Annotated in this window: 103 protein-coding genes, 1 tRNA gene and 2 pseudogenes (1 of these 106 only partly in view); 53 read left to right on the forward strand and 53 right to left on the reverse strand. The window is 66.3% G+C overall.

The features are described 5' to 3' along the window. Positions 1 to 34 precede the first annotated feature (34 nt). The 5 genes and pseudogenes from QYL93_RS31990 to QYL93_RS31995 all read right to left on the reverse strand — a co-directional run. Complete coding sequence (locus tag QYL93_RS31990; RefSeq protein ID WP_370877013.1) at positions 35 to 307, reverse strand: polymorphic toxin type 37 domain-containing protein; 273 nt, start codon at positions 305 to 307, stop codon at positions 35 to 37. A 114-nt stretch (positions 308 to 421) separates the two neighbouring features. After that, a complete protein-coding gene (locus tag QYL93_RS19925) occupies positions 422 to 739 on the reverse strand; it encodes an RHS repeat-associated core domain-containing protein (RefSeq protein ID WP_305745278.1) in 318 nt (105 codons plus the stop codon). A 76-nt stretch (positions 740 to 815) separates the two neighbouring features. Beyond that, entirely contained in the window at positions 816 to 1340 is a 525-nt protein-coding gene (locus QYL93_RS19930; protein ID WP_305745279.1) for a hypothetical protein, read from the reverse strand. Further along, complete coding sequence (locus QYL93_RS19935) at positions 1318 to 4995, reverse strand: RHS repeat-associated core domain-containing protein (RefSeq protein ID WP_305745280.1); 3678 nt, start codon at positions 4993 to 4995, stop codon at positions 1318 to 1320. The genes QYL93_RS19930 and QYL93_RS19935 overlap by 23 nt, the downstream gene beginning before the upstream one ends. Before the next feature lie 15 nt (positions 4996 to 5010). Next, positions 5011 to 5838: pseudogene (locus QYL93_RS31995) on the reverse strand (DUF6531 domain-containing protein); the annotation flags it as partial. Between the two features lie 294 nt (positions 5839 to 6132). On the opposite strand from QYL93_RS31995, the gene QYL93_RS19940 reads away from it, so the two are divergent. Further along, positions 6133 to 6564: a hypothetical protein gene (locus tag QYL93_RS19940; RefSeq protein WP_305745281.1), complete on the forward strand. Its 432-nt coding sequence runs from the start codon at positions 6133 to 6135 to the stop codon at positions 6562 to 6564. Here the strand turns inward: QYL93_RS19940 and QYL93_RS19945 are convergent. Next, on the reverse strand, positions 6533 to 6889 hold the full coding sequence (locus QYL93_RS19945; RefSeq protein WP_305745282.1) for a hypothetical protein: 357 nt from the start codon (positions 6887 to 6889) through the stop codon (positions 6533 to 6535). The genes QYL93_RS19940 and QYL93_RS19945 overlap by 32 nt on opposite strands. A gap of 250 nt (positions 6890 to 7139) precedes the next feature. After that, positions 7140 to 7337 (reverse strand): annotated as a pseudogene (locus QYL93_RS19950) (AAA family ATPase); the annotation flags it as partial. Between the two features lie 252 nt (positions 7338 to 7589). On the opposite strand from QYL93_RS19950, the gene QYL93_RS19955 reads away from it, so the two are divergent. From QYL93_RS19955 to QYL93_RS19980, 6 genes are all read left to right on the forward strand, one after another. Continuing rightward, a complete protein-coding gene (locus tag QYL93_RS19955) occupies positions 7590 to 8621 on the forward strand; it encodes a glycosyltransferase family 2 protein (RefSeq protein ID WP_370877014.1) in 1032 nt (343 codons plus the stop codon). Then, positions 8611 to 9348, forward strand: a complete 738-nt coding sequence (locus tag QYL93_RS19960) for a bifunctional 2-polyprenyl-6-hydroxyphenol methylase/3-demethylubiquinol 3-O-methyltransferase UbiG (protein ID WP_305745283.1) — start codon at positions 8611 to 8613, stop codon at positions 9346 to 9348. Before QYL93_RS19955 ends, QYL93_RS19960 begins: the two co-directional genes overlap by 11 nt. Further along, positions 9345 to 9722: a GtrA family protein gene (locus QYL93_RS19965; RefSeq protein WP_305745284.1), complete on the forward strand. Its 378-nt coding sequence runs from the start codon at positions 9345 to 9347 to the stop codon at positions 9720 to 9722. Before QYL93_RS19960 ends, QYL93_RS19965 begins: the two co-directional genes overlap by 4 nt. 38 nt (positions 9723 to 9760) lie before the next feature. After that, a complete protein-coding gene (locus QYL93_RS19970) occupies positions 9761 to 11632 on the forward strand; it encodes a glycosyltransferase family 39 protein (RefSeq protein ID WP_305745285.1) in 1872 nt (623 codons plus the stop codon). Positions 11633 to 11640: 8 nt separating this feature from the next. Continuing rightward, positions 11641 to 13515: a glycosyltransferase family 39 protein gene (locus tag QYL93_RS19975; protein WP_305745286.1), complete on the forward strand. Its 1875-nt coding sequence runs from the start codon at positions 11641 to 11643 to the stop codon at positions 13513 to 13515. Between the two features lie 196 nt (positions 13516 to 13711). Then, positions 13712 to 14311 carry a hypothetical protein gene (locus tag QYL93_RS19980; RefSeq protein WP_305745287.1) on the forward strand — a complete coding sequence of 200 codons (600 nt, stop codon included), beginning with the start codon at positions 13712 to 13714 and terminating at the stop codon, positions 14309 to 14311. 70 nt (positions 14312 to 14381) lie between these two features. Here the strand turns inward: QYL93_RS19980 and QYL93_RS19985 are convergent, their stop codons facing one another. Continuing rightward, positions 14382 to 17021 carry a DUF1631 family protein gene (locus QYL93_RS19985; protein WP_305745288.1) on the reverse strand — a complete coding sequence of 880 codons (2640 nt, stop codon included), beginning with the start codon at positions 17019 to 17021 and terminating at the stop codon, positions 14382 to 14384. A gap of 1041 nt (positions 17022 to 18062) precedes the next feature. Here QYL93_RS19985 and QYL93_RS19990 point away from each other — a divergent pair. Beyond that, positions 18063 to 19892 (forward strand): hypothetical protein, encoded by a 1830-nt coding sequence (locus tag QYL93_RS19990; RefSeq protein WP_305745289.1) that lies wholly within the window; start codon positions 18063 to 18065, stop codon positions 19890 to 19892. Between the two features lie 41 nt (positions 19893 to 19933). Here the strand turns inward: QYL93_RS19990 and ettA are convergent, their stop codons facing one another. Next, positions 19934 to 21595: an energy-dependent translational throttle protein EttA gene (gene ettA, locus QYL93_RS19995; protein WP_057203301.1), complete on the reverse strand. Its 1662-nt coding sequence runs from the start codon at positions 21593 to 21595 to the stop codon at positions 19934 to 19936. 253 nt (positions 21596 to 21848) lie between these two features. Here ettA and QYL93_RS20000 point away from each other — a divergent pair, with 253 nt between their 5' ends. The 4 genes from QYL93_RS20000 (at position 21849) to QYL93_RS20015 (ending at position 25072) form a co-directional block, all read left to right on the forward strand. Then, positions 21849 to 23708, forward strand: coding sequence for a DEAD/DEAH box helicase (locus QYL93_RS20000; RefSeq protein ID WP_305745290.1), 1860 nt, complete (start codon positions 21849 to 21851; stop codon positions 23706 to 23708). Between the two features lie 112 nt (positions 23709 to 23820). Then, the gene (locus QYL93_RS20005) at positions 23821 to 24372 is read left to right on the forward strand and encodes a nucleoside-diphosphate sugar epimerase (RefSeq protein ID WP_370877009.1); all 552 of its coding nucleotides are present in this window, start codon (positions 23821 to 23823) and stop codon (positions 24370 to 24372) included. A gap of 68 nt (positions 24373 to 24440) precedes the next feature. Then, positions 24441 to 24674: an antitoxin gene (locus QYL93_RS20010; RefSeq protein ID WP_305745292.1), complete on the forward strand. Its 234-nt coding sequence runs from the start codon at positions 24441 to 24443 to the stop codon at positions 24672 to 24674. Beyond that, a complete protein-coding gene (locus tag QYL93_RS20015) occupies positions 24671 to 25072 on the forward strand; it encodes a type II toxin-antitoxin system VapC family toxin (RefSeq protein WP_305745293.1) in 402 nt (133 codons plus the stop codon). The genes QYL93_RS20010 and QYL93_RS20015 overlap by 4 nt, the downstream gene beginning before the upstream one ends. A gap of 38 nt (positions 25073 to 25110) precedes the next feature. Here QYL93_RS20015 and QYL93_RS20020 read toward each other — a convergent pair whose 3' ends face one another. The 3 genes from QYL93_RS20020 to QYL93_RS20030 all read right to left on the reverse strand — a co-directional run bounded on the left by QYL93_RS20020 (position 25111) and on the right by QYL93_RS20030 (position 26125). After that, positions 25111 to 25524 carry a hypothetical protein gene (locus QYL93_RS20020; protein WP_305745294.1) on the reverse strand — a complete coding sequence of 138 codons (414 nt, stop codon included), beginning with the start codon at positions 25522 to 25524 and terminating at the stop codon, positions 25111 to 25113. Between the two features lie 51 nt (positions 25525 to 25575). Further along, the gene (locus QYL93_RS20025; RefSeq protein ID WP_305745295.1) at positions 25576 to 25818 is read right to left on the reverse strand and encodes a hypothetical protein; all 243 of its coding nucleotides are present in this window, start codon (positions 25816 to 25818) and stop codon (positions 25576 to 25578) included. 88 nt (positions 25819 to 25906) lie between these two features. After that, positions 25907 to 26125 (reverse strand): hypothetical protein, encoded by a 219-nt coding sequence (locus QYL93_RS20030; protein WP_057203306.1) that lies wholly within the window; start codon positions 26123 to 26125, stop codon positions 25907 to 25909. Between the two features lie 554 nt (positions 26126 to 26679). Here QYL93_RS20030 and QYL93_RS20035 point away from each other — a divergent pair. The 4 genes from QYL93_RS20035 (at position 26680) to QYL93_RS20050 (ending at position 30108) form a co-directional block, all read left to right on the forward strand. Further along, positions 26680 to 27072, forward strand: a complete 393-nt coding sequence (locus tag QYL93_RS20035; protein ID WP_305745296.1) for a hypothetical protein — start codon at positions 26680 to 26682, stop codon at positions 27070 to 27072. Between the two features lie 59 nt (positions 27073 to 27131). Further along, entirely contained in the window at positions 27132 to 27449 is a 318-nt protein-coding gene (locus QYL93_RS20040) for a hypothetical protein (protein WP_057203308.1), read from the forward strand. A 397-nt stretch (positions 27450 to 27846) separates the two neighbouring features. Next, a complete protein-coding gene (locus tag QYL93_RS20045) occupies positions 27847 to 29349 on the forward strand; it encodes a DUF2142 domain-containing protein (protein WP_305745297.1) in 1503 nt (500 codons plus the stop codon). A 117-nt stretch (positions 29350 to 29466) separates the two neighbouring features. Further along, positions 29467 to 30108, forward strand: a complete 642-nt coding sequence (locus tag QYL93_RS20050; protein ID WP_305745298.1) for a BON domain-containing protein — start codon at positions 29467 to 29469, stop codon at positions 30106 to 30108. Here QYL93_RS20050 and QYL93_RS32000 read toward each other — a convergent pair. The 3 genes from QYL93_RS32000 to QYL93_RS20060 all read right to left on the reverse strand — a co-directional run bounded on the left by QYL93_RS32000 (position 30098) and on the right by QYL93_RS20060 (position 31728). Then, positions 30098 to 30235 carry a hypothetical protein gene (locus QYL93_RS32000; RefSeq protein WP_370877010.1) on the reverse strand — a complete coding sequence of 46 codons (138 nt, stop codon included), beginning with the start codon at positions 30233 to 30235 and terminating at the stop codon, positions 30098 to 30100. The genes QYL93_RS20050 and QYL93_RS32000 overlap by 11 nt on opposite strands. 33 nt (positions 30236 to 30268) lie before the next feature. Then, on the reverse strand, positions 30269 to 30838 hold the full coding sequence (locus tag QYL93_RS20055) for a Crp/Fnr family transcriptional regulator (RefSeq protein WP_370877011.1): 570 nt from the start codon (positions 30836 to 30838) through the stop codon (positions 30269 to 30271). Between the two features lie 155 nt (positions 30839 to 30993). Beyond that, positions 30994 to 31728 (reverse strand): Crp/Fnr family transcriptional regulator, encoded by a 735-nt coding sequence (locus QYL93_RS20060; RefSeq protein ID WP_305745299.1) that lies wholly within the window; start codon positions 31726 to 31728, stop codon positions 30994 to 30996. A gap of 354 nt (positions 31729 to 32082) precedes the next feature. Here QYL93_RS20060 and QYL93_RS20065 point away from each other — a divergent pair, with 354 nt between their 5' ends. The 4 genes from QYL93_RS20065 to QYL93_RS20080 all read left to right on the forward strand — a co-directional run bounded on the left by QYL93_RS20065 (position 32083) and on the right by QYL93_RS20080 (position 35588). Then, positions 32083 to 32481, forward strand: coding sequence for a hypothetical protein (locus QYL93_RS20065; protein WP_305745300.1), 399 nt, complete (start codon positions 32083 to 32085; stop codon positions 32479 to 32481). After that, on the forward strand, positions 32478 to 33965 hold the full coding sequence (locus tag QYL93_RS20070; protein ID WP_305745301.1) for an ATPase domain-containing protein: 1488 nt from the start codon (positions 32478 to 32480) through the stop codon (positions 33963 to 33965). Before QYL93_RS20065 ends, QYL93_RS20070 begins: the two co-directional genes overlap by 4 nt. Next, positions 33965 to 34789, forward strand: coding sequence for a GGDEF domain-containing protein (locus QYL93_RS20075; RefSeq protein WP_305745302.1), 825 nt, complete (start codon positions 33965 to 33967; stop codon positions 34787 to 34789). Before QYL93_RS20070 ends, QYL93_RS20075 begins: the two co-directional genes overlap by 1 nt. 145 nt (positions 34790 to 34934) lie before the next feature. Continuing rightward, complete coding sequence (locus QYL93_RS20080; RefSeq protein ID WP_305745303.1) at positions 34935 to 35588, forward strand: BON domain-containing protein; 654 nt, start codon at positions 34935 to 34937, stop codon at positions 35586 to 35588. A gap of 110 nt (positions 35589 to 35698) precedes the next feature. Here QYL93_RS20080 and QYL93_RS20085 read toward each other — a convergent pair whose 3' ends face one another. Next, positions 35699 to 36499 (reverse strand): DUF1269 domain-containing protein, encoded by an 801-nt coding sequence (locus QYL93_RS20085; protein ID WP_305745304.1) that lies wholly within the window; start codon positions 36497 to 36499, stop codon positions 35699 to 35701. A gap of 57 nt (positions 36500 to 36556) precedes the next feature. After that, positions 36557 to 37243, reverse strand: coding sequence for a PRC-barrel domain-containing protein (locus tag QYL93_RS20090; RefSeq protein ID WP_305745305.1), 687 nt, complete (start codon positions 37241 to 37243; stop codon positions 36557 to 36559). A 212-nt stretch (positions 37244 to 37455) separates the two neighbouring features. Between QYL93_RS20090 and QYL93_RS20095 the strand changes: the two genes are divergently transcribed. The 5 genes from QYL93_RS20095 (at position 37456) to QYL93_RS20115 (ending at position 41202) form a co-directional block, all read left to right on the forward strand. Then, positions 37456 to 38106, forward strand: a complete 651-nt coding sequence (locus QYL93_RS20095) for a BON domain-containing protein (RefSeq protein WP_305745306.1) — start codon at positions 37456 to 37458, stop codon at positions 38104 to 38106. Between the two features lie 115 nt (positions 38107 to 38221). After that, positions 38222 to 39346 (forward strand): HAMP domain-containing sensor histidine kinase, encoded by a 1125-nt coding sequence (locus tag QYL93_RS20100; protein WP_305745307.1) that lies wholly within the window; start codon positions 38222 to 38224, stop codon positions 39344 to 39346. Between the two features lie 126 nt (positions 39347 to 39472). After that, a complete protein-coding gene (locus tag QYL93_RS20105; protein ID WP_305745308.1) occupies positions 39473 to 39880 on the forward strand; it encodes a TraR/DksA family transcriptional regulator in 408 nt (135 codons plus the stop codon). Between the two features lie 28 nt (positions 39881 to 39908). Beyond that, positions 39909 to 40838, forward strand: coding sequence for a J domain-containing protein (locus tag QYL93_RS20110; protein WP_305745309.1), 930 nt, complete (start codon positions 39909 to 39911; stop codon positions 40836 to 40838). After that, a complete protein-coding gene (locus QYL93_RS20115; protein WP_305745310.1) occupies positions 40819 to 41202 on the forward strand; it encodes a chaperone modulator CbpM in 384 nt (127 codons plus the stop codon). Before QYL93_RS20110 ends, QYL93_RS20115 begins: the two co-directional genes overlap by 20 nt. 15 nt (positions 41203 to 41217) lie before the next feature. On the opposite strand, the gene QYL93_RS20120 is transcribed toward QYL93_RS20115, so the two are convergent. Genes QYL93_RS20120 through QYL93_RS20130 form a run of 3 tightly spaced genes read right to left on the reverse strand, consistent with a single transcriptional unit; the run spans position 41218 to position 46588 of the window. After that, positions 41218 to 42759: a DASS family sodium-coupled anion symporter gene (locus QYL93_RS20120; RefSeq protein WP_305745311.1), complete on the reverse strand. Its 1542-nt coding sequence runs from the start codon at positions 42757 to 42759 to the stop codon at positions 41218 to 41220. Further along, the gene (locus QYL93_RS20125) at positions 42756 to 45545 is read right to left on the reverse strand and encodes a cation-translocating P-type ATPase (protein WP_305745312.1); all 2790 of its coding nucleotides are present in this window, start codon (positions 45543 to 45545) and stop codon (positions 42756 to 42758) included. The genes QYL93_RS20120 and QYL93_RS20125 overlap by 4 nt, the downstream gene beginning before the upstream one ends. Before the next feature lie 5 nt (positions 45546 to 45550). Continuing rightward, entirely contained in the window at positions 45551 to 46588 is a 1038-nt protein-coding gene (locus QYL93_RS20130) for a zinc-dependent alcohol dehydrogenase family protein (protein ID WP_305745313.1), read from the reverse strand. A gap of 240 nt (positions 46589 to 46828) precedes the next feature. Here QYL93_RS20130 and QYL93_RS20135 point away from each other — a divergent pair, with 240 nt between their 5' ends. The 10 genes from QYL93_RS20135 to QYL93_RS20180 all read left to right on the forward strand — a co-directional run bounded on the left by QYL93_RS20135 (position 46829) and on the right by QYL93_RS20180 (position 54701). Beyond that, entirely contained in the window at positions 46829 to 47887 is a 1059-nt protein-coding gene (locus QYL93_RS20135) for an endonuclease/exonuclease/phosphatase family protein (RefSeq protein ID WP_305745314.1), read from the forward strand. A gap of 99 nt (positions 47888 to 47986) precedes the next feature. Next, a complete protein-coding gene (locus tag QYL93_RS20140) occupies positions 47987 to 48529 on the forward strand; it encodes a DUF4124 domain-containing protein (protein WP_305745315.1) in 543 nt (180 codons plus the stop codon). Between the two features lie 142 nt (positions 48530 to 48671). Continuing rightward, the gene (locus QYL93_RS20145; protein ID WP_305745316.1) at positions 48672 to 50552 is read left to right on the forward strand and encodes a M14 family metallocarboxypeptidase; all 1881 of its coding nucleotides are present in this window, start codon (positions 48672 to 48674) and stop codon (positions 50550 to 50552) included. A gap of 7 nt (positions 50553 to 50559) precedes the next feature. Continuing rightward, positions 50560 to 50835: a hypothetical protein gene (locus QYL93_RS20150; protein WP_305745317.1), complete on the forward strand. Its 276-nt coding sequence runs from the start codon at positions 50560 to 50562 to the stop codon at positions 50833 to 50835. A 112-nt stretch (positions 50836 to 50947) separates the two neighbouring features. Further along, on the forward strand, positions 50948 to 51493 hold the full coding sequence (locus QYL93_RS20155; protein ID WP_305745318.1) for an energy transducer TonB: 546 nt from the start codon (positions 50948 to 50950) through the stop codon (positions 51491 to 51493). A gap of 99 nt (positions 51494 to 51592) precedes the next feature. Further along, positions 51593 to 52009, forward strand: coding sequence for a GFA family protein (locus tag QYL93_RS20160; protein WP_305745319.1), 417 nt, complete (start codon positions 51593 to 51595; stop codon positions 52007 to 52009). 32 nt (positions 52010 to 52041) lie between these two features. Further along, positions 52042 to 52524, forward strand: a complete 483-nt coding sequence (locus tag QYL93_RS20165) for a GNAT family N-acetyltransferase (protein WP_305745320.1) — start codon at positions 52042 to 52044, stop codon at positions 52522 to 52524. A gap of 226 nt (positions 52525 to 52750) precedes the next feature. After that, positions 52751 to 53125 carry a hypothetical protein gene (locus QYL93_RS20170; RefSeq protein ID WP_305745321.1) on the forward strand — a complete coding sequence of 125 codons (375 nt, stop codon included), beginning with the start codon at positions 52751 to 52753 and terminating at the stop codon, positions 53123 to 53125. A gap of 81 nt (positions 53126 to 53206) precedes the next feature. Further along, positions 53207 to 53851 carry a CPBP family intramembrane glutamic endopeptidase gene (locus QYL93_RS20175; RefSeq protein ID WP_305745322.1) on the forward strand — a complete coding sequence of 215 codons (645 nt, stop codon included), beginning with the start codon at positions 53207 to 53209 and terminating at the stop codon, positions 53849 to 53851. A 130-nt stretch (positions 53852 to 53981) separates the two neighbouring features. After that, positions 53982 to 54701 (forward strand): glutathione binding-like protein, encoded by a 720-nt coding sequence (locus QYL93_RS20180; RefSeq protein WP_305745323.1) that lies wholly within the window; start codon positions 53982 to 53984, stop codon positions 54699 to 54701. A 72-nt stretch (positions 54702 to 54773) separates the two neighbouring features. On the opposite strand, the gene QYL93_RS20185 is transcribed toward QYL93_RS20180, so the two are convergent. Continuing rightward, entirely contained in the window at positions 54774 to 56126 is a 1353-nt protein-coding gene (locus tag QYL93_RS20185) for an MBL fold metallo-hydrolase RNA specificity domain-containing protein (protein ID WP_305745324.1), read from the reverse strand. A 209-nt stretch (positions 56127 to 56335) separates the two neighbouring features. Between QYL93_RS20185 and QYL93_RS20190 the strand changes: the two genes are divergently transcribed. Next, positions 56336 to 56539: a DUF2892 domain-containing protein gene (locus QYL93_RS20190; protein ID WP_305745325.1), complete on the forward strand. Its 204-nt coding sequence runs from the start codon at positions 56336 to 56338 to the stop codon at positions 56537 to 56539. A gap of 217 nt (positions 56540 to 56756) precedes the next feature. After that, the gene (locus QYL93_RS20195) at positions 56757 to 57362 is read left to right on the forward strand and encodes a hypothetical protein (protein ID WP_305745326.1); all 606 of its coding nucleotides are present in this window, start codon (positions 56757 to 56759) and stop codon (positions 57360 to 57362) included. 303 nt (positions 57363 to 57665) lie between these two features. On the opposite strand, the gene QYL93_RS20200 is transcribed toward QYL93_RS20195, so the two are convergent. Beyond that, positions 57666 to 58553: a LysR family transcriptional regulator gene (locus tag QYL93_RS20200; protein WP_305745327.1), complete on the reverse strand. Its 888-nt coding sequence runs from the start codon at positions 58551 to 58553 to the stop codon at positions 57666 to 57668. Between the two features lie 115 nt (positions 58554 to 58668). Between QYL93_RS20200 and QYL93_RS20205 the strand changes: the two genes are divergently transcribed. Next, positions 58669 to 58992, forward strand: coding sequence for an antibiotic biosynthesis monooxygenase (locus QYL93_RS20205; protein ID WP_305745328.1), 324 nt, complete (start codon positions 58669 to 58671; stop codon positions 58990 to 58992). A 339-nt stretch (positions 58993 to 59331) separates the two neighbouring features. Here the strand turns inward: QYL93_RS20205 and QYL93_RS20210 are convergent, their stop codons facing one another. The 4 genes from QYL93_RS20210 to QYL93_RS20225 form a co-directional block, all read right to left on the reverse strand. Beyond that, complete coding sequence (locus QYL93_RS20210; RefSeq protein ID WP_305745329.1) at positions 59332 to 60555, reverse strand: efflux RND transporter periplasmic adaptor subunit; 1224 nt, start codon at positions 60553 to 60555, stop codon at positions 59332 to 59334. Positions 60556 to 60560: 5 nt separating this feature from the next. Beyond that, positions 60561 to 62933 carry an ABC transporter permease gene (locus tag QYL93_RS20215; protein WP_305745330.1) on the reverse strand — a complete coding sequence of 791 codons (2373 nt, stop codon included), beginning with the start codon at positions 62931 to 62933 and terminating at the stop codon, positions 60561 to 60563. Beyond that, complete coding sequence (locus tag QYL93_RS20220) at positions 62930 to 63682, reverse strand: ABC transporter ATP-binding protein (RefSeq protein WP_305745331.1); 753 nt, start codon at positions 63680 to 63682, stop codon at positions 62930 to 62932. The genes QYL93_RS20215 and QYL93_RS20220 overlap by 4 nt, the downstream gene beginning before the upstream one ends. A 71-nt stretch (positions 63683 to 63753) precedes the next feature. After that, complete coding sequence (locus QYL93_RS20225; protein WP_305745332.1) at positions 63754 to 65025, reverse strand: DUF4010 domain-containing protein; 1272 nt, start codon at positions 65023 to 65025, stop codon at positions 63754 to 63756. A gap of 270 nt (positions 65026 to 65295) precedes the next feature. Here QYL93_RS20225 and QYL93_RS20230 point away from each other — a divergent pair, with 270 nt between their 5' ends. Both QYL93_RS20230 and QYL93_RS20235 read left to right on the forward strand, forming a co-directional pair. Continuing rightward, entirely contained in the window at positions 65296 to 65733 is a 438-nt protein-coding gene (locus tag QYL93_RS20230; RefSeq protein ID WP_305745333.1) for a universal stress protein, read from the forward strand. Between the two features lie 111 nt (positions 65734 to 65844). Beyond that, positions 65845 to 66279: a phasin family protein gene (locus tag QYL93_RS20235; protein WP_305745334.1), complete on the forward strand. Its 435-nt coding sequence runs from the start codon at positions 65845 to 65847 to the stop codon at positions 66277 to 66279. Positions 66280 to 66379: 100 nt separating this feature from the next. On the opposite strand, the gene QYL93_RS20240 is transcribed toward QYL93_RS20235, so the two are convergent. Beyond that, positions 66380 to 70495, reverse strand: coding sequence for an S-layer family protein (locus QYL93_RS20240; RefSeq protein ID WP_305745335.1), 4116 nt, complete (start codon positions 70493 to 70495; stop codon positions 66380 to 66382). Positions 70496 to 70721: 226 nt separating this feature from the next. Here QYL93_RS20240 and QYL93_RS20245 point away from each other — a divergent pair, with 226 nt between their 5' ends. Then, a complete protein-coding gene (locus QYL93_RS20245; protein ID WP_305745336.1) occupies positions 70722 to 71270 on the forward strand; it encodes a dihydrofolate reductase family protein in 549 nt (182 codons plus the stop codon). Positions 71271 to 71419: 149 nt separating this feature from the next. Here the strand turns inward: QYL93_RS20245 and QYL93_RS20250 are convergent, their stop codons facing one another. From QYL93_RS20250 to QYL93_RS20265, 4 genes are all read right to left on the reverse strand, one after another. Next, the gene (locus QYL93_RS20250) at positions 71420 to 71566 is read right to left on the reverse strand and encodes a hypothetical protein (protein WP_305745337.1); all 147 of its coding nucleotides are present in this window, start codon (positions 71564 to 71566) and stop codon (positions 71420 to 71422) included. 85 nt (positions 71567 to 71651) lie between these two features. Beyond that, the gene (locus QYL93_RS20255) at positions 71652 to 76121 is read right to left on the reverse strand and encodes a fibronectin type III domain-containing protein (protein ID WP_305745338.1); all 4470 of its coding nucleotides are present in this window, start codon (positions 76119 to 76121) and stop codon (positions 71652 to 71654) included. Positions 76122 to 76330: 209 nt separating this feature from the next. After that, positions 76331 to 78184 carry an ATP-binding protein gene (locus tag QYL93_RS20260; protein ID WP_305745339.1) on the reverse strand — a complete coding sequence of 618 codons (1854 nt, stop codon included), beginning with the start codon at positions 78182 to 78184 and terminating at the stop codon, positions 76331 to 76333. A gap of 110 nt (positions 78185 to 78294) precedes the next feature. Then, a complete protein-coding gene (locus QYL93_RS20265; protein WP_305745340.1) occupies positions 78295 to 78987 on the reverse strand; it encodes a response regulator transcription factor in 693 nt (230 codons plus the stop codon). Between the two features lie 252 nt (positions 78988 to 79239). Here QYL93_RS20265 and QYL93_RS20270 point away from each other — a divergent pair, with 252 nt between their 5' ends. The 10 genes from QYL93_RS20270 (at position 79240) to QYL93_RS20315 (ending at position 89531) form a co-directional block, all read left to right on the forward strand. Then, positions 79240 to 80655 carry a leucine-rich repeat domain-containing protein gene (locus QYL93_RS20270; RefSeq protein ID WP_305745341.1) on the forward strand — a complete coding sequence of 472 codons (1416 nt, stop codon included), beginning with the start codon at positions 79240 to 79242 and terminating at the stop codon, positions 80653 to 80655. Between the two features lie 37 nt (positions 80656 to 80692). Beyond that, positions 80693 to 82081 carry a hypothetical protein gene (locus QYL93_RS20275; RefSeq protein WP_305745342.1) on the forward strand — a complete coding sequence of 463 codons (1389 nt, stop codon included), beginning with the start codon at positions 80693 to 80695 and terminating at the stop codon, positions 82079 to 82081. A 120-nt stretch (positions 82082 to 82201) separates the two neighbouring features. Then, positions 82202 to 83200, forward strand: a complete 999-nt coding sequence (locus QYL93_RS20280; RefSeq protein ID WP_305745343.1) for an MFS transporter — start codon at positions 82202 to 82204, stop codon at positions 83198 to 83200. 304 nt (positions 83201 to 83504) lie between these two features. Continuing rightward, positions 83505 to 83723, forward strand: coding sequence for a hypothetical protein (locus QYL93_RS20285; protein ID WP_305745344.1), 219 nt, complete (start codon positions 83505 to 83507; stop codon positions 83721 to 83723). Positions 83724 to 83996: 273 nt separating this feature from the next. Next, the gene (locus QYL93_RS20290) at positions 83997 to 84899 is read left to right on the forward strand and encodes a glutamate ABC transporter substrate-binding protein (protein ID WP_305745345.1); all 903 of its coding nucleotides are present in this window, start codon (positions 83997 to 83999) and stop codon (positions 84897 to 84899) included. A 3-nt stretch (positions 84900 to 84902) separates the two neighbouring features. Continuing rightward, positions 84903 to 85565 (forward strand): amino acid ABC transporter permease, encoded by a 663-nt coding sequence (locus tag QYL93_RS20295; protein ID WP_305745346.1) that lies wholly within the window; start codon positions 84903 to 84905, stop codon positions 85563 to 85565. Next, positions 85562 to 86362 carry an amino acid ABC transporter permease gene (locus QYL93_RS20300; RefSeq protein ID WP_305745347.1) on the forward strand — a complete coding sequence of 267 codons (801 nt, stop codon included), beginning with the start codon at positions 85562 to 85564 and terminating at the stop codon, positions 86360 to 86362. The genes QYL93_RS20295 and QYL93_RS20300 overlap by 4 nt, the downstream gene beginning before the upstream one ends. Before the next feature lie 343 nt (positions 86363 to 86705). Next, complete coding sequence (locus QYL93_RS20305; RefSeq protein ID WP_305745348.1) at positions 86706 to 87074, forward strand: hypothetical protein; 369 nt, start codon at positions 86706 to 86708, stop codon at positions 87072 to 87074. A gap of 155 nt (positions 87075 to 87229) precedes the next feature. After that, complete coding sequence (locus QYL93_RS20310; protein WP_370877015.1) at positions 87230 to 88945, forward strand: RCC1 domain-containing protein; 1716 nt, start codon at positions 87230 to 87232, stop codon at positions 88943 to 88945. A 115-nt stretch (positions 88946 to 89060) separates the two neighbouring features. Then, positions 89061 to 89531: a GNAT family N-acetyltransferase gene (locus tag QYL93_RS20315; protein ID WP_305745350.1), complete on the forward strand. Its 471-nt coding sequence runs from the start codon at positions 89061 to 89063 to the stop codon at positions 89529 to 89531. 231 nt (positions 89532 to 89762) lie between these two features. On the opposite strand, the gene QYL93_RS20320 is transcribed toward QYL93_RS20315, so the two are convergent. From QYL93_RS20320 to ybaL, 4 genes are all read right to left on the reverse strand, one after another. Then, on the reverse strand, positions 89763 to 90299 hold the full coding sequence (locus tag QYL93_RS20320; RefSeq protein ID WP_305745351.1) for a GNAT family N-acetyltransferase: 537 nt from the start codon (positions 90297 to 90299) through the stop codon (positions 89763 to 89765). 870 nt (positions 90300 to 91169) lie between these two features. Then, on the reverse strand, positions 91170 to 92345 hold the full coding sequence (locus tag QYL93_RS20325; RefSeq protein ID WP_305745352.1) for an ankyrin repeat domain-containing protein: 1176 nt from the start codon (positions 92343 to 92345) through the stop codon (positions 91170 to 91172). A 247-nt stretch (positions 92346 to 92592) separates the two neighbouring features. Next, complete coding sequence (locus QYL93_RS20330; RefSeq protein ID WP_305745353.1) at positions 92593 to 94278, reverse strand: hypothetical protein; 1686 nt, start codon at positions 94276 to 94278, stop codon at positions 92593 to 92595. 305 nt (positions 94279 to 94583) lie between these two features. Continuing rightward, positions 94584 to 96323: a YbaL family putative K(+) efflux transporter gene (gene ybaL, locus QYL93_RS20335; protein ID WP_305745354.1), complete on the reverse strand. Its 1740-nt coding sequence runs from the start codon at positions 96321 to 96323 to the stop codon at positions 94584 to 94586. Between the two features lie 156 nt (positions 96324 to 96479). On the opposite strand from ybaL, the gene QYL93_RS20340 reads away from it, so the two are divergent. Next, a complete protein-coding gene (locus QYL93_RS20340; RefSeq protein ID WP_305745355.1) occupies positions 96480 to 97061 on the forward strand; it encodes a hypothetical protein in 582 nt (193 codons plus the stop codon). Positions 97062 to 97206: 145 nt separating this feature from the next. Here the strand turns inward: QYL93_RS20340 and QYL93_RS32005 are convergent, their stop codons facing one another. Continuing rightward, on the reverse strand, positions 97207 to 97446 hold the full coding sequence (locus tag QYL93_RS32005; protein ID WP_370877012.1) for a zinc ribbon domain-containing protein: 240 nt from the start codon (positions 97444 to 97446) through the stop codon (positions 97207 to 97209). Between the two features lie 134 nt (positions 97447 to 97580). Here QYL93_RS32005 and QYL93_RS20345 point away from each other — a divergent pair. After that, positions 97581 to 97657, forward strand: a tRNA-Arg gene (locus QYL93_RS20345). A 40-nt stretch (positions 97658 to 97697) separates the two neighbouring features. Here the strand turns inward: QYL93_RS20345 and QYL93_RS20350 are convergent. From QYL93_RS20350 to QYL93_RS20430, 17 genes are all read right to left on the reverse strand, one after another. Further along, positions 97698 to 98465, reverse strand: coding sequence for a 4'-phosphopantetheinyl transferase superfamily protein (locus tag QYL93_RS20350; protein WP_305745356.1), 768 nt, complete (start codon positions 98463 to 98465; stop codon positions 97698 to 97700). Further along, complete coding sequence (locus QYL93_RS20355) at positions 98465 to 98905, reverse strand: excinuclease ATPase subunit (protein WP_305745357.1); 441 nt, start codon at positions 98903 to 98905, stop codon at positions 98465 to 98467. Before QYL93_RS20355 ends, QYL93_RS20350 begins: the two co-directional genes overlap by 1 nt. Positions 98906 to 98988: 83 nt before the next feature. After that, on the reverse strand, positions 98989 to 99432 hold the full coding sequence (locus QYL93_RS20360) for an excinuclease ATPase subunit (protein ID WP_305745358.1): 444 nt from the start codon (positions 99430 to 99432) through the stop codon (positions 98989 to 98991). Positions 99433 to 99436: 4 nt separating this feature from the next. Continuing rightward, entirely contained in the window at positions 99437 to 99865 is a 429-nt protein-coding gene (locus QYL93_RS20365; protein WP_305745359.1) for an excinuclease ATPase subunit, read from the reverse strand. A gap of 86 nt (positions 99866 to 99951) precedes the next feature. After that, a complete protein-coding gene (locus tag QYL93_RS20370; RefSeq protein WP_305745360.1) occupies positions 99952 to 100374 on the reverse strand; it encodes a hypothetical protein in 423 nt (140 codons plus the stop codon). 3 nt (positions 100375 to 100377) lie between these two features. Beyond that, positions 100378 to 101631 carry a beta-ketoacyl-ACP synthase gene (locus QYL93_RS20375; protein ID WP_305745361.1) on the reverse strand — a complete coding sequence of 418 codons (1254 nt, stop codon included), beginning with the start codon at positions 101629 to 101631 and terminating at the stop codon, positions 100378 to 100380. Beyond that, entirely contained in the window at positions 101628 to 102401 is a 774-nt protein-coding gene (locus QYL93_RS20380) for a 3-ketoacyl-ACP reductase FabG2 (RefSeq protein ID WP_305745362.1), read from the reverse strand. Before QYL93_RS20380 ends, QYL93_RS20375 begins: the two co-directional genes overlap by 4 nt. Positions 102402 to 102470: 69 nt before the next feature. Next, a complete protein-coding gene (locus tag QYL93_RS20385) occupies positions 102471 to 102941 on the reverse strand; it encodes a hypothetical protein (protein WP_305745363.1) in 471 nt (156 codons plus the stop codon). 17 nt (positions 102942 to 102958) lie between these two features. After that, positions 102959 to 104158 (reverse strand): beta-ketoacyl-ACP synthase, encoded by a 1200-nt coding sequence (locus tag QYL93_RS20390; protein WP_305745364.1) that lies wholly within the window; start codon positions 104156 to 104158, stop codon positions 102959 to 102961. Continuing rightward, entirely contained in the window at positions 104155 to 104712 is a 558-nt protein-coding gene (locus tag QYL93_RS20395; RefSeq protein WP_305745365.1) for a DUF3261 domain-containing protein, read from the reverse strand. Before QYL93_RS20395 ends, QYL93_RS20390 begins: the two co-directional genes overlap by 4 nt. Positions 104713 to 104735: 23 nt before the next feature. Beyond that, entirely contained in the window at positions 104736 to 106013 is a 1278-nt protein-coding gene (locus QYL93_RS20400; RefSeq protein WP_305745366.1) for an NAD(P)/FAD-dependent oxidoreductase, read from the reverse strand. Continuing rightward, complete coding sequence (locus QYL93_RS20405) at positions 106013 to 108364, reverse strand: MMPL family transporter (protein WP_305745367.1); 2352 nt, start codon at positions 108362 to 108364, stop codon at positions 106013 to 106015. The genes QYL93_RS20400 and QYL93_RS20405 overlap by 1 nt, the downstream gene beginning before the upstream one ends. Next, entirely contained in the window at positions 108361 to 108996 is a 636-nt protein-coding gene (locus QYL93_RS20410) for an outer membrane lipoprotein carrier protein LolA (protein ID WP_305745368.1), read from the reverse strand. Before QYL93_RS20410 ends, QYL93_RS20405 begins: the two co-directional genes overlap by 4 nt. Then, the gene (locus tag QYL93_RS20415) at positions 108993 to 109433 is read right to left on the reverse strand and encodes a thioesterase family protein (RefSeq protein WP_305745369.1); all 441 of its coding nucleotides are present in this window, start codon (positions 109431 to 109433) and stop codon (positions 108993 to 108995) included. The genes QYL93_RS20410 and QYL93_RS20415 overlap by 4 nt, the downstream gene beginning before the upstream one ends. 45 nt (positions 109434 to 109478) lie before the next feature. After that, the gene (locus tag QYL93_RS20420) at positions 109479 to 110462 is read right to left on the reverse strand and encodes an acyltransferase (RefSeq protein WP_305745370.1); all 984 of its coding nucleotides are present in this window, start codon (positions 110460 to 110462) and stop codon (positions 109479 to 109481) included. Next, complete coding sequence (locus QYL93_RS20425; protein ID WP_305745371.1) at positions 110459 to 111235, reverse strand: glycosyltransferase family 2 protein; 777 nt, start codon at positions 111233 to 111235, stop codon at positions 110459 to 110461. The genes QYL93_RS20420 and QYL93_RS20425 overlap by 4 nt, the downstream gene beginning before the upstream one ends. Then, positions 111232 to 112506 carry the 3' portion of an AMP-binding protein gene (locus QYL93_RS20430; protein WP_305745372.1) on the reverse strand. The gene runs 438 nt beyond the window's last position, so 1275 of the gene's 1713 nt are visible here — the last part of the coding sequence; its start codon lies off the right edge, out of view — the gene reads right to left on this strand; the stop codon is at positions 111232 to 111234. Before QYL93_RS20430 ends, QYL93_RS20425 begins: the two co-directional genes overlap by 4 nt.

The following is a 112506-nucleotide window of genomic DNA, read 5'->3' on the forward strand; positions in this document are numbered from 1 at the left end:
TAAACTAAGGTTTTGGCGTGGTATCTTGAGGTATTCAGGCAAAATTGGCCTCACATTCCGATAACCACCTCGGTGACTGAACGTCCCAATGTGGGCCTCCATGAGCGTTCCCACCTTGACCAGTGGTGCACCAGACGTCGCCATTGCTATCCTGCCATCCCCACCCCGATCCACCTTTGCCAGGATTTGAATTCCTAACCCACTTTTCACCGCCTTTGGGAACTTTAAACCCATTCGCCTCACCTGATTTCCCCGGAGCTTTTGGTCCATCCGGGTCATGCGCATTGTTCGGCGGCTTGATAAACATCGGGCCTGTAATATTCCATCCAATCCAATCCCCAAGAGCGGCTGCTCCAGCTACCGTTAGATCCGCCCCAGTAACAACAACTGGCACAAAGGGAATCAAAAAACCCAGCTTTCCTTAGGGGTCAATCCCATTGAGCGGATTGCGGTTCACATACCCAAGCCGATTGAACCCACCCTCCAACCCAATCGGATACGCTTGCGTATACCGCCCCTGCTCCGCACTGTAGCTGTGGAAGTAGTTGTAGTGCAGGTTGCTCTCTTTGTCGTAGTACTGCTCCGGACATCGTAGGTTGAACGTCACCTCGGGAATCGTAGTAGCGCCCGTGGTGGGGTTGGTGGTTTCGTTGGTGAAGCGCTTCGATCCCAGGGTGGGCTGTTCGTCGCCAAAGGCGCTGTAGGTCCACTGCCAGACCATCTGTTCGTCTGGGGGCAAAAGGCAAGACCTGACCCCTCCATCCCTTCTGCATCCATGCGCGCACGCAGGATTGAGCAGATTACGAATCCTTGACCTATATAGGCTGCCTTATACATTGACTCAATGAAAACTGGGGCTTGAAATCTTCATAAATGTAAAACGGCGCTCGCACTGAAACAGACCCAGGAGATATTCCTGAACAAACATAAATTTCATCCCCCTCTTCACCCACAAAGACGATCCCTGTTTGGACAACAATTTCATCGTCCTCGTAGACTACTCGTTCTATTTCTCGCACCGTAAATTCTGAAAAAATATTGCAAGCCCCAGCAGGGCTACCCTTACCCTCGGTGATTTTTGCTGAAACATTTAGGCTACCGACCTCATCCCAGCCCACCACAACAGTGCAAGCCGAGGAAAACTCAAGAGCCATACCATTATCGAATACGAATATCAACTGCCAAGCACACTGCAGGGTATGACCTTCTGGCAACCAATAGAATAATAATTTTACACCTCTCTTCAGATGACTCCACAAATCACTTACCGGGCTCTCCAGCTGAAATTTATACACCTTTTTTCCTGCCAAATTCATCTCAGGGGTAATGTAGGGTTTCATGGGGTTTATTTCCATTTGCTGGTATATCAATACTCTGACCACCACCGCTATTGCTGGGTCGCCCGAAAATTCCATTCTCTCCCACCAAACTTCCGGGTGGGGCTTTATCTCCAGGCCGCCAGGGACGAGTCCCTCCAGTCACTACATCCAAATCATCAAGAAAGTTTCCGTTTCCCCCAAGATCCGGTCGAAGAGGTCCACTGGTGTGTTTTCCACCACCTCGATTAGGTCCTGCCCGAGGATCACCCTGGTCTCCAACCAGATCATTTGGCAAAGGAGGTACAGACCCACCTCCGCCCTCACTAAGCATCCAATTCCAGCCCTTTTTGGCAACGTCTACGCATTGCCGCGCCATCTCCTCGCAAGCTGCCTTATTACCCGCACAGTAAATAAATGGTATGAATACCCAGGTCAGCGGGTGACTAAGAGCATTAAGACCCTTGGGGTCCGCATAAACAAGGGAATTTCCATTCACATACCCAAACCGATTGAACCCACCATCCAGCCCAATCGGATCGGCCTGCGTATACCGCCCTCGCTCCGCGCTGTAGCTCCTGAAGTAGTTGTAGTGCAGGTTGCTTTCTTTGTCGTAGTACTGCCCCGGGTAGCGCAGGTTGAAGGTGACCTCGGGGATGGGGGTGCTGCCCGTGGTGGGGCTGGTGGTTTCGTTGGTGAAGCGCTTGGAGCCCAGGGTGGGCTGCTCGTCGCCGAAGGCGCTGTAGGCCCATTGCCAGGCCACCTGGCCGTCGGGCTGTGTCAACTTGCGCGGGGTGTTCAGGTGGTCGCTGTGCACGGCGTATGCCACGCCGTTGACGATGGCGGCAATGGGCAAGGGGCCGTTGGCCGTGGGCAGGTAGATGTACTGGGTGGTGCCGGTGCTGTTGCTGCCGCCCATGCCGTATTCGCCCAGCAGGGTGCCGTCCTGGCCGTAGACATAAGCGAAGCCGAGCTTTTGCGCGTCGCTGCTGCCGGGGCTCCACAGGCGGGTGAAGAATTCGTAGGCGGTCTGGATCAGGCCTTTGTCTTGTTCCTTCTCCGCTTGCTCCTGGTCTTCGGGGTCGGCCAGCACGTTGTTGAGATTCTTGCCGCTGGTGGTTCCACCTGATCCGCTACCGCTGGCGAACAGCGGTTCGGTTTTGAACACGCGCTGGCCCAGGGCGTTGTGGGCGTACTGGGTGCTGGGGGCGTCCACGCCCGTGCCGGTGGTGACTTTTTCCAGGCGTTCCTGGCTGTCGTACTGGTAGGTGCGCAGGCCGTCGCTGAGCAGGTCACCGGCGGCGTTGTACTGGTAGGTGACGCTGGTGTTGGCGGTGCTGGCACCCGTTTGCGTCTGGCTGAAGCCGGTCTGGCGGTTGGCGGTGAGGGTGTAGGTGCGGTTGGTGGTGGTGCCTGCGCGCTGTTGGCTGCTGGTGGTGCGGTTGCCGTTGGCGTCGTAGGCGTAGGTGACGGTGTTGGCGGGGGTGCCGCTGGCGACTGTCTTGGTGAAGCCGGTGATGCGGCCTGCACGGTTGTAGGTCACCGTCCAGGTGGCGGGGGCCTGGGTGACCGTGCTGGCTTGCGCGTCGGTGCTGGCCGGCTGCATCAGGCTCTGGGTGAGGCTGGTGATGCGGCCTGCGGCGTCGTAGATGTAGCTGCTGAACTCGGTGGCGGTCAGTTGGCCTGCGGTGTTGTAGCTGCGGGTGGCATAGATGGGTGCCGAGGCGCCTGGCAGGTTCCATCTCCAGTCGGTGGGCTGGCCCAGGGGGCTCCAGGTGATGCCGCTGACGATGGGCTGGCCGGCCCAGGTCAGGCCGGTGAGCTGGCCCGTGGCGTCGTACACGTTCTGCAGGGTCTGGCCGCCGGGGTAAGTGGTCGAACTCAGCAGGCCCGTGGTGGGGTGGTGGCTGTAGGCCAGGGTGCGGGTGTCGTTGTTGATGAGCTTCTGGGTCTGACTCACCACCCGGCCGTGCACATCGCGCTGGTAGGTGGTCAGGCCGCTGGCGTCCTCGATCTCGCTGAGGTAGCCCTTGGCTGTAGGGGTGAGGTCGTAGCGAAGGGTGGTGGTGCCACCGGTGTGCACGATGGCCGTGGGGCGGCCCAGCAGGTCGCGGGTGATGGTGGTGGCCTGGCCCAGGGCGTTGGTGATGCTGCTGGGCAGGCCCAGGGCGTCGTACTGGGCGGTTTCGCTGCCGCTGTCGGGGCTGGTTTCTGTCTTTGCATTACCGAGCGCATCGCGGGTGTAGGCCGTGGTGACGCTCTTGGGGTCGGTGACGCTGGTGACGCCGTCCAGGGCGTTGTAGGTCAGGCTGGCCGTGGCGTTCTCGGCGTTGGTGAGGGTTTTGACGCGGCGCAGGGGGTCCAGGCCTTGGCTGGTGGTCTGGCTCAGGCCGTTGGTGGCGCTCACGGCGTCGCCGTTGGCGTCGTAGCCGTAGCTGGTGCTCTGGCCACCCACGCTAGTGCTGGCTACGCGGTTCAGGCTGTTGATGCTGCGGGCCAACTGCCAGGCCACCTGGTTCTGGCTGTTGCGCACTTCTTCGCTGGTGCGGTTGCCCATGTTGTCGAGCACGTAGGTGCCCGTGTTGCCACGGTTGTCACTCCAACCCGTGAGGCGCTGGGCCGCATCGTAGGTGTAGGTGAGGGCATGGCCGTGCGGCAGCGTGGCGGTTAGCACTTGGCCGCTGGGGCGGTAGGTCAGCGTGGTGACTCGCCCGCCCCGGTTGCTGGTGAGCATGCGGCCACGGGCGTCGTAGGTGTAGCTGGTCAACAGCCCGTTGGGCGCGGTGTGGCTGAGCACGCGGCCTGCACCGTCGTGGGTGTAGCTGTCTACGTGGCCCAGGGCATTGGTGCTCTGGGTGAGGTTGCCCAGCGTGTCGTAGGTGTAGCTGGTCACGGCACCGTTCGGAGCCGTTTCCGTCGCGACCAGGCCGGCGGCGTTGTAGGTCCAGGCAGTGGTGCGGGCTGTACCACCCGATGCTGTATCGGTGATGGTCTGGGTGAGTGGGTTGCCCAGGCTGTCGTAGGTGTAGCTCGTCACCCGCCCAGGTTCGGTGATGGTCACCGGCAGGCGCCACTGGGCGTGCCAGGTGGTGCTGGTGGTGCGGGATTCGGGTTGGCCGACTGCCTGCGTTGTGCTCAGAGGCAGGCGGCGGGTGGTGTCCCAGGTGTAGTTGGTGGAGAAACCTCGGAAGTCTTTTTCTGAGTCGATCAGGCCCAGCGGTGTCTGTGTTCTGGCGGTCGCATCTCCAGGCACGTCAGCGTCGGGTTTGCTGGAGCTGGTGACCGCTGCCTGGTTTTGGTTGATGCTGTAGTAATAGCTGCGCGCGGTCCCCAATGGGTCTGTCACGGTGGTGGCAACGCCGTACCGCCACCCGAAACTCACCTGGTAACGACTTACCCCGCCTGCACGAACAGTTTCCACAGGCTGGCCTTGCGCGTCATAGGTGTAGGTCGCGAGGCGAATGCCGTTTTCATCGACGATGCCCGTCAGCGCTTGCGGAAAAGCCGTGTTCTCGTAGACGTACGATTTGGACGAGCCGTCCGCATACCGCACGGTGACCAAGCGCTGTGTAGTGTCGTATTCGTAGGTTGCTTGAACCTGGGTTCCCGCCTTCACACCAGACAAACGGCCAGCGACGTCGTACAGCAATTGCAGGCTTCGGCCAAAGTGGTTGGTCACCTTGTCAAGACGGCCTTGCGTGTCATAAACGTATTGGTACACCCACCCATTGCGCTGGGAATGGCTCAGCAATTTTCCGCTTGTATCGAATTGACGAAGACTGTTGTCTGTGCTGGAGGTGTGCAACCAGCCTTGAGAATTTTTCACCAGCGCATCTGCACTGTCATTGGGTTGCCAAGCGGTGCCGTCCTGACTGAAGAGCAGCCTGCCTCCGTCACTCAGCGTGATGATCACAAGAGCAGCCCCTCCGCCCGTTGCGGCCCTATGGCTCAAGGCGTCTGAAAAACTTCGCGCCCATCCTCCACCCAGGTTACCCGGGCCTGCTGCGCGCCTGCTCAAGTAGTTGCGCCCAAACTCCAAGGAGTGCGGCTGCAGATCCACATAATCAATTTCATTCTGGTATTTTTGCGCAGAAGCGAGAAGAATTGGATTGCGCGTACTTTGCCCCCCCTGCCAAGGCGAGGGACCACCGAAAGAGGCCGCCGTGCACGACGGGGGCTTCGTGGGTGGCAAAGGCATGCAAGAATTACCAACCTCTGAATATCCGTAATTGCACGTACATTCTCCTGCTACGTCACTCGCATGGCTATTCTCAGGACATGGCTCAATGCGTTTCCAAAGAGAAAAATCCTGCCGACCCCAATCCTCCCCGTCTTTCATTCGCGTAACGGAACAGCCGGTCGCCTCACCCAACCAATAGATCACATACGGACTATTTTTGACAATTTGCCATTCAGGAGCCGGCCAATCCTCCTGACGTTTAGAAGTCCCCACATCACAAGCCTCTACAGGATCATAAAACCATGTAGGACCGCTGTACGTAGTGGGGAAAATAGTAGGCATATACTGCTTTTTCTTTGCAGTTATAGCCGCGTAGCCCGTTGCCGGAAGCAATGAAAAGCCCAACAGAAAAACAAATGCAAGGACCGAATAAAAAACGGTCAAAATTCGAAAGCCATTTTTCAGCACCACTTCTCCCTCTCATATTTATCGCCGAAATCATATCCAACAACCTCATGAGTGGTTGACACAGCAAGCGCAGGCCTTCTTGATTTTTGTAACGAAAGGCATCCGAGCTGCTCCAATCTCTAGGAAATGACTCCTCTACACCTCGTTATAAGCGGAGTAGATCCAGCGGTGCAAAATAGCAGCACTTCTGCCCATACATCCTATGGAACGCAGGCGCAGGAGTATCTGGACCAGAACGCGGGCCAGGCAGAGCGTGCGGCCTTGGTCTATGACGGTTTCATCACCCTTCCATCGGGCCGCACGGATGCCTTGATCGTGCTGGTGCGCTCGTTCGCACGGCCGCCCACCACGCTCACCATGGCGGTGCCCTACCGCAACGCGCAATCGCCCAGTGGCTTTGCCGTGCACCGGCCCAAGTTCTTGGGGTGGCAGGGGCCGGGCACGGCCGACTACCAGCTGCTGGGCGATGCGATCTTCGGGGGGTCGAATCGCACGAGGCGGCGGCGCCGGTATGGGCGCAGCACAACGATGATTCGATCTGAGGCGGCACGGTGCCGCGCGTTGGACGCTACACCCGGTGGGGCGGGTGCCGTTGGATGATGAAGCCCCGCGCCTGCGCAGGCCTAGTGAGTTCGGTCCACTGCAGGGGGCCATGGGCGGGGTCCTGGCGCAGCCCCGCGAACTTGACCCGGTTGCGAGCAAAGGTGGAGTACGACCACCACAGCACCGAGTCGCGCGAGAAGAATGCCATGCGCATCGATTCGCGGTTGCCGTGGGCGAGGCGGGTGCGCAGCAGGCCGCGGGTCACCGTGCGCCAGAGCACGCGCGGAAAGACAATGCCGCGCCCATAGTTGAGCCACACGATGTGCGTGGCGCGCGCCCACAGAACCTCGCGCACGGCGGTAGAGGGCCTGTTAACACTCATTTCGGGGATCGCGTTGCCCGGCGTGGGGGCTGGATGCTAGGCGCCCGTGCGCAGCAAGGTGTGCACCTTGCAAGCGCGGGTAACGCCGCAGACGGCCCCCAGGCTGGGTAACCCGAAGGGAAGGCCCTTGCCGGTGCGCCACTCGTCGTTGCGCTCCTTGCGTGTGCACATGCACACGCGGCGTCCCGCGCCTAGACCGGCGCGCCGGCAAGGGCCTTCGCGACCCCGAAATTAGTGTGAACAGGCCCTGGTTGCCGTCGGCCACCCAGCACTCGCCCGCAGTCGCGCTGCGCACGCGGGCCTCGAACTGCTCGTGCGGCACAGCCGCCCACCCGGGCCCCCAGTGCAAAGCATCGAGTTCGATGTGCGGACAACCGCAGGCCTGCGCCAGTGCGGCGGCAAAAGTGGACTTGCCGGCACCGCTGGTGCCGACGACTATGTAGCGCATGCAGGCCACATAGGGGCAGTGCATTCACGCAGGGGCATTCCTCTATTCTCCCGGGGTTGAAATGGTCTGAGCGCGCCGGCAGCGCTCAGTGGGGCGCCCCGGCGTGTGCTCCGGGGCACACGCCGGGGCCGATGGTGGGCTGTGAATGGGGTGCATGCAAGCGGCCATGTAGTATCTTCGATGCCCAGCGCATGTGCGCAGCCCAGCGGCCAACCACCACACAGTCCATTGAACGAAACCGCACCCATCTCTCTGCCAGCCACCAGCCACCGCAACGGACATGGCAGCAGCGCGCCCGCCCTGCTCTCGGTGGTCTGCCCCATGTTCAACGAAGAGGCCACGCTGGATCTCTTTTTTGCGCAGTTGCTGCCGGTGCTGGTGCAGACCGGGCTGGCCTTCGAGATCGTCTGCGTGAACGATGGCAGCCGCGATGGCACGCTGGCGCGGCTGCAGGCGCTGGGCGCCACGGTGCCGGGCCTGCGGGTCATCGACCTGTCGCGCAATTTCGGCAAGGAGGCGGCGCTGACCTGCGGCATCGACCATGCGCTGGGTGCGGCGGTGGTGCCGATCGATGCGGACCTGCAGGACCCGCCCGAACTCATTCTGGAGATGGTGCGGCTGTGGCAGCAGGGTTTTGACGTGGTGCTGGCCCAGCGCACCGACCGCAGCGCCGACCATGTGCTCAAGCGCAAGACATCGGAGTGGTTCTACCGCCTGCACAACCGCATTTCCGACTCGCAGATACCGCCCAACGTGGGCGACTTCCGGCTGATGGACCGCCAGGTGGTGGATGCGCTTAAGCGCCTGCCCGAGCGGCGCCGGTTCATGAAGGGCCTGTTCGCCTGGGTGGGGTTTCGCCAGGCGACGATTCCCTACACCCGGCCGGCCCGCGCGGCCGGGGACACGAAATTTTCTGGCTGGGGCCTGTGGAACCTGGCGGTGGAGGGGGTGACCTCGTTCTCGACCGTGCCGCTGCGCATCTGGACCTACCTGGGGCTGGCCGTCGCGCTGCTGGCGTTTGCCTATGGCCTGGTCATCGTGAGCCAGGTGGTGCTGTTCGGGCGCGACGCGCCGGGCTATGCGTCGCTGATCACGGTGGTGCTGTTTCTAGGCGGGCTGCAGCTCATCGGGCTGGGCGTGCTGGGGGAGTACCTGGGCCGCGTGTACATGGAGTCCAAGGGGCGGCCGATCTACCTGGTGCGCGAGCCTGCCGAACCACCGGGTACTACGACACCTGCGCAGTCAGTTGCGCCACACGAATCACCCAAACACCATGCGCCCTGAACTGCTTGCCCAGATGGCTGCGGTGCAGCAGACCCATTGGTGGTTTGCTGCACGGCGCGACATCCTTTCATCCGTCATCGACGGCCTGGCCTTGCCGGCCGCCCAACCCCGCGTGCTGGAGATCGGCTGCGGCCCAGGCGGCAACCTGGCAATGCTGGCGCGACACGGCAGCCTGAGCGCCATGGAATACGCGCCCGAGGCACGTGCCGCAGCAGGCAGACTGGGGCTGTGCCCGGTGGAGGCCGGTGGCCTGCCCGAGCCTGTGCCCTTTGCCGACGGCAGCTTCGACCTGGTCTGCCTGCTCGACGTGCTGGAGCACGTGGAGCACGACGACGCTGCGCTGGCCCGCGTGGCCCGGCTGCTCAAGCCTGGGGGGCGGCTGCTGCTCACCGTGCCTGCGTACCAGTGGCTGTGGTCGGGCCACGACGTGGACCACCACCACCACCGGCGCTACACCGCCGGTCGGGTGCGCGCCAAGGCCACAAAGGCCGGCCTGGTGGTGCACCGCGCGGGCTACTTCAATACCGTGCTGTTCCCGCTGATCGCGATAGCCCGCCTGGCGGGCAAGCTGGCAGGGCGCAAGGGCGGCGATACCGAAACGGCCCTGCCCTCGCCCTGGCTGAACGCCACCCTGCGCACCCTTTTCGGGGCCGAGCGCCCCCTGGTGGCACGCATGGGACTGCCGTTTGGTACGTCGGTGATTGCTGTGTTGGGACGTCCCTCTTGACCAGCATTCGTCGATCTGCCCTCGGTTTTGCCGTGGTGGGTGTGCTGTCCACCCTCACGCACGTCTGTGTTGCCACCCTGTGCATCGAGCTGCTGGGCGCGCGTCCGCCTGTGGCCAATGTGGTGGCGTTCGCCGTGGCCACCCTGTTCTCGTACACGGCCAACACGTTGCTGAGCTTTGGCCAGCAGCTGAACCTGGCCACCGCCTGGCGCTTCGGCCTGGTGGCGAGCGCGGGCGGTGTGGTCAGCACCTTCATGACCTGGCTGGTGGAGCGTGCCGGTGGCCACTATGCGCTGGGCATTGCACTGGTGGTGACGGTGATCCCGGCCTTCAGCTACTTGGGCCACCGGTTTTTCACCTACCGCCTGCGCTAGTGCGCGCCATTTGCCGTTGCCCCCTTTACTTGAACCCCTTGAATCCCTTGACCCCTTCATCGCCAACGCCTGACTGGCGCAAGAACAACGCCATTGCCTTGGGCCTGCTCGCCCTGCTGGTCTTTGTGCTGCATGGCAGCGCTGTGCACGCCTACTGGCGCTGGGACGACGGCACGCACCTCTTCAACAGCACGCAGTACACCCCCTGGTCGGTGTTTCTCAACCCCGAGGTGACGCGGGCCGTATCGGGCAACCAGTTCGCGCCCTGGAACCTGTTCGTCTACCAGGTCAACAGCGCCCTGTTCGGCATGGACCCGCGGGCGTTCTACCTGCATCACCTGCTGTCGCTGGCTGTGGCGGCCTTCGCCCTGTATGTGCTGATGCGCCAGTGGTTCGCACCATGGCGGGCGATGCTGGCCCCGGCCCTGCTATTGATGGGCGCGCCGGCCTTCCACATGGCGCAGCAGTTGATGGTGGGGCACTACCTGGACGGCCTCACCTTTGCCTGCCTGGCACTGTGGGCCCAGTTGCGTGCGGTGGAGCGCAGGCAATGGCGCTGGGCCTGGCTGGCGGCCGGGCTCTACCTGCTGTCCACGCTTTGCAAGGAGGTCTATGTGCCCTGGATCGCGCTGGCGCTGTTCATGCCCCTCGGCGCCGCGACGGCCCCCATGCCGTGGGTGCGCCGCTGGCGCTATGCCCTGCCCTCTCTGGCGGTCGCGCTGAGCTACGCCGCCGTGCGCGTGCTGGTGTTTTCCGGCGCGGGCGGGTACCAGCCCAGCACGCTGACAGGCTGGCACGACGTGCCCGGTGTGCTCGCAGCGATGGCCCTGATGCTGACCCACGGGCTGGTGGGCTCGGGCGTTCTGGGGCTGCTGGCCACGGCGCTGTGCCTGGTATGCGTTGGCGTCAGCCTGGCCACGCTGCCGCCGCAGGCGTGCCTGAAGGCGCTGGCGGCTTTGGGCGCGGCCATCACGGTGGTGGTTTTTCCACTCCTGTTCGTGGCGCGCCCGGGCCTGGAGTGGCAGCTCCACGCCCGGCTGCTGTGGGTGCCCTGGGCCGCGCTGTGCGTGCTGTGGTGCCTGCCCTGGCCGCCGCGGCTGGCGCGCTGGCATGCGCTGGCGCTGCTGGTTTTTGTGGTGACGGCGGGCCAGCAGGCCTGGGTGCAGCGCCAGCATGACCGCCCCATCGAGGCCATGTTCGATGCGCACTACGGCTTCGCGCTGCAACCGCCACCCGGCCAGGTGCTGCTCCCCACCCAGTTCAACACGCCCGGCTATGTGGCTGCGGTGACCATGAGCGCCCATGCCGCGCGCCAGCGCATGGAGCCCGGGCTGGCGCATGCCCAGCCCGCCCTGCTGCGCCAGTGGCCGGCGGATGCGGGCGAGCGCGCGCGCATCCGTGTCTGGCAGGACAGCTGCCTGTGCATTGCCCCCCTGGACACGCTGGCCCCGGCACTGCAGCAGGCTGCACTGCAAGCGCAACTGGGCAACCAGGCATTCGCAGCACCGCTGCGCCAGCCCCTGCCCTACATCGCCAACGCCTGGGGCGGCGCCATCGACTCCATCACCACCGAAGGCGGCGTGGTGCACGTGAGGGGGTGGACGCCGACGCTTGGCGCTGGCAAAAAACTGTTTCTGACCGGGTTTTCCGGCGTGCCGCCAGTGACCATCGACAACGTGCAGCGGCCCGATGTGGCCAGTGCCCACCGCCGCGCCGACATGCTGGACTCGGGGTTCCACGCCACGCTGCGATTTGCCAACCCAGACGCCGCACAGGCCGCCGCCGCCAGCCTGTGCGCGGTGGTTGCCGGCCAGTTGCCAGGGCAGGAGCACCAGTTCCTGATGCTGCCCATCGAAGGGGGCACGCGCTGCAAGAACGCGCTGATGCCCGCCACGACACGGCAGATGTGACGTACCGCATGAAAAACTCCACCAAACCCGCATGGGCTATCGATCTCGCCGTGCTGGCCGTGCTGTGCCTGCTGGCGTTTGCACTGCATGGCAGCGCCCTCAAAGGCTACTGGCGCTGGGACGATGGCCAGCATCTTATCTTCCTCGGCCTGTACAGCCCGTGGTCGGTGTTCATGGACCCGCAGGTGACGCGCACCGTCTCCGGCAACCAGTTCGCGCCCTGGAACCTGTTCATCTACCAGGTCAACCACGCCCTCTTCGGCCTGGAGCCTTTTGCCTACTACCTGCACCACCTGCTGTCGCTGGCGGGCGCTGCTGGCGCGCTGTACCTGCTGCTGCGCCGCTGGCTCGGGCGCTGGCAGGCGCTGCTGCCCGCGGCGCTGCTGCTGGTGGGCGCCCCGGCCGTGCACATGGCCCAGCAGCTGATGTCGGGGCACTACGTGAACGGCATGCTGTTCGCCTGCCTGGGCCTGTGGGCCTACGTGCATGCGGTGCAGAAGGCGCAGTGGCGCTGGGCCTGGCTGGCTGCGGGCTTCTACCTGATGTCGACCCTGTGCAAGGAGGTCTACGTCCCCTGGATCGCCCTGTACCTGCTGCTGCCGCTGCCTGCGGGCTCGCCCCGCGGCATGGCGCGCTGGCGCTTTGCCCTGCCTGCCCTCACCGTCGCCCTGGGCTACGCGGTGCTCCGCATCGCCGTGTTTGCGGGTGTGGGCGGGTACCACCGACACGCCCTGGACAGCTGGAGCGCCGTGCCGGCCTTTACTGCCGAGCTGGCGCGCGTGCTGACCGATGGCCTGCTGGGCGCCAACCTGCTGGGCGTGGCCGCAGCCGTGCTGTGCCTGGCGTGCGCCGTGGTGGCTGTGGCGGCACAGCCTGCCCCTGACCGACCACGGATGCTGGTGGGCCTGGGCGCTGCCGCCGTGGTGGTGGTCTTTCCGCTGCTGTTCGCGGTGCAGGCCTATGCGGACTGGATGGTGTACACGCGCTTTCTCTGGGTTCCCTGGGCCGCTGCATGCGTGCTGTGGAGCCTGAAGTGGCCCGCCCCCCTGGCACGCTGGAAGCTGGCGGCCCTGCTCGTCTTCGTTGCTGCGGCGGCGCAGCAGTCGGTGGCCCAGCGCGCGCATGACCGCCCCATCGACGCCATGTTCGACGCGCACTACGCCTTCGCCATGCAGCCGCCCGAGGGGCAGATCCTGGCGCCATTCGAGTTCTTCTCGCCCATCACCATGACCTCGATGATCATGAACGCACATGCAGCGCAGTTGATTCTCGAGCCGGACAAGCCCCATGCGAGCCCGGCCCTGCTGCGCACCGCACCGGCGGATGCCGCCGAGCGCGCGCGCATTCGGGTGTGGAGCGAAAAGTGCCTGTGCCTGGTGCCGCTGAGCAGCCTGCCGCCCGATGAGCAGGACGGCGCGGTGCGATCCCACCTGGTCAATGCCGGCGCCGTACTGCAGCTGGGCAAGAACCTCCCGCGCATGGCCAATGGGTACGGGGGGTCCATCGACGAGATCACCGTCGCGGGCCGCCAGATGCACCTGTCTGGCTGGACGCCGACCATCGGCACCGGCCGCAAGCTGGTGATCACGGGACTGCCCCCCGAGGCCCAGGCGCGGCTGGACGAATTGGTCAGCACCGAGCGCCCCGACGTCGTGCAGGCCTACCAGCGGCCCGACATGCTGCTGTCGGGCTTTCGCGCAACGCTCAGCTTTGCCGACGAGGCTAGCGCCCAGGCGGCCAGCAAGGTGCTGTGCGCCCTGGTCCCCGGCCAGCTGCCGGGCCAGGACAACCAGTTTTTGCTGCTGCCCGTGCAGGGCCAGCAGCGTTGCGGCGAGGCGCTGCTACCCAAGTGGACCCGGGTGGTGAGCGGGGACGGGCATTAGCCCAGGGTTCGCGCAAATCGAAGCAGGCATTGGCTTAGAGTGGCGCTGCCGGGCTTTACCGTATTGCGCAGGCTGCGCGCACGGACCAAGCGGCCTGCCGGCAACACTGCACAAGGCGTGCACAAGCCCGCCTCGGGGGTGTGCCGGGCGATGTAAAGTCTCGCGGGCATCCATACCAACTACTTACTGACCAGCCATGAAGGAGTTCATTTTGTCCAAGAAAGATCGGCGCCTGTTTCTTCTGGCCCTGCCGGGCCTGCTGGGCGCATGCGCGAGCAATCAGTTCACGGCCTCAGCGCCAGCGGCCAATGGCATCACGCTCGCGAAGAGCAGGCTTTACGTGTATTCCTTCATGGACGTGCGCGACTCGGAGTTCGGCCCCATGATGCTTGCCGAAATCGACCGCCAACTCGTTGCGGAGCTTGCCAAGGCTTCGGTCACGGCGCGGGTGTTGCGTTTCAAGGACAGCGAGGCGGGCAAGTACTACTCGACGACCAACTCAGGGATGTCGGTGCCAACGGGACAGACCATCAGCGGCAATCTCGCCAACGAAAAGTCACTTGCAACCAACTATCGCCTGGTCATATTTCCCAGCGACATGAAAATCACGGGCGCGTGGATGCACTACCAAGTCCGCTGGGAATTGTTCGATGCAGCCACCAACAAACGGGTGTGGGTAGCAACCTCGCATGGAAAGCACATGAACTTCGCCAAGAACGATGAAGATCCCCAAGCCCGCGCCAAGGGCATCGTGGACGGGTTTGTCGGGGAACTGCGCAAGAGCAGGCTGCTGTAGCAGGCTGCAAGACCATCCTCGGCTCCAACGGGGCTCGCGCCTGGACTGCCAGCGCGGCGGCGCAAACCGCCTACCGCCCCTTGGCCGGCGGCTTGCCGCCCAGCGGCGCCTGCTTGCTGCTGGGTGCGCTGCCGAGCTTGCCGCGCGAGGTTTCCAGCGGCGCGGGCAGGCTGCCCCGGGTGGTGGCGATGCCGCCAGCGCGCGTGGCGGTGGCTGCTGCTGCCGGGGGCCGGGCCTTGGGGGCGGGCACCACGCGCAGGGCACCTTCGTCGGCCAGTTTGTCGCGCATGCGGCGCGTCATGGACTGGGTGCTGTTGTCTGGCGCGGTGAAGAGGAACAGCGTGCCATGCGGACTGGACCAGGTGAGCTGGGTGTGCACGGCGCGGCCGTTGCTGATGAGCTCGACCCAGGCGCCCACCACGAATTCGGCGTAGGGCTCGGCCTTGGTGGGCGCGGCAGCGGCCGGTTCGGGCGGGGCGATGTCCACCAGGGCCTGGGCGCTGTCGTCGTAGCCGGCAACCGCCGCCACGGAGTCATTGGGGTCGCGCGAGTCTTGAACCGAGTCCTCGGGGTCGAGGGTGATCTTGGCGAAGGCGGCGCGCTCGAAGGCGTCCTGGTGCAGGCCCACCAGGCGCTGCAGGAAGGCGCTGGTCTTGGCCGCCGGATGGTCGATGGTCTGCAGGCCCTCGCGCAGCTTGACGAGCAGGCCGGGGATAGCCTCGGACAGGCGGTCGGGCTCGGCGCGGGTCAGCTCGGGCTGTGCGCTCCAAAGCAGCATGGGCACCAGGGCCAGGTAGCCGCCGGGGTCGTCCTCGCCGCCATCGGCCTGGGCAACCTGGGCCAGGGCCACCACCTCGGCCCAGGGGCCGGCGGCAAAGTCGAGCACGTCGGCGGGCACCCGCTCCAGGTCGGGCAGTTTGCGGATGTCGGCAGCGATCTTGCCGGCCAGCATTTCGCGCTGCTCGGCCTGCAGCGCGGCCTTGTCCTTCTCGGCCTGGCGGGCCTTGGCCTTTTGCACCTGCGAGTTCCAGGCGGCCTGCAGGGCCTTGAGCACGGTCTCGAACGGGGTTGCGTCCTTGATCTCGATGCCGGCCAGGTAGCCCACGGATTCGTTGAGCAGGCGGATGAAGCGGGCAAAGCCGGGCGCCTTCTCGTCCGGGAAGGCCAGGCTGCGCTGGGTCATCTCGTCGAGCAGCACGCGCGCGGGGTGACTTGGCTCGGTGAAGAAGGTCTGGTCGCGGCGCACCAGGTGCTTCAGCGCGGGCTCCAGGTTCTGCACCGCGCGCTGCACCGAGGGCAGCAGCCGCGAATCGCGTGCGATGTTCTCCATCATGCGGCCCACCACCTCGGCGGCCATGGCCGGCGGGTCCTGCGGGGCCACCACGGGCACGGTGTAGATCTGCTGGTAGGGCATGCCCGGCACGGTATACAGGTGCTGGGGTGCCGTGCCCGGCGTGGTGGGTGCCCAGACGCCTTGGGGTACCTGGTGCGCGACCTGCGCCGCGGCCTGCGGCACGCCTGCCAGGCGGCCCACCAGGCGTTCGAGCTGGGCCATGTCTTCCATGGCCTCGGCCACCACGTTGCCGGGGTGGTAGGCACCGCCCAGGCCCGAATGCATGCTGGCCGCACCGCTGGCAGCACCGCCGCCGCCGGCCCAGGCCGACTGCATGGCGGCGGGTTGAGAAGGCACGCCGCCACCACCCATGCCGCCGTAGCCGCGGGGGTCGAACGGATCGCCGCCTGCCAGCATCTGGCGCAGGATGCCCACGGTGAGCAGCGCCTCTTCGGCGGCCGCCGCCTGGGGGGACATCATGGGCGCGGGCATCTGGGCCTCGCCGCTCCAGTTGTTGTTCGGGTCGCCACTCCAGTTGTTGTTGCCGCCGCCGCCCATGCCGCGGCCATAGCCCGTGTTGCCATAGCCGGCGTTGCCGTAGCCACTGGGGCCGCCCATGGGGCCGCCATAGCCCGTGCCCGCGTAGCCGCCGCCATAGCCGGTGTTGCCACCGCCACCGCCCTGCATGCCGCCACCCGTGCGCGCGCCGGCGCCGGGTGCGCCCAGCACGGCGTAGCCCACGGGCTCCACGCCGTTGTCGCGCAGGGTTTTGACCATGGTCTTGTATTCGTCGACCAGCAGCTTGCCCAGCAGGTCGCGCATGTGCTGCATCCACAGCCCGCGGACCTCGGCGTTCACGCCGGTCTCGCCCACCACCTGCTGCAGGGCGCGGATGTAGCTTTCGGGCCGCAGGGGGTTGCGCTCGGGTTGTACGCTGCGCAGGCCCTGGGCCGAGCTGACCAGGGTGTTGAGCTCGGCCAGTATCGCCTCGGTGGCGTGCGAGGCCAGCTGCTGGGCACGGGCCAGCTCTACCTGGTTTTGCATCTCGCTCTCGTCCATGAGCGAGAGCTCGCCAAAATCCAGGGGCGAAGCGTCTGCGGAGCGGGATTTGCCCGCCGCGGCAGGCGGGCCTTCGGCAAAGATCTCCAGCAGGGCCATGGAGTAGCCCTTGACCAGGGCCGTCTCGTGCTGGCCCAGCAGGCGCAGGCTGTCACTGGCCAGGTTGCGCTGCTGGATGTTGCGCACCGTGCTCTCTTCGGCGGCCAGCGCGCTGCGGGTGACCGCAATGAGCTTGTCCATGAGCGCTTCGCCCCCGCGCACTGCGTTGACGACACAGGCACGGAAAACGGTTTTTGGAGAAGGCGCAACCTGGGACATGGTGAGATGGAGGGGAAACGGGGAGGAAAATTCGAAAAATCGTTTCCACCTGCAATCCTACTTGACCTGAGGGCCCTGCGCACAATTCCCTGGTGACCGAAGGCAGCACCTGTGGCCAACTCAAGGGATTTACCCCAGTCCAAAGCCCTGGGGTGCACAGGCCTGCCATTGTGTGCCAGTGACCATTCGTGGCCTGCCGCACAAAGTGCTGTCCTGCATGCCACGCAACCAGGACCGAGGTGGAGTCGTCTGTTTGCGCGGCTGGTTTCCGTGCGGGAAGAAGGCACGCCCTGGCGATTGCGCCGACAGCCCGGGTGGGTCCCTGGGCGCCGATGCGCCTTCTGCCGAGCACGCTCCCGGGCTTGATCGTGGTGCTTGCGCAACGCATGAATCGCGGCGCGGGTGCTAGGGCGTGTCATAAATCATTTCACCCCCGCGAAAGCCTGCAGCGCGGTGCAGTGCAAGGCGCCCTGAGTGCCGTGTAGCACGGCTACACAAGCGAAGGGCAACGCCGCAATGTGCCGCGCTGCAGGCTTTCCCTTCGGGCTGGCCCCGGCATGCGGCGTCTGCTTTGTCGCTCGGCTTGCCCATAGTCCACTATGGGCTGCGCCGCGCTTCGCGCATCCGTCCGCATGCCGGGGCCAGCGCGGGGGCGAAATGAACGATGACACGCCCTAGGCCGGACGCAGCGCCTCGCGGCTTTGCAGCCGTTGCCCAGGGCAGGCAAAGCGGGCCATTCCAGGGGGTTTCGGACAAACACCCTGGGCCGGAACCAGGGCAAAAGCCCCCCGGCCTTGTGGACACTCGCGCTGAGGCCTTTGCCGCAAGACTTGCGGTAGCCACGCTGCTATCCTGCGGGCCATGTGCGCTGGAACTTCGCGGGGGGCATCGGGCGCCGCTTGATCGGGTGGAACGGGCATGGTGCGCCACGGGGCCCCCGGTCGTGGCCCTTGTGCGTTACCGACTCCCTCTGCACTGCCTTGTTTTGATATGCCTGCGCCCCTGAGAACCCCACCGACCAGACAGTCCTGGCAAGGGCATTTGCTGGCCTGGGCCCTGCTGTGCGCCCTGGTGCTGGTGCTGCATGGCAGCGCCCTGCAGGGGACCTGGCGCTGGGACGACGGGCAGAACCTATTTAATTCGACACAGTATTCTCCCCGCTCCCTCTTTCTGGAATCGCAGGTGACACGCTTCGTCTCCTCCAACCAGATTGCGCCCTGGAACGTTTTCCTCTACCAGGTCAATGCCGCGCTCTTTGGGTTCAACCCATGGCCGTACTACCTGCACCATCTCGTGTCCCTGTCCTGCGCGGCATGGGCCCTGTACCTGCTGCTCTGCCACTGGCTGGGGCGCTGGCAGGCATTGTTGCCAGCCGCCCTGCTGCTATTGGGCGCACCTGCATTCCAGATGGCGCAGCAGTTGATGGTGGGGCACTACCTGGACGGCCTGACGTTCGCCTGCCTGGCGCTCTGGGCGCAGATCCATGCCGTGCGCCTGCTGCAATGGCGCTGGAGCCTGCTTGCGGCAGGGCTCTACCTGATGTCCTGCCTGTGCAAGGAGATCTATGCCCCCTGGATCGCCTTGCTGGTGTTCGTACCGCCCCCTGCTGGCGCACCGGCGGCCCCGGCGCGCTGGCGCTACGCGGTACCGGCCCTGCTGGTGGCCGTCGCCTATGCGGCCTTGCGCATCCATGTGTTCGCAGGCGCCGGCGGGTACACCCCGACCTCCCTGGATGGCTGGCAGGCCCTTGGCAGCGTGCTGGGCGCTATCGCCCGCACGCTGAATCAGGGCCTTCTGGGGGCGGGGGCCTTGGGCCTGGTGGCGGCCGGCCTGTGCCTTGCCTGTCTGGGGGCAGGCCTGGCGGCACAGCCGGCGTCAAGGCGCATGCCCATGGCCATGGGCATCGCCGCTGCCATCGTGGTGGTGGTTTTCCCGCTGCTGTTCGTGGTGGGGCCCGGTTTTGACTGGATGGGGAACACGCGGATTCTGTGGGTGCCCTGGGTGGGTGCATGTGTCCTGTGGAGCCTGCCGTGGCCCCGGCGTCTGGCAGCCTGGCACAAGGCCGCCCTGCTCGTCTTCGTGGCATCGGTGGTCCAGCAGGCCTACCTGCAGCGCCAGCACGACCGCACCATAGCGGCGGCGTTTGAAGCCTACTACGGCTTTGCGCTGGCACCGCCGCCAGGCCAGATGCTGTTGCAGCCAGAAGATCGGGCCAACGGCATGATCTGGCAGGCAATGAGCCTGTACAAGGCACGCCAGGCAATGGAGCCCCAGGCCTCCCACACCCTGCCCGCACTGGCGTGGCACTACCCCCACACAGCCCAGGAGCGCAGCCGCGTGGTGACCTGGGACAAGGGCTGCTCCTGCCTGGTGCGATTGACTGACATGCCGCCTGCGCAGCAGGAAGTCGCCCTCGCAGCAGGGATGCGCGGCGATCTCTTCATCCTGCCGATGAAGCAACCCCTGCGGTCGCTTGCCCATGCCTATGGCGGCGCTATCGACACCGTGACCGTCAGCGGGCGAGAACTGACGGTGGAGGGCTGGACGCCCACCCTGGGCCCCGGGCGCAAACTGGCGTTGATGGGTTTCGAGGAAGTACCGCAGGCACACATGGAGCCGATGGAGCGGCCCGACGTGGCCCGCGCCTTCGGCCGGCAGGACATGCTCGGATCGGGCTTTCGTGCCACACTGACCTTCGCTTCCGAGCAGGCCGCCCAGGCAGTCAGCACAGAATTTTGTGCCGTCACCTTCGGCCAGCTGCCGGGGCAGGAGCACATGATCATGCTGCTCAGACTGCCCGACAGCCAGCGCTGCGACACCGCCCTGGCGCCCAGGCCAACCCGGGCACCGCGCACGCCCCGAGCGCCCTGAGCAATCTCACAGGGCGCGCAGCGGCCTCGGGGGGGGGAGCCTTACTTCAGCGCCTTGAAGCGCATGCGCTTGGGCTTGGCACCCTCTTCGCCCAGGCGCTTCTTCTTGTCGGCTTCGTACTCCTGGTAGTTGCCGTCGAAGAAGGTCCACTGGCTGTCGCCTTCGCAGGCCAGGATGTGGGTGGCGATGCGGTCCAGGAACCAGCGGTCATGGCTGATGACCATGATGGAGCCGGCGAATTCGAGCAGCGCGTCTTCCAGTGCACGCAGGGTTTCCACGTCCAGATCGTTCGAGGGTTCATCGAGCATCAGCACGTTGCCGCCCGCGATCAGGGTCTTGGCCAGGTGCAGGCGCCCGCGTTCACCGCCCGACAGCATGCCGACCTTCTTTTGCTGGTCGCCGCCGTTGAAGTTGAAGCGGCCGCAGTAGGCGCGGCTGGCCATCTGGAACTTGCCCACGTTCAGGATGTCGAGGCCGCCCGAGACGTCTTCCCACACGGTCTTGTCGTCCGAGAGGTCGTCGCGGGTCTGGTCCACGAAGGCCATCTTCACGGTGGAGCCGATCTTGACCGTACCGCTGTCGGGTGCCTGCTTGCCCGCGATCATGCGGAACAGCGTGGATTTACCGGCGCCGTTGGGGCCGATGATGCCGACGATGGCACCGGCGGGCACCTTGAAGCTCAGGTTGTCGATGAGCACGCGGTCGCCGAAGGACTTGGTGACGTTTTCGAACTCGATGACTTCATGGCCCAGGCGGTCGGCCACGGGGATGAAGATTTCGTTGGTTTCGTTGCGCTTTTGGTACTCGAAGTCCGACAGTTCCTCAAAGCGGGCCAGGCGGGCCTTGCTCTTGGCTTGGCGGGCCTTGGGGTTCTGGCGCGACCATTCCAGTTCCTTCTTCAGGGCCTTGGCGCGCGATTCTTCGCCCTTTTGCTCCTGCTCCAGGCGGGCCTGCTTCTGGGTCAGCCAGTCGCTGTAGTTGCCCTTGTAAGGGATGCCGGAGCCCCGGTCGAGTTCCAGAATCCACTCGGCCGCGTTGTCGAGGAAGTAGCGGTCATGGGTGATGGCCACCACGGTGCCCGAGTAGCGCTGCAAAAATTGCTCCAGCCAGTCCACGGATTCGGCGTCCAAGTGGTTGGTGGGTTCGTCAAGCAGCAGCATGTCGGGCTTGGACAGCAGCAGGCGGCACAGGGCCACGCGGCGCTTTTCACCGCCGGACAGCATGCCCACCTTGGCATCCCATGGGGGCAGGCGCAGGGCGTCGGCGGCGATTTCGAGCTGGTGCTCGGAATCGGTGCCGGCGGTGGCGATGATGGCCTCGAGCTCGGCCTGCTCGGCGGCCAGGGCGTCGAAATCGGCGTCTTCTTCACCGTAGGCGGTGTACACCTCTTCCAGGCGGGCCTTGGCGGTCATCACCCGGCCCATGGCGGCTTCCACGCTCTCGCGCACCGTCTGGTCGGGGTCAAGCTGGGGTTCCTGGGGCAGGTAGCCGATGTTCAGGCCGGCCATGGGGATGGCTTCGCCCTCGATTTCCTTGTCCACGCCGGCCATGATCTTGAGCAGGGTGGACTTGCCCGAGCCGTTGGTGCCCAGCACGCCGATCTTGGCACCCGGGAAGAAGCTCAGGGAGATGTCTTTGAGGATCTGGCGCTTGGGCGGCACGATCTTGCCGACGCGGTTCATGGAAAATACGTATTGGGCCATTTGCTTGTCTTAAAACTTGCGGAAATTGGGCAGAAGAATTCTGCTTTCAAAACACCCATTATCGGGCCATGCGACAATACGCACCGTGACGGGCTCCAGTTGCCTGCCACATCAGCACACCGCTGGGGACGAAGGAGGCATTCCAACCTCTGGGCTCCCACCCTTGAACCTCGTCGGCTTGAGACTGGCTCGGCAACCCCCCGGTTGTACGACAGGCCGATACCCAGCGCCCCGGATGGGCGCATTCAACGACATGACATTTGACGAACTGAACCTGGCTCCTGCCATCCTGAAGGCCGTGCACGAAACGGGCTATGAGACCCCCACGCCCATTCAGGCCCAGGCCATTCCCGCCGTTCTCGCAGGCCACGACCTGCTGGCCGGCGCGCAGACTGGCACCGGCAAGACCGCCGCGTTCACCCTGCCCCTGCTGCACCGCTTGTCGCAAAGCGCTGCCCCCAAGAACAAGTTCGGCGGCAAGGGCATCCGTGCCCTGGTGCTGACCCCCACCCGTGAGCTCGCCGCCCAGGTGGAAGAGTCCGTACGCGAATACGGCAAATACCTCGATATCAACTCCACCGTCGTCTTCGGCGGCGTGGGCATGAACCCGCAGATCGACCGCATCAAGCGCGGCGTGGACATCCTGGTGGCCACCCCCGGCCGCCTGCTGGACCTGCAGCAACAGGGCTTCCTGGACCTGTCGACCGTGCAGGTGCTGGTGCTCGACGAAGCCGACCGCATGCTGGACATGGGCTTCATCCACGACGTGAAGAAGGTGCTGGCCCTGGTGCCCCGCGAAAAGCAGAGCCTGCTGTTCTCGGCCACCTTCAGCGACGAAATCCGCGACCTGGCCAACACCCTGCTCAAGAACCCCCAGAGCATCCAGGTCACGCCCAGCAACACTACGGTGCAGCGCATCACCCAGGTGATCCACCCCGTGGGCCGTGGCAAGAAAAAGCAGGTGCTGCTGCACATCATCCAGCAGCACAACTGGAGCCAGGTGCTGGTGTTCACCCGCACCAAGTTCGGCGCCAACAACGTGGCCGAGTTCCTGACCAAGAACGGCGTGAACGCCATGGCCCTGCACGGCAACAAGAGCCAGAGCGCCCGCACGCAGGCCCTGGCCGGCTTCAAGAGCGGTGACATCCGCGCCCTGGTGGCCACCGACATCGCGGCCCGCGGCATCGACATCGACGAGCTGCCGCACGTCGTGAACTACGAAATCCCGAACGTCTCGGAAGACTACGTCCACCGCATCGGCCGCACCGGCCGCGCCGGCAACAGCGGCGAAGCCGTGAGCCTGGTCTGCATGGACGAAGAAGGCTTCATGATGGACATTGAGCGCTTCACCAAGCAGCAGATTCCCGTCCAGATCATCGAAGGCTTCGGCCCCGACGCCGGCGAGAAGGCAGAGCCCATCGCCATGGGCCGCCAGACCATCTGGGGCGGCGCAGGCAAGCCCCCGAGCCGTGACGTGATGCAGGCAGCCGCCAAGGCCGCCCGCAGCGAAATGATGGAACGCATCCGCACCAACAAGGCCGGCCAGGGTGCTGGCGGCGGTGGTGGTGGCGGCGGCGACCGTGGCCCCCGCCCTGCCGGCGGTGGCAATGGCGGTGGTGGCGGTGGTGGCGGCGGCCGTGGCGGCCGTGCCGGTGGCGGCGCAGCAGCCGGCGGCGGCGGTGGCCCGCGCGGCGGCGCCCGTGCCGGTGGTGGTGGCGGCGGTGGCCAGGGCGGCGGCGCACGCGCCGGTGGCCCGGCACCTGCACGCAGCCGTTCCGGCGGCGGTGGTGGTGGCGGCGGCTACGAAGGCGGCGGTGGCGGTAATCGCCACGACGACTCGCAACCCCCACGCGCCAATGCCCACCTGGGCACGCAAATGGGCCACGCCAATCCCGGCCACCGCAGCTCCGGCCATGCCGGTGGCGGTGCCGGTGGCCAGCCCGACCCGATGCGCACCAGCGTAGACAGCATGGGCGGCGGCCGCCGTGGCGGTGGCTATCGTGGTGGCAACTCTGGAGGTGGCGGCTATGGCGGAGGCGGCACGGGTGGTTCTGGTGGCCGGGGCAACGGGCCTCGTGGGCCGGGCGGTCCTCGCGGCTCTTTTGGCCGCTGATCCGTCGGCAGCCAAAAGCACTAAACCAAGCAACGCAAGCGCAGCACCCGGCAACGGGGCGCTGCCACCCGAGGTGCATGCCCTGCATGCCCTCGGCCGGCGCACGCCGGACATGTCACACCCACGGCTGCACCTGCATGCCGTGGATTTTGCCGTTCTGGGCGCCAAGCCCGTGGTGCCGGCCCTGCCGCACGTGGATGATGTCTACATCACGCTGGGCACCACCATCAAGGCCGCAGGCAGCCAGGATGCGTTTCGCGCCGTGGACCTGGATGCCGTGATCGCCACGGCGCGCACCGCCCTGGCAGCCGGTGCCACCCGCTGCGGCGTGGTCACCGCCATGGGCGCCGATGCCCACTCCAAAATCTTCTACAACCGCGTCAAGGGCGAGGTCGAACAGGTGCTCAAGAGCCTGGGCTTTGCCACACTGGTGATCGCGCGCCCTTCCCTGCTGCTGGGCGAACGCCAGGCCCTGGGCCAGGCGCCGCGCGCAGCCGAGTCTTTCTCGATCAAGGCCTTCAAGCTGCTGGACCCGATCATCCCCGCCAACTACCGCGCCCGCCCGGGTGCGGATGTGGCGCGGGCGCTGGTGCGGGCCGTGCAGGCGGGGCAAACGGAGGGGGTGCCAAGGGTGCAGGAGTTGATGGGGCGGGGGCTGGATTGATACCGTCGCTTTGACGAACCGGCATTTGGTAGCTACCATTGATAGCCACCATCTGAAGGGAGCCCTCCATGGACACCGCACGCCTCTTCCAGTCAGGCCGCAGCCAGGCCGTCCGGCTGCCCAAGGAATACCGCTTTGCCGGCACCGAGGTTGTCGTCAAGCACTTTGGCAACGGCGTGCTGCTGCTGCCGGTGGAGGCCCCTTGGCAAACGCTGGAGCAAGGGCTGGCGGCATTCGAGCCAGGCTTTGTGCTGGAGCGCCAGCAGCCTGACGACCAGATGCGCGCAGAGATCACCCCATGATCCTGCTGGACACAAACATCTGCATCTACATCATCAATGCCAGGCCGCCTGCGGTGCTGGAGCGCTTTCGCCAATACCGGCTCGGCGACATCGGGATGTGCAGCGTGGTGGCGGCAGAACTGGCGTATGGCGTCGCCAAGAGCGGCTCGACACGCAACCGCCAGGCGCTGGAGATGTTCCTGGCCCCACTCACCATTTTGCCGTTCGACGACGCGGCCCTTTGGGCCTATGGCGACCTGCGCGCCGACCTGGAGCGCCGTGGCACGCCCATTGGCTCGCTCGACACCATGATTGCGGCCCATGCCGTGAGCCAACAGGCTCTGCTGGTCACCAACAACAGCCGCGAATTTTCGAAGGTGCCCGGCCTGCATTTGGACAACTGGGTTCCCGCAGCCTGAGAGCACAACCGCTGCTGCACTGCGGCAGACCCCCCGCCCTACTTCTTGCCAGCCAGCGATGCACGCACCGCATCCGTCTTGGCCACCACCGTGTCCGCACACGCCGCGATGCGCTCCACATCACAGGTGGCCAACTGCCGGTCGATGAGGGTGTCCTTGCCGGTTGAAACCCAGCTCGCTGAATAAACGATGGAGCCCGCGTCCTGCGCCGACATGGTGGCGATGCGCACGGTGAGCTGCGCCTTGGACGCTGGCTCCTTGTAGCGCATGGAGCTGCTCTTGCGGATGCCCTCGGTCACCAGGGCACCGAGGCGCGCGGCCTGTGGGCCATCGGCCTCGGCCACTACGGCAACGTCGCGCACGGCGGTGGTCTGCGCATAGGCCTGCGGCAGGTTGCCTGCCATGGCAGCGGTGATGGCGATAGCGGCCACGCTGGCGTTCTTCTTCATCATTGCATTCCCTCCCTTTTGTAAGTTTCGGAAGGATATGCCGTGCTGCTCACTTCACCCCTGGCGCAGGCCCAGCATTTCTTGAAAGTCTTCGTAACAGACAGCGCAGACCCAGCGATAGTGGTCCGACGTGGCATAGCCCTCGCGCAGCGCATCGGGGGCGTTCAGCGAGAACTCGGCCGAGCAGAACTCGCAGTGGTCGTGCTCCCATTCACGACGGTACGGCTGATAGGCCTTGCGTTCGAGCACCGCACCTTGGAGGTATTTTTCCTGCCCTTGCAGGCGCCAGTCGGTCATGTGTCAGCTGCCTTGTGAAAATGCGCGAGTGCACCTCAGGCGGCGACATGCAGCGGTCCTGACATGCTCCCTTCCGCGATTTCTCGCCCTAGCCGAAAACCAGATTCCCCGCATCCAGCGACGGCGGGCGCGACAGGTCCTCGTTGATGCCCATGGTCTGGCTGGCGCGCTCCACGGCCTGCCACAGGGGCGCGGGCATCTGCAGTATCTCTTCCGGCGAGGCAGAGCGCGCAATCCAGGCGCTGATTTCAAAGTGCTGCTCGTGGGTGAGCAGCTCCAGGTGCAGCATCTCGTCGATGGTCTTCATCTTTTGTTCGGGTCAGGTCGGTGGCTTTTCATACCGGGCACTCGCGAGCAAGCACCCGGAAACATGTTCTTGGGAACATGCTGCCACAAACACCGATGTCAAGGTGGGCAGGGGTGATGGGCCTGGCTTGAGCTGCCTTGATCTTGCCCCCGAAGCAGACTATGGCAGCCGGCGCCCCGGGCACCGTATCACCCATTTGCGTACTGCCCGAGCGCGGGGAATCTCGCCAAAATGGCGCGCACATCCACTCAGGCCATTGCGCCAGTGCGTCCCGTCCATGCTGATGATGATCCCCGCCATCCTGCTGATCGCCCTGCTCGCAGCCATCCGCCCAGGCCGGCACTCCCGTTCCGGTGACGGTGGTGCGCGGCGTCAGCCATATCGGGCTGGTGCTGGACCCGGGGGCCGTGCGGGCCGTGGCGCAGGCCTGCGGGGCCAACCCAAGTGAGTTGATCGCATGACCGAGGTCTTCGAAGGCCCTGCATTCTGCGGCGCCGTACTGCGGACCAGCCCTGCGTGCCCCACCGTCTGAACTTCACCATGCTGCCAAAAAAATGAAATTGTCCGAACCGCGAATTGCCAGCCTGGGGTTTGCCTTCAGCGCCATCCTTCCCCTTGGCGTCTGGTTCGCCCTTTTGTCACCGGATGCCTCCTCCGGCATGTCCTTCATGCAAAGCGCAGGCGCGTTCCTGACCCACGTAGTCACCGATGCAGAGGTGTCGCCGACGCTAAGGGTGCACTACATCCTGCTGGCGATGCTGCCTGCCGTGCTCCTGCTGCAGTCCGTCCTGACATGGCGCCAGGCCGCCTTGGCGGGTCCATGCCGGTTTTGGTGCATCTATCTGGGATGGGTCGCCACGGTCATGGCGATTGCGATTCTTCACTGGCCTTCTGCCATCGCCTCGGCACTCGCCACGTACCACGCGGGCAAGCGCTCGGTGGCCTGACCAGGCTTTGGAAGCGAACCCACACGAGTTTTCACGAGCAACGCACACCCTCCATCGCCATGCCATTCGACTTTCTGGCCGGCAACGGCCCCCAGATCCGCAACCCGGCCCACCATGTCGGCAGCATCGACCACCACGAGCTGCCGGCGATCCTGCGCCTGCTCGCGCACGCCGATTCGTTCTTCCTGCACAGGATCTTCGGCCTCTACGAGGACCAGACGTTTTCGACGCAGGAGGTCGAGCAGGCGCTCTCGCACCTGGTGCCACTGTTGGCCCGGCCCCTGGAGAGCGACGACCGCACGCTGCTGCACAAGCTCATCGCAGTGCTGGCGTATGCCCAGGTCACGCAGCAATCGCTGCATGGCGTGGCGGACTGAGCGGGTGCGAAGGAGCCTGCCCTGCTCTGCCCCGCACCGCCAAAGCAGGGGTACCCTCTCGGGAACGGCGCCCATGATCGGAGTATGTGCTGGTGCGCTCTGGGCAAAACCGTGACGTGACGGGAATCACCGTTTGTTACCTGGGATCGCCCCACAATGGCTCGTCATTCAATTTCTGATGTGCCCCAGCCGGGCTGATCTTTCTACCATCTGAATTTCTGATCGCACCGGCGATGGATATCCATCGTCCTGAGTTTCCGCAGACTTATTTTATCTTCCATTTTCATGGAGGCGGGGATTGCCATGGCCAGTTCAAAGGCATCGGCCCTCAATGGGCACTGCTCCGCTTTATCGAATAACAAGAACCATATATCCAATAGAGCAGGGAGATACTCGAATGCAAGCCACCTTTGGCGCAACTTCATTGACACCAGCCTCAGCAGGGCCCGGCCACACGGCGGCAAGCTTGCCGCTGCGCGCCGCGCCTGCAGGCTCGACCCGAAGCTGGTTGCGGCGCCCCGCTCAACTCGGATTATTCTTTCTCGCATTTTTTCTGGCGTGCACAACGGCACGGTTGATTCCCGCATTCCAGTCGCCGGACGAGATCGCTCACCTGTACCGCGCCGACATGATCGGTAACGGACAGTTATTGCTTGGAAAACCTGCACCGGAGGCCAAGGGTTATAGCGGCGGTCATGCGGACCAGCACCTGATCCAGTTCGCGAGCTGGATGCTGAAGATTGCGGGGGACAATAAAGAGAGGCTTTCCGCCACCTGGCTCATGGGCCAGGCATCACAGCATGGCTGGGCGAACGACCGGCAGTTCGTGGACGTGGCAGGCACGGCCTATTACATACCGTTGATCTACCTGCCACATGCGCTTGGCCTGTCGATATCGCGCCACATGGAGTGGTCGATGCGGGCCAGCTACGACTTCACAAGGGGCATGGTGACGCTCACGGTGCTGGCCTTGCTGGCCTGGGCCTGGCAGTTGCTGCCGCCCAACCTGCTGGTGCGGGCCCTGGTGCTGATGCCCATGTCGGCCTTCCAGATCCTGTCGCCCACCATCGACGGCTTGGGCATTGCGATGACACTGGTGCTCGGTGGGCTGGCCATCGCGCAGTACCAGGCCCAGTGCAACGGTGGCACCGCGGCGCCCTGCCGATGGCGGTACGCCGCCATCCTGGGCTTCACCTTCGTGCTCGTCACCTCGCGCACCCACCTGCTGCCGCTGCTGGCGATACCGCTGTTGCTGCTGTGCCAGCGCTTCTCCTGGACCCGGCTCGGCGGCTTCGTGCTGCTGTGCGCGGCCAGCCTGGGCTGGACGCTGTTCGTGCTGCTGACCACCATGGATGCGCGCATCGAGCGCTCGCACACCACGCTGCAGATCGTGCAGATCTACGTGGAGGATCCGCTGTACTTCCTGGGGCTGGTCGGCAGCACGCTGGCCGACAAGGACAAGGGGTACATGCTCATCTACTCTTTCGTCGGGGTGCTGGGCTGGCTCGACACCTTGATCCCCAAGCCGGCGATGCGGGGGATCTGGGCCGTGCTGGCGGCCCTGGCGCTGCTGGCCACCGTCTACGCGGGGCGCGAAGAGCGGCAGTACACGCCGCTGCGGGCCGTGCTGGCCATTTGCGCCGTCACCAGCACCCTGCTGGCCTTCTTTGCGATTGCGGTCACCTGGAACGACTACCCCGTGCCGGTCATTGCGGGCGTACAGGGGCGCTACTTCATCATGCCGGCGCTGCTGTTGGCGCTGGCACTCGGGCCGCTGGAAAAGGAGCGCACGCCCCTGCAGCAGGCCACCGAGTTCGGGGTGACCGGCGCAATGGCCGGGTACTTTCTGCTGGTGCTGGCGGTCACCCTGTATGGCCGCTACCAGTTGGCGGCATTCTGATGGGTCGGCACATGCGCTAACCAGCGCTCCGTGCGCTTGCGAACGGACGCAGGTGTGAGCAAGTGTGAAACTGGCCCCATGGTTGCCGCTGGCAACCGCTGCTCCGAGGGCCTTGCCATGTTGAATGCAACCGGTATACGTGTGGGCACCTGCCTCGCAGGCGCCATGGTCGGGGTGTTCCTTCTGGTGGCTGTCCCGGGCTGCCAATGGGGCGGCGGTGTGGCGCTGCTGCCGCCCGATGTCGCAGCCATCGAGGCCACGCTGGACGATAGCGTGCTCCGGGCCCGCATCGAAACCGCTCTGCTGCTCTCGCCGGTGATGGGCAGCACCCGCATCGCCGTCGATGTGATCAAGGGCGCTGTGCTGCTCAGCGGGCCCGCAGACGATCCGACACAGGTCGAGCTGGCGCTGTTCGTCGTGACCAATGTGCCGGGCGTCGTCCGGGTCGAAAGCATCCTGCTCACGCGCGCGCAAGCCCCGGCGCCCGATGCGAAACAGAGCCAAGCGGTCGATGTCGGCGCGGCACGGGCCAGCTTCATGCGCAGCGGAACGCTCATTCGCATGCCGGACCCCGACGGGGCGGAGCCCGTACTCCTGCAGCGCCCTGTGGCCGATGGCGCGGATGAAGCCGACAACATGGTAGTGCAAGCCCATGGTCTCTCGGGCAACAGCGCCAGTTTCGCCACCCGGAGCCGGGCCATGCTCTACGGGGTTCTGGGCATCGCATCCGTGGATGACGAGCTGCTGATCAAGCGCTGACCCGGCAGGGGCTGCTCCCCTGCGGCTTCAATGCAGCCACACCCATCATCTCGGTATAGACGGCCTTGTCGGCTGCATAGCAGCTGCAGGCCTGTACCTGCATGCCCTCGCGGTCCAGCACGGTCATCTCGCCCCGGCGGTAAGAGATCAGGCCGCTGTCCTACAGCTCGCTGGCGGCCACGGTGACCCCCACGCGGCGCACGCCCAGCATCAGGGCCAGAAACTCCTGGGTGACGTGAAAGCAGTTCGTGCCTGCCCGGTCCTGGCTCATCAGCAGCCAGCGCGCCAAGCGCGGGCGGATGGTGTGGTAGCGCTCGCACGCAGAGGCGGTGGCCTGCTGGTGCAGCCGCACCAGCACGCTGGACTGCAGCAGCCGCAGCAAAGCCGGGTTGGTGGCGGTCTCGGTGCGCAGCGCGGCGGCGCCGATGCGCCAGCTGGCGCCCGCGCCCTGCACCAGTGCCCGCCAGGGGGTACTGGCGGCGCCCAGAATGAGTTCGGCCCCCAGCATGGCCTCGCGCCCCACCATGCCCACCTCCAGCGAGGGGTGCTTGTCCACCCCCACCACCAGCGAGACAAAGCCCTCGCGGGGGAAATAGGCATGGCTCAGGGGCGTGCCAGGGGCACTCAGCTCGGCCGACAGGGTGAGCTCGAACGGCTCGCACTGGTCCAGCAGTCGCTTGCGCGCGGCCTGGGGAAGCCGCTCTATCAATTGGTTTTCGGTGGATGCCATGGCCTTCGGTGCTCGTGTCATGCAGCGCCTGAAAAACAAGGCGCCGCCTGTCCATCTCCAAGCCTGATCTTCGGATGGTGGGGCGGATCGCCAGTGTGGGAGCTGCGGCAGCGGCTGACTGTCTGGCAGCGCACATAGGCGTCGGCGCAAGAGGTCTATGAGGCGGTCGTCCCCGGCAGCAGCCGGTCATATTCCCGCTTGACCACGCTGTAGCATTCGCAGGTACGCTCTTCCAGGCCCGAGCGGTCCAGAATGCTGATGCGGCCGCGTGCATAGCTGATCAGTCCGGCCTTCTGCAGCTTGAGCGCCGCTTCGGTCACGCCCTCGCGCCGCACGCCCAGCATGTTGGCAATCAGCTCCTGTGTCATCACCAACTGGTTGCCCTGCAGGCGGTCCAGGCTCAGCAGCAGCCAGCGGCACAGCTGCTGGTCCAGCGAATGGTGGCGGTTGCACACCGCTGTCTGCGCCATCTGGGTGATCAGGGCCTGGGTGTAGCGCAGCATGAGGTGCATGACCGGACCCGCGCGCGCGAATTCATCCTTCACCACATCGGCCCTCAGCCGGTAGCCCGAGCCCCCGCTTTGCACCACGGCCCGGCTTGGCGTCGAGCCGCCCCCCATGAAGATGGAGATGCCCACCACCCCCTCGAAGCCCACCACGGCAATCTCGGCCGAGGCGCCGTCTTCCAGCACATAGAGCAGCGAGACAATGGAATTGGTAGGGAAGTACACATAAGGCGTCTTGCCACCCGACTCGTACAGCACCTCACCCAGCGGCAGTTCCACCGGCTCGAGGTCCGGCATCCAGCGCAGCCATTCGGCCTTGGGCAGGGCCGCCAGCAACTGGTTCTGCAGGGCAGCATGGGGCAAGGTCAAGGGCACTCCGTTCATCGGTCGATTCGGTCGGGGCAGGCGGGGGCGGTTGTACCCAAGCTGCACATTGAAGAACCCGCGAGGGTGGCCGCTCTAACACCCTTAGTCTGTACGGTATCGCACATATGGACAAATTGGAAAGAAAAGCTTGGCAGGACGGCCAATGCGGGATGGCCCTGCCCCGCTTTCCACGGCTGTGTGCGGCAGCGCACGGACGGTAACAAACCGCCATGCCACGCTGCAGACTATGCCGTTGCACCGTCTGGAGATGGCGGTGCCCACCCTTGACAACCACCACTGCAAGTACGCGATGCGCCCCCCCCCGGATGCGGGCGTTGCTACGAACCAGGACACCCGCGAAAGGACTGCCGTATGCAGCCCACCGACCCGGAAAAACAAGTCGCAGAACAGGCGCAGTTTGTGGCCATGGCCGCGGTGGGCCGCTGGGAAACGATTGTCGACGTGCTGACACCGATCCTCGGGCAGCGGGGCGTGGCCGCCCTGTACCGGCGCACCTTGAACGTGGCGGGCGCCTCGCACCCCTGCCTGATTGAGGCGCACGAGAGTGACGAACCCTTGAGCTTCAAGCGCCTGCGGCGGGTGCTGGCACAACAGAGCCCCGAAGCAGCGGCCGCCGCCACCGATGCGTCGCTGGAAACCTTCCATGGGCTGCTGAACAGCCTGATCGGAACCTCCCTTACCCAGCGGCTGCTGGGCTCGGTATGGTCCCCCATCTTCAGCGGCTCGCCCGCACAGGACACCAAGACATGACGAGCAGAGTGACGATCAGGCAGTTGGCCACCGGGGTTCCTGGCCTGGACGAGGTGCTGGGCGGGGGCATCTCCGAGTTCTCGTTCAACCTGATCGCCGGCCAGCCGGGCTGCGGCAAGACCACGCTGGCGCACCAGATCATGTTTGCGCTGGCCACGCCCGAGCGCCCGGCCATCTATTTCACGGTGCTGGGCGAGCCACCGCTGAAGATGCTGCGCTACCAACAGCAGTTCGGGTTCTTCGACAGCGAAAAGATCAACCACTCCATCCGCTTCATCAACCTGTCCGACGCCACGCTGGAAGGGGACCTGGACACCGTGCTGTGGCGCATCACCGAAGAGGTGCAAAAGCAAAGCCCGGCACTGGTGTTTGTCGATTCGTTCCGCTCCGTGGTGCTGGCCAATGAGGTGCTGGGCAAGTCACAGGCAGAGCTGCAGCAGTTTGTGCACCAGTTGGGCATGCTGATGACGAGCTGGCAGGCCACCACCTTTCTGATCGGCGAGTATTTCAACGACACCGAGGCCAACGCGGCGTGCACCGTGGCCGATGGGCTGATCTGGCTGCGCCAGAGCGTGCAGCGCAACTCCATGGTGCGCAAGATGGAGGTCTTGAAGATGCGCGGCCAGCCCACCCTGCCGGGGCTGCACACCTTTCGCATCGAACACGAGGGCATCCACGTCTTTGCGCCCGTGGCGCAGGAGCGCCCAGCACCTGCCGCGCGCACACCGCCGGTCGGCCGTGCGAGCCGCCTGTCGATCGGTGTCCAAGAGCTCGATACCATGCTCGGTGGGGGCCTGCCGCGGGGGTACTCGGTGCTGGTGGCGGGGCCATCGGGCTCGGGCAAGAGCATCCTGGCATCGGCCTTCCTGGCGGAGGGGGCCCGCCAGGGAGAAACCGGCGTGATCGCCGCCTTCGAGCAGCAGCCCAGCGGCTCGCGCAACCCCCTGGTGGCCGCGCTCATTGCGCAAGGCGTGGTGGGCATCGTGGACAGCCGCGCGCCCGATCTGTCCATCGACGAGATCGTGCACCTGCTCATCGCCGAGATAGAGCGCCTGAAGGCCACCCGCGTCGTGATCGACTCGCTCTCTGGGTTCGAACTGGCGCTGGCGCCGACCTTCCGGCAGGACTTTCGCGAATCGCTGTCGGGCATGGTCAGCGCACTGGCGCGCAGGGGCGTCACGGTGCTCATGACGTCCGAGCTGGAAGACCGCTACACCGACCTGCGCTTCAGCCCCCACGGCACGGCCTTTCTGACCGACGCCATCATCATGCAGCGCTACATCGAGATCGACAGCCGGCTGCGCCGCATGATCGCGGTGGTGAAGATACGCGCCAGCGCGCACTCCGATGAGATACGCCTGTTCCGCATCGACGACGGCGGCCTGCACATCGAAGACCGCGTGGCGGCCTACGAGGGCCTGCTGGGCCCGCGCCCCACGCGCCAACCAGACCGCCACGCAGCAGCAACGGGGGATGCGCGCTGATGCCGCGGCCTGACACCGAGCGCGCTGCGCCGACCGACCAACCGGCCCAGGCCGAGCCCCTGGCCCATGACCTGGCGCTGGTCGCCACGGACCTGCGCACCGCCTCGCAGGAGCTGACCGAGCTGCTGCTGCAGATCGACAACGCGCGCTGCCTGCTGGCCGACCTGCACACCGAGCTGCAGGACGCCAAGGCGCTGGTGGAGCCCGGCACCAGCCAGCACCTGGTGGAGGCCAACGCGCACCTGGTCGTCACCGCACTGCAAAGCCAGGCCGATACCGAGCAGGTCACGCAGGAGCTGACCGCGCTGTCGCGCTCGGCAGAGCTCGACGGGCTCACGCAGCTGCCCAACCGCGCCCTGCTGCACGACCGCTTCGTGCAGGCCATTGCGCACGCCAAGCGCCACCACAACCGGCTGGGGCTGCTGTTCATTGACCTGGACAAGTTCAAGTCCATCAACGACACCCTGGGACATGCGGCCGGGGATACGGTGCTGCAGCAGACCGCTCGCTGCATGGAAGCCTCGATCCGGGACGTGGACACCGTGAGCCGCTATGGAGGGGATGAGTTCGTGATCCTGCTGACGGACATCGCCGACATTTCGGACGCCAACCTGGTATCCGACAAGGTGGCCGCGGCCATTGCCACGCCAATGACGCTTGGGGCCGAGCAACTCGTGATCTCTGCCAGCATCGGCGTGTGCGTCTACCCGGACGATGGGCTGGAGCTTGATGACCTGATGCTTCGGGCAGATGCCGCCATGTACCGCGCCAAGAGGAAGAAGGACGAGGATCTGCCACCGCCTGCACCCGCCGGCGACCAGTGAGGCTGGGGAGTGCAAGGCCCGGCGCAACCAGCAAGTGGAGCGAGCTTGCGGGAGAACCTTCGCATCGCCCGCAAAGCGCGGCAACGCACAGATGAATGGTCACAGGGGACGCAGACTGAACGCCCCTCCCCACTCAGGAACCACCATGAAAAGCGACTCCCAACTCAAGCAGGACGTCACCGCCGAACTCCACTGGGAACCCGCAGTGAATGCATCCCAGATCGGTGTAGAGGTGAAGAACGGCATCGTCACCCTGGCGGGCCATGTCGACAGCTACACCGAAAAATGGAATGCCGAGCGCGCGGCGCAGCGCGTCACTGGCGTCACCGGCCTGGCTGTGGAGATGGAAGTCAGACTTCCCGGCCCCAACCAGCGGGACGACGCGGACATTGCCCGCTCAGCGAACGACCTGCTCAATTGGTCTTCCATGCTTGCCAAGGACAGTATCCAGGTCATGGTCGAAAAAGGCTGGGTCACCTTGACGGGCGAGGTACGGTGGGACTTCGAGCGGCGCGAGGTGACTTCCAGCATCCGCAAACTCATGGGTGTCACGGGTGTCAGCGACCAGATCAACATCAAGCCCATGGTCTCCGTGACGGTGCTCAAATCCGACATCGAAGCGGCACTGAAAAGGCGCGCCCACAACGATGCCGCGATGATCACGGTGAACGTGAAAGGCGCCGATGTCTATCTGTCTGGAACAGCCCACACCTGGGCTGAGCGGGACCTGGCAGGCCACGCCGCCTGGAGCGCACCTGGCGTGCAGAACGTGGTGGACAACATCGTCGTCACCTATTGATTCGACAGCGGTGGCCGACCCGCCACGGGCGGGCAATCGGCCACCGATGGGAGCAGCGCCATGTACTGCAGCACCGCTGAAGAGTCAGCCCTGTCCGTTGCCTGCCTGCGTCAAACCGCCAAAGCCTCTTTGGCAAGGCCCCACGCCTGAGACAGCTTGGCTGCGCGCCTGTGGTAGGAGTCCTTCACAAGTTCTGCGCGCGCCTCGATCATTGTGGAGGCGTCTCCCTTGGAGCGGCTGAGCTGTTCCTTGAAGGAATTGGCCTTGTCCTTGGCCTCCAGCTCAAGAAAGGCGACCCGGTCCTTGACGCGTTGAACATAGGCGTCCAAGCGGCTGTTGGTGCTGGCGATCCTGGATTGCCATCCTGATCTGGCAGCACCACTGGCACGGGACGCCTCGGCCTGCAGCTCATTGATCTCTGACTTGAGCGCAGCGACGTCGTGGTCGAACTGCTCCTCGACCATCTCCGTGCGGCTTTGCCGGAACACCTGCGCGCCAACGGCTTCCAGCGCCGCATCCACCGGAATGACCCACTCTTCTTCGATCTCGGCCACCAGCGCGACCTTTCCGGGGGTCAGAAAACGTTCGGTCTCTTCTATGAAATCGCGGCCAACCCCTGCCACCCAGAAGTCGCGAATGGCACCGGCAACCGTGCCTGTGACAGCGCCCAGGGCCACGCCCACCGGCCCGCCAAGAAGGCCAATCAAGCTCCCCACGGCCAGGCCGACACCTGCGCCGACGCCCCCCTGGTCCATGGACTTCTTCACAAGGACCTTTCCATCGGCATCCTTGAGCAACACCCCGCTGGAGTACAGCGTGATATCACCCGCTTCATGCAACTTGCGCAGGGCCTGCAACCCTGACTGCGCAGCCATTTCGTTGTCGAAGATCGATACCAACATCTTGTTCATTGCCAATCCATTTCTTTGCCAGTTGGAAAACCACGCGCCCACCTTCCGCGATGGCTTTCAGCCGGTAGCGGTGTCGATGGATTTGCGCAGGCGGGCTGTAGCAGCGCTGACCCCGGCCTCAAACTCTTTCCACCGCGCCACGGTGGCCTGCTTCATCTCCGTCAACTTGGCTTCTGCGGATTTCACATCGCCCTGTAGAGAGGATATTTCCTGGTCGATTTTGGCCTTGGCATCGGTTGCAGCGACACCCGCCCGCTTCTCCAGGTCCGCCACCTTCGCCCTGCCCCTGGCGATGTCCTTGTCTGCATCGGCCAGGAACTGGTCTCGTTTGGTCGTGTCGTTGGCATACTTGAACTCAAGCATGGATTTGATCGAGTCCTTGGTCGCGCCAGCCATCACCAGCCTGCCTGCATGGTCCTGGATCGCGGACACAGGAATCGCAACGTCGTGGCGCCCTATGCCGACAAAGCCGCCGGCGCTGACGATGACGTACGAAACGTTTCGTTCGGGAGAAATGATCAGGTCATCGACCTTGCCTACTTTCTTGCCGGCGTCGTTGTAGATGGTCTTGCCCATCAGCGTCTTCTTGACGCTCCAGCCTCTGGCAAGCTGTACCGACTCGGTCACAGTGGCGTCGAGCGTGGTGGTTGCGCCGGCAACCTGGGACCAGGCAGGCGTGTTCAGGCAAAGCGCGCTGCAGACGGCCAGCGCTGCCAAGGCCAGGGGGGATGATTGACTCTTCATGGTGAAGTTCCTCGTGTGTTTGCTGCCTGTGAGCGATGGGTTGCGGATGCATCCCTGCACAAGGTTGTAAGGACTTCGGGGGGCTGCGTCTGTTCGACAGCGCACGCCAGCAGACAACCCACTGCATTCGAAGCCCGAGCGTTCGCCACCGCACAGACGGCAGGGCCCAGGCCGGGTCAAGCTCAAGATCCACTCAATGACCCGGAGGCCCCATGAAGACCGATAGCCAACTGCAGCAGGACGTGAGTGCAGAGCTGCAATGGGAGCCGTCCATCTGCGCGGCGCACATCGGGGTGGAAGTGAAGGACGGTGTGGTCATCCTTGCGGGGCAGGTTGACTCCTATGCGGAGAAATGGAACGCCGAGCGCGCGGCACAGCGCGTCTCGGGGGTGCATGCCATCGCCACTGAACTCAAGGTCCACCTGCCTGGCGGCAGCCAGCGCACCGACGCACAGATCGCCGGGTCGGCGCAGCACATACTGGGGCTGTCTTCGTCCTTTCCCGCCGATGCGGTCAACGTGACTGTGGAAGCCGGCTGGGTCACGCTGACGGGCACGGTGGACTGGCAGTACCAACGGCGCGCAGCGGCAGCAGCGGTTCGGCACCTCTTGGGGGTCACCGGCGTGAGCGACAAGATCGACCTCAAGCCTTCGCTGACCGCAAGGTCGGTTCAGTCGGACATCGAGGCGGCGTTGATGCGCTCGTCGATCTCCAACGCGAAAAACATCACCGTCAGGCTGCATGGGGCCGAGGTCACTTTGACAGGAACCGTCCAGAGCTGGGCAGACCGCGCCATAGCCACCAATTCAGCATGGGGTACCCCCGGGGTTAGCAGCGTCATAGACATCATGACCCTGGCGTGATAGCGGCCAACAAAACTCTTCTGGCGTCGTTGCCGCGACTTGCCAGAACCGCTTCGCCGGGTTTTTGAGCCGCACCAAGTCCTTCGCGTGCCGCGCACCCGCTACAAAGGTTTCCATGCACCATTTTTTGTCCAACAACCGCAGCGAATTGATCGCGCGGTGCAAACGCAAGGTGGCCGAGCGCCCCCGGCGCAAAGCCACTGACCAGCAACTGGCCCATGGGGTGCCCATGTTCCTGGACCAACTCACCCGGACCCTCGCGGCCGAGGAGGATGACGACGCCGCGACCAGCGTTGCCATCTCGGGCCCCTCTGGCGGCGACGCGGGGGCCCTGTCTGAAATCGGCGTGAGTGCCACCGCGCATGGCAAGGAGCTGCTGCTGCTCGGCTACACCGTCGACCAGGTGGTTCACGACTACGGCGACCTGTGCCAGGCCATCACCGACCTGGCGTTCGAGCGGGATGCGCCGTTTGCCGTGGTGGAGTTCCGGACACTGAACCGGTGCCTGGACAACGCCATCGCCGACGCGGTGACGGAGTTCAGCTTTCAGCGCGATGCGCAGTTGTCCGTGCAACAGATCGCCGGCGAAAAGCAGCGGCTCGGGTTTCTGGTGCACGAGCTGCGCAACTCCCTGGGCACGGCCACCCTGGCCGTGCGGGCGCTCGAACTGGGCAACATGCCCATCGGCGGCGCCACCGGCGCGGTGCTTAAGCGCAGCCTGTCCACACTCGGCCTGCTGATCAGCAGGGCTACCGCCGAAGTGCGCGGCGAGGGCTCGGACCAGCGCCAGGCTTTTTCCGTCGCAGCGTTCATCTCCGACGTCGAACTGGCAGCGCGCCTGAACGTGGGCCTCAAAGGCGCTGTGCTGGAGGTCATTGCGGTAGACCCTGCGCTGGCGGTCGAAGCCAACCGCGACCTGCTGCACGCTGCGCTGGCCAACCTGCTGCAGAACGCCTTCAAGTACACGCACCAGGACACTGTAGTGAGGCTGACGGCCTATGCCTTAGGAGAGTATGTGCTGATGGACGTCGAGGACCACTGCGGCGGCCTGCCAGCGGGCGGCGCCGCCAGGATGTTCATCCCGTTTAGGCAGAACGACGACAGCCGCGCGGGCCTGGGGCTTGGGCTGTCCATCGCCCGCCAGAGCATCGAAGCCGACCACGGCACCCTGACCGTGCGCGATGTTCCGGGCTCGGGTTGCGTCTTCACCATCTCGCTGCCCCGGCACTCCATGCCATAGGCCAGGCAATAAGGGCCCCAACGGCCGCCAACAAAACGAAATGTTCCCCCATTGCGTCCGCCAGCGCACAGACGGCAACCGCCCGCCCGAACTATCTTGGGAAATGCCCCCGCACCGGACAATGACATGAATACGATAGCCCACCTGTCCCGCAGCCAGCGCGCAAGCCTTGCCAACCTTCTGCAAGCGCGCCGCACCGAAATGCAGGTGTTGCAGGCATTGCACCGGCAAGGTCTGTCGCAGGTGGACTCGGCCCACCAGGCCCTGGCGCAAGATGCCGGCGACGCACCGCAACTGGCGGAGGAACGCACGGTGGAAGGCGTACTGTCCGACATGCACAGCCAGGAGTTCGATGCGGTGGTCAGTGCACTGCAACGCATCCACGCCAAGGAGTACGGCCTGTGCACCGACTGCATGGCGGCCATCCCGTTCCAGCGGCTGTGCATTGAACCCCAGGCACTGCGCTGCGTGGCCTGCGAAAGCCGCTACGAGCGTAGCCAAAGGACGCCGACCCACCCGAAGGCGGCGACATGACCCCAGACGCCACGGCCTGCTGCGCCCCATGAAATACAAAGACTACTACGCCACCTTGGGCGTGCCACGCGACGCCACGCTGGAGCAGGTCAAGAAGGCCTACCGCAAGCTGGCCCGCCAGTACCATCCTGATCTCTCCAAGGATGCCGATGCCGAGGCAAAATTCAAGGAGCTTGCAGAAGCCTATGTGACCCTCAAGGATGCGGAAAAGCGCAGTGCCTACGACAACATCGGCAAGCACGTCCCCGGCGAGGAGTTCCAGCCGCCGCCCGCCTGGGAACGCCCTGGTGGCGGCAACGGCCCCACATTCGCGGACATGGACCTGGCTGACCTGCTGGCGGCCATGGGGCACGGACGGGCGGGCCGCCAGAGTGATCGCGGGCCGGTGCCGGGCCGTGATTTCGACACCACGGCCCGCATCAGCCTGGAGCAGGCGCACCAGGGAGCCAAGCTCACGCTGGAGCTTGATGACGGTGGCGCCGGCCGGGCGCTGGAAGTGACGATACCGGCGGGCGTGCGCGATGGCCAGAAGCTGCGCCTGCGTGGGCAAGGCGGCAAAGGGCACCAGGGCGGCCCCAATGGGGACATCTACCTGCACATTGCCCTGGCGCCGCACCCGCTGTTCCAGGTGCAGCAACATGACCTGTACTTCCACCTGGCGCTCAGCCCCTGGGAGGCGGCCCTGGGTGCGCAGGTGGAGATTCCCACCCTGGGCAACCCCATGCTGCTGACGGTGCCTGCGGGCACCCGCCACGCCCGCAAGCTCAGGGTGCGAGGGCAAGGCCTTGCCAATGGCCATGGCGGGCGCGGAGACTTCTATGCCGTGGTGCACCTGGACATTCCGAAGACGCTTTCTGCCCGCGAGCGGGAGCTGTTCCAGGAACTGGCCAGTGCATCGGATTTCAACCCCCGTGAAGCAACGACCCTGGAGCATGCCAATGGCCCCACAAGCACATGACTGGCACTGGCTGGACCAGCGCGCAAGCGTAAGCCTGTCCGACCTGACCCGAGCAAGCGGGCTGACCGCGCAGGAGCTGGCGGAGCTGGTCGACTATGGCGCCATCGCGCCGCTGGCCTCGGAGCAGGAGGAACTGCACTTCAGCGCGCAGTGCCTCGTCCCGCTGCGGGCAGCGGTCAAGCTGCGCGTCACCTATGACCTGGACATCTTCACGGTGGTGCTGCTGATGGACGGGCTGCAGCGCATCGAGGTGCTCACGCACCGCATCAGGACACTGGAAAGCCAGGTAGCGCGCCCCCATGGCGCATTGCCGCAGGCCATGCCAGAGCCGATCGACGTCACGGCCGAGTACAGGCCGTCCTGAACACGGCCTGCATCTTCAGGCCGTCTTGGTCATGTACCCCATCCACGGCCAATAGGTCAGCGAGAAGAGCACCAGCAAGGCAGTGGCCGCCAGCGTGATGGCGATGCCGGTGCGCACGAAGTCGCGGGCATCGAAGGTACCGGTGCCATAGGCAATCATGTTCTGGGGTGCGTTGACGGGCAGGATGAAGCCGAAGCTCACGACGAACTGCAGCAGCATGGTCATGCCGACCACGTTGATGCCCGGGGTCTGCACCGCCAGGAGCACGCTCATGATGATGGGGATCATCGTGGATGCCAGTGCCGTGGCGCTCGCGAACCCCAGGTGGATCACGATCAGGAACAGCGACAGCAGCATCAGGATTGCGAACGCGCTGGCCTGCTGCAGGCCCAGGTTCTGCACGATGAGGTGAGCCAGCCACCCGGCGGCCTGGGTCTTGAGCAGGGCCGTGCCGATGCTGATGCCGACCGCGAACAGCACCACCGTGCCCCAGGGAAAGCCGCGCTGGGACTCCTTCCAGTCCATGACGCCCAGGCGGGGCAGCAGCATCAGGGCGATGGCCGCGATGGTGGTGGACGAGGTGTCGAAGTCGTGCAGCACCTTCTCGGTCGCCCAAAAGCCCAGCAGCGCCAGCACGATGGCCAGCAGCTTCCACTCCCTGCTGCTGGTCTTGCCGATCAGATCGAGCTGCCGCCGTATCGTGGCCTGGCCGCCCGCGATCTCCTTCATCTCGGGCTTCATCATGCGCGTCATGATGAAATAGACGGCAATGCTCAGCAGCGCGGAGAACGGCGCTCCGGCGATGAACCATTCGAGCCAGGTGATGCTGGTCTGCAATTGCTTTTCGATGAAGCCGATGGCCACCATGTTCTGCGCGGCGGCGGTTTTGATGCCCACGTTCCACACGCTGGCGGTCTGCGCGGCGGTGATGACCAGCAGGCCGGCGAAGCGGCTGCGCTTGTCCACCTGGAAGGCCAGGATGAAGCCCATCATGATGGGGACCAGGCAAGCCACCCGCGCCGTGGTGCTGGGCACGATGAATGACAGCAGAAAGCCCACCCCCATGGCCCCGATCACGATGTGGTTGGTGCGCGCATCGACCCGGGACAGCACCAACAGCGCGATGCGCCGGTCGAGCCCCGTGGCCGTCATGGCCGCCGCGATGAAGCAGGCGGCAGCCACCAGCGCCACGGCGCTGTTCGAAAAGCCCGAGAGTGCCAGGCCGAGTGCTGCGCCTGTGCCCATAGCTTCGCCGGCGGGCCGGGCCGCATCGGGCACGGCGGCCAGCAGGAAGATCATCAGGGCGCCGATGACCACGGCGCTCACCGCGTAGTCCAGCGCCTCGGTCATCCAGACGATGACGGCAAACGCCAGGATCGCCAGCATGGCCTGGCCGGCCGGCGGAAGGCCCTGCGACGTCGGCATCCACAACACGGCAAGGAGCGCGGCCACGGCCAGAAAAAGTCCGACCGTTCTCACAACATGCCTGCCCGAAGCGGGAGGCACGGGCAGCACCGGAGGCACGAGGACAGGAACAAGGGGCGAGGCGGGTTTCATGGACGTTTCCTTGTGAGCAGCTTGCGCAACTCGCTGAACCACAGCACGGTGCTGCCCATCGCGCCGCAGACCAACCATTGGCCAGGCGACAGCGGTGCGGTGCCGAAGGCCAGGTTCAAGACCTGTAGGTGCACCACTGCCACCTGCAGCAGGGCGGACAGGGCCACCGCGCCCCACAGCCAGGGGTTGGTGGCCAGGTTGGCGAATGCGCTGGTGGTTTCGGAGCGGGCGTTGAAGCAGTTGAACAGGTGGGCGAAGACCAGCACGGTGAAGCCTGCGGTGCGGGCGTTGGCCAGATCGCGGTCGCCCTCGATCAGGCCGCCGGGCAGGTACATGTCCATGGTGAGCAGGGTGGCCAAGGCCACCACAATGCCGATCTGCACCACGCCCCACCACATGGCGGCGTCGATCACCCGCTCGCCCGGGTGGCGGGGCTTGCGCGCCATGGCGTCGTCGCTGGCGGGGTCCATGCCCATCGCCAGCGCGGGCCAGGAGTCGGTGATCAGGTTCAGCCACAGGATCTGCGTGGCCAGCAGCGGCAGCACCAGCGCGCCGCCGGGCGCGGTCAGGCCGATGACGCCGGCCCCCACCACACCCAGGAACACGGTCAGCACCTCGCCCATGTTGGACGACAGCAGGTAGCGCAAAAACTTGCGGATGTTGTCGAAGATGCCGCGCCCCTCGCGCACCGCTTCGATGATGGTGGCGAAGTTGTCGTCGGCCAGCACCATGCGGGCCGCGCCCTTGGCCACCTCGGTGCCGGTTACGCCCATGGCCACGCCGATGTCAGCGGCCTTGAGCGCGGGGGCATCGTTCACGCCGTCCCCGGTCATCGCGACGATGTGGCCGTCGGCCTGCAGGGCAGACACGATGCGCAGCTTGTGCGCGGGCGCCACGCGGGCGAAGACGGAGGTGCGGCGCACCGCCTGGGCGAAGGCCGCAGCGTCCAGCGCATCGATCTCGGCCCCGGTGAGCGCTGTGGCGCCGGGCGGCACCAGCCCCAGGTCGGCCGCGATGCGTGCCGCCGTGCGCGGGTGGTCGCCGGTGATCATGATGACCCGTATGCCGGCGCGCCGTGCCTCACGGATCGCCACCGCCGCCTCTTCGCGCGGCGGATCGATGATGCCCGCAGTGCCCACGAAGATGAGGCCGCGCTCCAGCGCATCCACCTCTTGCAGGTCCTCATGCGCGCCCAGGGGGCGGTAGGCCACCGCCAGCGTGCGCAGGGCGTCGCCCGAGAGTGCGTCCACATCGGCCAGTATCTTCGCGCGCAAGGCGGCGTCGAGCGCGACCACGTCCATCCCCACCCGGGCGTGGGTGCACAGGCCCAACAGCACGTCGGGCGCGCCCTTGCAGATGAGCACCCGCTCGCCGCCGTGCTCCAGATCGCGCTCGATGGTGGACATGCGCTTGCGCTCGGAGGTAAAGGGGTGCTCCGCAATGCGCTCGAACCGCTTTTTGCGCCGCGCCGTGGCGCCCAGTTTGTGCTCGGCCACCAGGAAAGCGGCCTCGGTGGGGTCGCCGTGAACTTGCCACGCGCCATCGTCGGCCTGCTGCAGAGATGCATTGCCCGCCAGGCTGCCGCCGCTGAGCAGCACCACCTGCTCGGCATGGAGCGGGCCCGGCTGCAAGGGCGTGCCGGCCCGCTGCACCTGGCCTTCGGGCGCATAGCCCACGCCCGTGACGTCGGTGGCGCCAGAGGCAGTCATGATGCGCACCACCGTCATCTCCGAGCGCGTGAGCGTGCCGGTCTTGTCGGTGCAGATGACCGAGGTGGCGCCCAGCGTCTCCACCGACGACAGGTTCTTGATGATGGCGTGGTGCCCGGCCATGCGCTGCACCCCCAGGGCCAGCACCACCGACAGGATGGCCGGCAGCCCCTCGGGCACGGCCGCCACGGCCAGGGCCACGCCCAGCAGCAGCACGCCGACAACCTCGGCCATGCTGTCGGGCCGGGAGATGAGCAAAATGGTGCCCACCACCACGGCGGCGATGGCCAGCACGGCCACGCCCAGCATGCGCCCGATGTGGGTGATCTCCTTTTCCAGCGGCGTGGGCTGCTCCACCGTGGCGGCCAGCATGCCGGCAATCGCGCCCATCTGCGTGGCCATGCCGGTGGCGACGACCAGTGCGCTGCCGCTGCCCTGGGCGACGAAGGTGCCCTTGAACACCATGTTCAACTGGTCGCCCAGTGCGGCGGGGCCTGGCAGGGGCGCGGGGTCCTTGAGCACGGCCTCGCTCTCGCCGGTGAGCGAGCTCTCCTGCATGCGCAGGGCGGCTGCGCGCACCAGGCGCGCATCGGCGGGCGTGGCATCGCCCTCGGCCAGCACCAGCAGGTCGCCCTTGACCAACTGCGCGCTCGGCACCCGCTGCACCTGGCCGCCGCGCACCACCGAGGCGGTGGGCGCGCTCATGCGCGCCAGCGCGGCCACGGCGTCGTGTGCCTTGGCTTCCTGCACATGGCCCAGCACCCCGTTGAGCAGGACGATGGCCGTGACGACGATGGCGTCCACCGGCCAGCCGTGCAGGCCCTCGAACACCCACGCCAGCAGCGACACGATGATCGCGCCCAGCAGCAGGTAGATGAGGGGGTCCTGGAACTGCGACAACAGGCGGCGCCAGGCGGCGGTGCGCGGGGTGGCCTGAAGTTCGTTGGGGCCGTCCCGGGCGAGCCTGCGCGCGGCCTCGTCTGCAGTGAGCCCGCTTGCCAGGTCGGTGCCGAGCAGGCGCGCCAGATCCTCGGCGCCTTGCGTTGATGGGTCGTGCGGCCCCTGCGGCTGTGCCATGCGGGCTATGCCTCGATGATTACCTTCAGCGCCTTGGTCTCTGCGGCCCGCCCGAACGTGTCGTAGGCCTGCAGGATGTCCGCGAGCTTGAAGCGGTGGGTGATAAGCTGCCTGGCGTCGATGCGCCGGGACTGCACGGTCTTGAGCAGCATGGGCATGGACACGGTATCGACCAGGCGCGTGGTGATGGTGATGTTGTGCGACCACAGCCGCTCCAGGTGCAGGTCGGCCTTGACGCCGTGCACGCCCACGTTGGCGATGGTGCCGCCAGCGGCCACGATGTCCTCGCACATCGTGAAGGTGGCCGGGATGCCGACGGCCTCGATGGCCGTGTCCACCCCGCGCCCGCCGGTGAGGGCCATCACCTGTTGGGCGGCGGTGCCATCGGCGCTGTTGACCGTGGCCGTGGCGCCAAAGCGCTTGCCCACGGCCAGGCGGTTGTCGTCCAGGTCGATCATGATGATCTCCGAGGGCGAGTACAGCTGCGCCGTGAGCAGCGCCGCCAGGCCGATGGGGCCGGCACCGACGATGGCCACCGTGGAGCCGGGCTGCACCTTGCCGTTGAGCACGCCGCACTCGAAGCCGGTGGGCAGGATGTCGCTGAGCATGACCAGCGCCTCTTCGTCCGCGCCGTCGGGGATGGGGTACAGGCTGGTGTCGGCATGCGGGATGCGCACGAACTCGGCCTGGGTGCCGTCGATGCGGTTGCCCAGCACCCAGCCCCCGGTGCTGCAGTGCGAATACATGCCCTTGCGGCAGTTCTCGCAGCGCCCGCAGGCGCTGATGCAGGAGATGAGCACCCGGTCGCCGGGCTTGAAGGTGGTGACACCCGGGCCCACCGAGTCGATCACGCCCACGCCTTCGTGGCCCAGGGTGGTGCCGGGCTGGCAGGTGGGCACGTCGCCCTTGAGGATGTGCAGGTCGGTGCCGCAGATGGTGGTGCGGGTGATGCGCACGACGGCGTCGGTGGCGTCCTGGATGGTGGGCTTGGGGCGTTCGTCCAGCTTCTTCTGGCCGGGGCCGTGGTACACGAGGGCGAGCATGGTGAGGGTCCTTTGGGTGGTCGGGGTGGCAATCCACTGTCTGCGCCATCCCGGTAGCTGTCAGTGCGCTGGCGCACAAATCTCCCAGGCAGTTGCTTTATTCGGCCGGCGTTTGATCCTGATCAAGCCTGCTGCACACAGGCCTTGCAGGACCATTGCAACCAAAGCCCGCTAGGATGGGCCCCTTGCAGTCACCGCCTGGGCAAGCGCCCTCCTCCCACTCCCCACCTGCTGTCCCCCATGCGCCCCACCCCTGCCGACACGACCCCGCCCCTGGACACGTTGATGGTGGCCACCTGCAATGTGCTCAACCTGGCCAACCCCGGGCGCATGTTCTACCCCAACCAGGACGCCTACACCGAGGCCGATTACGGGCGCAAGGTGGAGTGGCTGGGCAACCGGTTTCGCACGCTCAACGCCGATGTGCTGGCCGTGCAGGAGGTGTGGGACGAGGCGGCGCTGAAGGCGGCCATCGCGCACAGCGGGCTGCGCTACGATTTTGTATCGGTACCCGGTGCCGAGAACGACGCCACGCGCCATGGTGCCCAGGGCACGCCGCGCGTGGGCATTGCCACGCGGCTGAAGGTGGAGGCGGTGCAGTCGTTTGCGAACTTTCCGCCGGCCTTTCAGGTCGATGTGCCGGGCCTGGGCCCGCACACGCGCTTTGAGCGCCCGCCCCTGGTGGCCACGCTGCGCATGAAGCATGGGCAGCGGGTGAACGTGCTCACGGCTCACCTCAAGTCCAAGCGCCCCAAGTTTCTGCAGGACGCACAGGGCCATGCGCTGGAGGACAAGGACGACCGCAAGGTGGGCGCCCTGGCCTCGCTGCGCTCGCTGGTGATGCGCGGCGCCGAGGCCATGGCCCTGCGCTGCCTGGTGATCGACCTGCTGCAGCGCACCAGCGTGCCGCTGGTGGTGATGGGCGATTTCAACGACACGCCCGACAGCGTGACCACGCAGCTGATCTGCGCCACCACCGAGATCGCCTACGACCGCTCGGCCCGCGACGTGGCGCTGTTCAACGCCTATGACCTGCAGGGCGAGATGGCGCTCAAGAAGGACGTGGCCTTCTCCCACATCCACCAGGGTTCGCCCTCGGTGCTGGACCAGATCCTGGTGAGCGAGGAGTTTTTGCCGCGCGGGCGCAACAGCCTGGGCGACGTGCGCCGGGTGGACTATTTCAACGACCACCTGCACGAGGGCCGCGACCGCACCCGCTCGGACCATGGGTTCGTACGTGCGCTGCTGCGGCTGCAGATGGAACCGCAGCCTGCGCCCGCAGCCCCGCCAATGGGCTGAAAACCCACCCGCCACCAGCAGCGCGGCATCACCCATTTGCCTGCCTACACCGGCGCATGCCGGTGCTACAGTCCTCCGAGAAAAATGAGGAACAGACAGATGCGTTGGAACACCATCGCCATGGCCTGCCTGGGCCTTGCGGCCCTGTCCGCAGGCGCGCAGGTACACCGCTGCAAACAGCCGGACGGAAAGATGGTCTACAGCGACCAGCCCTGCACCCGCAGCCAGACAGGTGGGGTGATCCTCCCCGACCCCAGCGTGCGCGAAGTGGCCTGGGAGCAGGCGCGCAACAGGGCGCAAGGGGCAGGCACCGCCAACTCCGTGCCGTGCCGCAAGGCAAAGGAAGAAATGGCCCAGCTCGTGGGCCTGCGCACCCTGTCGCCAGAGGAAAAGCGCATCCGGGTGCAGGGGCAGGAAACGCGGGTGGCCGCCGCCTGTGGTGCCGAGCCACCGGGCGCAAGCCCGCCGCCAGTGGCCGGAAAGGCGCCTGCCGCGTCCGGGCCCGTGGTCTTCGTCTACTGCGAGGCCGGCTTCTGCCACGACAACAAGGGCGGTATCCATATGAAAAGCGGCCCGGATTTCGTGAATGCAGCCACCGGCAAGACCTGCTCGCGCGTAGGGGCCCAGACGATCTGCCATTGAACGGCCAAGCTTGCCCCGGCCGAAGCCCGCTATCGCCGCACACCCTGCAAAACGGCGTGCCGGCTGACACATGTGGTAACGAGGCGCCCAGTAAGATGCCGGGCCAGGCCCCGGATTGAGCAAGGGGCGACGAGACCTCTATATGACCATGCCCAGAGCCCACACCTCCCCACCGCCCCAGCAGCACACCGACGCCCAGACCAGCCGGGGGCCTGGCCGCACGGCGGCAGCCGCCCTGGTGGCCCTGCTGCTGGCGGCCTGCAGCAGCACGCCGCTGCCGCCCTGGAATGCGCCAGGTGCCACGGCGCCGCGCCCCAATGCCCCCGCCCCGGCGCCCCGCGTGCAGCCAGGCAGGGTGGTGCCCGGCCCGCTGGGCGCCCAGCAGCAGGCGCCCGCGCCGCAGCCCGCCGCCACAGGCGTCATCACCGCGCCGCTGCCGCCCACCGCACCGGTGGTGGGCCGCAACGAACCCCTGGCCACCCCGCCCTACGGCCCCGCCGTGATGGCACGCTTCCCGGACCCCACGGTGCGCTACAGCACGCCGGGCCTGGCGCCCGGCCGCCGCGCCTACACCACCAATGCCGAGCTGGAGCAATGGCTGCAGTCCGTGGCCTCGGGCACGGCAGGCAGCCCCTCGCGCGCCAGCGTGCTGCGCCTGGGCACCTCGCAGCGCGGCGAGCCCCTGGTGGGCCTGCTGCTCACCCGCGCCCCCGGTGACGACCCGGCCAGCCTGGATGCCGGCAAGCGCCCGACCGTGGTGCTGATCGGCCAGCAGCACGGCAACGAGCCCGCCGGCGCCGAGGCCCTGCTGGTCATTGCCAGCGAGCTGGGCCAGGGCCTGCTGGAGCCGCTGCTCGAACGCATCAACGTGATCGTGGTGCCGCGTGCCAACCCCGATGGTGCGCAGGCCGACACCCGGGCCACGGCCAACGGCATCGACATGAACCGCGACCACCTGCTGCTCAAGACGCCCGAGGCCCAGGCCATCGCGCGCCTGGTGCGCGACTACCGCCCCATTCTGGTGGTGGACGCACACGAGTACACCGTGGCCGGCCGCTACCTGCAGAAGTTCAACGCCGTGCAGCGCTATGACGCACTGCTGCAGTACACCACCACGGCCAACTACCCCGAGTTTCTGACCAAGGCCTCGCAGGAGTGGTACCACCAGCCCATGCAGGCCGCGCTCAAGGCGCAGAACCTCTCCAGCGAGTGGTACTACACCAATGCCACCGGTGCGGACGACCGCACCCTGTCGATGGGCGGCGTGCAGCCCGACACGGGCCGCAACGTGCATGGCCTCAAAAACACCGTGAGCCTCTTGATCGAAACGCGCGGCGTGGGCATCGGCCCGCTGCACATGCAGCGGCGCGTGCATACCCAGGTCACGGCCATCGCCAGCGCGCTGCGCTCCACCGCCGAGCGCGCCGCCAACCTGGAGCAGGTGCGCGGCTTCGTGGTGCGCGACATCTCGGCCAAGGCCTGCCGCGACAACGTAGTGGTCGAGGCCGGCCCCACGCCCACCCAGCGCGAAGTGGTCTTCATCGACCCCGAGACCGGCATGGACCGCCCGGTGCGCGTGGACTGGAACTCGTCGCTGAACCTGCGCACCCTCAAATCGCGCGCCCGCCCCTGCGGCTACTGGGTCTCGCAACAGGCCACCCCGGTGGTCGAGCGCCTCAAGCTGCTGGGCCTGCAGGTGCTGCGCATTGGCGAAGGCGGCTCGCTGCTGGCCGACACCTACCGCGAGACTGCGCGCGAAACCTCGGAGCGCCGCGACGTGCTGGGCACCATCAGCGACAGCGCCGACATCATCCGCGTGCAGGTCACCCCCGTGCGCGCCGCCATCGACGTGCCCGCCGGCAGCTACTACGTGCCCCTGAACCAGCCCCTGGCCCACCTGGCCGTGGCCGCGCTGGAGCCCGATACGCAGAACAGCTACTTCGCCAACCGCATGATCGAGGACCTGTCGCAGACGGCGCGCATCATGTCCACGCCGTCGCTGGTGTTTGAAGAGACGGATTGATCCATCCATGAAATACTCGCCTGCGCGCGACGCCAGCGGCAAGCCCCTCATTAACGGCAAGGAAGCCGCGATCGGTCTGCTGGGAATGGCCGCCGTCGTCGGACTGATGGTTTGGCAGAACCCCATCGTGCCTCCCTACACAGGCAGATTGGCATGGCTGTTTTCGCTGGCCGCACAATTGCTCGGCCCATCGGGCCCTGCCATCGCCATGTGGCTGTCCGTGGCCCTTTTGGCGGGCATGGGCGTGATGGCCTGGATCAACGCTGGTAGGCAGCCGCGCTGATCCAGGGAAGCCCCCTGACGCCTTTGAGGGATTGAGGGCCCTTTGGGGGTACTGGCTGGTGTGCAAGGGAAACATCGGGGACCGTATCCGAGGCCGATGCAGAACCCGGCCCATGGCCACCAACTACAAAACGACACCTGTTTCGCCATGGCGGTCACAGGGTGCAACCACCGGCCGCGACCTGCGGCCCCATACCAGCCTGATCGGGATCGCCATGGTTTTGCGGATGCCGAAGTTTCCCAGGGCGGCCAGTCTCTGGCCAGTGCTGGCCCTGGCGCTGTACGGCGTGGTGCAGCCCGCGCTCGCCCCGCTGCGCCAGGAACCTGCACGGTATGCGGCCATGAAGAAGCCGGACTATCCCCCTGAAGCACTGCTGGCGGGCATAGAGGGCAAGACCGTTCTCAGGGTGCTCATCAGCGCATCGGGCGCGGCCAGCCGGGTGGAGGTGCACCAGAGCTCGGGGCACCCGTCTCTGGATGCGGCGGCGCTGCAATCGGTCCAGCAGTTCCAGTTCGTTCCTGCCCGGACGAACGGGGTCGCACACGCCTCCTGGGCCAAAATTCCCATCGGCTTCAGCATCGATAGCCGCATGGCTCTGTTGTGCCCATCGACGTGGCTGCCTTGGTGCCGGGCAGAGGGAGCCGCCCCAACCCGGTAGCCGTGGGTCTGGCAGGCGCAGGATGGATGTGCATGGGCTGCTTGAATGGCACACCGCAGGCAGAATCGGGCCATCCGCACAAGGACGTTTCTCGCCCGAATGAGCACGCAAGACCACCCACCCCCGCTGTACCACGGCAGTTGCCTGTGCGGCGCCATCCACTACGAAGCCCGCGCCGAGATCAGGGCCGCCTCGCACTGCCACTGCAGCATGTGCCAGAAGGCGCATGGCGCGGCCTTCGGGTCCTATGGCAGTGTGCCGGTGGGCAGCTTTGCCTTCACGCGCGGCGCCGACGTGGTGAAGCGCCGCGACTCATCCCCCGGAGTCACGCGCACGTTCTGCCCGGAATGCGGCTCGCCGCTGACCTGGCACAGTGAGCATGGCGATGCGGCGGCGTGGATGTCGTTCTCGCTGGGCACGCTGGATACGCCGTTCACGCCGAAAAAGCCGCTGCACAGCATCCATGCGGGTTCGGTGCCTGCGTGGCATGTAGCGGGCGAAGCGCGCAAAGACTGAGCGGCTGCGGCAGGCAGAGAGGCAAGCATCCCATGGACTTTCAGATCAGGCGCGCTACCGCCGGCGATGCACCAGAGGTGGCCTTGCTGACCCGCGCCGCGTATGCGAAGTGGGTGCCGGTGATCGGGCGGGAGCCTTTGCCGATGAAGGCGGACTACGAGGCGGCTGTCAGGGAACACCTGGTCGATCTGCTGCACGTCGACGGCGTGCTCGCCGGCCTGGTCGAGATGATCCCTGAGCCGCAATGGCTGCTGATCGAGAACCTGGCAGTCGCGCCCGCCTTTCAGGGCCGTGGTTGTGCGCGCATCCTGCTCGCGCAGGCCGAACAAACGGCAAAGGTGCTGCAGCTCGCTGGACTCAGGCTCTTCACCAACAAGCAGTTTGCATCGAACGTGGATCTGTACCTGCACCAAGGCTTTGTCGTGGACCGCGAGGAGCCATTCATGGGGGGGTTCACCGTCTACATGAGCAAGCCGTTGGCGCCCGACAACGGCCCACCGGTCGCCCTGGATTGATTCCCCTGCCGCTCCCATGGCACCATCACGCCACCGCTGGCCGTGGCTGACCCCAGTGCAACGGGACGCGGTAACTAAAAATCAAATCCAACAAGGGGAATACCAATGAGGAATCAAGGCGCCATGGCCCTTTGCGGCCTGCTTGCTCGCGGGATGCATTGCCGTGATGGGTGGCAATCCAGCCCAGTCAACCCACGGCGGGGAAACACAGCGCGGGGTGTGCTCCATGGCTAATACCTACAACGGCATCGGCACGTCCTACCTGGGCAAGTGCAAGTTCGAGCAGGACGACTCGTTCGTCACCACCAAGTGGTTTCTGATCGGGTTTCCCATCTTTCCGATGGGCAGTGCGCGGCTGCGTGAACTGGGCAGCGAAGGTATTCCGTTTTTCAAACGCACCACGAACTATGAGTTCATCGAGGACGTGCCGCTTGACGTGATGCAGGTGCTGCGCATCTACGTGTACTCGGTGTTCATCGTCGCCTGGTTCGGGCACTGGGCCATGGGCAACCAGCCGCCGCTGGTGCGCTTCATCATGATCACGCTGGGGATCTTGCTGCCCTTTGCGATGCGGTTCCTGTCCAAGCGCATGGCGCAGTAGGCGTCAGCGTTGTCGAGCGGAGCGACGGCTGACTACGCAGAATCTGCGCCATCGGACAGCTATTGAACAAAGAGACGAGACATGCAAACCAGTTTGGAAAGAACCACCACCACACTCGGCGAGGCCTTGGGTGTCACCGCCATATGCTTTGGACTGATGATCTGGCAATCGACACAAGCCATGTTGGCCGGATTCCCGACCTCCCCGTTCACCAACGGCAGCATGCTGGGGCTGATCGCCATGGAGCTGGTCCTGGCCTCTGTTGCCATCGCAATCCTGCGGGCCCGCGGGTTCGCCATCGCAACGCTCTACCCCCGACCGACCATTCGGGGCGCAGCCACCGGTTCCGCGTTGTACCTCGCAGCATGGGTGTCGGCAGCGCTGGCGCTGACCCCTTTCAAGGATGCCGCACAGCCCATCGACAGCATGGTGTCCGAAGCCACCTTGTCGCTGGGGGTGGTTATCGCAGTGGCCGTCGTCAACGCAACGTTCGAGGAAGTTTTCCTGCTGGGGTTCCTCGTACGCGGGCTGCGTGGCTTTGGCCTGAACGTGGCCATTGGTGCGTCCCTGCTGGTGCGGTTGGCGTACCACCTTTACCAAGGCCCGCTGGGCGCCGTGTCTGTGCTCGCGTTCGGAATCGTCCTCACGCTGTATTTCGCCTCCACGAACAAGCTTTGGCCTCCGGTGTTTTGCCACATGCTGGGCGACATCATCCCTTTCCTTTAGGCTGGCTTGCCGCGCTGCTGCAGGCGAGGCGTTTGCGCGGGAGCGATGCAAAGGTCTTGCCGCCATCTTCTGCAGACCTAGCGCAAGGCTGCTACGCTGCCGCTTCCTTCAATTACCGATGAAGCGCCCCATGATCGACCTGCACTACTGGCCCACGCCCAACGGCTGGAAAATCTCCATCATGCTGGAGGAATGCGGCCTGCACTACCGCACGATCGCCGTGAACATCGGCCAGGGCGAGCAGTTCAAGCCCGACTTTCTGGCCATCAGCCCCAACAACCGCATGCCGGCCATCGTGGACCACGAGCCCCCGGGCGGCGGCGGGCCGGTGTCGGTGTTCGAGAGCGGCGCCATCCTGATGTACCTGGCCGAGAAGACCGGCAAATTCTGGTCCACCGAGCTGCGCCAGCGCTACGCGCAGATGCAGTGGCTGATGTGGCAGATGGGGGGCCTCGGGCCCATGTCGGGCCAGAACGGACACTTCAAGATCTACGCGCCCGAGAAGGTGCCCTATGCCATTGACCGCTACGGCAAGGAAGTGAACCGCCTGTACGGCGTGCTCGACGGCCAGCTCGCGCGCACGGGCGCCTACGTGGCGGGCGACGACTATTCGATTGCCGACATGGCCAGCCTGCCCTGGATCCGCTCGCATGTGGCGTACGAGATCCCGCTCGAGAACTTTCCGCACCTCAAGCGCTGGCACGACACCTTGATGGAGCGCCCCGCCGTGCAGCGCGGGCTGGACCTGTTCAAGGACCTGCGCAAGCCCATGACGGACGAGCAGAAGAAGGTGTTGTTCGGGCAGACGGCGGAGAGCATCCGCGACAGCGCCAAGCAGGCGGCGAATTGACCAACCATGGTGCGGTCCCCTGCAGATTCTGCCTGCGTTGACCATGGTGGACTTGCAACTGTCGGTAGTTGCTCAAAGCTCAAAGGACTGCCGGTACTCGGGCACGGTGCAGTCCCAGCCGTAGGTTTCCTCGATGGCCAAGCGCATGGCATCCGCTGCCACCGGCTCTCCGTGGGTCACAAAGACGCGGCGCGGTGAATGCTGCACACCGAGCCAGTCGAGCAGCTGGCGGCGGTCCGCGTGCGCAGAAAATTGCGCCAGGTTGGTGACCTCCGCGCGCACCTTCACGTACGCGCCGTGGATCTTGATGGCGTCTGCGCCGTCTACCAGGGCCTGGCCCCGGGTCCCCGCGGCCTGAAAGCCCGCAAACAGGATCGAGTTCTTGCGGTCCGGCGCATAGGCCTTCAGGTGGTGCAGCACCCTGCCGCCGGTGGCCATGCCGCTGGCGGAGACGATGACCGAGGGATAGCTCAGGCTGTTGAGCCGGCGTGACTCCTCCACCGTGTTGACGATGGTGGTCTGCACGCTCATCGCCTCGCACTCGATCGCCCCAAGGCGATGCTCGTCCGCGTGGTTCTTGTACAGGCCGGTGACGTCCGCAGCAATCGGGCTGTTGAGGTAGACGGGAAGGTCCGGAATGCGCCGCGCTGACTTGAGCAACTGGATGGCGTGGATCAAGGTCTGCGCCCGCCCCACGGCAAATGCGGGTGCGACCACGATGCCACCCCGGGCCGCAGTGCGGTTGATGACAGAGGCGAGCTCGACGAGCCCATCCTCGTCGGGATGCTGGCGGTTGCCGTAGGTGGACTCGACCACCACGTAGTCTGCCTTTTCGACGGTTTGCGGCGGCCGCATGAGCAGGTCATCGCTTCGCCCCACATCACCCGAAAACAGCAGACTCCCTCCGTCCCAGGCGATGCGCGCACTGGCAGCCCCGAGGATGTGCCCCGCACGCTGCAGCCGCCATGACCAGCCGCTCCAGGGCGAGCATTCGTGCCCGAAGGGGATCTCCTCGAACGCCTCGAGTGCCACGCGGGCATCCTCCTGGGTGTAGAGCGGCAGCGAAGGCTTGTGCCTGGAATGGCCATGGCGGTTGGCGTACTCTGCGTCCTCTTCCTGCAGCCATCCCGAGTCGGGCAGCAGCAATTGGCACAGCTCGCGCGTGGCCCCTGTGCAGTACACCTTTCCGCGAAATCCTGATTTCACCAACCGCGGCACATAGCCACTGTGGTCCAGGTGCGCATGGGTGAGCAAAACGGCATCGATGCTGGCAGCGTCCACCGGCAACGGATCCCAGTTGTGCAGCCTCAGCTGCTTGAGCCCCTGGAAAAGGCCGCAGTCGACCAACAGCCGGCGTCCGTTGTGGGTCAGCAGGTATTTCGAGCCGGTGACGGTGCCTGTTCCGCCCAGAAAGTCGATGCGCATGCCTGTCTCCGATCCATGTGGTGTGACCCGTGGCTTTGAACGACGCACGCCCCAAGCCCTGCCGTGCACACACCTTAGGCCCATTGGCCCTGGGCACCGTTGACCTGGATCAATGGAAGACGGGCCCTGGATTGCGCCGGTGATTGATCTGCCTCAATGGGGATAGGGCCAGGACGCGCACCATGGACCATGACCATCAAGGAGCTGCCATGTCATTTCTTCAAAGCAATGTCGGGGTGTTGGACCGGGCCTTGAGGCTGGCTGCGGGCGTGCTGCTGATCAGCCTGGCCGCCATGGGAACCATTGGCCCCTGGGGCTATATCGGTTTCGTGCTGCTTCTCACCGGCGTCATGGGAACCTGCCCGATCTACTCCCTGATCGACTTCAGCACCTTCAAGCGCCAAAAGCCTTGATGGGCTACACGATGACTCCCCGTCTATGGATCATTGGCGCACTGGGCCTGGTGTGCGCGGCGGCCGCACTATGGCTGGTGGTACGGATGTTCGTGGCGTGGATCACCTTCGACTGACCAGGCACCACGCCTGACCGCACAGGTCGATGTCGCCGTGACGAAACGGGGCAGCGGCCACCTGCCCCAGCCCCTTTCATTCTTGTTGACAGGAGTTCCAGATGGCGCACCCACTGCCCAAAATCATTGTGCTCGCATTGGTCACGACCAGCCTCACCGCCTTCGCAGCACAAGCAGGCGATCTCGCAGCCCGGCCGCCAGCACCCCAGGCCAACCCGTCGGCAGACAGTGTGGCCGCAAGGGCAGCCCACGACGCAGAGATCGCGGCCCGACAGGCCACAGCGGCAGCCAAAGCCGCCGCAGACAAGAGCAGGATGGCCGCAGGCAAGGTTTCCAGGGCGCTGGCGCAAGGCATACAGCGGGCAGCGCGCAAGGCCGCCGAGGCCGCGGTCAGGTTCGAAGAAAAGGCCGCCGCGTCGGCAGACAAGGCCATCGACCAGAGCAAAGAGGCTGCAATCCTCGCCCGCGCTGAGGCGCGCAAAGCATCTGAACTGGCAGGTGAGGCGCTGCAAAAGGCTGACGACGCGGCCAAGCGGTCCTTGCAGGCGAGCAGGCAAGAAACGCAGCAGGCAGCCCTTGCCACCCGAGAGGCGCTTGAACAGGCCGAACTTGCCATGCAGAAGGCGGCCAAAGCGGCGGCAGAAGCTTCATCGAAAGCCGCCAGGGCCTTGCGGCAGAGCGTCCCCCGCAAGCGCGGGGAACAGTGATGGCGCCTTGTCCCGCAAAGGCTGCGTATTTCTGCCGCTGCTGAGCACCCATTCCGGTGACAGTGGGAACGGCAGGCGCTGGACACCCAAATCTGCTCAATTGCACACCCGCAAGCTGCCGCCAATCGGCATCTGCATCGCTCAGTTGCCCTGAGGTGGCCCGAGGGATGTGCACGACCGGTTGAATCCATCGCCCCCAGCTGAATTTCAGCCTTGCCGCGAAGCAGTCAACCGATGGCAGCTTTCTACCATCTGCAGACAACGCCAAGGATACGCCTGGACCAGAACTGAGACCGGCCTGCGTCAATCATCGCGGCGTTGCCGCGGCGGCCGCTGCCTCTGCCGGATCAAATCTGCAAGGACCTTCACCTTGGGTTGTGGCGAATCCCTGCGCCAGATAAGCAAGGTCTTCACCGTTCGGAAGTCGCCCTTGAGCTTGTGCTCCGAAAGCCTGGCGCGTTCGGTGTAAGTGTCTAGCACTGCCGTCGGAATGAGCGCGACGCCCATGCCCGCCACACAACATCCAAGGATGGCGTGGTAGGACCCAACCTCGATGATTCGACTCGGTGCCATGTTGTCCCGTGCACACCAGGCCTCCAGTCGCTGGCGATGCGGACAGTCAGGTTCAAAGACCAGCAACGTGCCTTTTCGAATGTCATGGGCAGAGCGGATCGGCGGATGCCCGGCCGGTCCGATGACGAGCAGTTGCTCCGTGTACGCCACCAGGCTGTCCAGCTGCGGGTCGGACACGGGTTCTGCCACCAGCGCCGCGTCCAACTCACCAGAAAGCACGCGCGCTGTCAGCGGGCGCGGCGCGCCCGTGCGAAGTTCGATGGAAAGATCCGGGTAGTTATCGTGAATCTGCCCGATCAGCGACGGAAGGCGGATGGCTGCAGTGCTCTCCATCGCACCCAAATGAAGCACGCCACGCGGCACCTGCTCGTGCATTGCACCGCGCGCCTCCTCGGCCAAGGAGAGCAAGCGATTGGCGTATTCGAGCAACACCTTTCCTTGCGGCGATAACTGAAACTGCCGATTTTCCCGGTCAAAGAGTGTGACGCCGAGCTTGCTTTCGAGATTCTTGATGCGCGTCGTGACATTGGACGGGACGCGATGGAGCAATGCCGCCGCCCGTGTGATGCCACCAGCCGTCGCCACAGCCTTGAAAACGCGCAGATCGGGCAAGTCCATATTCTTAATTCAAGAAGGAAATAATTTTAATTATTCATTTTACGAGACGAACGATGCTTCCTAGACTGCGATCACTTTGTCATTGAAGTGCACACTTTTCGTTGAAAGAGGCCCCATGATCGTCACCGTTTTCAGATCCAGATTGAACGCCCAATTCCAGGGCGAATACCAGAAATCCGCAGCGCGGATGAGCGAGTTGGTCCGAGGCATTGCCGGCTACGTTTCGCACAAGGGCTTCACGGCTGACGACGGCGAACGGGTGACGATCGTGGAGTTTGAGTCCGAAGAAGGTCTAAAGGCCTGGGCGGCCCACCCAGAGCACGTTGGGGCCAAGAAGATGGGGCGACAGGTGTTCTTTTCTGAGTACCGCGTGCAGGTTTGCAACGTGGTCCGGGACTCGGCCACCCGCAAATCAGCAGCGGTCCGCCCTGATGCTTGAGCGCAGCAAGAGCACCTGTGCGGATACGCTTGTTCGCGTGGTGGAGCAATGCAGCGATCGTCCGAATCGCGTCTCGCGATCCAACGCTATCTGGCGACTGCTGGAGCTCTTGTGGAAGGACCAGTGCACACGGGCTGAGCGCGGGGCAAGGTCCGTTCCCTACTATTGAATGCGCAGGACTGACAGACCTACTCGGTACGGCGCCCCCTGACTGCTCATGGCTCTGATGGATGCAGTCTTGGCCAAGCGCTGCTTGACGTCGCTGTTCGCGGTGCCGAACTCCATGTCGACGCTACCGAACTTGACGCCCTTGAAACCCGAGGTACGCAAAGGCGCGCGTCAAACCTTTCGCTCCCGCACCCTGGCGCCATCGCGCACCGCAGAAGGTGGATAGACAATGACGTGCGCGCCTGGGGACAGCCCGTCCCGCAGCCAGGCAGTGCTCCCGTTGCGGCCGGCCAGGCTCACGCGCACCGTCCGGGCCCTGCCCTCCTCCATGGCAAATACCGCATAGACCGGTGCCTTGGCCTCGGCGTCCACCGCCGCAAGTGGGAACACCGCGCTCACCGGCACCTGCAGTACCTGCTCCTGCACCTGCGTGATGACGCGCACCCCCACCCGAAAGCCGTCGCCAAGCGCCAGCCACTGCTCGCGTGGGCTGGAGAGGCCGATCACCACGCGCACGCGCTGTTCTTCCACGCCCAGGGCCGAGACCTTGGTGAACGCCGAGGGTTCCACCCGGGTGACGTGCCCTTGCAGCACTTGCGGCCCGCCCCAGCGCTCAACCACCACCGAACTGCCCTGCCTGACCGCCAGCGCGTCGGCGGTCAAAAGCTCCGCCACAATCTCCAGCCTGCTGGTGTCTCCCAGTTCCAGCAGAGGCGTACCCAGGGCCACGGTAGATTCGTTGGCCTGCAGCACGCGCAGCACCTGGCCGGCGATGGGCGAGCGCACGGCAAACCCACGCCCTGCGGTCAGACCGGGTGGCTGCAGCCCTGTGCCCAACGCCGCGCGGGCCTGTTCCACGTCATGGCTTGCCACGTGCAACTGAGCGGTCGCGGCCTCCAGTTCCTTGACCGCGGCCCGCGCGGCCAGCCTGTCAGACTCCAGCCGGGTCGCGGCAATGAAGCCCTGCTGAGCAAGCTGCTCGCTGCGCCAGGCTTCGTTGCGCGCCTGCTCCAGCACCACGCGCGCGCGTCCCTGCCGCGCCGTGGCCCCCTCCACAGCGGCCTCGGCACCCTCCAGGCGCGCCCGCAGTTCGCGCCGCCCGCGCTCGTCCAGCAACGATGGCAGAGCCGGGGTCAGCAGTGCCACGGTGGCTCCCTCTGCGACGGCATCCCCTTCATGCAACTCGATGCGCGAGAGCCGACCCGCCAGGGGCGACGAAACGACGTAGCGCTCTGCCAGGCGGGTCTTGCCATCTTCCTCCACCGACATCTCGAATCGACCGACCATAGCGGGCGCCAGTTCAACTTCGATGGGCCGCGGCGCAAAGGCCCATGCGGCGGCAACCGCAAGGGCCAGCAACGCGCTGGCCGAGTAGATCCATGTCTTGGGTTTCACTGAGTTCACTCCCTGGTTTTCAAGGCCATCACCATGTCGAGCCGGTCGATGCGCCGGCGCACCACCAGTGCGCTGGCGACAGCAGCGGCGAGCACGGTCACCGCCGCCCAGCCGTAGGTGCGCGCACGGATGACCACCGGAAAGAAAAATTGGTCCGAGGCCAGCAGCCCCGCCACCGCATGCACCAGCGCCCAGCCAAGCACCATTCCCAGCGGCAGCGCCACGGCGATGCCCAGGCCCAGCTCGCCCAGCAGCAGCCCCGAGACCTCTGCCCGGGTGAAGCCCAGCACGCGCAGGCTGGCCAGCTCCCAGGTGCGCTCGGCCAAAGCGATGCGGGCGTTGTTGTAGACAACGCCCACCGCGATCACGGCGGCGAAGGCGGTCAGGATGGCGCTCATGATGCGCACGTTGCGCGCACTGATCTCCTGCATGTTGCGCAGCATCGTGGCCTTGCTGAAGGCCCCCGCCACGCGCGGCAGTGCACGCGTGGCTTCCAGCAGGGCCGGCTCGCTGCCACGCTCCAGGCCCAGCACGAAGCCGGTGCTGACATCGCCCTCCCCGAGTGCGCGGTTGAGCGCCCTGCGCTCCATGTAGGCATTGAGCCCCATCATCTCCTTGACGGTCTTGTCCACCGTCGCCTCAAATGCGCGCGGGCGCCCCTCCAGGACCTCCACCTGCACGCGATCCCCTGCTCTCAAGCCAAGCTTGCGGGCGAGGCGGTCGGTCAGCACCAAGCCAGCACCATCGGGTCGCGTTTCATGGGCGTCGGCATCGATGATGCGGTAGAGCACCGGGTTGCCCGGGTAGCCTCGGATAAGCGTGCGCTCGCGCAAGTGGCCATTGACCAGGGTCACGTTGACGAATCGCGTGGATTCCACGGCGGTCACGCCTGGCAAACGTGCCAGTTCCAGCCTTGCACTGTCGGTCAACGGGTCGGTCGCCCACACCGTCACGTCGCTGCGCAAGGACAGATTGAACTGGCGGTCGACAATGACTTCGATCGCGTCGCGAAAGAAGTTGCCCATGACCACGATGGCGACGGCGGCCGCTACACCGGTGATGGACAGGGCGGTACGCCACGGCCGGCGCTCCATGTTGCGCAGGATCATTCGCAGTGCGGTGGCGATGCCGGTGACCCCCATGCGCTCCAGCAGGGTGCGCCGGTAGCGCCCCGGTGCTGGCGGGCGCATGGCCTCGGCCGGCGCCAGGCGCACCGTTGCGGCTACCGCGTTGAGCGTGCCCAGCAAGGCGGTTCCCACCGTGAGGCCCATGCTGGCAAACAGCAGCTGGGGAGCGATGGAATGCGCGAAGGACGGAAAGCGAAAGAGTTCGGCGTACAGCCCGGTCAGCAGCGTGCCCAGTATCTTGCCCAGAGCCAGCCCCAGCAACATGCCCACCAACACGATCAGCATCACCAGCTTGAGGTAGTGCACGGCAATCGCCTGATTGGCATAGCCCAAGGCCTTCATTGCCGCGATCTGCTCGCGCTGGGTGGCCACCAGGCGCGAAACCACAACGTTCAGAAGGAAAGCGGCTACACCCAGAAAGATCGCTGGCAGAACAGTGCCCAGCACCCTTTGCTCCTTGATCTCGTTGTCCAGCATCTGGTGCGAGCTCTGGTGTTCACGCCCCACTGCCGGTTGGGCGCCATACGGTGCCAGGCGCGCAGTCACTGCGGCGATGGTGGCGGGCTCGCTTGCCTGCGGAGCCAGCTTGATGGCAACACGGTTGAACGCGCCCTCCATGTCGTACGCGGCGGCCAGCACGGACCGATCGACCCAGAACACGCCGAAGCCGCGCTGGTCTGGCATGCCCCACAGGCCTGCAAAGATGTATTCCGGCGACAGCGCGGCCCCTGCCATGACCAGCGTGCGGCGGCGGCCGTTGATCAGCGCACCGATGTATGCACCCTGCTTGAGCCCGTGCGCGTTGGCGAAGGCCTCGGACACCAGCGCAGGGATGGTCGCGCCAGATACCGGCACATCCTGGCCCAGGCCCGATCCGTCACGTGTGCTCACGCGGTTCAGGTGCATACCGTTGCTGCGCAGGTCGAGTCCGATCAGCTGGCCAACGATAGGGTCTGACTGGCCCGGCAGATCGATGCGCACGGGCATCTCGATGGTGGTCTGCACGTCTGCCACGCCCCGCAGTTCGCCCAGCTGCGCAGCCAATGCATTGGGAGCGCGCTTGACGCCGGCGAACACGTCAGCGAAGTGCCCCTGTTCATAGAAGCGCTCTCGCGCTTGCGCCAAAGACTCCACCGCAGACAGGCTGGTGATGAAGCCACCGATGCCGCTGGCCACCACCAGTGCGATGGTCAGGGCCTGGCTCCACATCAGGCGCAGGTCCCGCAGCAGCTTGCGGTCCAGCGCCTTCACCAGGACAGCTCCGCGGGCTGCATGCGGTGCGCGTTCATCTGCACCTTCTGGATGCGTCCATCGCCCAGGTAGATGACCCGGTCCGCCATGCCAGCGATGGCAGCGTTGTGGGTGATCACCACGGTCGTGGTGCCCAGTTCGGCGCTGATGCGGGCGATCACCTCCAGAACCAGCTTGCCCGTCTGGTAGTCCAGTGCACCGGTCGGTTCGTCGCACAGCAGTATGTCCGGCCGTTTGACGATGGCCCGGGCAATGGCCACGCGCTGCTGTTCGCCGCCGGACAACTGCGCCGGAAAATGGTCTCGCCGTGGTGTAAGGCCGACGAGCGCAATGGCTTCGTCCACGGGCATCGGGTGGGCCGCGATGTCCGTGACCAGCGCCAGATTCTCGCGCACGGTCAGGCTGGGAATCAGGTTGTAGAACTGGAACACGAAGCCTACGTGTTCGCGCCGGTAGGCAGTCAACTGCGCGTCGCTCGCGCCGCTCAGCAACAGATCGCCAAAGCGCAACTCTCCGCGCGTGGGCATATCCAGCCCACCCAGAATGTTGAGCAGTGTCGACTTGCCGCTACCCGATGCGCCCAGCAAGACCACGAATTCGCCGCGGCGGATGTCCAGATCCACATCGCGCAGTGCAGTCACCTCCACCTCGCCAGCTAGATAGGTTTTGGTCAGGCCATGGGCGCTGAAGACGCACGTGCCTTGCGGGCTGGATGCAGCGCGGTTCGAAGGCATGGGCACAGTGGTCATGGCTGACTATGTCAGCCGCTTCCTGCTAGCAGCTTGATGCCCATCAAGTGACGGACAGGTTGAACGGTGAATCACCCCCACACGGTCCACCAGGCCGTCAGCGATGCGAGGGCCAGGCTGCACGCCAGCGCCCCCGCAATGCGTACAGCGAACCATTTGCCACCCGCTACGGCTGCCACCACGCAACGGGTCAACGTGTTGGCACCGATGGCCACCAGCACGCCTGCGATCCAGTGATCAGCAGATACACGGCCGGCGGCATGCAGGGCGGCCAGCGCGGCGATGGAGGCATGGGGATCGAGCAGCGCCGCCAGCGCCACGCCGATGCTGCCTGCCGTGTCGCCCAGATGGCGCTGGGCGTTTCCCACCAGCAAGGTCACACCCGCAAGTACCAGCGCGACCAGAATGGCCTCGCGGGGGCGCAGGGCGGAGCCCTTGCTGTCCGGCAGCGCCTCGGGTGGGGCTGCCACTGCATGGCGGGCAAGCGCCGCGCCGCAGGCAGCCGCCCCCACCGCCCCGGCAAGTGCGGTGGGCAGCAGCGCCCACGCGGCACTCGGCGAGAGCGCCGCCGACAGCATCAGGGCCTGCAGCCAGGTGGCAGATGCCGAGACGGCGCCGCTCCCTGCCAGGACCGACAGCTGCTGTGGCTGGGCACGGGCCCGGCTGCCCAGCGATGCAATGCACGCCGTGCTGGAGACAAAGCCCGACACCAGGCCTGCCAGCAGCGGCCCGCCGCGCGGCCCCAGCCTGCGCAGCGCGACCTGGCCGCCCGCCTGCATCGCCAGGATCAGCAGCACCATCGCCGCCAGCGGGCGCGGATTGATGCCGCCCAGAATGTCCATCGGGTGCGACGGAACCAGCGGCAAAAGGATCAGCGCCAGGGCGATCAGCAGCAAGCCGTCATGCAATTCCTGCTCGCTGAGCAGTTCGGTCGCGAACCGGTGGAGATGGCTGCGCGCGGCCAGCAGCGCAGCCAGGCCGGCACCACAGGCTGCGCCCAGCGGCGGCGAAATGGCCGACTGCACCCCGATCATGTAGGTCACGAACAGGGCCATCTCGGTGGTCAGCCCCGGGTCTTTCGAGCGGCTTTTGAAATAGGCAATCGCCGCAAGCATGGCGACCAGCAGCGCGCCCACCAGCACCAAGCCTGGCACTGGCAGGCTTTGCGCCAACGCCCCGCCGACCGCCGCAACGGCAAAGCTGCGCACACCGGCCACTTCGCGGTCGTCGCCCTGCCCCTTGCGCCGTTCGCGCTCCGTGCCGATGAGAAGACCGACACCCAGCGCCACGGCCAGGCCGAGGGCCGGGAGCATGGTTGCCTCGCTGCTGGCAGTCGAATCCATCGGATACTCTCCTTCATGGCCTTGCGGCGCGAAAAGGCGCACCGCCCTTCAAGGCCCCAGGGGCTGCGCGCAGGACACCATCTTGGCGCCCCATGCGCCGCAAGAGCTTGACCCGGATCAAGAAACACTGCATTGCCACAGCGCTGCAGCCCCCGGCCGCGCCCAGCAGCACGGCTGAAAAAAGGGTCATCGGTATCGGCCAAGGATGACCAAGGTCAAAAGGGGAGCGACTGGAGCCATCGATGATGAAGTCCCCCTAAGGAGAACCCCATGTTCAAGCGCATTCTTGTTCCCGTTGATGGCAGCCAGACCTCCAACAAAGCCCTCACCACTGCGCTCGGGCTGGCGCGGGAAGGCGGCGCCGTGGTGCGCATCATGCATGCCCTCGACGACCTCGCACTGATTTCCGGCTACGACTACAGCGTCGATCTGCTTTCGGTTGCACGCAACCAGGCGCACGGCCTGCTGGCTGATGCGATGCTGATCGCCCGTGCTTCCGGGGTGGATTCGGACTCCCTGCTGGCGGAGATCCCGGGCATCCGGCTCGGTGAAACGGTCGCCATTCAGGCCCGCGAATGGAAGGCAGACCTGATCGTGGTGGGAACCCACGGGCGCAAGGGCTTGGGACGGGTGTTGCTGGGGAGCGGCGCGGAACAGGTCATTCGCACCGCCCCCGTTCCCGTGCTCGTGGTGCGCGGCGACGAATAGAGCGCTCGCACCGAACGTTTGCATCCCTGGGCACAGGAATGCTGGCCAACGTGAAGCAGGCCAGCCATGCAGGTGCCAAGCCCCCAACCCGACAACAAGGAACGAACCACCATGACCGTCCACTCCCTCCCCCTCCCGTCAGCGCCGTCCTCGGCAACTCCCTTGCGCGGGTTCTGGGACGCAGTGCAGCAGCATCAGTCTGCAGCCATAGCCGACTGCGTCACGTCACTGTGCCGCGGCCTTGACGGCATGCGGAAGGCACAGGCACACACCGTCCAGGCAGTGGCGCAACGGCATGCAGCAATTGCCGAAAAGCCCAAGGGCCCATGCACCCCGTGCGATCTCGTGGCACTGCAAACCGAGTGGCTTCAGTTCGGGATGGAAAGTGCTGTCCGGTACTGGCAACAGATGGGAATGCTTGCGCTCGACATGCAAACATCGGTACTGGGGTTTCGCAACCAGTATGCGTACCCCGATTTCTTGCTGGAAGCGGCATCCGCCTTAGATCGTGCGACCGGACGTGGCATTGCATCCACGCACTCCTGAGAGCGCATTTGTCCCAGTCCGCAACCGGATGATCGGCGGCGCAGCCAAGGTACGCCCGTCACGGAGACAAGCGCCCGCAGACCTGACAGCCGGCATCCTCCTACAGGTACATGCCCTGATTCACCATCTGCAGAATGGTGGCGTTACTGCCGCTCATCGTGCCCACCATATACACGGCCCATTGCTCGCCAGCACCTGCAAGGACGTCTTCCACGTAGTAGATGGACCCATTGGCGTTGTTGCCGGTACTGCCGCTCGCGAACGAGAAGACCACCGCCTTGCCGTCGCTGGCGATGATGACTTCGCCGGCGGCTCCCGTGCTGGCCGTCTTGATGTTGGTGGTGGACAGGCTTGAGCTTCCGTAGCGCACGCCGATGTTCTTGTTGGCCGTAAGGTCCAGGCGCACAGCATCGGCTGTTGCGTCCACCGCAGCGTTCAGTAGCGCGCCCGGTGCGCCGAGAAACCCCGAGAAATCGAACTTGCCAGTGCTGAGCACGCCGTCCAGGTTGTCAAGGCCGTTGTTGGAAGCCGTTGCCTCGAAGACATAGGTGGCGGCGCTACCGGCGGTGGTGATGGTGTCATTGCCGCTGCCCCCGCGCAACACGTCGGCACCGCCGTTGCCCACCAGGGTGTCGGCGGCTGACGTGCCAGTGAGTGCGTTGGCGCCGGCGTTACCACTCAGCGTGACGCCGCCCTTCGTATGCGTGCTGGCATCGATGTTTTCGGCTGTCGTGCCGATGCCGTTGACCGTTGCAATGCTGGCGGTGGTAAGCAGGTAGGACAGACCGGCGGAGAATTTGTCGCCCACGACCAGCGTCTCGCCTGCGGTCGATTGGAACAGGACGGTGTCGGTGCCGCCGCCGCCGGTGATTGCGGTGTCCGTCGCGGCCGCTGCCGCGGTGCTGAAGAGGAAAAGGTCGTTGCCCGTGCCGCCGACCAGGTTGTCTGCGCCTGCGCCGCCGGTGATGGTGTTGGCGCCCACGCCCACACCCTTGAGCGTCATGGCCGTGGTCACGCCGGAGAAGTTGATGGTGGAGGTCGACAAGCCGGAAGTGTCGCCCGAAAGATCAATGGTGGTCACGCCGCCCAGGTTGAAGTTGCTGTTGACAACGATGCTGTGCGCATAGTTTGTCGCGAACTGGCTTCGCGCCGTGATCTGCTCCACGCTGGTCATGCGCGTCATGTCAGACGAGGTTGTCAGGGCGATGCCGCCGTCGATCTCGGCAGTGTCGATGTCGTTGCCGCCATTGACCAGGTCGAGCAGCGCGTTTGCCGACAGAAACTGCACCATCGAACCGTACATGAACGTGTCGTTGCCGGCATCGCCGTTGAGGGTGTCGGCCCCGCCGCCGCCGGTGATGAAGTCCGCGCCGCCACCGGCATTGACAGTGTCGCTGCCGCTGCCCAGGGTGATGGTGTTGGCCCCGGCACCGCCCGTCACCGTGAGATTGCCCGTGCCGCCGCTGGCAGTCAGGTTGCCGGCCTCCAGAGCCACGCTGGCCGCAAAACCGCCGGCCAGCGTCAGCGACTGCCCAGCGGAGAGGGCTTGCGCATTGATCGACTGCGCAGCACCCAGCGTGACCGAATTGGTTCCTGCGGCCAGGGTGAAGTTCTCCACAGCCGCGTTCAGAACCTCGCCACCGCCGAGCGCCGAGGTGAGGATGATCCTGTCGTTGTTGCCCGTAGCGGTGATAGTGCCGAAGGCGGTGTACTGGTTTGCACGCATGGTGGCGTCGCCGCTGATCGCCAGGCTCTCGACCGAGCTGGTCGTGGCGGCGGCAATATTGGCGCCGTTGGCCGCAACCAGCACGTCCGCAGTGTGACCCAGGTTGTAGCTGACTGCACCCAAGGTCCCGCTCGCGTTCACCGTCGTGGCGTTGCTTGCGACGCCGTTAACGTTGGTGCCTGCCAGGACCGTGACGTTGTTTGAGCCGCCGCCGGAGACCGTGTAGGCTTCCACACCCGCGCGAGCCGTGATCGCACCGCCGGTGTTGACGGTCACGAAATCCGCGCCTCCAGCAGCCGTGATACTGGCGAGTGCCTCGTGCTGGGCCTGCGTCATGATGATGCCGCCGGTCAGCGTGAGGTTTTCCGCCGTGGTGGCCGCGCCGCCGTTGACGCCGGAGATGTTTGCGTTCGTTGTGGCGACGATCACGTCGGCGCTGGCCCCCAGCGCCCAGGTGCCGGTGACGGTGTTGCCGCCGACGTCAACGGTGGTGGCGTTGCCCGCTGCACCGATGATATTTGGTGCCCCCCCAAGCACCGTCAGCGTGTTGGAGCCGCCCCCGGAAAGCTTGTAGGTTTCGATGCCGGCCTTTGCGGTGACCGCTCCGCCCGTGGTGAGGGTCACCTCGTCCGAACCGCCGGTAGCACTGACGGTGGTAAACGCCTGGTGCTGTGCCTGCGACATGCTGATCGCACCGTTGATGGTGAGGTCCTTGGCCGTGGTGGCGCCGCCGCTGTTCACGCCCGAAAGGTTCACGCCGTTGCCTGCGCTGATCGCGCCGGAGAAGCCGTTGAGGACGTAGTTGCCGTTGACTGCCAGGCCGGGGGCGAGGACCAGTGTCGCCTCACCCGAACCGCCAGTCACGTTGGTGGTTCCATGGGTGATGAGAATGGTGTTCGGGACGCTGGAGTTTGCCACCCTGTAGGTTTCCACATCGGCGCGGGCGGTGACCGTGCCGACGTTGACAATGGTCACGCTGTCCGATGAGCCGGGCGCCGCAATGCTGGCCAGCGCCTCGTGCTGCGCCTGCGTCATGACGATGTTGCCGGTCAGCGCAAGCTTGTCCGCCGTGGTGGCGGCACCGCCGTTGACGAATTGGATGTAGGCGCCGTCGGTGGCGACCAGCGTGTCGTCGCTGGCGTGGCCCAGGGCCCAGGTTCCGGTGGGCGTGGCACCGGCAATGTCCAGCGTGGTCCCGGTGCCGGCGGGGCTGCTCTGGTTCTGCCCCGCGGCGCCCAGCGCCACGCTGTTGGCGAAGTTGCCCAGCACGAAGGATTCAACGCTGGCGGCCAGCGTGCCGCTGGCCTGGGTGGTCAGGGTCACGACCTGCGTGCCCGTGGTGCCGTTGGCCAGCGCGGCCTGCGCCGCCGTCATGGTGTAGTTGCCGGCAGCCAGCACGATGCTGTCTATGCCCGCTACCGTGGTGGCCGATATATCGCCCGGCCCGGCGCTGGCGATCACACTGTCCGCCCCGTGGGCCTTGAGCGTGGCGGCCACGCCACCACCCAGGGCGGCCAGCGTGTCGTGCACGGTGGTGGTGCCCGCATCGGTCAGCGTGCCTGCCGCACCGCCGGTGCCGATGCGCCCGATGGCCGCCTGCGCGGCCGTGAGGGTGTAGTTCTGTCCGCTGGTGAGGGCAAAGCCGCCGACCCCTGTCGCGGTGAACGCGGTGAGGTCTTCGCCACCCGCATTGGCCAGCACCAGGGCAGTGCCCGCGCCGGAGAACGCCTTGCCATTGGCCAGCGCGCTGCTGAGGGCAAGGGTAGAGCCTGCGGGCATGGCGAAGCCTGCCAGCGGGCCCGTCACCGTGGCGGTGCCCACGCTGCCGCCGCTGCTGGTGAAGGTGAAGGTGCCGCCCACCTCGGTCACGTCGATCTGCGTGCCCGCAGTGGTGAACGAGGCGATGTCGCCCACGCCCTTGGTCACAGCGAACACCGGTGGTGGCCCGCCACCGCCTGTATCCGGCACCAACGGCTGGTCGAGCACCAGCTTGGCCGCGGCCACCGAGGCCGGGTCCTGCGTCACGTTCTCCAGCACCTTTGCCAGGGCCGCGAAGTCGGTTTCCGTGCGGCCCGCGATCTGGGTGTGGTAGTAGGCCACCTCGGCCTTGTTCTCCAGCAGCGCGCGTGCTGCGACGTACTGCGCCGGCACGGTGGGCGACGCGAGGGCCTGCACGGCGGCGAGCATGATCTGCTGCGGCGGTGTACCCGTGTTGAAAAGGTCCGCCGCCAGGCGGTGCAGCCCGACATCGGCCGCAAGGCCCATGCCGGCCAGGAACTGGGTGGCAAAGGCGTCGCCCGCCATGCCGGCCGGGTAGCGCGCCTGGAACTGCGGCAGCCCCGCCAGCGCCGAGGCCAGATCGGGCAGGCTGTGGCCCACGTCTTCGTAGGTTTTTACCAACAGCGGCATGTAGGCACTGCCGGGGGAAATGCCCAGCATGCTGACAACGAGTTTGATGAGCAGCTTCTGCTCTTGCGTACTGACCGCCATGGTGCTTCTCCTGCAGGCTTGTGGTTACATGGGCCGCGGAGATGCGGAACAGTGGTCTCGATCATATTGGCGCCGTGCCCCCTGGATGCCACCAGAACAGGTAACAATGGCAGGCTTTACACCCGATCACCGTGGTTCGGCCCGCCGTGGCTGCAAACTGGCAAGCCCATTTCCGCAATGGCGCACTACACTGCGGATGGATCCCACCTTTCCCATCCTTCCTCCGATGCGCCCTCTTCGGTACTCCATCAACGTCACCCTGGACGGGTGCTGCGACCACCGCGCCATGCCTGCGGACGAAGAGCTGCACCGCCACGCGGTGGCGAACCTAGAACGCGCCGATGCCCTCCTCTTCGGGCGGTTGATCTACCAGATGATGGAGGCCGCGTTCCGACCCGCCGCATCGACCGAACCACGGCCTGGCTGGACGGACCCGTTTGCCCGGACCATCGACGCGGCCAAGAAGTACGTCGTGTCGGGCACCCTGGCGCAGGTCGACTGGAATGCGCAGTTGCTGCGCGGGGACCTGGGCACAGCCGTGCAACAGCTCAAGCAGCAGCCGGGCAAAGGGCTGTTCACAGGGGGAGTGCAGCTGCCGATGGCCTTGGCGCAGCTGGGTTTGATCGACGAGTACGAGTTCGTGGTGCACCCCAGGGTGGTGGGCCATGGGCCGGCCTTGTTCGCAGGGCTGTCGAAGCATGTCGACCTCAAGCTGGTGGGCCGGGTGGAGTTTGGCTCGGGGGCCGTAGCGATGCGGTATGAGCCGCGCAGGTAGGCTTGGAAAATGCAATCCTCGTCCCCCCCAACCCCGAGATCAACCGGTCGACACATAAGCTTGCCCTGTTCTGTGGCTGGTAAAGCCGTGAGCTCTTCGAGCCTGCGATAGTGCTCTGCTGTGCGATGAAGACGAGGGCATGGCACGCCCTACACCTGCCCGGCAGCCATCGAGGCGAGCATGGCCAGCGCCCACAGCAGCATGAGCGCAGCGAACCTTCGGGTATCGGCGGAAAGCGCCATGTACTGTTGCAGCACGCGGCGCAGCAGACCCCGGACGATGAAGAGTGGATTCATGAAAACACCCCAGGCCGCCACACCGGTGTTGAGGGATGGCAGCCTGGGCAGGTCTCGTTCGTTTGTTCGTTCGTTTGTTCGTTGCTCAGTCAGCGATGCGAACGCCCTGCACCTGGGCGCCCAGCTTGAAGTACAGCACGCCATCGGCGCCCAGCGTCCAGGGCGCCGTCTGCTGCGCGGCACTGCCTTCGGGCAGCACCCACTGCGGCACCAGGCGCCATTGGGCTCCAGTAAGCGTCAGCGTCATAGACCCATCACGGGCCGCAGGCTGAACGGCCAGCGTGGCGCCCGGCAGGGCAGCTCCCAGGATCGCGCTGGCCAGCGTTGGGCTCAGCAGCGCGGGCAGCAGCAACTGCCGCGCGCCCTGCCCTGCCTGCAGGTAGATGCGGCTCTGTTCGTCCACCCCGATCTGCGGGGTGCCGGTGGCGGGGGCGCCGCCGCCTGTCCAGTCGGGCCGCAACACGTAGGTGTGACCACCGGTGCGCAACTGCAGCACGCCTTCGGCGCCAAGCCTGGTCTGGGCATCGGGCAGCAATGCCGTGATGGCGTTGGCCAGGCCCGCCAGGTCGGCTACCGCAGGTGCAAACTGCACCACCACGCCGCCACGCACCCAGCGCAGCAGGCCCAGGGGGGTGAAGGTGACGCCATCGGGCAGTCGGGCATCGATGCTGATGGGCTGCACGGGCAGCAGTTGGATAGTCTGGCCGCCGTCGCGCACCAGCACCACGCCCGAGGGGGTGGTCTCCAGGCCCACGGCAAGGTTGGCGCCCGAGAGGCGGGTGACCGGGCCAGCCAGGCGCGCATAGGCCGCGCCGTCCACGGTGATGCTGGCGGGCAGGTTGGCAAACGCCATGGCATCGCCCACCTGCTGCGCATCGCCCTTGAGCGAGCCGAGTGCAATGGACACGGGCTTGCCCTGTGCGTCCACCTGCAGGCGCTCGCCCGCCAGCAGGCCCTGGCTGCCCAGCTCGGGCAGGGCCCCGGAGGCAGGCACCAACGAACCGCTGACCACGGCAACCGCCAGCGGCTGCGCGTCGATGCGCGTGCCCGCTGCCCCTGAACTGAGCAGCACCTCACCCGCCAGCGCCATGGGCTGGCCGAGGGCAGAAGAAGTCATGGACGCCCAGCCCTGCAGCACTATCAGCACCAGCACGCTCTGGCCGTTGACCTGGTTGGTCTTGAGCTGTGTGCCCGGCAGCGCCTGCACCGACAGCGGCTGGCCGTTGACAGTGATCTGCAGCGTGACCGGCGTGGTGCCCGTGCCGGGCACCACGATGGTGGCGCCTGCAGCGCCGGGGCCCACGACGATGGGCAGGGTGGGGTCGGTGATGGTGGTGGTGCCGGCGCTGTTGACGTTCACCAAGGTGGGTGCACCGCCCCCGGCGGGCGCGGCGGGCGCGGCGGGCGTGACCGGGGCGCTGGCGGCCGAGGCCACGCTGTCGCCCTCCCCATTGGTCGCCTTGACCGTGAAGGTGTACGCCGCGCCGTTGGCCAGCCCCATCACCGTGCAGGTGGTGGGCAGCGGACTGCCGGTGTTGACCGTGCAGGTCTTGGCCGGGTCGGCCACTGCGGTCACCGTGTAGGCGGTGATGGCACTGCCGCCATTGCTGGCGGGGGCCACCCAGGAAACACGGGCCTGGCTGTCGCCAGCGGTAGCGGTGACGGCGGTGGGGGCGCCGGGCTGCGTTGCGGGAGTGACTGCCGTGCTGGCGGCCGATGCCACGCTGTCGCCCAACGCATTCTTCGCCTTGACCGTGAAGGTGTAGGCCGTGCCGTTGGCAAGCCCCATCACCGTGCAGGTGGTGGGCAGCGGGCTGCCGGTGTTGACCGTGCAGGTCTTGGCCGGGTCGGCCACCGCTGCCACGGTATAGGCGGTGATGGCGCTGCCGCCATTGCTGGCGGGGGGTGTCCAGACCACGGTGGCCTGTGCATTGCCGGCGGTGGCGGTGACGGCGGTGGGGGCATCGGGGGCACCAGGCGGCACCAGCAGCAGCCGAGAACGCGTCGGTGCCGGCGCGAAGTAGGCGGCATCGGCGCCCGCACCGCCGGACTGGCGGGCCAGCACGCCGCACAGAGAATCGCCCTTGCCGGGCAGCACGGTCAGCGCAGTGCCGCTCACGGTGCAGACATCGGGCGTGAAGGTGTCGAACGCCACGGCCAGGCCGCTGCTGGCGGTGGCCGCCAGGGTGGTCGGGGTGCCCGAGGTAGGAGAGCCAGCCGCCACGGGATAGTCGATGGCCTGCGCTGCGGCGATGCGCGTTGGCACGCTGCGGCTCGCCGTGCCCCCGTTGCCCAGTTGGCCGCTGAAGTTATAACCCCAGCACTGCACGACCCCGGCCGTGGCCAGCGCGCAGGTGTGGCTGCCTCCTGCCGCAATGGCCGCCACCCCGCTGGCCAGGCCCGTGACGGCCTGGGGCGTGCTCTGGTCGGTGGTGCTGCCTTCGCCCAGTTGGCCTTCATTGTTGCGGCCCCAGCACTGCACGGCCCCGGCCGTGGTCAGCGCGCAGGTGTGAACGCTCCGTCCTACAATGGCCGCCACGCCGCTGGCCAGGCCCGTGACGGGCTGTGGCGTGCTCCTGTTGGTGGTGCTGCCATCGCCCAGTTGGCCGAAGTGGTTGGCCCCCCAGCACTGCACGGCCCCGGCCGTGGTCAGCGCGCAGGTGTAGCTGAACCCCGGCACAATGGCCTTGACCCCGCTGACCAGGCCCGTGACGGGCTGTGGCGTGCTCTTGTTGGTGGTACTGCCCTCGCCCAGCTGCCCGAACTGGTTGCGGCCCCAGCACTGCGCGGCCCCGGCCGTGGTCACGGCGCAGGTGTGCGCGTACCCTGCCGCCATGGCCGCCACCCCACTGGCCATGCCCGTGACGGCCTGGGGCGTGCTTTTGTTGGTGGTACTGCCATCGCCCAATTGGCCATAAATGTTCCAGCCCCAGCAATACACCGCCCCGGCGGTGGTCAGCGCGCAGGTGTGGTAATCCCCTGCCGCAATAGACGCCACCCCGCTGGCCAGGCCTGGGACGGGCTGGGGCGTGCTCTTGCTGGTGGTGCTGCCATCGCCGAGTTGGCCGAAGGGGCTGGCCCCCCAGCACTGCACGGCACCAGCCCTGGTCAGGGCGCAGGTGTGGTCGTACCCTGCCGCAATGGCCGCCACGCCGCTGGTCAGGCCTGTGACGGGCTGGGGCGTGCTCTTGTTGGTGCTGCTGCCATCGCCCAACTGGCCGGAAGTGTTGAAGCCCCAGCACTGCACGGCCCCGGCCGTGGTCAGCGCGCAGGTGTGGCCGTACCCCGTCACAACGGCCGCCACACCGCTGGCGAGGCCCGCGACGGGCTGGGGCGTGCTCTTGTTGGTGGTGCTGCCATCGCCCAGTTGGCCATCAAGGTTGCGGCCCCAGCACTGCACCGCCCCGGCCGTGGTCAGCGCGCAGGTGTGGTTGCCTCCTGCCGCAATGGCCGCCACCCCGCTGGCCAGGCCGGTGACGGGCTGGGGAGTGCTCTTGCTGGTGGTGCCGCCATCGCCCAGCTGGCCGTTTGCGTTGTGCCCCCAGCACTGCACGGCCCCGGCCGTGGTCAGCGCGCAGGTGTGGTAAACCCCTGCCGCAATAGACGCCTCCCCGCTGGCCAGGCCGGTGACGGGCTGGGGCGTGGTTTTGTCGGTGGTGCTGCCACCGCCGAGCTGCCCGAAATCGTTGCGGCCCCAGCACTGCACCGCCCCGGCCGTGGTCAGCGCGCAGGTGTTATGCAGCCCTGCAGAAATGGCCGCCGCCCCGCTGGCCAGGCCCGCGACGGGCTGGGGCGTGGTTTTACGGGTGATGCCGCCATCGCCGAGCTGCCCGAAATCGTTGCGGCCCCAGCACTGCACCGCCCCGGCCGTGGTCAGCGCGCAGGTGTGGTTGCCTCCTGCCGCAATGGCAGCCACCCCGCTGGCCATGCCCGTGACGGGCTGAGGCGTGGTTTTGTCGGTGGTGCTGCCATCGCCCAGTTGGCCGTACGCGTTGCGGCCCCAGCACTGCACAGCCCCGGCCGTGGTCAGCGCGCAGGTGTGGTAAACCCCTGCAGAAATGGCCGCCACCCCGCTGGCCAGGCCCGTAACGGGTTGGGGCGTGGTTGTGTTGGTGGTGCTGCCATCGCCCAGCTGGCCGAAGGGGTTGTTCCCCCAGCACTGTACGGCCCCGGCCGTGGTCAGCGCGCAGGTATGGTTGCCCCCTGCCGCAATGACCGCCACGCCGCTGGCCAGGCCCGTTACGGGCTGGGGCGTGCTCTTGCTGGTGGTGCTGCCATCGCCCAGCTGGCCTTCATTGTTGCGGCCCCAGCACTGCACCGCCCCGGCAGCTGTCAGCGCGCACGTGTGCTCGTTGCCCGCAGCCAACTGCTGCACAGGCTCCCCCAGCACCGTTTCCGGTACGGCCCCTTGGGCCCGCGCGGGCGTGGCCCCGGACAGCAGCAGCCAGGCCATCATCAGCCACAGCAGCATGGCCAACGGGCTGGCGGCGCGTCGCCAGGCCAGGGGCTCAGCTATGGCGGGAGTGCTTGAGAGGGGGGTCGGGCGGGTTGGCATGGGAGCAGCTTTAGTGGTGAAAGCGCCGGTGCAGGCGGCGCACAGGCGATAACACCGGAATCTATCGGCTTGCGGCCGGCTTGTATGTCCCTAGAACTAGCTACAAGCGAGGCGACGCGACCACGTCGCAGCGGCAAGGCGCCACCCACGGAGAGGCCTGCCGGCCCGAGTACACCGGGCCGGCCGCCAGCGCGAAAAGGGGGTGCAGCCTACGGTACGGGCGGGTGGCCGGGCGCTTGCAGCGGCAGCCACAGCACGCAGCGCGTGCCGGCCGCCGTGCTGGCCCAGGACATGCTGGCGCCGATGGCGTCGGCCCGGCGCAGCTGGTTCTTCAGGCCCCGCCCACGGGCCTGCAGTGCGGCGCCAACGTCGAAGCCGTGGCCGTCGTCCAGCACGCGCACCTCGATGCCGCCGGCGCTTTCCTCGCACTCGACGCGGATGCAGGAGGCCTGTGCGTGCTTGACCACGTTGGCAAAGCATTCCTGCAGGATGCGCAGCAGGTTCAGCGCACTGCCGGCATCAAGCCACGGCAGGGGCGGCACGTCCTGCACCTCCCAGCGCAGCTCAATGCCCATGCCCTCCAGGCGCGGCGCGAGCCGAAAGCGCAGGGTGGCCAGCAGCAGCAGCAGGTCGGCGTCCACGGGCTCCATGGAGTCGATGGCCAGCTTGAGGTCGTCCATGCACTCGGCCAGCACCTGGGCCAGCTCTTCGCTGCCGGCCTTGCCGTGGCGCACCAGGTGCAGCGCGCTGGTGAGGGAGGAGCCCAGGCCGTCGTGCATGTCCTGCATCAGGCGCTGGCGCTCTTGCGCCAGGGTGGCCCGGTGCTCGGTTTCGCGCAGGCGCTCGTAGCTCAGGGCCAGCTCGCCCTCGCGCTCGCGCAGGCGGTGCTCCAGATTGGCATTCACGCGCTCCATGCCGTCCAGGGCAGCCACATAGCGGTGCAGCATGATGTACGAGAAGATGAAGAATATGCCGATGTTGCTGTAGGGCCCCAGGTAGATGCCCTCCACGGGGACCAGCAGGTTGGTCTGCAGCAGCCAGTCGTAGCCGCCAGCCAGCAGGCTGATCAGCCCCCAGCCGCTGAGCAGGCCGGCCTCTCTGGAGCCGGTGCGCCAGGCATCGCGGCAGGCCACGGCCAGCAGCGTGGTGCCCAGCACCAGCAGCAGCCCGTACAGCAGCGGCGCGATGACCGCCGCCCGGGGCAGTGCCGGCAGCAACGGCAGCGTCAGCACGCTTACCAGTGCCGTGACCACGCAGGCCGTGATGGTCAGCCCGCGGTGGCGTACCCCATGCAGGTAGCGCAGGAAGAAATGCCCGACCAGCACCAGCCAGAACAGCGAGCTCACGGTGAGCCAGCTGAACCATTCATCGCGGATCGGCAGCCGGGGTCGGCTCACGAAATAGTGCAGCGTCCTCACGAACGCCACGACGGACGTGACGAAGAACAGCAGGTACAGCGGCTCGCGCCGCCGCCGCAGCCACACGCCCAGTGCGAAGAGGCCTGCGGCCAGGAAGGCGGCACTGCCCATCGCCGGAAAATCCGACTGCAGCCACGAGCGGATCTGGTAGCGCCAGCCGATGGCCGCGCGCGAGCCTACCCAGGCCGTGGACATGGCTGCGCTGGTGTGCCGCAGGCGCTGGCCTCGGATCTGCACCTCGCGCACGGGCGGCGTGCCCGCCGTGCCCTGCAGGGGAATCCACAGCGGCAGGTTCGAGGGGTTCCACAGCCAGCTCGCATCCGTCTGGTAGAGCAGCCGCCCGTCGCCGTAGATGGCGACCAGGCCGTCCGACTTCCAGCGCGGCAGGTACAGGTACAGGGGGGCGGACTGCTGCGCGAACTCGGGCACCGCCAGGCGGTACCAGACCTCGGTGGTCAGCGGCTGGCCCTGCTGCTGCTGAGGCACCTTCACCTGCGGCGACTGGGCAAACGGCAGCGCCACCGCCTCCCATGTGCCGCTCTGCATATCGCCCCCGTGCAGCGCATACGGCGGGGGCGTGAACCCCACGCTCGGGCGCTCCAGCCGCTGCGCCTGCACGATGTGCGCCGCCGAGCCGGCAGGCATCTGCCAGGCAGGTAGCGGCCCGTCAGGCGATGGCCCGGGTGCAGCCGCCAGCATTGCGCCGCAGCACAGCAGGCAGCAGGCCAGCAGAAAGGCGCGTGCCAGGGCGGTCTTCAGATCAGGCCCCGCGCACGTGCTTCGTAGATCGCCTCGGCCTTGGAGCGCACCTTGAGCTTGGCATAGGTGCGCCGCACGAAGGTGAGCACGGTGTGGTGCGATACATCCAGCGCCCGCGCAATCTCTTCTGCCGTGAAACCCTTGGTGATGTACTGCAGAACCTCGCGCTCGCGGGCGGACAGCGTGGCGGGGGCATCGGCTTGCACGGCTGCCTCCGGCGCCTGCACGCCGGCCTGCTTGAAGCGCATCAGCACCTGCCTGGCGATCAGCGGGCTGATCGGGCTGCCGCCCGCATGCAGGCTGCGGATCTCGCCCACGATGCGCTCAGGCATGCTGTCCTTGAGCAGGTAGCCGCTGGCTCCCGCCTCGATGGACTGCAGCACATGCGCCTCGTCGCCAAAGGCCGTGCTCACCATCACCGCGCAGCCGGGCCATCGCCGCGCAGCCGCCGCGATGGCCTCGATGCCCGAGCCATCGGGCAGGCCCAGGTCCACCAACAGCACATCGGCAGCCGGGCCGCCACCGTTCAGTGCGCGCAGCGCCTGCGCCAGCGTGTCGGCCACCCACAGCAGTTGCATGTCATCCGTCTGGCGGATCGCCGAGGCCACGGCCGCCTGGAAACGCGGGTCGTCCTCCACGAGCGCGATCTGGATGCTTGCGGGGTTGGCGATGGCAATGGCTTCTGGCATGGAACGGGGCGCTGGACCTGTCGGTATGTCTGTCTATCTGTCGGGGCGTGAAGGCCCGTGGAGTGTCCCACAGCACCGGCTTGCGCGCTGTCCCCAGTTCTAGTGACAAGCAAGGCAGGCCAGGCGTGTTGCCCCGCCAACCCATGCCCATCCAGCCGCGCGTTTCACGCTGGACAACTTGTCCAGTGCGGCGCGCCAGGCATGCCTATGATCCGGGGGCAATCCCGTAACACCACGCCCCACACCACACGCATGGCAACCCGTCAATCCAAGTGGACCGACCAGATCCATTCCCCCATCAGCGTACTGAACCATGCCCAGGGCCTGCACCTGGAGCGCTTTACCAGCGACGACCTCGATGAGATAGCAGGCTGCGACGACGTGGTGGAGCTGTCGCTGCGCAGCAGCAAGATGGCCGAGCCCCTGGACCTGGCCCGGCTGGCACACATCATCGGCCTGCGCAAGCTGAGCCTGGACAGGCTGAAGTTCAGCAACCTCGCGGCACTGCGGGCGCTGCCCCATCTGCAGCAACTGGTCATCGAGAACTGCATGTTCTCGGACTTCGATGCGCTCAACGGATTCAAGGCGCTGAAGTACCTGTTTCTGTGGCACAACAAGCTGGAGGCGTTTCCGGCGGGGCTGGACCTGCCGCAGCTCGCCAGCCTGTACCTGTCGGACAACCGCATCACGGACCTGGGCTTTGCGCGCAGCTACCCTACCCTTGCCAACCTGCATGCCGACAACAACCAGATCACCGACCTGTCGCCGCTGGCCGTATGCCCCCGCCTGACCGAGCTGCACGTGAACGACAACCCGGTGGCCAGCCTGGCGCCGCTGGCGGGCATGCGGTTCTCTCGGTTCTACGCCGATGCGCGGCACAACGAGGAAAAGGAGGCCCTGCAACTGCTGCTTCCCGAGCTGCCGCACGTGCAAGACGCCGAGCGGGTCGAGAGATGGCGCGTGGCCGACCTGATGCGCGCGCACGACTGGGCCCAGCTTTACGCCATCACCGATCTGGCGCTGCTCGGCGAGGCGTTCGCGAGCCTGGTGCACGGGCACTACGACGAAGACACGCTGCGCGGCGTGCTGGCCCACCCGGTGCCCGGCGCCTTCGACGCCATGCTTGCCGAGGGGCTCAGCCCGCACTACTCCACCGAGGCCGAGCTGATGATGAACGTGCTGAGCGGCTATGGCGAGCGGCTGATTCCCGTGCTGACCCAGTGCTTTCACACGGCGCTGGCGCGGCCCTGGTACCGGGGCAATGACTTCAGCGCCGGCAAGATGAAGCTGGAGCACGCGATGGTCATGCGCATCTTGGTCAAGGCCGCAAGCCCCGCCCATACCGACCTGTTCCTCGCCTACTTCAACGAGCGCGAGAGGTTTTCCGAGATGCATTTGTACTACTACAAAAAGCTGCTCGACGTGGTGGGCAAGACCCAGGCGCCACAGCTGGTGGAGCCGGTCATCGACCTGCTGCGCCTGGAAAAGCACATCATCGGCGGCGATGCAGCCTTCATGAAGAAGATTTTCAAGGCCATAGCCCAACTGGGCGGCAAGGCCGACGCCGCCGTGCTGGCCAGCCGCTACGACGTGGCCGCCGAAACCCGGCCCGACGTGTTGGCTGCGTACGAAGCCACGCTGGCGCGGCTGGGCAAGAAAAAAGCCTGACGCAGGAAGCGCCCCCAACCACCAATCAACTACGAAAATGCTGTTCAATTTCTGGGGTATCGCGGCAGTGGATACCACGCCGGCGGGCCTGGTGTTTGTGAGCCAGGAGTCGCGCATCGTGCTGGCCGAGGGGAACAACCATCCCCTGCTCACGCCCCCGGTCGACGAGTACCTGGAGTTCAGCATCGGTGGCAACAGGGTCGTCGGCAGCTACCGCAAGGAAGGCGAGCGCAACCGCATCACCCACGCGCAGGGTGAATGGGTGTCCATGCACAGCTTCCTGGGCGGCCAGCTCTCGTATGCACTCTTCGATGAAGCGCAGGAGGACGGGCAGGACTGGTATGTGGCGCGCCGCTGGAATGGCGAGCCGATTTTTCAGATGCCGTATTACTACGCCGAGCGCTACCTCGCCCCGGCCGCCATCGCCCTGGGCAACCAACAGCAGTGGGCGGTGTACGACCTGGCGGGAACGAAGCTCCAGGAGATCACCGGCGTCGACCGCTCCGAGCGGCGGTGGCGGCCCCGCTTCACCGACGGGCTGTTCTTCTTTCGCACCACCGAGGAGCCGATCTACCAGGTCTACGACGTGGACCAGCGCACATTCACGGGCACCGTCACCGTGGTGGATGGGCTGGTGGGGGTGCTCGCGCTGCCGGGCGGCGGCACCCTGTTGGTGGATGCCGAAGGGGTGAAGCTTTTGGGCAACGCAGGCAGTGCCGACAACGCATTGCAGACGCTGCACCGCTTCGATCCGCCCCTGGACGCTGATGGCAACAACTTCCTCGGCTGGCATGACGCCACGCGCGCCTACATGGCCTTCACCGGGTGGCTGCAGCCGCAGGTGCTGCTGGCCATCCCGCTGAGCGGCGCGGGGCACGCAGGCCCAACGCCAGTACAGGCCGAAGAGCTGCGCTGGGACACCCCGTGGGAGATCACCCACCGATGCGGCCTGGTGGATGGCCACAATTACCTCACGCTGCAACGCAAGGACCTGCTTGCCGAAAGCGCTCTGCTGGTGTGGCGTCCCGATGAGCCACTGACCCACGCGCTGCTGGAGCCCCACCTGAGCCCCGTGGTGCGCGTGACCCAGCCCCCTTCCGCCAAGAAGGGCAAGCACGGCTACCGCATAGAGATCGAAGACGCTTCTTCGGCCAACCGCGCAGTCCGCTCGGCTGCATTCGAGCTGGGCCGCCTGCTGGGCGAATCGTGCAGCGGCCCCTACAACACGGCACAGGTGATACAAGACCGCCAATTCGACGGGCAGTTTTACATTGACATCACCTGCGCCGTTGAACCCGATGAATTGGAGCGGGGGTACCTGACGGACTACATCCAGTACTTCAGGCACTGGGGCGGGCTGTCGCCTGCCGGCAGCAGGTCGGCCCTGGCGGACCCGGTCATCACCTGGCACATCGGCGTGCCGTGAGCGTTTTCCTTGAGACAGGTGCTGCCAAGGGTTTGCCGTCCATGAGCCACCAGCCCAGCAGCCCGCACTGCGGGGCGTTAAAGTCAGAGGCTTATGCCTTTGCCCGATTCGACAACTGCCTTGCGCACCTTCACGGGCGCCCAGGCTGAAACCGCTGACCCCCACCCCAATGCCACGCAGCCTGACGTGGTGAAGCCACACGGCGATCACCAACACAAATGGCTGCTGGGCCTGAGCCTGATCCTCATCGCCTGCAACCTTCGGCCGGTGTTTGGCAGCCTGTCCGTGGTGTTGCCCGAAATCATGCGCGACACCGGCCTGTCGGCTGTGGGTGCCAGCATGCTGACCACCTTGCCGATCGTGTGCCTGGGGCTGTTTTCCGCACCCACGCCCGCACTTGCCCGCCGGTACGGCCCGGAACGGGTGCTGCTGCTGGCCCTGCTGCTCATCACCGTGGGCACGGTGCTGCGCGCTGCGGGCACGCTGGCGCCGCTGTTTGCGTCGTCGGTGCTGGCAGGGGCCGGCATCGCCATGGGCAATGTGCTGCTGCCGGGCCTGGTCAAGCGCAGCTTTGCCCGCCACACCGCGCTGATGACGGGCCTGTACACGCTGGCGATCTGCGCGGGTGCCGCATCGGCCACGGCCTTGACCGTTCCGCTGATGGGCGCTGCATTCGATGCGGCCTGGCCCCCCGCCCTGGCGTTCTGGGCGCTGCCCGCCATCCTGGTGCTGCTGCTCTGGGCGCCGCAGGCGTGGCACACCCGTGCCCAGCCCCTCGACGGGGCGGCGGGGGGCGGCACACTCTGGCGCGATCGCCTGGCCTGGCAGGTGACTGCCTTCATGGGGCTGCAATCGGCCCTGGCCTTCATCGTGATGGGCTGGCTGTCGCCGCTGTTGCGGGAGCGCGGCATCGGCAGTGCGGACGCAGGCTACATCGTTGCAGTGTCGATACTGACCCAACTGGTCACCTGTCTGCTGGTGCCCTCGTTCGCCGCGCGCTGCCGCGACCAGCGGGCTTTGGCCGTGGGCATGAGCGCGTTGATCCTGGTCGCCTTTCTGGGCCTGATGGTCGGACCGCTGGGTGGCCGCTGGCTCTGGGCCGTACTGCTAGTCCACTGAAACCGAGAAATCGGCTGTGCGTGAGGGCCTGGCAGGGCCGCAATCTAGGCGGCGGGCGCAGCCGGGTTGCACACCCGGCGAGCACGGCAACGACGAGTGCGGCCCTGCCAGACCCTCACCCTTCGGGCCGGGGTGGCAGCGGGCGCATCGCGGCGTTGCGGGCTTTACCAAGGCGGCCAGCCTTGGCGGCAGCCCGCGCCTTGCGCTGCATCCCGCGGCCACCCCGGCGCACAGCCGATTTCTCGGTTTCAGTGGACTTTGCGGCCAGGGCGGTGGCTTTGCGCTGGCCCTGAGCCTGATCGTGATGCGCAGCGGCAATGCCCAGATCACAGCACAGCTCTCAGCCATGGCACAGGGCTGGGGCTACCTGCTGGCAGCCGGCGGCCCCCTGCTGGTGGGTGTGCTGCGCGAATGGACGGGCGGCTACGCGGCCAATGCTTGGCTGGTGGGAGCGCTTGCGGTGGCCATGGCATGGAGCGGTTGGGGGGCCGGGCGGCGCATGCTGGTTCAGGCAAGGGCGTGACTGGTTGTGCAGTGAGTGGGCCAACGGCCGGGCGGGGAGAATGTGCGTACGCGTTCCAGCGACATCGCCGGTCGCTTTGGTCCCCATAGCCGCTGCTACGATGACGGAAAACGGTCAGGGGCAAACTGACCTCAGCCACTCGGACTCGACGGCAAGATGTTCGCGAAATGTTCGCGAGCTGGCACTGACCCCTAGGCACCGGGATGGGCGACCGGCGCATTGCACAATTGCTATACATTGCACAACGTCACACACCCTCCAGAAGAAGGCCGCATGTCAATCACATCCACTTTGAAGTTCTCCGTTGCCGCACTGGCGCTTGTCACCGGCGGGTCTGTTCTTGCACAGGGCACGCCCATCAACGCGGCGGCGTTTGACGCGCTGGTAGCGCAGGGCCCCGTCGCCGATGCGGCGACCATCGCGTCGAGCACCTGGGCCACCAAGGTCAAGCAGGCCGGCACGCTGCGCCTGGGCGGCACGCAAACCTCCAATCTCTTCTCGCTGCTGAACGAGAAGGACGGCAAGATCCGCGGCTTCGACGCAGGCTTGGCCCAACTCGTCACCCGCTACATCCTGGGCGATGGGGCCAAGTACCAGTTCACGCAGGTGAATTCGTCCACCCGCGAGCAGGTGCTCATCAACGACCAGGTGGACATGGTGTTCGCCACGTACTCCATTACCCCCGCGCGCGCCGAGAAGATTGCGTTCGCCGGGCCTTACTACACCTCGCAGGCCGGGGTGCTGGTCAAGTCGAACAACAAGGCAATCCAGTCGTACAACGACCTGGCCGGCAAGAAGACCGCCACGCAGGCCGGCTCCACCGGGCCCGCCATCCTGGCGCAGGTCGCGCCCAAGGCGACGGTGCAAGAGTTTCAGACGCACCAGGAGGCCCTGGACGCACTGCGCCAGGGGCGCGTGGATGCCTATGTGACCGACCACACGCTGCTGCTCAACGCCCTGAGCCTGGGCTCCGGCGACGCGAAGCTGGCAGGCGCACCCTTCGGTGCGCAAGACCCCTACGGCATCGGCCTGCCCAAGGGCTCGGACGGCGTGGCCTTCATCAATGCCTTCTTGAAGAAGATCGAAGCCGACGGCACCTGGGCCAAGCTGTGGACCGTGTCCATCGGCCAGCGCACCGGCAGCGCGGACGTGCCCAAGCCGCCCGCCCTGCCGTAAACAATGGACGGGGTTTCTCGGCTCCTGGCTGACTACGGGCCTGCTTTCGGGCAGGCCCTTTTGCTCACGTGGAAGCTCACCGCGGTGTCCTTCGTGGCCGGCTTCGCGCTGGGCATGGTGGTGGCGGTGCTTCGGCTCCTGCCCGTGGCGCCGCTGCGCTGGGCCATGACGGTCTACGTCGAGATCTTTCGCAACATTCCCAGCGTGGCGCTGCTGATCTTCATCGTGTTCGCACTGCCCGATCTGAACGTCCTCATCGACTATGAGGCAAGCGTGGTGCTCACTCTCACCCTGGTCTGCTCTGCGTTCACGGCGGACTACGTCCGCACGGGCATCAACACCGTCGCCGGTGGCCAGGCCGAGGCTGCACTCAGCCTGGGCATGCGCCCGATGCGCGTCATCACTGCGGTGGTGTTGCCGCAGGCGCTGCGCGCCGTGGTGCAGCCGATGACCTCGCTGCTCATTGCGCTGATGCTGTCGACCTCGCTGGCGTCGCAGGTGCCGCTGCCGGGCCGGGAGCTCACCGCGCTCGTCTCCAAGATCGCCACCGACTCCGCCGCCGGCATGGCCGCGTTCGCGGTGGCCGCCGCGATGTACGTGGCCAGCGGCTTGCTCATCGCCTGGGCCGGTGCCACGCTTGAAAAGAAAGTGCGGATCCTGCGATGAGCCGCGCCCTGGAAGACATCCTGTTCGCTGCGCCCAGCCCGCAGGCCCGCAAGCTGACGCGCGTGGTGAGCGCGGTCGCAGCGGCCGTGCTGGTGCTGATGGCTGCAGCCGTCGTGTTCCGGTTCCACTCGGCAGGGCAGCTGGAGCTGCGCCTGTGGGAATTCTTCGCCCGGCCGACGACCTGGGCCTTCCTGGGCAAAGGCCTGCTCGGCACGCTGGCATCGGCGGCGATGGCCGCCGCCATCGCGCTGGCGTTGGGGCTGGTGCTGCTGCTGGGGCGGCTGGCGAAGCCCCGGCTCGTACGTTGGCCGAGTATCGCGGTGATCGAGTTCCTGCGCGGCACGCCGACGCTGCTGCTCATCTACGTGTGTTTTCTGGCGCTGCCATCGGTCGGCATCAAGCTGAGCACCTACTGGATGCTGACCCTGCCCGTCGGCCTAAGCACCGCTGCCGTGGTGGCCGAGGTCTATCGCGCGGGCGTGCTCGCGGTTCCCCGCGGCCAGACCGATGCTGCGCGAAGCCTGGGGCTGACCGAAGCCCAGGTCTTTTTGCACATCGTCTTTCCCCAGGCCCTTCGCTACATCGTGCCGGCGCTGGTTGCGCAGCTGGTCATCGTGGTAAAGGACACAACGTTCGGCTATGTCGTCACCTATGGCGAGCTGATGCAGAACGCCAAGGTGCTCATCGCCAACTACAGCTCACTGGTGCCCGTGTACCTCGTTGTCGCAGCGCTCTACTGCCTAGTGAACTACGCCATCTCCAGCGCCAGCAAGCGGCTCGGGCAGCCGATGCATTGAGCGCAGCCAGGCGGCCCGCCGGGCGGGGACGTGGCGCTCTGGCAAGAGTAGAGAAGAGGGTCATGGCCGACGCGGGCTGTTGGCACACACAGGGCGACCGGCAGCATCCGGTGCACAGCCGTCGTTCAGCCCGCTGATACGATGGCTGCCATTGGCCGAGGCTGTGTGAAAACGTCGATAGACGACTTTTGCAGGGGTACTTCAACCCTTGCTCGCATCGAGATCGTGCGTTGTAGGCCGATCTGAGCGGTCGACTTCTGAGTCGACTGGCAGGTCAAGGGCGCAACGCGCGTTTTCACACAGCCTCGGCCACAACCAGACGTTTGCACACCAGGTTATCTGCATGAAGACATCCACTCGCGCATTGATTGAGGTGCTGGCCAGCTCACCGGTTCTGGGCCCAGTCTCGCACGAGGCTAAAGAGTGCTGGGCGCCGCAGGAGCCCCCAGAGACGACGCTCTTGTCGAGCTTCGCCAAACGTTTGTTAGACGTCTCGACGAATCCAGCTGCCGCTGAGACACGGCGGGCTTTGCTTCTTGTTGAGACCGCCATGGAGAACGGGGATACAGCCTTGGTGACCATGGCGGCCACAGGGTTCATCGAGGGGCTAGTCGCTTCAGCGAGTGAGCTGGACGTGCTCCCACAGTTTCTTGCCGCACTTGGCCCATCGTCGCGGCGCCACGCAGATGCCTGGCTGGAGTTCAAGGGCTGAAACCGGCCAATATCGGACGGTCACAGATAGCAAAAATTCATCTTGAGCAGACATTGCAGCCCACTGCTTTCTTGAGTCGGCCCGACGGGACGAGCTCATTGGGCCACGGGTACGACGCTGTCATTCACTACCAAGAAGCAAGAAGCGAGATTCATATGTCCTTGTCTGGAATCGCAGGCCAATGGGTTGCTGCAATCGGTTTTCTCTTTGCAAGTCTGGTCTGCACACCAGCGGCTGCTACCACGGTGAGCGCCGGATACAGCCATTCCTGTGCAGCCTCCAGCACAAAAGCTCCGCAATGCTGGGGAACGCTCGCCGCACCGCAGTGGCTCACAGGCCGGGACTACATAGACATCCAGTCCGGCCGTGACTTCAGCTGTGCACTGCACAAGAGCGGTACGGTGAGCTGCTGGGGAAACAACGACTATTTTCAGCTAGGCATACCCACAGGTGCCACGCCTGGGCAGTCTGTAAGTGGGTTGCCCGCTGCAGTGCAGGTTGCGGTTGGCGAACGCCACGCCTGCGCAAGGACCCACGGCCGGGATGTCTATTGCTGGGGCGACGCGGGCCGTGGGCAACTGGGCACGGCTGCGGGCAGCGCAGCATCGGCTGTGGCGGTCAAGGTGCCCGGGCTGTCGGGCGCGGTGCAGGTGGCCGCCGCCCAGGCCAGCACCTGCGCTGTGCTGCAGGGCGGAGCGGTGGCCTGCGTGGGAGCGGGCAGCCTGCTCGCGGGTGCGGACTCCGACCCCGGCACGCCGCGCACCTTGCCGGGCATCGGGGATGCCGTGCGCCTCGCCGTCGCCGAGGGCCATGGCTGCCTGGTGCGCAGCGGTGGTCAGGTGGTGTGCTGGGGGCGCAATGCCAGCGGCGAGCTGGGCACGACCGCCTCCCCTGCCATTGCCGCTGTGCCCGTGGAGGTGCCGGGCCTGGGTGGGCCCGCCCAGGCGGTTGCCACTGGCGCCGGCTTCAGCTGCGCGCTGCTGCAAAGCGGCACCCTGGCCTGCTGGGGCAAGAACACCAGCGGCCAGTTGGGCACGGGCTACCCCTTGAACGCCGCGCAGGCGCCTGCGCCCGTGGTCGGCATTCTCAAGGCCCTGTCACTGAGTGCCGGGGCAGAGCACACCTGCGCCGTGCTGGAGGGTGGCTACGTCAACTGCTGGGGCAATGGTGCCAACAACCGCCTGTCCATCGCGTCGTGCGACCTGTCCAGCGCGTACTACCCCGGCTTCACCTATGCCCGCGGGCCCTCGTTCAACAACGCAGCATGTGGCTCTACCGGCCCGGCAGTGACACCCTACGCGGTCGACAAGCTGGGCCCGAATCGGGACATCGAGCTGGTGATGCGGTGGGCGGGTCGGACCCTGCCGGACGTCTTTCCTGGAGACTATTTCAGCGAGCTGTTCGACAACATCCCGAACTTTTGGCTTTCGAACTACCGTAACAGCCGCTACTTGGCTGTGAACATGCACGGCACTCCCAAGCTGATTTTCCTGGGACCAGAAAGCGGCAACGCCATGGTTGATCTTGGTCCGCTGATCGACTGGGTGCGCCCTATCAATCCCATCACGCCGTACATCGGCCAGTGGGTGCTGACCACCAACCAACCGTACTATCCGCCGTGCACCATCGACGTGCGGCACGCGACCGACGATTCCTCCGCCGGGCAGGTCTTTGGCACATGCTACGTGTCGAACGGCGAAGAGAGGGTCGACCTCTACGGAGAGATCGACAGTCGGGGCGTGGTGACGGCAGCCAGCCGCTTAGTAAATGCGCCGTTCTCGATCTACGGGCTTCTGAACAAGGACGGGAGCGGTGACGGCGTGTGGAAGAGCGGATGGATCGGCACGCAGTGGACGGCAAGCAAACGGTGAGTGAGCTGCCGAACATCCTGGATGGATAGCTCGTAGAGATGAGGCGTGGTGTTGAGAGCGGTTACCTTGAGCAAAGGCAAAAGACCGCGATGGACCCGTGGCTGCCGCTGATACGATGGCTGCCATCGGCCAGAAGCGGCCATTGGAGGCACAAGTGACACTCAAATGGAAACACTCCACTGATGGAGTCGACTGGGAAGAACTTTCTGCCCTGTATCGGGCCGCTCCACTGGGCGAGAAGAAGCCGCTTCATCTGCAGAAAGTCTTCTCAAACAGCATGTTTAAGTGTTTCGTCTATGAAAATACGAAGCTTGTGGCGGTGGGGCGTGCGCTCGCTGATGGTGGAGACTGCTCGTACATCTGCGACATTGCGGTATTGCCGAGCCATCAAGGCACAGGCCTTGGCAAACAGGTTGTCAGTGACCTGGTGGAATTGTCAGGTGGTCACAAGAAAATCATCTTGTATGCGGTCCCTGGCAAAGAGCCTTTCTACAGGAAGTTCGGCTTCATGCGAATGAAGACTGCTATGGGCATTTTTGAGAATCCACAGAAGCAGGTGGAGAGGGGCTACCTCAGTGAAGCCTAACCCTGCAATCGAGAGGATAAACACCGGCAAACCGGTGTCTGCTTCACAGCCGTCTGCCTCCGGGGACGCCAAAGGTCTGCATTGGGCCGGTGACTGCCGCTGATACGATGGCTGCCATCGGCCAGGAGCAGCCGGTGGCTTTTAGAAAAGGCGGACACTGAACGCCGAACGCAAGGGGCGCCGCAGGAGTCCGCCTTGGCCGCCCTGTCAGACCGCAATCGCTGTACTCCACTACGCTTTGAGCAGAGCATATTGCAGAAGATCGTGGTGCCGACCTGCCCAGTACCCAGCTTCCCGCTGATGCCCTTCTTGCACAAATCCGAGCTTCGCGAGCAGTGCCAGAGACGGCGCATTGTCAGGGTGTACCTGCGCCTCGATTCGATTCAGTTGCACCTCTCGGAAACCCCAAGCGATGATTGCCTCCAGCGCTTCTTTTGCGTATCCGTGTCCCTGATGCGCCGGAGCGATTTCGTATCCAACGACACAAGATCTCCAGTTTCGATTCCAGCGAAACAGGCCGCACGTACCAATCAGCCCTGGTCGGTCTTTCAGCTCCATGGCCCAGCGCGCCCCGGAGACCGGCTCTTTCCGCCAGCTCGCAAACGTAGCGATTAGTTTTTGGGCGCCATCAAGATCGGGAATCGGATCCGACCCGAACCATCGCATGTGCTCGCGGTCACCATGAATCTGAAGGAGACATTCGGCATCCGACTCCAGAATCTCACGCAGCGTGAGCCGAGATGTGTCAAGCGTTGAGAAATCGATCATGGGCTGCCTGCGGTCTAACGTACGTGGAACCGGCGACTTGGGAGAGGAGCCCGCGGAGCGGGCGGACGCCGCAAGGCGTCCGAGTTGACGAGCTTGTTATGCTGCGGTTCCGACCTACTTGGCAATGACATGCTTACTAGGATGAATGAGAAGCGCGAACGTGGCAAGCATAGTCACCTCCATGAGCACATAGCCAAGCCAATGTGGAAGCCCTAGCAGCGCAAATGCAATGAATCCCACTACTAAGGCTGGCACTACCGCAGCCGCCGCGTAGAACAAGCACTTTCTCAAGCTTGGAGCGCCTTTGCGGGTATTCCAAAATTTGAAGTAGATGCCCACGAGCGGAGCCAACAGCAAGAGCAGAAAGCCATTTCCGCCGCAATCGCCGTAGCAGCCGCCACGTGCATGGACGGACGACGCGGCGAGCAGTGCGAAGACTGCGACGCTCAGCTGGGCACCTCTGTTCCTACGCGGCATACGTAATGTGTCCCGCATACCTTGCGAAATAACTTGGACCGTGCGGGATATTCTGGACACTTTTTCCTCCTGGAAGTGGCTTGCAGCGTGGGCTTGCGTTCAGTGCGCTGTTCAAAAGCACAGATATAAAATTTCCACTAAACCCGGCAAGCGTCACCTGAGCAAACTATAGCTTGCTGTAGGCAGGCACCGGACACTTAGACCGCGCAGGTTGGACTGCAAGCCAGCGGGTAGCGAATCAACGGCAGCTTTGGGCGCAAAGCGGTCTTGCGCTCCTTTTTCAAGCGGCCCTTCAGCGCACCGCCGATCTCCGCTAAAAGCCGCGCAATCACCCCCCGATGACCTGCTGCCGCATCGGTGGATGCCAATGCCAGACTGGATGAATGAAGGCTGTTACCCGCGTCGGCTGGCGAACAGGTCGGCTGGCGTTCTACCGGCCACGTTGGCGACGCTGTCATCAGCGCCGTGCTGGCGCAGCAGGTCGATGACCTTCGGGTTGTCGTCCTGCGCAAACCAGCCCGCACCATCTTCGGAAACCCACGTCTGGCCGCTGCAGTAATGCAGGGCCGTGTTGCCGTAGACATCCACCGCGTGTACGTCGGCACCGGCGGCCAGCAGGTACTGCACAACCGCCAGGTCGTGCGCCAGCGCGGCAGCCATCAAGGGCGTGGCCATGCGGCGTACGCTGCCCAGGCTTTTGGTCACGGGGGCATTTACGTTGCAGCCCAGGTCTTCGACCAGGTAGCGCACCATCTCCAGCTCGGTCGGCATGGCGCTGTGGACCACGCAGGCGTGCAACAGCAAGTCAGGGCTCACCAGGTGGGCATGGCCCTGGGCGAGCTTGCGCACCATGTCCACCGACAGGCTCTGCACCGCGCCCTGCAGCGCACCCGCATTGACTTTTGCGCCGTGTGCCAGAAGCAGGTCCACGAAATCGACGCTGCCCGATTGGGTGGCAAAGCCCAGCGCGTCAGTGCCGTCCCTGGTGCGCGCGGCCATGTCCGGGTTGCGCTGCAGCACGGTATGCAGGTTGTGCGCCTGCACCGCCAGCTCTGCTGCGGCGTGGGCCTTTTCTTCGCGGCCTTCGTCGCTGTCGTCTTCCATCTGCGCATCGGCATGCTGCGAAATGGCCCAGCGGTAGCCTTCGCACGCCGCCAGCAAAGGCGTTTTGCCGTTGTAGTCACGACAGTCCACGCTGCCTTCGCTGGCGATGAGGGCATCGAGCTCGGCGGTGGTGATCTTGCGGTCCCCCATCTCGCTGATGAAGTCTTCGACCGCTTCGCTGGCGTGGTGTTCTTCTTCGTCGCCATCCTCCACATCAATGCCCAATTCACGCCACACAACCTTGGTCCCGTGGGCCATGGAGCCCGGGGTCTCTTCGTGCGCCAGATCTTCGATGAAATCCCAGTAGTAGGCCGAGAGGTCGACCGACTCACCGCCCTCGAACGGCACGAGCAGCAGGTCGCCGCCATCCACATCGCATTGCATGCCCAGCAGCTCGAACGCCCGCGCCAGGTAGCGGGTGCGTGCGAACTCTTCGGGGTTCTTCAGATAGTCTGCAATCACCATGTGTTTTGGACACCCGCGTTGCAGGTTCTGCAAGGCGGCGGCCTGATCGGCCTGGCGGATACGGAAGGTGCCGGGTTGAATGAATGAAGAAGCGTCTTGCATGAAATCCCTGTGTTGTTGTACTGGGCGATGTTGCCCGTGATGCATGCCGGTGACTGCTGAACGTGATGCGCCGCCCTGGCAGCCGAGTTTCAACAGCCTGCTAAACCCATGCGGGGAGAAACGGCTATCGACGAGCGGCGGCTCGTCACCTGGAGGCGACGGCCTTCTCCATCATCGCGAGAAGGGCCGCATCGACCTCGTCCGGCGCCTGGGCCTGCCTCTGGCGAAGGCGTTCGAGCACTGTGCCGGTCGCGGCGTGGTTTTCCCACGCTTCGCGGGTCCAGTCGCCGCGCAGATCGACATCCCAGCAGATCTCGCCCTTCATCATGTTGTCCACCAGCTCGCCCTCGGCATCCGGGTTTGCGCCGTGGCGTAGCAGCAGCTCGACAAGTGGCAGGCAGATCGAGCGCATCTCGGTGCCGCGACCGCACAGCAGCAGCGCGACGGCACCGAGCAGCGGGCCGCGCCAGCGCAGGCGCGTGTAACGGAAGTCCGGGCCACTGCCGCTGCCAGTCAGCCTGCTCACGCACAAGCGCACGGTCATGTTGGCGTCCAGACCTTGGGCGAGTAGCCCGGCCATGAAATCCACGATCAACTTGGAATCGCGCGCCAAGACGAAGGGCCGGTCGTCGCGTAGCGGGAAGTTGGCCATGAGCTCCAGATCCTGGGCGTCAAAGAGACTCTTTAACACCTCACGCTGAAAGATATCGGGCGCCATCCAGAACGCGGCACTCGCACCGCTTGCGAGCAGTTCGTTGGCCAGGGTCAGCGGCCGGCAGCCCACCATCGGGTGACGCAACACGTTGCGCAACAGGGAGTTGGGGCGGTCGTCCCACAGCGGGGTGTCTAGGTCCACCCCTGCAGCGACCAACTTGGCAACGGTGTCGGCGTCGCGTTCCTGCCAGTACATGCGCTCCAGGCGGCGTTGGTCGCTCATGGTCGGCGGCGCAACGGAGCGCGCGCCCAGTGTTTCCAGCACGGCCAGCACGTCTGGCCGGTCCTTGAAGAAGTTCACACTGTTGAAGAGCAGGCTGCCCCGCACCTGCTCCGGGTGCAGGGCCCAGCGGATCTGGGCGTTGACGTCCACGCCCTCGCGCGATGCAAGCACAGCAAGCAACTCGGGATGCTCGCAGAGCGCGCGCAGTAGCCATTCCGAACGCCACAGCGCCGCGGGATCGGCCTGCGGCGCCTCGATGAGAGTGCGCAGCAGCGCCGGGGTGTTCTTGCCGCCGTAGCCATCGATCACTTCTGCGATCTCGTCGACCCAGGCCAGGCAGGCGATCAGGTCAACGCCCGCGCTCAGCAGGGCCGACACCGCCTTGCCCAGCCGGGCCTTGGCCGCGTGGACCAGGAGCGGCGCGCCATCCACCACTGCGTCCTTCGGTGCGCCCCCCTTGATGGCCTTGGCGAAGGCAGCTTCCTTGCCCTCCAGCAACAGCTCCAGCAACTGCTCCTCCTGGGTCAGCGTCGGCACAGGGAAGGCCTTGGCTGACACCTTCTTGCCACCCTGGTAATGCAGCGTTCGCGTTTCGCCGACCTGCCCGTACCAAATGCGCACCCGGATATGCGTCGCACCAGCATCGTGCAATGCCTGGATGTGTGTCTTCTCAAGCTCGTCGCCGGATGAGCTATCGATCACGAAGCGCAGCGTCTCGCCGCGCAGCGACGTACTGGCCACAAAAGGGTTCTCCCAGTCGTCGAAGCAATCCTGCAGCGGCGCGGGCCACTGGTCAGCAAACTTGCCGACGGCAAGCTGAAGGTGATCGTGCAGCGTGGAAAGCTTGAGGGCGTCTACACCTACGCAAGTGAACGTCAGAATGTTGGAAGACATGAGGGTCTGTAGAAAGGCGAGAAGGGGTCTGAGGCGCCATTCTGTCTGGGCTCGGTGCCCGCTGGCTTGACAAATTGTCCACTGGCTCCAGACCATCTTCGCGGTAGGCCACGCGCGAATAGCTTCAACCAGTCCGCGCCAACGCTTTTCCCGTCCGGAAGGCTGAGAAGGACGCCGAGACTGCGAACTCCAACCGACGCTGGCAAACTGGGTTCTCAACCCGCCTTGCAGGCAAGCAGCAAAGACCGCCTCTGGCCGTATCTATCGTTGATCACTGGATCGCGCAACAGCACCAGAAGCCCCCCTCACCCCGATCCATGCAAGCGCGCCGGCGTCGTCGCCGTCCCATGCCGCGCCATGTCGTTCGCCCGGTCGATCACATGCCGCACCATGGCCTGGGCCAGGGCCTCTTCGGCGAGAAAGACGGTGCTGCCGTTCTCTTCCTCCAGCAGGCGCGCCTCCTGTTCGCTGTGGCTGCGGATCACGGTTTCGATCATGGGGTTGAGCAGCTTGGCGGTGGCAATCATCTGGCGCACCTTCAAGGTGTCGGGCGTGGCGATGACCAGCATGGCGGCGCGTGCGATGTGGGCCTGGATCAGCACCGCGGGCTCGACCGCGTCGCCGAACACGGCGGCGATGCCCTTGGCGCGCAGGGCCTCGACCAGCTCGCGGTTTTGCTCGGCCACGACAAAGGGCACGTCGTTGGCAGCCAAGGCCGCAGCCAGGCGGCGGCCCACCTTGCCGTAGCCCACCAGCACCACCTGGTGCGCGAGGAATTTGGCGTGGGTGGTCATGGGCAGCTCGGCCAGGGGGTCGTCGCGCTCTTCGAGCCGGCGCGCCAGGGCCGAGCGGGTGCGCAGCCAGCCCTGCAGCGGGGCAATGGCGTGGAACAGCATGGGGTTGAGCGCCATGGAGATAAGCGCGCCGGCCAGCACCAGGCTCGTGCCCTCGGCCGGCAGCAGGCCGAGCGACGCGCCCAGGCCCACCAAGATGAACGAGAACTCCCCTATCTGCGCCAGGCTGGCCGACACGGTGAGCGCGGTGTTGAGCGGGTAGCGGAACGACAGCACCAGGGCCGCGGCCGCCAGCGTCTTGCCGACCATGATGATGGCCACTACGGCCAGCACCTGCAGGGGGCGGTCCCACAGCACGGCGGGGTTGAAGAGCATGCCCACCGAGACGAAGAACAGCACGGCAAATGCGTCACGCAGGGGCAGGGATTCCTGCGCGGCGCGGTGGCTGAACTCCGACTCGCGCATCACCATGCCGGCGAAGAAGGCCCCCAGCGCGAACGACACGCCGAACAGCGCGGCCGAGCCGAAGGCGATGCCCACGGCCGCGGCCACCACGCACAGCGTGAACAGCTCGCGCGAGCCGGTGCGCGCCACCTGCCACAGCACCCAGGGGAACACGCGGCGCCCCACCACCAGCATCAGCACGACGAAGCCGCCCACCTGCAGCAGAGTGAGCCCCAGGGTCTTGGCCAGGTCCGAGGCATCGGCACTGGCGCCGTTGCCGCCCAGCACGCCGGCCAGGGGCGGCAGCAGCACGAGGACCAGCACCATGACCAGGTCTTCGACCACCAGCCAGCCGACCGCGATGCGGCCGGTATACGTCTCGAGGATGCCCAGGGTTTCGAGCGCGCGCAGCAGCACCACCGTGCTGGCCACCGACAGCGACAGGCCGAAAACCAGCGCCCCGCCCAGCCCCCAGCCCCACCAGTAGGCCAGGCCCATGCCCATGAGAGTGGCCACCATGATCTGCACCACGGCCCCCGGCACGGCGATCTTGCGCACCGCCAGCAGGTCACCGAGAGAAAAGTGCAGGCCCACGCCGAACATCAGCAGCATGACACCGATCTCGGCCAGTTGGCTGGCCATGGCGGCATCGGCCACGAAGCCCGGCGTGAACGGCCCGATCACCACCCCGGCCAGCAGATAGCCCACCAGCGCGGGCAGGCGCAGCCGCGTGGCGACAAACCCCAGCGCCAGCGCCAGCCCGAGCGCGGCGGCAATGGTGTTGATGAGGTTGACGCTGTGGGGCATGGTGGTGAAAGGCGGTGGAAAAAACTGGGCGAGTGCTTGCTTGGAACACGCAGGCAAATAGCGTGCCTTAATTCACGCAAGCTGCTGTCAATCTTATAACCGCAAGCACTGGCGATGCAAAAATCAAGGGCAATGCTGTGCCCTGAAATTCACCCCATGACCCGACCAACCACCACACCCCTGCCCCGCCCCGCCGGGCACGCCGCCAGCCCCCTCACCCGCCGCCGCCATGGATTCCTGGCCACGGCCGGTCTCGCGCTGGCACTGGTGCTGGCATCGCCCGCACCTTCCTGGGCCCAGCCGGCGGCAACGGCAGCAACCGCACCGGCAGCCAAGGCCGCCCCCAAGCTCACCCAGAGCTACCACGATCGCGTGGAGGAACTGCAGGACCAGGTGAACGAAGGCAAGCTCGCCGAAATCCGCGCTCGCATCGTCCCCACCACCGAGCGCAAGGTCTTCGACGTGGACGATGTGAACGACTCGCAGACCTGGTGGCAGTACGAGGACGACACCACCTTCGTCCACATCGAGAACGGCACCGGCCGCACGATCACGGGCCTGGTGCTGGACTTCTGGGTCGACAGCTGCTCCCAAAAGGCGAAGCCACCCAATACCGTGCATGTTCTGCTCAGGAAGCCCCTGCGCAAGAACGCCCAGGCGGTGGTGGTGGTACCACCGAGCAAGCTGCTGCACACCAAAAACGAGGTGAGCTGCCTGAGTGTGCGGGGGGCGTGGTAACCGCCCGTTGGGTGCAGCAATTGCGGTTGGCACTACCGGTCTGCCAGACGTCGGTCGCCCAGAGACCATGGGCCCGCGACAACGCTGCGAGGCCCTGAAACAGGAAAGCCCGCTCTGTGCGGGCTTTCTTGCCGGATTCAATCGTTCACTGTGGGACCAATGCCGTCCCGCAGTGCTTGCATTTGCGCGCGTCGTTGCGCACCAGCTCCCGACAATAGGGGCATCGAACATGCGTCTCGGCCGTGATTTTTTGGCCCGTTTCAACCTTGGCACTGTCCTGCTGCCACCTTCGCTCGCCATGTCTCTTCCTGACTTTTGTCCATTGATGGCTCGTGGGACCATGCGCCGTCCAGCCCCGACCGGCCTGCTTCTTGAAATCTGCCATTGCCAGCGCGAACCACCATTTGGCCGATCCTGCCTGCCCGAACAGGTATCATTCGGTACCTGCACACCCGGAGTTTGCGCAGTGCTCTGCCAACTCCCACCAATTTATAGCGCCAAACCCCGTGTTGGCGCTGTCTGCCTGTAGCTCAACCGGATAGAGCAATAGCCTTCTAAGCTATAGGTCGGGGGTTCGAGTCCCTCCAGGCAGGCCACATTCCTTGCACCCACGCTGACTGTTCGCACGCACCCCCGTCAGCCCGGCAACGCCACCAGGCACCAGTCGCCTTCTCCCTGCCACGCGATGTCCGCATCGACCTGCAGCGAACACGGCAGCAAGCCCCCGGCGCCCAGCACGCACACCGACAACAGCACCGCGTGGCCGCCCGCCGTGGCTCCGTGCCATGCCCTGGCATGCGCCAGAACTTCGCCCTGGATGGGCAGGCCCGCAGGCCGGCACTCGATGCGCCGGATCGCCGCGAAATCCACGCCCGTCCCCGTGCACTTGAAATACGCCTCCTTGAGGCTCCAGATCTGCAAGAAGTGGCGCTGGCGTGCAGGGCCATCGTCCAGGGCCTGCAGCTGCGCCAACTCCCCTGGCGTGCAGGCCATGCCGGCCAGGGCGAGCACATCGCGCCGGCTTGCGTGCAGGTCTTTCACCTCCAGGTCGATGCCCACCGGGTGCGGGGCCGCCGCGCAGGCAAGCCAGGCGCCGCTGTGGGACAGGGACAAGTGGGTGGATCCTGCAGCTTCCTCGCCATGATGCTGAGCGTTCAGGTGCGGCGCCCTGCCCTCGGGCGCGTCCAGCCGCCAGTGGTCGGCGGTGGTGCCGTGGGCCATGGCCAGCAGGTGGCGCAGGGCGTAACGGCAGGCGATGAACTCCTGGCGCCGGGCCGGGTGTTGCATGCCGGCCAGCCGGGCCGCTTCACTCTCCGTGAGCCACCCAGGTGCCTGTGGTGGTTGCTGCGCAGGTGCCGCCATGGGGGCCTGTGCGGCCAGCAGCAGCTGCAGCGCCGGGGGCATCACTGCCCGAAACGGACGTAGGTGCCCTTGAAGGTGACGCCGGTGAGCATGCTGCCCGCGTGGCATTCGTAGTTGACCGGGTCCTTGTAGACCTTGCCCTTGAAGGTGCTGTGCAGGTCCACCACTGCGTTGGCGCCGCGCTTCTTGGCGAATTCTTCGAGCGAGATCAGCGTGGACAGGGCCACCCAGTGGCAGGCCTCTTCCTTGGTCCGGCCGCCGGAGGAGGTCTTGCGGTTGGCGGTTTCTTCACCGATGGCGGTGCCGCCTTCGGGCGTGGGCGCACCCGACAGGTAGAACTTGACACTGCCGTCGAGCTTCTTGAGCTCCAGGCCCAGTTGCACGGCCTCTTCCAGGGGCAGCATCAGGACCTTCTCTGCGTGGGCGGCCATGCTTGCGCCAGCCAGTACGGCCAGTGCCAGGATCGTTTTCTTGATGCTCATGCTTTGCTTCCCTCTCTTGGGTCTCTTGGCGGATGAATGGATGGATGGATTGCCCGACCTGCCGTGGTGCGCGCAGGCCCGGCTCAGGGCGCCGTTCGCACGTAGGTGCCCTTGAACGCCACGACGGTCTGGTAGCTGCTCTGGTTGCACTCGAAGTGGACCGGGTCCTTGACGGTCTTTTCCTTGTAGAAGCTGTGCAGGTCGACCACGGCGTTGGCGCCCCGCTTCTTGGCGTTTTCCTGCAGGGCGATCAGGCCGGACAGGGCGGCCCAGTGGCAGGCGAACACTAGCTCCTTGCCGATGTTGCTGGTGCGGCGGTGCAGGTACTCTTCGCCAAGGGGCGTGGCCGTCCCCTGCGGCGCGGGGGCACCCGACAGGTGGAACGTGACGCTGCCGTCGAGCTTGCCCTCCCGGATGCCCCTGGCCACCGTCTCTTCGAGCGGCAACAGCGACGCCTTCTCCTCGCGCGCATGCGCCACGGTGGCGGCCGACAGCAGGGCCAGGGCCAGAACCAGTTGCTTCGTCATCGCATCAGACCTTGGCGTAGGTGCCCTTGAGCGTCACGCCGATCACCACGGCGCCGGCATGGCACTGGTAGGTGACCGGGTCCTTGACGGTGGCACGCTTGTAGTAGCTGTGCAGGTCCACCACGGCGTTGGCGCCCTTTTGCTTGGCCGATTCCTGGAAGGCGATCAGCGCCGACAGGGCGGCCCACTTGCAGCCATAGGCATCGTCCTTGCCCACGCCGTTGGTCTTCTTGTTGGCGATGTCTTCGCCCAGGCGGGTGCTGACCCGGGGCGTTTTGGCGCCCGAGAGGTAGAACTTGACGCTGCCGTCGAGCTTGCCCTGCTCCACGCCCATGCGCACCACTTCGTCCAGGGGCAGTGTCAGAACGGTATTGCGGGCCTGTGCCGCGCCCACGGCCGACAGCGCGGCCAGTGCCAGTATCCATTGCTTCATGCGGGTTCTCCTGCTGGGTAGTTGCCCCTCCGCGCGGGAGAGGCGGTTTCGAATGGCTGGTGTGGCCTGGCGCTGCGCGCCTGGCTTCAGGCGCCGACGCTGATGCGCTGCATGAGGTTGCGGATCCAGCGGTTGTAGTTGGGGTGGATGCGGCGGCCATCACCCGCCTCGGCGTAGTTGAGGTTGTAGCTGTTCAGGTAGTCGATCTTGTAGCCGGTGTGGTCGTAGCGCACCACGATGGCGGCCATGTGCTTGCCGTTCTTGTCGTACTGCAGCTCCAGGGTGCCCGGGGCTTCGCGGGTCACCGCCCAGCCCAGCGACTGGCCGGCCAGGATGATGCGATCGCGCACCTGTGCCTGGGTGGGCACGTAGGCGCTGGTGAAGACAACCTGCGGCGCATCGACGAGGGCCTCGGCGCGTGCATGCACCGTGCCGCTATGCAAAGCCAGTGCCAGCACGGCACCGATGGCCAGGGCGCTGCCCCGAGCGAAGGATTTCTCAATTCCCATTACTTACTCCCTCCAACGTTTGAATATCAAGGATGTGTTGATGCCGCCGAACGCAAAATTGTTGCTCATCACCACGTCGGTTTGCAGCTGGCGCGCCTGGCCCATGATGAAGTCCACCGCGCCGCAACGCGGGTCGGGCTCGGTGAGGTTGGCATTCTGGGCGAACCAGCCCTCACGCATCATCTCCAGCGTCATCCAGGCCTCCAGCGCGCCGCAGGCGCCCAGGGTGTGGCCCATGTAGCCCTTGAGGGTGCCCACGGGCACCGCGCCGCCAAACACCGCGTGCGTGGCGTGGCTCTCGGCGATGTCGCCCTGGTCCGTGGCCGTTCCGTGCGCATTGATGTAGCCGATGGCGTCGGGTGCCAGGCCGGCATCGGCCAGTGCCATGCGCATGGCCTGGGCCATGGTGACCGGGTTGGGGTGCGTGACGTGGGTGCCGTCGGAATTGGTGGCAAAGCCGATGATCTCGCCCAGGATCTGCGCGCCGCGCGCCTGGGCGTGCGCGAGCTCTTCGAGCACGAAGGTGCAGGCGCCCTCGCCCAGCACCAGGCCGTCGCGGTGGGCGTCAAACGGCCGGGGCGTGAGCTCGGGCGTGTCGTTCTTGGTGCTGGTGGCGAAAAGGGTGTCGAACACTGCCGCCTGGGTGGCGTCGAGCTCTTCTGCGCCACCGGCCAGCATGGCCAGCTGCTTGCCGCTCTGGATGGCCTCGTAGGCGTAGCCCAGGCCCTGGCTGCCCGAGGTGCAGGCGCTGGACGTGGGGATGACGCGGCCTGTGGCGCCAAAGAACACGCCCATGTTCACCGCGGCCGTGTGCGACATCATCTTGATGTAGGTGTTGGCGTTGATGCCCTCGGTGCTCTTGCCGGCGATCATGCGGCCGAAGTCACCGATGGCGGCCGGCGTGCCGGCCGAGGAGCCGTAGGAGACGCCCATGTGCCCGCTCTTGACGAAGGGGTCGCCCAACAGGCCGGCGTTCTCCAGCGCGATCTCGGTGGCGCGGGTGGCCATCAGCGCCACGCGGCCCATGCTGCGCATGGTCTTGCGGTTGTAGTGCGCGGGCAGCTCGAAGGGCGCCACGGTGCAGCCCAGCTGGGTGCTCAGGCCCTCGTAGCCTTCCCACTCGTGCATCACGCGGATCACGTTGCGGCCACTGAGCAGCTGGCTGCGCACTGTGGCCCAGTCGTTGCCCAGCGGGCTCAGGGCGCCGATGCCGGTGACGACCACGCGCTTCTTGCCTGTTGTTGTTGAGGTGCTCATCCAACCATCCCCCCATTGACCGAGATCACCTGGCGCGTGATGTACGACGCTTCTGCCCCCAGCAGAAAGGCGACCACGCCGGCCACCTCGTCCACCGTGCCCATGCGGCGCATGGGAATCATCGCCAGGGAGTGCTCCAGCACCTCTTCGCTGACCATTTCGGTGTCGATCAGGCCCGGGGCCACGCAGTTGACGGTGATGTCGCGCTTGGCCAGCTCGATGGCCAGCGACTTGGTGGCGGCGATCACCCCCGCCTTGGCCGCGCTGTAGTTGGCCTGGCCCCGGTTGCCCATGAGCGCCGAGACCGATGCCAGCGTGACGATGCGCCCGGGCTTGCGCCGGCGCACCATGGGCATCACCAGCGGGTGCAGCACGTTGTAGAAGGCGTCGAGGTTGGTGTGCACCACGCGGTCCCACTCCTCGCCGGTCATGGCGGGGAAGGCGTTGTCCATGGCGATGCCGGCATTGCAGACCACGCCGTAGTAGGCGCCATGGGCCTCGATGTCGGCATCGAGCGCGGCGGCGCAGGCGGCGCGGTCGGCCACATCGAACTGCAGCACGCGCGCACTGCGGCCCAGGGCCTGTATCTCGGCCACGGCGCTCAGCGCCTGGTCCATGCCACTCTTGCAGTGCACCACGATGTCGTGGCCGTCACGCGCCAGGCGCAGGGCGATGGCCCGGCCTATGCCCCGGCTGGAGCCGGTCACCAGCACGGTCGTGGCAGCAGTGGGCGATGGTGGTGGTGTGGTTGTCTTCGTCAGCTCGTTCATTCTCGGTATCGATGGCGTGTTGTCTGTGTAGAGGTGGGCTTGCCTGGGGCCTGGGGCCTGGCGGCCTGGTCACTGGCCCGTGGCGGGCGATGGTGGAATATAGGCGCTCCCATCCACCGGCTCAAAGACGGAAATGCGCGCGGTTGCCAACTCATTCGCGCCATCGGCTTCGATGCGGCAGTCGAACATGCTCAGGCCGTTGTCGCCCAGCAGCTCGCAGCGCACGCTGATGGTGAGGCGGGTACCGGGCGCAAAAAAGGGCTGCGCAGTCTCGTACCGGCGCGAGCCGAGCAGAAAACCGATCTGTACCGCCCTGCCCTTTTGCAGCGCACGACAGCCGGCCCAGGCTGCCACCGTCTGCGCCATGTACTCGATGCCCACCCACGAGGGCATGCCGGCATCATGCATGAAAATCCCGTCGCGCGGCACCGTGACCTCGGCAACGGCGCTCTCGTCGTCGGCGGCCAGCAGGCGGTCCAGCAGCAGCATGGCGCTGCGGTGGGGCACGTAGTTCTCTATGGGTAGAAGTTCACTGCTCATCGGCTTGTCGTCACTCATCAAGCGGCCTCGAACAGCAAGGTGCTGTTGCTGCCGCCAAAGGCAAAGGAATTGCTCATCACCACGCGCGCCGCGCGCCCCAGCTGCTGGCCCGGCGCCACGGCGGCCAGGGCCGGCATGGTGGGGTCGGCCACGCCATCCCACCAGTGCACGGGCAACACGCCCTGCGGATTGTGCTGCAGCACATGCCAGGCGACGGCGGCCTCCAGCGCGCCAGCGGCGGCCAGGGCATGGCCGGTGAGCGGCTTGGTGGAGCTTACCGCGACATCCAGGCCCAGAACGGCCTGCACCGCCCGGCTCTCCATGGCGTCGTTGTGCGGCGTGGCCGTGCCGTGCAGGTTGACATAGTCCACGGCGGCCGGCTGCATGCCGGCGCGCGCCAGCGCCTGCTGCATGGCGGCCACGGCGCCCTGGCCCGTGGGGTCGGGGGCGGACATGTGGTGCGCGTCCTGCGACTCGCCCCAGCCGGCCAGGCGCACGGGGCCCGCGTCGCGGCTCAGCACGAAGAAGGCCGCCGCCTCGCCCAGGTTGATGCCCCGGCGGTGGACCGACAAGGGGTTGCAGCGCTCGGCAGACACCGCCTCCAGCGCGCTGAAGCCGCCCACGGTGAAGCGGCCCAGCGCATCGACGCCGCCAGCGACCACCACATCGGCCATGCCCGACTGCAGCAGCCGCGCCGCCGAGGCCAGGGCCTTGGCGCCCGAGGAGCAGGCGGTGGAGATGGTGTGCGCAGGCCCGCGGATGCCCAGGTGCTGGGCCAGGAAAGCGGCCACATTGCCCATCTCCTGCACGGGGTACGCAAAGCCCGGGGGAAAGCACCCTTCGCGCGCCAGGTGGCGGGCTGCAGCCTCACCCTCTTCGATGCCCGCCGTGCTGGTGCCCACCACCAGGGCCACGCGCGTGGGGCCACAGCGGGCAATGGCCTGCGCCACCGCGCCCTGCAGCGCCTGCAGGGCGCCCCAGGCCAGCGCGTTGTTGCGCGAGCGCTGGTGCGGCGGCGCAAAGTCGAGTGCGGGCAGCACAGCGCCCTCGGGCAGGCAGCCCAGGGGCAGGGTGCGGCCGGGGGAATAGCGGTCGGTTCGCTGCAGGGTCTGCGGGTCGGTGGCGGCGAAGAGGTTGGCGCGCATCGCTTGCGCGCTGAGGCCCAGCGCGCTGCAGGCCGATGCGGCATTCAAATAGACATGCGGGCGGGTGGTCACGAAGGCTCCTGCGCCGGGGCGCACAGTTGGGAGCCCCCGGGCGATTCGACGCGCAAGGTGAAGGGCCCGCCAGGGTAGATGATCTCGACGGCCGAATCGCCGATGAACTGCACGCGCACCTGCTCGCGGCCGTCGCGCAGCAGGCGGCGGCCGGTGGCAGATGCCTCCACGCTCCAGGGCGGCTGCACGGCGCGCTGCACGGCGCGTGCGGGCCAGAAGGCCAGTTGCAGGTCGCTGAGCACCTGCTCGGGCGCGAGCTGCGCGGGCCAGTGGCGCGAGAGCTGTTTGTCCCACTGCCAGCCGTCCCACACCAGGGTGCCCATGCCCTGCCCCATCACGAAGAAGGCCAGGCGCACGGCCTCGGCATCCACTTCGAGCAGGGCTTCGAGCTGCTGCGCGGGCCGGCCGGGCACCTCCACCGTGAGGCGCTGCTGCACGGCGACCTCGCAGCGCAGGGCTGCGGGTGCCAGGGCCAGCAGGGGGCTGCGCGCGGCATCAGGGGCGCCCAGCGATGCGCAGCCTGCGAGCAGCGCGGCACACACCGCGGGGGCCATAGCACCAGGAATTCGCGCGGGGTTCATGCAGGCACAGCCCCCTGGCCTGGCGCCTGCCGCTGCTGCCGGCACACCTCGCCCAGCACCTGCAGGCGGCGCTGCGGCTCGGCGACATAGGGGTTCTTTGCGTCCCAGGCGTAGCCCGCGAGGATGGAGGAAATCATGCGCCGGATCTCGGGGTTGCTGTGCTGCTCGTGGAAGATCACGTCCTGAAAGCCCCCGTCGTACCAGCCCTGCACGAAGGCGCGGAAGGTGTTCACCCCTGCCTGCAGCGGCACGGCATAGTCCTGCTGCCAATCCACGGCCTCGCCGCGCCAGGCACGCGCTATGCAGCGCGCGGCCAGGCTGGCCGAGGTGACGGCGATGGTCACGCCGCTGGAAAACACCGGGTCCAGGAACTCGCCCGCATTGCCCAGCAGCGCAAAGCCCTTGCCCCACAGCGCGGTGACGTTGGCGGCATAGCCGGTGATGGAGCGGCCCGGCGTGTCCCACACAGCGTTGCGCAGCACGTGCGCCAGGCTCGGCGTCTCGGCGATGATGGCGCGCAGGCGCTCGACCTCGCTGCCTTCATACCGCGCCAGGAACTCGGGCGTGGCCACCACGCCCTGCGAGCAGCGGCCGCCGGCAAAGGGGATGGTCCAGAACCAGACCTCGTGGTGCACCGGGTGCACCGTGATCAAAATCTTGCTGCGGTCCATGTCGCCATGGGCGATGCCGTCTTCGATGTGGGTGAACAGCGCCCCGCGCACCGGGAAGTCCGACGGGCGCTCCAGCTGCAGCATGCGCGGCAGGATGCGCGCGAAGCCGCTCGCGTCGAGCAGAAAGCGCGCCTGCACCGTGTATTCCTCGCCTTCGGGCGAGGTGACCGACACCTCGGGCTGCTCGCCCGACACGTCCACGGCGGTCACCGTGTGGCGGTAGCGCACCTCGGCACCGGCCTTGGCGGCGGCATCGGCCAGCACCTTGTCGAAGTCGCCGCGCTGCACCTGGTAGGTGGTGCCCCAGCCGGGCGAGAACTTGTCGCGAAAGTCGAAGTCGGTGCGCAGATCGCCCTTGGCGAAGGCCGCGCCGTTCTTGTACTGGAAGCCCGCCTCCACCACATCCTGCAGCATGCCGGCCTCTTCGATGTAGGCCATGCTCTGCGGCAGCAGGCTCTCGCCAATCGAAAAGCGCGGAAAGGTCTCTTTCTCCAGCACCAGCACCTGGCGACCCTGCTTGCGCAGCAGGCCGGCGGCCACGGCGCCCGAGGGGCCCGCGCCCACGATCAGCACCTCGGTCTGTTCCATCCGACGTTGTTGCATCAATGTTCCTTGTTGTCCGTGGCACTGCGAAACAGCGGTGCCAGCACCAGCACCAGCGGCAGGCCCAGCATGAGGGTAAGGCCAAAGGCCTTGAGTGCCGGTGTGGCCGACAGCCCCAGCAGCCCGAACGACAGCCAGGTGCTGCCCGCGCCAATGACCACCGCCAGCCAGGCATGGGGGTCGTCCTCATGCTCCTGCAGGAAGATACCGTAGTCGATGCCCACGCCCAGCAGAAGCATCAGCGCCAGCACGTTGAACAGCTGCCACGGCGCGCCGAAGGCGGTGAGCACGCCCACCACCACCAGGCTGGCCAGCACGGTGGGCATCCAGGCGCGCCAGGCCTTGCGGCCAAAGCGCAGCCACAGGGCGGCCAGCACCAGCACATGGCCCAGCAGCAGCAGCTCGGTCATGGAGATACGGTAACGCTGCAGCAGGGCGGAGATCTCGGCCGGCTTGTCGACCCAGGCGACGCCTTCCAGGCCCTCGGCAGCACCGGCCAGCGCGGGCAGCGATGCGAGGTCCCTCACGCCGCGCAGCATGAGCAGGCTGCGGTGGCTGCCGTCGCGCTCGCCCAGCCACAGCGGCCGCGCGGCGGCCGAGATGGGTTGCGCCAGCCAGGCCTGCACGGTGATGGGCGCGGGCGGCGGCGTGGCGGGCCGGGCAAAGCTTTCGCCGAGCTCGGCGTTGACGCCCTTGAACACGGCGTCGTGTGCGCGCGCCACCAGCTCTCCATCGCTGTCCTGGCGCCGGGCCGAGGGCACCCAGTCCGATACCGCGCTGTAGCCCACCAGCAGCTGGCGCGCCACCAGGGCGTCGAGCCGGTCCCTGAGTTCTTCTTCGCGCTGCAGCACCTGCTCGGGCGAGTTGCCCTGCACCAGGTAGAACTGCGCGGGGCTGGGCAGGCCCAGGATCTCGCCCACCTGGCGCTGCTGGGCTACGAGCGGGGTGGATGCGTTCTGCAGCTGGCGCACGTCGTCTTGCGCGCGCAGGCCGCCCAGCAGCCACAGGAGCAGCGCCATGGCCACGCACACCGCCACCGAGCCGGGCAGCGCATGGCGCCAGCGCGGCCAGGCCATCAGCGTCTGGCCGATGCGCTGGGCCACCGGGCTGTGCGGCATGCTGCCCCGGTCGAGCCAGGGGAACCAGCAGACCACGGTGAGCATGGCCGCCGTGAGCCCCACCACCGAGAACACGGCCATCTGCCGCAGGCCCGGGAAGGCTGCTGCGCCCAGCGCCAGGTAGGCGATGGCGCTGGTGCCCAGGGCCAGCCACAGCGCCGGCATCAGAGCGCGCATCAGCCCATGCGGGCTGCGACCTGGCGCGCCCTGGCGGCTGGCGAAGTAGTGGATGCCATAGTCTTCCGCCACGCCCACCAAGCTGGCGCCGAACACCAGGGTCAAGAGGTGTACCTGCCCGAAGAACAGCGCCGTGACCGACAGCGCCACCGCGCAGCCCACCAGCAGCGACACGCCCACCAGTGCCACCGGCCGCAGCGAGCGAAACGCCAGCCAGGCCAGCAGCAGCACGCCGGCCAGCGAGCCCCAGCCGATGGTGTTGATCTCCCAGTTGGCCTGCACTGCGGCCGCCTCGGCATGCAGGGGCACGCCGGCGGTGAGCATGTGGGCACCCGGCCACTTCGCGCGCACCTGCGCCAGCGCAGCCTGCAAGGCGCCATCAAGCACCGGCTCGCCGGACAGGCGAAAGGCCGAGCCCTCCAGCGTGAACTGCAGCACCGCCCACTGCTGGCCGTCGGCCGCCACCCACAGCTCGCCGTCGCGCGGGCGGGCCTGGCTTTGCGCGCCGCGCGCGGCCCACCACTGGGTCCACAGGCCCAGGGGGTCGCTCACCCAGTCGGACAGGCGGGCCTGCACGGCGGGCTGGTACAGGTCCTGCAGCGCCTTTTGCACCAGCGCGGCATCGGGCGTGCCGGCCAGCATGGCACGCTGCGCGGGCGTGAGCAAACGCTCGCGCCAGGGTTGGTAGAAGCCGAGCGCAGCCTCCATGGAGGTCTTTTGCGCGATGGGGTCCTCGCGCAGGCGCGCACCGGCGCCGGTGGCCAGCGACTGGCGGAACACCTGCACGGCGGCGCGCGCATCGGCCCACTCGCCCGCGCCCAGCAGCACCACCACCTGGCGCGACATCTGGCCCACCAGTTGCTCGGTGGCCAGGGCCATGTCGGGTGCCTGCTCGTTCACGGGCAGCAAGGCCATCACGTCGGTGTCGATGCCGTCGTGCTTCCAGAACTGCCACTGGTGCACGCCCACGGCAATGAGCACCAGCAGCCAGGCCAGCGCGGCTGTGCGCCAGAGCCAGCCGGGGGGTGCGTCCTGCGCCGGGGTGCGCGCCGTCATTCGAACTGCGCCGCGTCCTGCGGGCGCAGCGCGTTCTCGGCCACGGGCGTGAGGATGCGGATCAGGCTGCTGTCACCGCGCGCCTCCTGCAGCCTGACCTCCTGCACAAACTGGTTGCCCTGCAGGTCCACGGCGGCCAGCCACTGGGCCAGCGTGGGGTCGCGCGGCACCAGGTGCAGCGACCAGCCCTTGGCGGCCACCTGCCCGGTCACCTCGAAGTGCTGGGCCAGCTCGGCCAGGTTGGCCGACATCACGGCGAACAGCATGGCGTTGACGGTGCGCAGCACGGGCTCGTCCTGCGCGCGCATCTGCGTGGTGAGCTTGCCATCGCTGCCGCGCGACTGCAGGCTGTCGGGCCGCACCACCAGCGTGGACTCGAAGGGCCTCTGCACATGCCAGACGATGCCCTTGCCGCGCGCCACGACGAAGTCGCCACTGGAGCGCAGCGGCTGCTTGAAGCCCTTGACGGTCTTGAGCTGCTCGAAGCCGCCGCGCACCACGGGAGCGTCGTGTACGCGCTGGCGCACCTGGGCCAGCAGGTCCTGGGCAGCGGGTTCTGCCGCATGGGCCGGCACGAGCACCAGCGCACACAGGGCCAGCGCGGCAGCCCGCAACCAGAGAGCGGGCTTCATGGTGCCACCCCCAGCCGTTCCCACAGCACCGGCGGGCAGACGAAGCACATGGCACGGGTCTGCATATCCACCGCCACCTGGATGGTGTGGGCGCTGTTGACCTTTTGGCCCGTGGCGGCGTCGCTGATCAGGTAGTCGATGCGCAGGCGGTTCTCCCACTCGGTGATGGTGGCGCGCACCTTGAGCACCTGGCCAAAGGTGGCCGGGCGCACGTACTTGAGGCGCATATCCACCACGGGCCATCCATAGCCCGACTCGCGCATGCGCGGGTAGTCGTAGTCGAATTTGGCGAGCAGCGCGCTGCGCGCCAGTTCAAGAAAGCGCACGTAGTGGCCGTGATAGACGATCTCCATCACGTCAATGTCGTAGAACGCGGGCGTGATCTCGATCTCATGGCTGAGCCGCTCGCGCGAGGCCAGCTCTTTCTCAGTGGACATGCGGCAGCCTCCGGGCGGGCGTGAAAAAGGGGGTCATGCAGGCAATCATGCAGCGGGGACCGGGCGCGCGGGGGCGGCCTGATCCCAGAAGGGGAAAAAATTGAACCAGTCGTAGGGCGCCTTGCGCAGCATGCGCTCGAGCTGCTGCGCGAACAGGGCCGCGTACTCGGCCAGCGCCTGCTCGCGCCGGGCGCGCGGCAGCAGCACGCGCTCGGCCAGCGGCACGAACTCGACCGCGTAGCCTGCGCCATCGTGCACGCAGCCCATGAAGTACAGCGGGCATTCGAGCACGGAAGCCAGCACGTAGGGACCGCAGGGAAACGGCGCCTGGTGCCCGAGGAAGGTGGCATGCGTGACGCGGCCCTCGCGCACGGGCACGCGGTCGCCGGCAATGGCGATGAGCTCGCCGCGCGCCACGCGCTCGCTGAGCATCATGGCCGTGGCGGCGTTGAACTCGGTCACCTGCAGCAGCTGCACGCCGCTGTCGGGCGCCAGGCGCTGCAGCACGCGGTTGAAGCGCTCGGCGTGCGCCGTATGCACCAGGATGCTCAGGCGCAGGCCCGCGTGCCGCTCGGCAATGGCCCGGCACAGCTCGATGCAGCCCATGTGCGCGGTGACCACCACGGCGCCCCGGCCCTGTTGCTGGAGCAGCGCACTGAACTGCTCGCGCCCGGTGAAGGCCACGCGGTCGAAGCGGTAACGCCCGGTGAGGGCCAGCAGCTTGTCGAGGATCACCTGCGCAAACATGCGAAAGTGCCGCTGGCTCTGGCGCCAGCCCGGCACGGCAGGCCACAGGCCGTGGGCCGCCTGCATGCGCTGTAGGTACTGCAGCGACGAGCGGCGCGCCACCGGGCTGGCCAGCCAGTAGTAGGCGACGATGGGGTACAGGCACAGCAGAAAGGGCCAGCGCCCCAGAAACCGGTGCACCTGGACCATGAGCCACATGCCCGCGACGAAGGTGTTCTCGCCCATCTGCGCCCAGTGCGGCGCATCGGCCGCAGCCTTGGCGTCGGGCGCCGGTGCCGTCATGCCGCCTGCCCGGTACGGCGCCGCCCCACGAGCTTGCGCGCCAGCAGCACGGGGCTGCGCAGCAGCATGCCGCCGAACAGCCGCGTGTGCATGCCCGAGATGAGCACGTTGTCGCGCCACACGCGAAAGTGCGAGAGCCCGTCCTGCGGATAGGTCACGGCCGTGCGCTGGGTGACGAAGGGCACGCCCTTCCAGTGCATGCGCACGAGGATCTCGGTGTCGAACTCCATGTGCTTGCCGATGCGCGCGCCGTCCATCACGCCGATGGCCTCGCGCAGCGGGTAGACGCGAAAGCCGCACATCGAGTCCTCGATGTCCAGCGACAAGGTGTTGATCCACACCCACACGTGCGTGGCATAGCGCCCGTACAGGCGCGCCTTGGGCACGCTGGCGTCGTAGCGCGGCGCACCGCAGACCATGGTGCCAGGCTGCGCGCGGGCCAGCGCGATGAAGGCCGGGATGTCGGCCACGGCGTGCTGGCCGTCGGCATCGATCTGCAGCGCATGGCTGTGGCCCGTGGCCAGCGCATGGCGCATGCCGGTCATCACGGCGCCGCCCTTGCCCTGGTTCTGCGGCAGGCGCAGCAAGGTGACCTGTGCGCCGTGCTGCACCGCCAGCGCGTCGAGCACGGCGGCGCAGCCGGGCTCGGAGCCATCGTCGACCAGGATGCAGTGCAGGCCCGCACCGAGCACGCCCTGCACCATGCGGGCGATGGTGGTGGGGTGGTTGTAGACGGGGATGATGGCCACGGGGTTGAATGCGGCGTGCGTCATGCAGCACCTCCCTGCACCAGGCGGCCACTGGCGTGCGGGCCTCGGTGGGACGTGAGCGAGAACTGCAGCTGGCCCTTGTCGGGCACCCATTGCAGCTGCACCTGCACGCTGGTGCCGGGCAGGATGGGCTGCTGGAACTTGACCACCTCGGCCCGCATGAAGGCCGCCGGGATGCCGAAGGCCTGCGTGCCCAGGGTCACCACCCAGTGCAGCTGCGCCACGCCGGGCACGATGGGGGCGCCGGGGAAATGGCCGTCGAGCACGCGCAGCCCGGGGTCCACCTGCAGCGTGGCCGTGGCGCGCAGGTCGCCACGCTCTGTCCATTGCGGCTGCGGCATGAGCGGGCGAAACAGCGCCAGCAGGTCGTGCTGCGTGGTCTTGCCCTGCGCGTTCTGCGGCAGGCGCAGCACGTAGCGCCAGCTGCGCGGCAGGGCCACGCGGTCCACGCAAGGCTCCAGCATCGCGCGCAATGCAGCGCCCAGGGCGCGGCGGCCCTGCTGCTGCAGCGCCAGCCAGCCGGCGTCGCTGAGCGCCAGCACCATGCCCACGCGGTCGGCGGCGGGCGGCGCTTCGAGCACCACGGCCCGGGCTGCGGCCACCCAGTCGCTGGCCAGCAGCGCGGTTTCCATCGCGGTCAGCGAGATGCGCTTTTCGGCAATCTTCACGATGCGGTCGGCCCGGCCCTGCAGCACGAAGCCGGCGCCGCCGTCCTGCGGCAGCGCGCGGTCGGCGGTCTCCCACCAGGCATCGGCATCGGGCAGGTGGCCCGAGCGCACCGAGAGGCAGCCGCTGTCAGCCAGGCGCACCTGCACACCCGGCAGGGGCTGCCAGGCATCGCCCTGCTCTGCCCTGCGCCGCCAGGCAATGCCGCCGGTCTCGGAGCTGCCGAAGACTTCGGTCGTGGAATGGCCAAGCAGCGCCAGGGCATGGGCCGAGGCCTCGGGCGGCAAGGGGCCACCCGACGAGAAGATGCCGCGCAGGCCCTGGGAAGCCGCCGCCCAGTCGAGCGCATCCGGCAGGCGGCTGAGCATGGCCGGGCTGGAGATCAACACGCAAGGGCCAGGCTGCGACAGCTGCGCCACCAGCTCCTCGGGGTAGCGCAGGAACCAGGTGCCCAGGTGCCGGCCAGCCGCCAGCGGCCACAGCACGCGGAACAGCAGGCCATAGATGTGCTGGTGCGACACGGTGGCCAGCGTGCGCAGGCCCGGCACATCCGCCATGGGGCCGAACACGGCCTGCAGCGCATGCACCTCGGCATCGAGCTGCGATAA

This window comes from Acidovorax sp. A1169 (genome assembly GCF_030704685.1).
In the GTDB taxonomy this organism is placed as follows: Bacteria; Pseudomonadota; Gammaproteobacteria; order Burkholderiales; family Burkholderiaceae_C; genus Acidovorax.

Bases quoted from the DNA above. Each gene is read 5' to 3' on its own strand.
- QYL93_RS20195 (WP_305745326.1), top strand. From the start codon at position 56,757: ATGGCGCACCCACTGCCCAAAATCATTGTGCTCGCATTGGTCACGACC.
- QYL93_RS20080 (WP_305745303.1), top strand. From the start codon at position 34,935: ATGAAAAGCGACTCCCAACTCAAGCAGGACGTCACCGCCGAACTCCAC.
- QYL93_RS20320 (WP_305745351.1), bottom strand. From the start codon at position 90,299: ATGATCGATTTCTCAACGCTTGACACATCTCGGCTCACGCTGCGTGAG.
- QYL93_RS20110 (WP_305745309.1), top strand. From the start codon at position 39,909: ATGAAATACAAAGACTACTACGCCACCTTGGGCGTGCCACGCGACGCC.
- QYL93_RS20070 (WP_305745301.1), top strand. From the start codon at position 32,478: ATGACGAGCAGAGTGACGATCAGGCAGTTGGCCACCGGGGTTCCTGGC.
- QYL93_RS20325 (WP_305745352.1), bottom strand. From the start codon at position 92,345: ATGGTGATTGCAGACTATCTGAAGAACCCCGAAGAGTTCGCACGCACC.
- QYL93_RS19985 (WP_305745288.1), bottom strand. From the start codon at position 17,021: ATGTCCCAGGTTGCGCCTTCTCCAAAAACCGTTTTCCGTGCCTGTGTC.
- QYL93_RS20425 (WP_305745371.1), bottom strand. From the start codon at position 111,235: ATGACGCACGCCGCATTCAACCCCGTGGCCATCATCCCCGTCTACAAC.
- QYL93_RS20025 (WP_305745295.1), bottom strand. From the start codon at position 25,818: ATGACCGACTGGCGCCTGCAAGGGCAGGAAAAATACCTCCAAGGTGCG.
- QYL93_RS20050 (WP_305745298.1), top strand. From the start codon at position 29,467: ATGTTGAATGCAACCGGTATACGTGTGGGCACCTGCCTCGCAGGCGCC.
- QYL93_RS20105 (WP_305745308.1), top strand. From the start codon at position 39,473: ATGAATACGATAGCCCACCTGTCCCGCAGCCAGCGCGCAAGCCTTGCC.
- QYL93_RS20030 (WP_057203306.1), bottom strand. From the start codon at position 26,125: ATGAAGACCATCGACGAGATGCTGCACCTGGAGCTGCTCACCCACGAG.
- QYL93_RS20350 (WP_305745356.1), bottom strand. From the start codon at position 98,465: ATGCCCCCGGCGCTGCAGCTGCTGCTGGCCGCACAGGCCCCCATGGCG.
- QYL93_RS20340 (WP_305745355.1), top strand. From the start codon at position 96,480: ATGACCCGACCAACCACCACACCCCTGCCCCGCCCCGCCGGGCACGCC.
- QYL93_RS20125 (WP_305745312.1), bottom strand. From the start codon at position 45,545: ATGGCACAGCCGCAGGGGCCGCACGACCCATCAACGCAAGGCGCCGAG.
- QYL93_RS20315 (WP_305745350.1), top strand. From the start codon at position 89,061: ATGGCTGCCATCGGCCAGAAGCGGCCATTGGAGGCACAAGTGACACTC.
- QYL93_RS19980 (WP_305745287.1), top strand. From the start codon at position 13,712: ATGAAGGAGTTCATTTTGTCCAAGAAAGATCGGCGCCTGTTTCTTCTG.
- QYL93_RS20005 (WP_370877009.1), top strand. From the start codon at position 23,821: ATGTCACACCCACGGCTGCACCTGCATGCCGTGGATTTTGCCGTTCTG.
- QYL93_RS20165 (WP_305745320.1), top strand. From the start codon at position 52,042: ATGGACTTTCAGATCAGGCGCGCTACCGCCGGCGATGCACCAGAGGTG.
- QYL93_RS20200 (WP_305745327.1), bottom strand. From the start codon at position 58,553: ATGGACTTGCCCGATCTGCGCGTTTTCAAGGCTGTGGCGACGGCTGGT.
- QYL93_RS32000 (WP_370877010.1), bottom strand. From the start codon at position 30,235: ATGACCGTGCTGGACCGCGAGGGCATGCAGGTACAGGCCTGCAGCTGC.
- QYL93_RS20040 (WP_057203308.1), top strand. From the start codon at position 27,132: ATGCCATTCGACTTTCTGGCCGGCAACGGCCCCCAGATCCGCAACCCG.
- QYL93_RS20140 (WP_305745315.1), top strand. From the start codon at position 47,987: ATGCGTTGGAACACCATCGCCATGGCCTGCCTGGGCCTTGCGGCCCTG.
- QYL93_RS31990 (WP_370877013.1), bottom strand. From the start codon at position 307: ATGTTTATCAAGCCGCCGAACAATGCGCATGACCCGGATGGACCAAAA.
- QYL93_RS19960 (WP_305745283.1), top strand. From the start codon at position 8,611: ATGCGCCCTGAACTGCTTGCCCAGATGGCTGCGGTGCAGCAGACCCAT.
- QYL93_RS20395 (WP_305745365.1), bottom strand. From the start codon at position 104,712: ATGGCCCCCGCGGTGTGTGCCGCGCTGCTCGCAGGCTGCGCATCGCTG.
- QYL93_RS20235 (WP_305745334.1), top strand. From the start codon at position 65,845: ATGACCGTCCACTCCCTCCCCCTCCCGTCAGCGCCGTCCTCGGCAACT.
- QYL93_RS20170 (WP_305745321.1), top strand. From the start codon at position 52,751: ATGGCTAATACCTACAACGGCATCGGCACGTCCTACCTGGGCAAGTGC.
- QYL93_RS20055 (WP_370877011.1), bottom strand. From the start codon at position 30,838: ATGGCATCCACCGAAAACCAATTGATAGAGCGGCTTCCCCAGGCCGCG.
- QYL93_RS20400 (WP_305745366.1), bottom strand. From the start codon at position 106,013: ATGCAACAACGTCGGATGGAACAGACCGAGGTGCTGATCGTGGGCGCG.
- QYL93_RS20145 (WP_305745316.1), top strand. From the start codon at position 48,672: ATGACCATGCCCAGAGCCCACACCTCCCCACCGCCCCAGCAGCACACC.
- QYL93_RS20015 (WP_305745293.1), top strand. From the start codon at position 24,671: ATGATCCTGCTGGACACAAACATCTGCATCTACATCATCAATGCCAGG.
- QYL93_RS20230 (WP_305745333.1), top strand. From the start codon at position 65,296: ATGTTCAAGCGCATTCTTGTTCCCGTTGATGGCAGCCAGACCTCCAAC.
- QYL93_RS20045 (WP_305745297.1), top strand. From the start codon at position 27,847: ATGCAAGCCACCTTTGGCGCAACTTCATTGACACCAGCCTCAGCAGGG.
- QYL93_RS20000 (WP_305745290.1), top strand. From the start codon at position 21,849: ATGACATTTGACGAACTGAACCTGGCTCCTGCCATCCTGAAGGCCGTG.
- QYL93_RS20135 (WP_305745314.1), top strand. From the start codon at position 46,829: ATGCGCCCCACCCCTGCCGACACGACCCCGCCCCTGGACACGTTGATG.
- QYL93_RS20060 (WP_305745299.1), bottom strand. From the start codon at position 31,728: ATGAACGGAGTGCCCTTGACCTTGCCCCATGCTGCCCTGCAGAACCAG.
- QYL93_RS20300 (WP_305745347.1), top strand. From the start codon at position 85,562: ATGAGCCGCGCCCTGGAAGACATCCTGTTCGCTGCGCCCAGCCCGCAG.
- QYL93_RS20295 (WP_305745346.1), top strand. From the start codon at position 84,903: ATGGACGGGGTTTCTCGGCTCCTGGCTGACTACGGGCCTGCTTTCGGG.
- QYL93_RS20375 (WP_305745361.1), bottom strand. From the start codon at position 101,631: ATGAGCACCTCAACAACAACAGGCAAGAAGCGCGTGGTCGTCACCGGC.
- QYL93_RS20220 (WP_305745331.1), bottom strand. From the start codon at position 63,682: ATGACCACTGTGCCCATGCCTTCGAACCGCGCTGCATCCAGCCCGCAA.
- QYL93_RS20370 (WP_305745360.1), bottom strand. From the start codon at position 100,374: ATGGGAATTGAGAAATCCTTCGCTCGGGGCAGCGCCCTGGCCATCGGT.
- QYL93_RS20115 (WP_305745310.1), top strand. From the start codon at position 40,819: ATGGCCCCACAAGCACATGACTGGCACTGGCTGGACCAGCGCGCAAGC.
- QYL93_RS20415 (WP_305745369.1), bottom strand. From the start codon at position 109,433: ATGTCCACTGAGAAAGAGCTGGCCTCGCGCGAGCGGCTCAGCCATGAG.
- QYL93_RS20175 (WP_305745322.1), top strand. From the start codon at position 53,207: ATGCAAACCAGTTTGGAAAGAACCACCACCACACTCGGCGAGGCCTTG.
- QYL93_RS20260 (WP_305745339.1), bottom strand. From the start codon at position 78,184: ATGCCTGCCGGCTCGGCGGCGCACATCGTGCAGGCGCAGCGGCTGGAG.
- ybaL (WP_305745354.1), bottom strand. From the start codon at position 96,323: ATGCCCCACAGCGTCAACCTCATCAACACCATTGCCGCCGCGCTCGGG.
- ettA (WP_057203301.1), bottom strand. From the start codon at position 21,595: ATGGCCCAATACGTATTTTCCATGAACCGCGTCGGCAAGATCGTGCCG.
- QYL93_RS20150 (WP_305745317.1), top strand. From the start codon at position 50,560: ATGAAATACTCGCCTGCGCGCGACGCCAGCGGCAAGCCCCTCATTAAC.
- QYL93_RS20095 (WP_305745306.1), top strand. From the start codon at position 37,456: ATGAAGACCGATAGCCAACTGCAGCAGGACGTGAGTGCAGAGCTGCAA.
- QYL93_RS20185 (WP_305745324.1), bottom strand. From the start codon at position 56,126: ATGCGCATCGACTTTCTGGGCGGAACAGGCACCGTCACCGGCTCGAAA.
- QYL93_RS20155 (WP_305745318.1), top strand. From the start codon at position 50,948: ATGGCCACCAACTACAAAACGACACCTGTTTCGCCATGGCGGTCACAG.
- QYL93_RS20020 (WP_305745294.1), bottom strand. From the start codon at position 25,524: ATGATGAAGAAGAACGCCAGCGTGGCCGCTATCGCCATCACCGCTGCC.
- QYL93_RS20075 (WP_305745302.1), top strand. From the start codon at position 33,965: ATGCCGCGGCCTGACACCGAGCGCGCTGCGCCGACCGACCAACCGGCC.
- QYL93_RS20205 (WP_305745328.1), top strand. From the start codon at position 58,669: ATGATCGTCACCGTTTTCAGATCCAGATTGAACGCCCAATTCCAGGGC.
- QYL93_RS20270 (WP_305745341.1), top strand. From the start codon at position 79,240: ATGGCAACCCGTCAATCCAAGTGGACCGACCAGATCCATTCCCCCATC.
- QYL93_RS32005 (WP_370877012.1), bottom strand. From the start codon at position 97,446: ATGGCAGATTTCAAGAAGCAGGCCGGTCGGGGCTGGACGGCGCATGGT.
- QYL93_RS19975 (WP_305745286.1), top strand. From the start codon at position 11,641: ATGAAAAACTCCACCAAACCCGCATGGGCTATCGATCTCGCCGTGCTG.
- QYL93_RS20100 (WP_305745307.1), top strand. From the start codon at position 38,222: ATGCACCATTTTTTGTCCAACAACCGCAGCGAATTGATCGCGCGGTGC.
- QYL93_RS20285 (WP_305745344.1), top strand. From the start codon at position 83,505: ATGCGCAGCGGCAATGCCCAGATCACAGCACAGCTCTCAGCCATGGCA.
- QYL93_RS20065 (WP_305745300.1), top strand. From the start codon at position 32,083: ATGCAGCCCACCGACCCGGAAAAACAAGTCGCAGAACAGGCGCAGTTT.
- QYL93_RS20160 (WP_305745319.1), top strand. From the start codon at position 51,593: ATGAGCACGCAAGACCACCCACCCCCGCTGTACCACGGCAGTTGCCTG.
- QYL93_RS19930 (WP_305745279.1), bottom strand. From the start codon at position 1,340: ATGAAACCCTACATTACCCCTGAGATGAATTTGGCAGGAAAAAAGGTG.
- QYL93_RS20250 (WP_305745337.1), bottom strand. From the start codon at position 71,566: ATGAATCCACTCTTCATCGTCCGGGGTCTGCTGCGCCGCGTGCTGCAA.
- QYL93_RS20225 (WP_305745332.1), bottom strand. From the start codon at position 65,025: ATGGATTCGACTGCCAGCAGCGAGGCAACCATGCTCCCGGCCCTCGGC.
- QYL93_RS20365 (WP_305745359.1), bottom strand. From the start codon at position 99,865: ATGAAGCAATGGATACTGGCACTGGCCGCGCTGTCGGCCGTGGGCGCG.
- QYL93_RS20310 (WP_370877015.1), top strand. From the start codon at position 87,230: ATGTCCTTGTCTGGAATCGCAGGCCAATGGGTTGCTGCAATCGGTTTT.
- QYL93_RS20240 (WP_305745335.1), bottom strand. From the start codon at position 70,495: ATGGCGGTCAGTACGCAAGAGCAGAAGCTGCTCATCAAACTCGTTGTC.
- QYL93_RS20120 (WP_305745311.1), bottom strand. From the start codon at position 42,759: ATGAAACCCGCCTCGCCCCTTGTTCCTGTCCTCGTGCCTCCGGTGCTG.
- QYL93_RS20360 (WP_305745358.1), bottom strand. From the start codon at position 99,432: ATGACGAAGCAACTGGTTCTGGCCCTGGCCCTGCTGTCGGCCGCCACC.
- QYL93_RS20190 (WP_305745325.1), top strand. From the start codon at position 56,336: ATGTCATTTCTTCAAAGCAATGTCGGGGTGTTGGACCGGGCCTTGAGG.
- QYL93_RS20035 (WP_305745296.1), top strand. From the start codon at position 26,680: ATGAAATTGTCCGAACCGCGAATTGCCAGCCTGGGGTTTGCCTTCAGC.
- QYL93_RS20290 (WP_305745345.1), top strand. From the start codon at position 83,997: ATGTCAATCACATCCACTTTGAAGTTCTCCGTTGCCGCACTGGCGCTT.
- QYL93_RS20420 (WP_305745370.1), bottom strand. From the start codon at position 110,462: ATGACGGCACCGGCGCCCGACGCCAAGGCTGCGGCCGATGCGCCGCAC.
- QYL93_RS20305 (WP_305745348.1), top strand. From the start codon at position 86,706: ATGAAGACATCCACTCGCGCATTGATTGAGGTGCTGGCCAGCTCACCG.
- QYL93_RS19945 (WP_305745282.1), bottom strand. From the start codon at position 6,889: ATGAGTGTTAACAGGCCCTCTACCGCCGTGCGCGAGGTTCTGTGGGCG.
- QYL93_RS20265 (WP_305745340.1), bottom strand. From the start codon at position 78,987: ATGCCAGAAGCCATTGCCATCGCCAACCCCGCAAGCATCCAGATCGCG.
- QYL93_RS20245 (WP_305745336.1), top strand. From the start codon at position 70,722: ATGCGCCCTCTTCGGTACTCCATCAACGTCACCCTGGACGGGTGCTGC.
- QYL93_RS20380 (WP_305745362.1), bottom strand. From the start codon at position 102,401: ATGAACGAGCTGACGAAGACAACCACACCACCACCATCGCCCACTGCT.
- QYL93_RS20255 (WP_305745338.1), bottom strand. From the start codon at position 76,121: ATGCCAACCCGCCCGACCCCCCTCTCAAGCACTCCCGCCATAGCTGAG.
- QYL93_RS20130 (WP_305745313.1), bottom strand. From the start codon at position 46,588: ATGCTCGCCCTCGTGTACCACGGCCCCGGCCAGAAGAAGCTGGACGAA.
- QYL93_RS20405 (WP_305745367.1), bottom strand. From the start codon at position 108,364: ATGACGGCGCGCACCCCGGCGCAGGACGCACCCCCCGGCTGGCTCTGG.
- QYL93_RS20085 (WP_305745304.1), bottom strand. From the start codon at position 36,499: ATGAACAAGATGTTGGTATCGATCTTCGACAACGAAATGGCTGCGCAG.
- QYL93_RS20385 (WP_305745363.1), bottom strand. From the start codon at position 102,941: ATGAGCAGTGAACTTCTACCCATAGAGAACTACGTGCCCCACCGCAGC.
- QYL93_RS20355 (WP_305745357.1), bottom strand. From the start codon at position 98,905: ATGAGCATCAAGAAAACGATCCTGGCACTGGCCGTACTGGCTGGCGCA.
- QYL93_RS20410 (WP_305745368.1), bottom strand. From the start codon at position 108,996: ATGAAGCCCGCTCTCTGGTTGCGGGCTGCCGCGCTGGCCCTGTGTGCG.
- QYL93_RS20330 (WP_305745353.1), bottom strand. From the start codon at position 94,278: ATGTCTTCCAACATTCTGACGTTCACTTGCGTAGGTGTAGACGCCCTC.
- QYL93_RS20275 (WP_305745342.1), top strand. From the start codon at position 80,693: ATGCTGTTCAATTTCTGGGGTATCGCGGCAGTGGATACCACGCCGGCG.
- QYL93_RS20090 (WP_305745305.1), bottom strand. From the start codon at position 37,243: ATGAAGAGTCAATCATCCCCCCTGGCCTTGGCAGCGCTGGCCGTCTGC.
- QYL93_RS20010 (WP_305745292.1), top strand. From the start codon at position 24,441: ATGGACACCGCACGCCTCTTCCAGTCAGGCCGCAGCCAGGCCGTCCGG.
- QYL93_RS20180 (WP_305745323.1), top strand. From the start codon at position 53,982: ATGATCGACCTGCACTACTGGCCCACGCCCAACGGCTGGAAAATCTCC.